Here is a 112564-nt window from a genome sequence, read left to right as displayed (position 1 = left end):
CCGAGACCTGAGCCGCGACGGCGGCCACGCCCGCTGCCACCAGACCGGTCCCGGCCCAGACCGCGCCAAAGGCGAGGGAGCCTGCCACGTCCAGGCCCGCCGCCGTGTTGGCGATCGCTGTGAGCAGGCCGAGCACGGTTGCGAGCAGCACCGCCTCGACCGTGGCGGCAGCGAGCGGCGCCGACCGACCGACCGCACCCCCGCCCACCAGCTCGGTGCGCCCGGACTCCTCCTCCACCCGCGTGTGCCGGCGGACGAGGACGACGAAGAGGGCGGCGAGGAAGACGGCGTACAGCACCGTCATCTTGGTCATCGCCAGCTCACCTTCGCTGCGGACGTCGAGGATCGGGCCGTAGAGGGCGACGATCGCCGGGCTCCCGTTGATCGCCTCCGCCGCGTGGACGCGCGCCCCCTCGTCGGGGTAGAGGCCCGACGTCGCCGCGGCGGAGGCGAAGCAGAGGAGGACGAGAGCGGCGATCGACACCGCGGCCACCACCCGGTCCCGCCTCAGAGCGAGCCGGGTCAGCAGCGCGGTTCCGACGAGGGCGTTCGTCATCGGCCGGCCTGCGCGGGTTGCCGGTAGGCGTCGAGGAAGAGCTCCTCGAGGCTCGGCAGGGTGCTGGTGAGGGCGACGACGCCGGCCGTCGTCAGGGCGGCGAGGACAGTCGGCAGCGCATCGGGGTCGACCGTGCAGGTGACCCGGGAGCCGTCGACGGCGACGTCGTGGACGCCCGGCGTGCCGGCCAGCTCGGGGACGGCACCGGAGACCGTCGCGACCACCTTGCTGCGGTGGAGGTGGCGCAGCGACTCGAGCGTCCCGGACTCCACGGTGCGGCCCTCACGGATGATCGTGACCCGGTCGGCCAGTCGCTCCACCTCGCTGAGGATGTGGCTCGAGAGCAGCACGGTCGCGCCGCGCGCCGTGTGCTCGGCGACGCAATCGTTGAAGACCTGCTCCATCAGCGGGTCGAGACCCGACGTCGGTTCATCGAGCAGCAACAGGTCGGGGTCGGTGGCGAAGGCGGCGACCAGCGCGACCTTCTGCCGGTTGCCCTTGGAGTAGGCACGCGTCTTCTTCGTCGGGTCGAGAGCGAAGCGCTCGATGAGCTCGTCACGTCGCGCGGTCGTCGGGTCACCGTGGCGCATCCGGATGAGCAGGTCGACCGTCTCCCCGCCGCTCAGGTTGGGCCACAGGCTGACGTCGCCGGGCACGTAGGACAGCTGTCGGTGCAGCTCGGCCGCCTCGCGCCACGGATCGCCACCGAACAGCAGCACCTCGCCCGCGTCCTTGCGCAACAACCCGAGCAGCACTCTCAGCGTCGTCGACTTGCCCGCGCCGTTGGGGCCGAGGAAGCCGTGCACCTCCCCTGCAGTCACCTCGAGATCCAGGCCGTCGAGCGCGCGGAATGCGCCGAAGGTCTTGACCAGGCCACGGATCCGGATCACGGCATCGCTGCTCGTCACACCACGACCGTACCGACCCGAGCGACCTCGACATGGGAGGCTTTGGTCCATGCTGATCGGGACCGACGACCCCCTCCGGGCCGACGTGCTCCAGCTCCTCGAGGACCACCTCGTCGACATGTATGCCACGTCGCCGGCGGAGAGCGTCCACGCGCTCGACCCGACTGCTCTCACCGGGCCCGAGCTGACCTTCTGGACCCTCCGCGAAGACGGCACCCTCCTCGGGGCTGCGGCGTTGAAGGAGATCGACCCGACGCACGGCGAGGTGAAGTCGATGCGCACGGCCCCGGCCGCGCGCCGTCGCGGGGTCGCCGGTCGACTGCTCGACCACGTCGTCGCCGAGGCAGAGGCTCGGGGCTACCAGCGGCTCAGCCTCGAGACCGGCACGCAGGACTTCTTCGCCCCGGCACGTGAGCTCTACCGCTCGCGCGGCTTCGAATCGTGCGGTCCGTTCGAGGGCTACGTTGAGGATCCGCACAGCGCCTTCTTCACGAGACGGCTGTTTTAGCGAGCAAATCCCAGTAGTTTCGCCGCATGCGCTCCACTCGTACGGCGGCAGTCTCCGCCGCTCTGCTCAGTCTCACCTTCCTCGCCGGCTGCGGCGGTGGTGACGGTGACGACGACAAGAAGTCCGACGACAAGGTGACCGAAACCGTCACCCCCACCCCGTCCGAGACGCCGACGACCGAGGCCACCGCGCCGACGACCGACAGCTCCGCGACCCCGATGGACCCGACCGGCGACGTGACCCAGGAGCAGCTCGACGCAGCCCTGCTGACCGCCGAGGAGGTGGGGGCCGGCTTCGTGCTCGGCACCTACACCGACACCGACGACCCGCCGCTCTGCGACCCCGACGGAACGCCGCTCGACGAGCAGTTCCCGCCGCAGGTCACCGGCGGCGTCGAGCTGGACCACTCCGACGGCATCGCAGCGATCCAGGAGGAGCTCGCGATCTACGAGAGCGACGAGGCCGCCGCGACGGCCTTCGCCGCCGGCCTGGCCGGTCTCAACTGCACCGATGGCACGACCGGCGACGGCACCGCCGTCACGATCGGTGCGCCCCAGGACGTCACCGCCAACGTCGACACCACCGGCCTCGGCACCAGCACGGCCTACGAGATCACCAGCGAGTCGTTCCAGGGCGTCCTGATCGTGACCCTCGCGCACCGGGTGATCCTGGCGACCTCGTTCGCGGCCACTCCCGATGCCGACACGTCCGCGTTCCCCAACCCGATCGACGTGCAGGCCGCGGCCTTCGCGAAGGCCCTCGCCAACTGAGGTTCGGCTAGGCGTTCATCACCTCGACACGCACGGCCTGGGCGTCGCCGATGGCGGCGTCCAGGACCGCGCGTCGCGGGTCCGGGCAGGCGATCCAGGGCTCGACCACCGACAGACCTGCCAGTCGCGGGTCCTCCAGCACAGCGGTCACCGCGGCATGGTCACCGCCGGTGACGACCGGCCCGCTGAGCCCGGCGAGGATCCTCGCCGCGTGATCGGCGGCCGCGCCGTAAGCCTCACGCGCCTGGTTGTCCCGGCGACGGGCGAAGCGCTGCTGCGACTGGCCGCCCGCCTTGGTGCGCCCCTGCACGTGGCGCTGCCCGACCTTCGACTCCCCCAGCATGGGGCCCGCGAGCCGGGCGATGGCGAAGCCGCCCTTGCGGACGAGCAGGACGCCCCACTGGTCAGGGGGCTGCGCGGCGCCGGCGAAGGCCGCGGCATCGGGCGGGCCGTCGTACTCACTGGCGAAGGGGAGGCGCGCGAGGAACCAGGAGCCGTCCGAGGCCTCCCCGCGCAGGGCACCCTCGGTGACGCCGAGCGTCGTCTCGCCGTGGCGGTCCGCAAAGTTGGCGACCCACCGCTCGACGCGCACAGTCGGCACCTGGACGTGGTTCACACAGGTGACCGTAGCGGCGACCGCCACCTAGGCTCGTGCCGTGGCCCGCATGCGTGACCTCCGCGACGTCGACGCTGACTTCGTCGAGACGGCACCGTTCTCCTTCGCCAACAGCGTCGATCTCGCGATCACGCCCGATCAGCTGTTCGAGGTGTTCCTCAACGCCGAGGCGTGGCCTCAGTGGGTCAAGGCGCTCACCCAGGTGACCTGGACCAGCCCGCAGCCCTTCGGGCCCGGCACGACCCGCACCGTCCACCTGCGCGGCGGGATCGTCGGCGACGAGGAGTTCTTCACCTGGGACGCGCCGCGGCAGATCGCGTTCCGCTTCATCGCGAGCTCGAGCCGGCTCACGACCGCCTTTTCCGAGAGGTACGACGTCGAGCCGACCGCCGACGGCTGCCGGCTCACCTGGTCGGTCGGCATCGACGTGCCGCGCGCCCTCGCCCCGGTCGTGCGGCTCACCCACCCGCTCCTCGACCGGTTGCTCGCGAGCTTCCTGACACACCTGCGGCACTACACGGACAAGCACTACTCCGCGAACTAGAACTTGTTCTACTATCGACAGGTGACGGACATGCACCCCTGCCGCCTGGTCGACGCCGACTTCGTCGACACCGCGCGCTACCGCTACGCCAACAGCGTCGACCTCGCCATCACGCCTGAGCAGCTTTTCGAGGTGCTGGAGGACGCGTCGTCGTGGCCGAAGTGGGCGAAGGTGATCACCAACGTCACCTGGACCAGCCCCGAGCCGCGCGGCGTCGGCACCACCCGGACCGTCGACATGCGCGGCGGCCTCGTCGGCGACGAGGAGTTCCTCATCTGGGCGCCGCCCGCCCAGATGGCCTTCCGCTTCAACTCCTCCTCGGAGAAGACCGTGCAGGCGTTCGCCGAGCGCTACGACGTCGTACGCACCCCTGAGGGCTGCCGACTGACCTGGACGCTCGCCCTCGACGTCGCCGGCCCGTCGCGGTTCTTCATGCCGCTCGGCAAGCCCGTGATGAACCTGACGTTCCGGTGGTTCCTGAAGAAGCTGCGCCGCTACACCGACGAGAAGTACGCCGGAACCGATCGCTCCGCCACTGCGTCGTAACGGTCATGAGACTGCTCGCGCTCCTGGTGGTCGGCCCCGTCGCGCTCGTCGGCGCGCTGGTCGCTCCGTCGGCGGTGGCTGACACTCCCCCGCCGGCGCCGCACTACACCTACACCGGACAACCCTCCGACGTGTGGTTCGAGCGGCCCGACGACACGTTCCTGCGCCTGCGACCCTGGACCTACTGCTGGACCTCCCCGGTCCACGACGGCGAGCAGGTCATGACCTGCGCCGACGGCATCCCACCGGCACCTGAGCACCAACGCCGGATCACCAGTGGGCAGTCGATCCGCTTCTGGTTCGGCCGCCCGGGATGGCGCTTCCGTGGCTCCGAGCACATGTCGAGCGTGCGACACCCCGACGACGACACCTGCACGGTCAAGCCCGTGATCAACCGCAAACGGCCGCACTGGTTCCGCCTGGTCCGACCCGAGCGGCCCGGCATCTACGAGGTCGTCCTCTTCGGCGACGGCCCCGAGGGCGACGTCTTCGTCAGCTTCAAGTGGCGCGTCGGGAAGTACGACTCCCCCGCCGCCTGCTGACCCCTCGCGAAGTGTCGCTCTTGCGCGCACGAAGTGTCAGTCTTGCGTGCGCGAAGTGTCAGTCTTGGTTGTCCGAAGTGTCAGTCTTGCGAGCGCGAAGTGTCAGTCTTGGTTGTCACCGGATCCGACATCTCGACCAACCAACCGTGACACTTCGTGCGCTCAACCCTGACACTTCGTGCCACCAAGAGTGACACTTCGGCGGGAGATCAGACGTTGAAGCCGAGGGCGCGCAGCTGCTCGCGGCCGTCGTCGGTGATCTTGTCGGGGCCCCACGGCGGCATCCAGACCCAGTTGATCGCGACGTCGTTGACCAGGCCCTCGAGCGCGGACTCCGTCTGGTCGGTGATCACGTCGGTGAGCGGGCAGGCCGCCGAGGTGAGCGTCATGTCGAGCACGACGTTGGAGCTGTCATCGAGGTGGACGCCGTAGACGAGGCCGAGGTCGACCACGTTGATGCCGAGCTCGGGATCGACGACGTCCTTCATCGCCTCCGTGACGTCATCGACGGTCGTCGTACCGACGGCACCCGTCGCTCCAGCGGCCTCGGGGACCTCGGGGAGGTCACCATGGTCGATCTGGCTGCGCTCGGTCTGCTCAGTCATTGCTTCCTCCGGCTTGGACGGTGGCGTCTTTCCACGCCATCCACGACAACAGTGCGCACTTCACGCGCGCAGGGAACTTCGCGACGCCGGCGAAGGCGATCGCGTCCTCGAGCACTTCCTCGTCGGGCTCCACGGTGCCCTTGCCCTGCATGAGGGCCAAGAACTCCTCGTGGATCTCCATCGCCTCGGCGACCGGCTTGCCCACGACGAGGTCGTAGAGCACCGACGCCGACGCCTGCGAGATCGAGCACCCCACGGCGGCGTAGGACACGTCCTCGACCACTCCGTCAGCGACGTGGACCCGCAGGGTCACCTCGTCGCCACACGTGGGGTTGACGTGGTGCACCTCGGCCTCGAACTCCTCACGGAGTCCCTTGCCGTGGGGGTTCTTGTAGTGGTCGAGGATGATCTCCTGATAGAGGGCATCCAGGTCTTGCGCAGTCATCACGAACCCAACTTGAAGTACGACCGGGTGTATTCCAGGGCCTCGACGAGCGCATCGATCTCCCCCGGCGTCGTGTAGAGGTACGACGACATGCGGGTCGAGCTCTGCACGCCGTAGCGAGCGTGCGCGGGCTTCGCGCAGTGGTGGCCAGCACGTACGGCGACGCCCCGGGAGTCGAGCACCTGGGCGATGTCGTGCGGGTGCACGCCGTCGAGCTCGAAGGAGATCGCGCCTCCGCGCTGGGTGGCGTCCGTCGGCCCGAGCACGGTCAGGCCAGGCACGGTGGCCAGCCCCTCGAGTGCGTAGCCCGTGATCGCCTGCTCGTGCGCGTGCACGGCGTCGAGCCCGAGGTGGCCGAGGTATTCGACCGCGGCACCGAGCCCGACGGCCTCGACGATCGGCGGCGTGCCGGCCTCGAAGCGGTGGGGGGCCTTGGCGTAGGTCGAGCGCGCCATCGTGACGGTCTCGATCATCTCGCCACCGCCGTGGAAGGGCGGCAGCTCGTTGAGCAGCTCTTCGCGGCCCCACAGCACGCCGATGCCCGTCGGACCGCAGACCTTGTGTCCGGTGAAGACCAGGAAGTCGCACACGACCGCCTGCACGTCGACCACCAGCTGCGGTGCCGCCTGCGAGGCGTCGATCACCGACACGGCACCCGCGGCCTTCGCGCGCGCCGCCAGGTCGGCCACCGGGTTGATCGTGCCCAGCATGTTGGAGACCCACGTGAACGCGACGACCTTGGTGTTGTCGTCGACCAGCTGGTCGGCGTTGCTCAGGTCGAGCTGTCCGTCGTCGGTCAGGCCGAACCAGCGCAGCTCCGCACCCGAGCGCTCGCACGCGAGCTGCCACGACACGATGTTGGAGTGGTGCTCCATCTCCGTGATCACGACGTTGTCGCCCGGGCCGAGCTCGATCGTCCGAGCCAGCAGGTTGAGCGCCTCGGTGGCGTTCTTGGTGAAGATGACCTCGTTGCGCGAACGAGCGTTGAGGAACCGCGCCACCTTGTCGCGGGCTTCCTCGAACGCCGCCGTCGACTCGGCGCCGAGCTGGTGCATGGCGCGGGCGATGTTGGCGTTGTGGCGCTCGAGATGGTCGACCATCGCGTCGATCACCACCTGCGGCTTCTGCGAGGTGTTGGCGCTGTCGAGGTAGACCAGCGGCTGTCCACCCGCGAGCACGCGCTCGAGGATCGGGAAGTCCTTGCGGACCACCTCGAGCTCGGGCAGCAGTCCCGGGAGACGGAGCCCCGACGACGTGGTCATCGTCAGACCTTCGACCCGAGGTACTTCTCGTAGCCGTTGGCCTCGAGCTCGTCAGCCAGCTCCGGACCACCCTCGTCGGCGACCTTGCCGTCGACGAAGACGTGGACGTAGTCGGGCTTGATGTAGCGCAGGATCCGCGTGTAGTGCGTGATCAGCAGGACACCCTTGTTGTCGCGCTCGCGGAACCGGTTGACGCCCTCGGAGACGACCTTCAGCGCGTCGATGTCGAGGCCTGAGTCGGTCTCGTCGAGGATCGCGACCTTCGGGTCGAGCAGGTCGAGCTGGGCGATCTCGTGGCGCTTCTTCTCGCCACCGGAGAAGCCCTCGTTGACCGAGCGCGAGGAGAACGTCGAGTCGAGGTTCATCAGGTCCAGGGCGCCGTTGACGTCCTTGACCCAGGTGCGCAGCTTCGGCGCCTCACCGCTGATCGCCGTCTTGGCGGTCCGCAGGAAGTTCGACACCGAGACGCCGGGCACCTCGACGGGGTACTGCATGGCCAGGAACAGGCCGGCGCGAGCGCGCTCGTCGACCGACATCTCCAGCACGTCCTCGCCGTCGAGCGTCACGGTGCCGCCGGTGACCTCGTAGCGCGGGTGACCGGCGATCGAGTAGGCCAGCGTGGACTTGCCCGAGCCGTTGGGGCCCATGATCGCGTGGGTCTCGCCGTCCTTGATGGTCAGCGTGACGCCCTTGAGGATCTCCTTGGGGCCGTCCTCGGTGTTGACCGAGACGTGCAGGTCCTTGATCTCCAGGGTGCTCATGCGGGGGTGACTCCGTTCACGGTGGTGGTGACGTCGACGTAGAGGTCGTCTCCACGGATCTCGACAGGGAAGGTGGCGACCGCCTCGGTCGCCGGGAAGTGGGTGGGCTTGCCGGTGCGCAGCTCGAAGCACGAGCCGTGCAGCCAGCACTCGACCGCGCCGTTGGCGACCTCGCCCTCCGAGAGGGAGACGGACGCGTGCGAGCACAGGTCCTGCAGCGCGAAGTACTCGTCGCCGTCCTTGGCGATCGCGACGTCGTACTCGCCGATCGTGACGGCGAGCGCCTCGTCAGCGGGTACGTCGGCCAGCGCGCAGGCGCGCTCGAAGGTCATGCGAGTTCCTTGAGGACGTTCTTGGCCAGCTCCGCCTCGACCGTGGCAGCGAGCTGCTCTTCGAGCTCGGGCACGCCGATCTTGCGGATCAGGTCGTTGAAGAAGCCGTGGACGACCAGGCGCTGCGCCTCCTGCTCGGAGATGCCTCGCGAGCGGAGGTAGAAGAGCTGCTCGTCGTCGAAGCGCGCGGTCGCCGACGCGTGACCGGCACCGGCGATCTCGCCGGTCTCGATCTCGAGGTTGGGAACGGAGTCGGCGTGGCACCCCTCGGTGAGGACCAGGTTGCGGTTCTCCTCGTAGGTCTCGATGCCTTCGGCCACCTTGCGGATCAAGACGTTGCCGATCCAGACGGTGTGCGCCTTCTCGCCCTGCAGCGCGCCCTTGTAGACCACGTGGCTCTTGGTCTTGGGGGCGGTGTGGTCGACGAAGAGCCGGTGCTCGATGTGCTGGCCGGCGTCGGCGAAGTAGAGGCCGAGCATCTCGACCGAGCCGCCGGGGCCGGAGTATTCGGCGGTGGTGTCGTGACGGACGACGTCACCACCGATGGTGATGTCGACGTGCTTGAACTCCGCGTCGCGGCCTACCCGGATGTGCCGGTGACCGACGTGAACGGCGTCGTCGGCCCAGTCGTCGATGCTGACCAGGGTCAGCTTGGCGCCGTCCTCGACGACGACCTCGACGTTGTCGGCCAGCGTCATCGCGCCCTCGAACCGCACGATGACGGTGGCGCTGCTGAACCGCTCCGCACGGATCACCGCGTGGGTAGCGGTCGCCTCGTCGGTGCCGGTGCCCTTGAGGGTGACGAACACGGGGCGGTCGAGCTCGGTCTCGGCCGGGATGGTGACCGCAAGGGTCTCGCCCGCCTCAGCCAGCGCACGCGCCGCGATCCGGTCCCACGGCACGAGGCCGCTGACGCCCTTCAGCGAGCCGTCCGTGATGCGCTCGACCTGGACGCCCTCGGGCGCCTCGATCGAGGCGTCGTAGGACGTCCCGGAGAGCGGTACGTCGAGGTGCAGGCCCTTGAGTCGCTTGAGCGGCGTGAACCGCCAGATCTCCTCACGGCCGGTGGGCACCGGGTGGTCGTCCACGTTGAACGACCCTTCCGGGTGCAGGTGGGAATCCACCCGGTCGACCTCGAGAGCTCCTTCGACCGGTGTTGCAACTGCCGACATCAGCCGACGGCTCCTTCCATCTGCAGCTCGATGAGCCGGTTGAGTTCCAGGGCGTACTCCATCGGGAGCTCCTTGGCGATCGGCTCGACGAAACCGCGCACGATCATGGCCATCGCCTCGTCCTGCTCCATGCCGCGTGACATGAGGTAGAAGAGCTGGTCGTCGGAGACCTTCGAGACCGAGGCCTCGTGACCCATCGACACGTCGTCCTCGCGGATGTCGACGTAGGGGTAGGTGTCGGACCGGCTGATCTGGTCGACGAGCAGTGCGTCGCACAGCACGTTGGACTTCGAGCCGTGCGCACCCTCGTTGATCTGGATCAGACCGCGGTACGACGTCCGGCCACCGCCGCGCGCGACCGACTTGGACAGGATCGAGCTCGACGTGTTGGGCGCCGCGTGCACCATCTTGGCGCCGGCGTCCTGGTGCTGGCCCTCGCCCGCGAACGCGATCGAGAGCGTCTCGCCCTTGGCGTGCTCGCCCATCAGGTAGATGGCGGGGTACTTCATCGTCACCTTGGAGCCGATGTTGCCGTCGACCCACTCCATCGTCGCGCCGGCCTCGCAGACCGCGCGCTTGGTGACGAGGTTGTAGACGTTGTTGGACCAGTTCTGGATGGTCGTGTAGCGGCAGCGGCCGCCCTTCTTCACGATGATCTCGACGACCGCGGAGTGCAGCGAGTCCGACGAGTAGATCGGCGCGGTGCAGCCTTCGACGTAGTGAACGTAGGCGTCCTCGTCGACGATGATCAGCGTGCGCTCGAACTGGCCCATGTTCTCGGTGTTGATCCGGAAGTAGGCCTGGAGCGGGATGTCGACGTGGACACCCTTCGGCACGTAGATGAAGGAGCCACCCGACCACACCGAGGTGTTGAGCGCGGCGAACTTGTTGTCGCCGACCGGGATCACGGTGCCGAAGTACTCCTGGAACAGCTCCGGCTGCTCCTTGAGCGCCGTGTCGGTGTCGAGGAAGAGCACGCCCTGGGCCTCGAGGTCCTCACGGATCGAGTGGTAGACGACCTCGGACTCGTACTGCGCGGCGACGCCGGAGACCAGGCGCTGCTTCTCCGCCTCCGGGATGCCGAGCTTGTCGTAGGTGTTCTTGATGTCCTCGGGGAGGTCATCCCAGGTCGCAGCCTGCTTCTCCGAGGAGCGCACGAAGTACTTGATGTTGTCGAAGTCGATCGCCGACAGGTCCGAACCCCACGTCGGCATCGGCTTGCGGTCGAAGAGCTTGAGGCCCTTCAGCCGGAGGTCGAGCATCCACTGCGGCTCGGACTTCAGCGCGGAGATGTTGCGGACGACCTCCTCGCTGAGGCCACGCTTGGCGTCAGCGCCGACGTCGTTCTTGTCGGACCAGCCGAACTCGTAGCGACCGATGCCCTTGAGCTCCGGGTTGAGGTCCTCGATGGAGGTCATGAGGTGACCTGCTCCTTCTTGTTGGACTTGTTGGGGATGCACGTGGTGCAGACGCCGTCGCCGTGGGCGATCGTCGCCAGACGTTGTACGTGGGTGCCGAGGACCCGGCTGATCGCCGCCGTCTCGGCCTCGCACAGCTGGGGGAACTCGTGGGCCACGTGGGACACCGGGCAGTGCTGCTGGCACAGCTGCTCACCGACGACCGGCAGCTCGCGGACCGACGCCGCGTAGCCCTCGGCGGTGAACACGAGCGCCAGCACCTCGGCCGGGGTCGCCTCGGGATGGGCGGCGGCCACGATCGGGAACCGCTCCTCGATGAAGCTGGCCCGCCGCTCCGCGAACGCCTTGACCGCGTCGGGACCGGCCGTCTCAGCGAGGAACCGAAGCGCCTCGTTGGCCAGGTCGTCGTATTGCTGGTCAAAGCCGTCGCGACCGTGCTCGGTCAGTGCGAACACCTTCGCCGGACGTCCGCGCCCGCGAGAACCGATCTGACGAGGGTCACGAGCCTCGACCGCGCCCTCCTCCAGGAGGTGCTCGAGGTGGCGCCGTACGGCAGCCGGTGTCAGGTCGAGACGCTCACCGAGAGCCGCCGCCGTGGAGGGTCCGTTGACCAGGATCGAACGCACGACGCGCTGCCGCGTCGGCTGATCCAGGTCGGTGGCCACGTTTTCCACAACACAAGTGTGACGTTAATGCTTCCCGACCTTCAAGCAAGGTCACCCTAAGTAGCGTTCAGGGGCGCGTGTGGCGCAGCCAGGCGAGGCCAGCGAAGGGCAGGACGAGCGGCAGGAAGCCGTAGCCCTGGCCGAAGTGGGACCACACCGTCTTGTCGGGGAAGAGGGCCGTCGCGGCGTAGCTGAGCGCACCGACGGACAGCACTCCGAGCAGTTCTACGCTCACCGCGACCGCAGCGACCCGCCACCCGGTCACCCCGCCGAGCAGCAACGACGTCGTCGCCACCAGGTAGACGGCCGCGGCCAGCAGCGACAGGGAGTAGGCCAGCGGAGCCTTGTCGAACTCGGTGCTGACCTGCAGCACGGAGCGACCCGTGGCCGCGACCGCGAAGACGCCGTAGGCGAAGACGAGCGCGCGGCCCCAGCCGACAGCCAGCGCGCCACTCTCGCGGGTGCCGAACTCGCTCACACGGCCCCCGCCCAGATCGCGTCGAGCCGTACCTCGAGCGCAGCGACGGTCAGCACCGCCAGCAGCAGTACGGCGGTCCCGGCCCGGTTGCGCTCGGCGAGGGACCAGAAGGCGCCGATCGGCAACGCGCAGAGGTTGCCGATCAGGTAGCTCACGAAGAGCGCTCCGGAAACGTCACGGTCGGTCTGGGCCAGCGCGACGCACCCGGCGACGAGCTGACCGATCAGGACGAGCTCGATGACCCCGAGCAGGACGAACATGCCGTCCTCGACCACACGGTCGCGGATCAGGTGGACGACGAGGAGGATCCCCGCCACCCCCGACAGCACCAGCACGGCACCGAGGACCCAGCCATTCACGGCGCTCAGAGTAGTCAGCACCTCATCTGATAACCGCAGTTGGGACCACCCGCGACTCTGCGCGAGAATGCGGCCGCTGCATTGCATGACCGCTTCACCTGGGGGTGTAACCACATGACCGACGCCGACGTCGCCGTCCTGCTCGCCGACCTTGCCGCTGGCGACCGCGCTGCTGAGTTCTCCGTGGTCCAAGGCACCTGGGACGAGCGGCGCGAGGATCCGAGTGCCGCTGCCCTCCACCCGTGGCTCGACGCGGCCGGAGTCGGCCGGCTCCCCCGCGAGCAGCGCGCCGAGGCGCTCGCGACCCGGTCGCTGCGCGCCACCACCTGGGCGGTCGCGATCGGCCGGCCCGTGCTTCCCCGCGACGCCCTGCTGGTTGCCGCGTGGCTGCGCCACCAAGGCATCGATGCCTCGCTCGCCGCGGTGATCCGGCGCGCCGTCAGTGCCATGCCCGCCGTCGAGGGCACCTGCGACGCCGGCTACGACGCCCTCCTCCGCGCTGTGCTCCACGCGCATTACGACGGCGACGACTTCCCTGACGAGGAGCTGGCCCTCCTCGTGCTCGACTACGCAGCGGTCCATGAGCGCATCGAGCTGGCGCGCGCCCATCTCGACGACAGCGACAACACGACCCTGCGTCCGCTGCTGGCCGACCTCGACCAGTGGGGTCCCGCGGTGGCCCCTCACCTGGGCGACTGCCTGCTCGATGCCGTCGACGCCTCGACCGTCACCTACGTCGCCGGCGAGGCCGGCGACTGGACCGCTCCGGGCGTCCGCGCCGCCCTCCGCGCCCGGTTCGTCGAGCGGCGCTCCGAGGCGGTGTTCGCGGCGGTGAAGGCGATCGAGGGCCGCCAGCCCGCGATCGCGGCCGGCGCGCAGGCGTTCCTCACCCAGGACGTCAAGGCGAGCTCGCTGACCCGCGTCCGGTCCGCATGGGACCGCCCCGAGCGCGACCGCCTCGACGCCGCCCTGCGCCACGGCCCCCGTCGCGGGCGAGGTGCCCGCGTCGGACGGGCCCGCACGGCTCCGTAGACTGCAGCCCGTGTCGCCCGCCGTCGAGATCGCCGATCTCCGCATGACCTACGGCGGGAAGGCGGCCGTCAACGGCCTTTCGCTCGAGGTCGCTTCCCACACGATCACGGCCGTGCTGGGCCCCAACGGGGCCGGCAAGACCACCACGCTCGAGACCTGCGAGGGCTACCGCCGCCCGCACGAGGGTTCGGTCCGGGTGCTCGGGCTCGACCCGTTCGCCGACCGCAAGGCCCTCATGCCACGCATCGGCGTGATGCTGCAGGCCGGCGGCGCCTGGAGCGGAGTCCGCGCCGACGAGATGCTCCGTCACGTCGCCCGGCTCCACGCCCGTCCGCTCGACACCGGTCTGCTCATGGAGCGGCTCGCCCTGCACGAGTGCGGGCGGACGCCGTACCGCCGGCTCTCCGGGGGTCAGCAGCAGCGCCTCGGACTCGCGATGGCGCTCGTCGGCCGCCCCGAGCTCGTCTTCGTCGACGAGCCCACCGCCGGGCTCGACCCCCAGATCCGCCGCACGGTGTGGGAGCTCCTCGAGGAGCTGCGCGGCGACGGCGTGACCGTGGTGCTCACCACCCACTACCTGGAGGAGGCCGAGCGCCTCGCCGACCAGGTCCACATCCTCGACAAGGGCCGCCTGGTCGCCAGCGGGTCGCCGCTCGAGCTGACCCGCGGCGGCACCGTGGCGACCATCCGGCTCGTCGTTACCCAGCCGTTCCCCCCGGGGGCGCCTCAGGCACTGGCCGACGCCCTCGGGTCCTCGACCGAGCTGATCGTGCTCGACCCGCTGAGCCTCCAGGTCTCCGGACCCGCCGACGGGTCGACGCTCGCCGTCGTCTCCCGGTGGTGCGAGCAGCACGGCGTGCTCCCGGAGTCGCTGACCCTCGGCCAGCGCAACCTCGAGGACGTCTTCCTCGAGCTGACCGGCCGCGAGACCGGAGGAGTGAACGGATGACGACGGGCACGTTCACCCCGGCCCCGGGAGCAGCCCCGCTCCCCCGCCAGGTCCTCGCGCAGACGGCCATGGAGGCCAAGCTCATGCTGCGCAACGGCGAGCAGCTGCTGCTCGCCGTGGTGATCCCGCTGATCGTCCTCGTGGGCGCCGTGAAGGGCGCCTCGCGGCTCGACCTGCAGTCGCAGCACACCTCCGTCGACGTGCTCGCCCCCGGCGTGCTGGCGCTCGCGGTCATGTCGACTGCCTTCACCTCACTGGCGATCGCGACCGGCTTCGAGCGGCGCTACGGCGTCCTCAAGCGCCTCGGCACCGCTCCCCTGTCCCGCGGCGCGCTCCTCGGCGGCAAGATCGGCGCACTGCTGTGCGTCGAGGTGCTGCAGTTCCTCGTGATCGGCACGGCAGGACTGATGTTGGGGTGGTCGCCGAGCATCTCCGTGGTCGGCCTGCTGCCGACCGTCCTGCTCGGCACTGCGGCGTTCGCGGGCCTGGGCATGCTGCTCGCCGGCACCCTGCGCGCCGAGGCGACCCTGGCGGCCGCCAACCTGGTCTACCTCCTGCTCATGGCGGGCGGCGCCGTCGTACTCCCTGCTGAGGCGTACGGCGGCCTGGGCGATGTCGTCTCCTGGCTCCCCTCGGGCGCCCTGGGCGAGGCCATGCGCGCGGCGTGCGAGGGTTCGGTCCCTGGTCGCGAGCTCGCGGTGCTCGCGGCATGGGCGCTCGGCGGCGGAGTCGCGGCAGCCCGGTGGTTCAAGTGGGAGTGAGCACGCCCGTGCCGGTCGCCACGCAGCCGTCGGTGCTCCTGGTCCGCCTGGGTTGGGCCAACCTGATCGCCAACATCGGCATCGTCATCACCGGCGCCGCGGTGCGCCTCACCGGCTCCGGGCTCGGTTGTCCGACCTGGCCACGCTGCACCGACGAGTCCTACGTGGTCCACCAGGAGCTCGGCATCAACGGGGCCATCGAGTTCGGCAACCGGATGCTCACCTTCGTGCTCGTCGTGATCGCGGTCGCGTGCTGGGTGGCCGCGCTTCAGCAGGTCCGCAGCGACCGCGCCGGAGCGGATCGGCGTCCGCTCGCCCTCGCGACCGTCATCGCCCTCGGCATCCCCGCTCAGGCCGTCATCGGCGGGATCACGGTCCGCACCGACCTCAACCCCTGGGTCGTGTCGCTCCACCTGGTCGTCTCACTGACGATCATCGGAGTCTGCGTCGCTCTGGTCGACCACCTCGTCGGGCGCCCTCGCGCCTGGGCGACGTCGCGGTCTCGTCGCGCCGCTCTCCTGACGCTCGGCCTCGGGACCGTCGTGCTCTATCTCGGCACCATCGTGACGGGCTCCGGCCCGCACAGCGGCGACCTCGAGGCCCGGCGCACCGGTCTCGACCCCGCCACCATGTCCCACGTCCACGCGTGGGTGGTCTACGCCTTGGTGGCTGCGACCGTGCTGACCCTGGTCCTGGCCCGCCGTGACGGCAACGTCCCGCTCTTCGTTGCGGCGCGCACGCTGCTCGCGATCGAGCTGCTCCAGGGCGCGATCGGCTTCACGCAGTACTTCCTCGACCTCCCGGTCGCCCTGGTTCTGCTGCACATGCTCGGCGCGGCACTCACCGCGGCGTCGCTGGCGTGGGTCGTGCTCTCGACCCGCGCCCGTCGTACGAACTAGCGCAGCAGCGGGTCGATCGCGACCGCCACGAACAGCAGCGACAGGTAGAGGTTGCTGCTGTGGAACAGGTGCATCGGGCGGATCACCGAGAGGTCCTCGGTGCCGCGCGCGCGGCGCTCGAGCTGGTGGGCCTGAAGGAGGAACACCGCGCCGAGGACGGCGGCGGCGATCGGGTAGATCAGGCCGGTGTCGGCCACCGGCCACAGGACGAGGCTCGTGGCCACCATGACCCAGCTGTAGACGACGATCTGGACCGCGACGTTGTGGGCCGAGCGCACGACGGGAAGCATCGGCACGTCGACCTGCTTGTAGTCGTCGCGGTAGCGCAGGGCGAGCGCCCAGGTGTGCGGCGGCGTCCAGAAGAAGACGACCGCGAAGAGGACGATCGGCGCCCAGGCGAGCTCGCCGGTGACCGCGGTCCAGCCGATGAGGGCGGGGAAGCAGCCGGCGATGCCGCCCCAGACGATGTTCTGGGTGGTCCGACGCTTGAGCAGCATCGTGTAGCCGAAGACGTAGAAGGCGTTGGCTCCCACGGAGAGTGCCGCGGAGAGCTCGTTGACCCACGCCCAGAGGATGACCGTGGACAGCACGCCGAGGACGAAGCCGAAGATCAGCGCGGCCCGGGGCGTGACGATGTGGCGCGGCAGCGCCCGGCGCCGGGTGCGGCGCATCTGCTCGTCGATGTCGCGGTCATAGACGCAGTTGAAGACCGAGGCGGAGCCCGCCGAGAGGGCACCTCCGACGACGGTCGCGGCGACGAGCCGCAGGCTCGGCACCCCGCCGGCGGCGAAGAACATCACCGGGACGGTGGTCAGCAGCAGGAGCTCGATGACTCGCGGCTTGGTGAGCCCGACGTAGGCCATCACGATGTCGCGCGCGGACGCGCGCTCGACGAGGTCGCCCTGTTCGACGACGCCGTTGACTCCGACGACCAGCCGCTCGGCTGGGCGATCAGGTTCGACGGTCGTCACGGAGTACCTCACAAGAGCGGTCAGAGCAGCCTGAGTGTACCGATCTTCCGGGCCGGTTCCGCCATCCGGCCCGGCACCGGCTGCGTCCCCCGTGGAGTCCCCGGTTGAGTCCTGCCTGGCTGACGACGTACATCACGCCCTCGGTAGGCTCGGACCCATGATTCCGGAGCTGGACTGGACCGATCTCGACCGCAAGGCCGTCGACACCGCGAGGGTGCTCGCGATGGACGCCGTGCAGAAGGTCGGCAACGGCCACCCGGGCACCGCGATGAGCCTCGCGCCCGCGGCCTACCTGCTCTTCCAGAAGGTCATGAAGCACGACCCGGCCGACCCCGACTGGATGGCGCGCGACCGGTTCGTCCTGAGTGCGGGCCACAGCTCGATCACGCTCTACACCCAGCTCTACCTCGGCGGCTTCGGCCTCGAGCTCGACGACCTCAAGTCGCTGCGCACCTGGGGCTCCAAGACGCCCGGTCACCCCGAGTTCGGCCACACGGCCGGCGTCGAGGTCACCACCGGCCCGCTGGGCCAGGGCATCAGCAACGCCGTCGGCATGGCGATGGCCGCGCGGCGCGAGCGCGGGCTGCTCGACCCCGAGCCCGCCGCGGGTGAGTCGCTCTTCGACCACCACGTCTACGTCATCGCCTCCGACGGCGACCTCCAGGAGGGCGTGAGCAGCGAGGCGTCGTCGATCGCCGGCACCCAGGAGCTCGGCAACCTCACCGTCATCTACGACGCCAACCGGATCTCGATCGAGGGCGACACCCACATCGCCTTCAACGAGGACGTCGCGAAGCGCTACGAGGCCTACGGCTGGCACGTCCAGACGGTCGACTGGACCAAGGACGGCGACCACAGCGACGGGGCCGGCTACCACGAGGACGTCCCGGCTCTGCACGCCGCGATCCAGGCCGCCGACGCCGTGACCGACCGGCCCTCGCTCATCGTCCTCCGCACGATCATCGCCTGGCCCGCCCCCAGCGCGCAGAACACCGAGGCCTCCCACGGCTCGGCCCTGGGCGCAGACGAGGTCGCCGCGACCAAGAAGGTGCTCGGCTTCGACCCCGAGCAGGCCTTCGAGGTGCCCGACGACGTCATCAGCCACACCCGCTCGCTCCTCGAGCGCGGCAAGGTGTGGGGCGCCGAGTGGGACCGCCGCTACGAGGAGTGGGCTGCGGCCAACGCCGACCGCGCCGCACTGCTCCACCGGATGAAGGAGCGCGGGCTCCCGGACGGTCTCGAGGCCGCCCTGCCGTCGTTCCCCGCCGACGCCAAGGGCGTCGCGACCCGGTCGGCCTCAGGCAAGGTCATCAACGCGATCGCGCCGCTGATGCCCGAGCTGTGGGGCGGCTCGGCCGACCTCGCCGGCTCCAACAACACCACGATCAACGGCGCGCCGTCGTTCCTCCCGGCCGATCGCTCGACCGAGGAGTGGCAGGCCGACCCGCTGCAGGGCCGCGTGCTCCACTTCGGCATCCGCGAGCACGGCATGGGCGCGATCATGAACGGCATCGCGGTCCACGGCGGCACCCGCGTCTTCGGCGGGACCTTCTTGACCTTCGCCGACTACATGCGCGGAGCCGTGCGGGTCGCGGCGCTGATGCAGGTGCCGGTCGTCTATGTCTGGACGCACGACTCCATCGGTCTGGGCGAGGACGGTCCCACCCACCAGCCGGTCGAGCACCTCTGGGCGTTGCGGGCCATCCCCGGCCTCGACATCGTCCGCCCGGCCGACGCCAACGAGACCGTCGCCGCCTGGCACCAGATCCTCAAGAACACCGACCGGCCGGCCGGCCTCATCCTCACGCGGCAGAACGTCCCGGTCTTCCCGCGTGGCGAGGACGGGTTCGCCACGACAGAGCACGTCGCCAAGGGCGGCTACGTCCTGGTCGAGGCCGACGGCGGTGAGCCCGACGTCATCTTGATCGGCACCGGCTCGGAGGTGCAGCTCGCCGTCCAGGCGCGCGAGCAGCTCGCCGCCGAAGGCATCAACGCCCGGGTGGTGTCGATGCCGTCGATCGAGTGGTTCGAGCAGCAGACCCAGGCCTACCGCGACCAGGTGCTGCCGCCGACGGTCAAGGCACGCGTCAGCGTCGAGGCAGGCATCCGGCAGGGATGGCGCGAGTACGTCGGCGACGCCGGCCGCTCGGTCAGCCTCGAGCACTACGGCGCCTCTGCCGACTTCGCCCGGATCTACCAGGAGTTCGGCATCACCGCCGAGGCCGTCACCCAGGCCGCCAAGGACAGCATCGAGGCCGCCGCCAAGTAACCAGCCCCGGCGGCCGCACCAGCCAAGACTCACGAAGGAGAACCCCATGAGTGAACGTCTCAAGGCACTGGCGGACGCCGGTGTGTCGATCTGGCTCGACGACCTGTCACGCGAGCGGATCGAGACCGGCAACCTGGCCGAGCTCGTCGCGGAGAAGTCCGTGGTCGGGGTGACCACCAACCCGACGATCTTCGCGGGCGCCATCTCCAACGGCGAGCGCTACGACGAGCAGGTCCGCGCCCTGGTCGCCGACGGCGCCGACGTCGACAAGGTGATCTTCGAGCTCACCACCGACGACGTCCGCAAGGCGTGCGACATCCTCGCCCCCGTCGCCCAGCGCACCGCCGACGACGGCCGGGTCTCGATCGAGGTCGAGCCGACGCTGGCCAACGACACCGACGCGACCATCGCGTCGGCCAAGGCACTCTGGGCCGCGGTCGACCGACCCAACGCGCTGATCAAGATCCCCGCGACGGTGGAGGGTCTCCCGGCCATCACCGCCGTCATCGCCGAGGGCATCAGCGTCAACGTGACGCTGATCTTCTCCACCGAGCGCTACCAGGCCGTGATGGACGCCTACCTCGCCGGTCTCGAGCAGGCGCAGGCCAACGGCGTCGACCTCACGACGATCCGCTCGGTCGCGTCGTTCTTCGTCTCCCGGGTCGACACCGAGATCGACGCCCGACTCGAGAAGATCGGATCCGACGCGGCGCTCGCGCTCCAGGGCAAGGCCGCCGTCGCCAACGCACGGCTCGCCTACACCGCTTTCCAAGACGTCGTCGCCTCCGAGCGGTGGCAGGCTCTCGCCGCTGTCGGCGCCCACGTCCAGCGCCCGCTGTGGGCATCGACGGGCGTCAAGAACCCGGCCTACCCCGACACGCTCTACGTCACCGACCTGGTGGTCGCCGACACCGTCAACACGATGCCGGAGAAGACGATGGACGCCTTCGCCGACCACGGCGAGCTCGCGGGTGACCAGGTCACCGGACGGGCCGACGACGCCCAGGCACTGTTCGACCAGCTCACCGCGGTGGGCATCGACCTCGACGACGTCTTCACCGTGCTCGAGACGGAGGGCGTCGACAAGTTCAAGGCGTCGTGGATCGAGCTGCTCGAGACCGTCAAGGGTCAGATGAGCTGACCATGGACCCGACGACGACGCCGGCTTGGGAGCGCCTGTCCGAGCTCGCCGCTGCAGGCACCATCGACCTGCGCGCGACGTTCGCGGCCGATCCGGGTCGCGTCGAGCGGCTCAGCTTCACTGCAGCCGACCTGCACGTCGACCTGTCCAAGAACCTCGTCGACGACGAGGTGCTCGCTGCCCTGCTCCAGCTCGCGCGCGAGGTCGGTGTCGAGGAGCGCCGCGACGCCATGTTCGCAGGCGAGCACATCAACGTCACCGAGGACCGCGCGGTCCTCCACACCGCCCTGCGCAAGCCGGCTGGCAGCAGCCTCGAGGTCGACGGTGTCGACGTCGTGGCCGAGGTGCACGCCACGCTCAAGCAGGTCTACGCCTTCGCCGACCAGGTCCGCTCCGGTGCCTGGACCGGAGTCACCGGACGACCGATCGAGACCGTGGTCAACATCGGCATCGGCGGCTCCGACCTCGGCCCGGTGATGGCCTACGAAGCCCTCAAGCCCTACCGGCACGAGCGCATCGAGTGCCGGTTCATCAGCAACATCGACCCGACTGACGCGGCCGAGACACTCGCCGGGCTGGATCCCGAGACCACGCTCTTCATCGTGGCCAGCAAGACCTTCGGCACCCTCGAGACGCTCACCAACGCACGGCTGTGCCGCACCTGGCTGCTCGACGGCCTCGGAGACCCACCGGGCGCGGTGGCCCGGCACTTCGTCGCCGTCTCTACTGCCCTCGACAAGGTCGAGGCCTTCGGCATCGACCCCGCCAACGCCTTCGGCTTCTGGGACTGGGTGGGCGGTCGCTACTCCGTCGACTCGGCGATCGGCACCTCGTTGGCGGTGGCCATCGGCCCGGAGCGGTTCGCCGAGCTGCTCGCGGGCTTCCACGCGATCGACGAGCACTTCCGCACCACTCCCCTGGAGCGCAACGTCCCGGCGCTGATGGGGCTGCTCAACGTCTGGTACGTCAACTTCCTCGGTGCGCAGTCGCACGCCGTACTCCCCTACGCCCAGTCGCTCCACCGCTTCGCCGCCTATCTCCAGCAGCTCACGATGGAGTCCAACGGCAAGGGTGTCCGGTGGGACGGCGCCCCGGTCACGACCGACACCGGCGAGATCTTCTGGGGCGAGCCGGGCACCAACGGCCAGCACGCCTTCTACCAGCTGATCCACCAGGGCACCCGGCTGATCCCGGCCGACTTCATCGCGGTCGCCAATCCCGCTCACCCGCTCACCGACACCCACGACGGACAGACCGTCGACGTCCACGAGCTCTACCTCGCCAACTTCTTCGCCCAGACCAAGGCGCTCGCCTTCGGCAAGACCGCCGACGAGGTCCACGCCGAGGGCACGGCTGAGGCGATCGTCCCGGCCCGGGTGTTCACCGGCAACCGGCCGACCACGTCGGTGATGGCGCCGGAGCTGTCTCCGAGCGTGCTGGGGCAGCTGATCGCGCTCTACGAGCACATCACCTTCACCCAGGGCGTCGTCTGGGGCATCGACAGCTTCGACCAGTGGGGTGTCGAGCTCGGCAAGCAGCTCGCACTCCAGATCACGCCCGCGGTCGGCGGTGATCAGGACGCGCTCGCCACCCAGGACCCGTCCACCCGGGCTCTCATCGACTACTACCGGAAGCACCGACGGCCATGACCGGGACCGACAGCCTCCCCGAGCCGCACGTCGAGGTCCACGCCGACGCCGCGGCGCTCGCGACCGCGGTTGCGGGCGAGCTGCTCAACCGCATCGCCGACAGCCAAGCCGCCGGGCACGTGCCGGCCATCTGCCTCACCGGCGGCACCATCGCCGACGCGATCCACCGCGAGGTCGCCCGAATGGCGCCCGAGTCGGGCGTCGACTGGGGCGCCGTCGACTTCTGGTTCGGCGACGAGCGCTACGTCGACCGCGACTCCCCCGACCGCAACGCCGTCCAGGCCCGAGACGCGTTCCTCGACGTGCTGGGCGTGCCGCCGCACCGCGTCCACGAGATGCCGTCGCCGTCGTCGGCCCGCTCGGTCGACGAGGCTGCTCGCTCTTACGGCGCTGAGCTGCGCGGCTCCGCGGCGCACGAGTTCTTGGTGACGATGCTCGGCGTCGGGCCCGACGGCCACATCGCCTCGCTGTTCCCCGGGTTCAGCCAGCTGACCGCCCACGACATCGCCGTCGGCGTCACCGGTTCACCCAAGCCGCCGCCCCACCGGGTGACCCTCACGCTGGAGGCACTCGCCCACTCAGCCGCGGTGTGGTTCCTCGTCAGCGGCGACGCGAAGGCAGACGCCGTACGGCGTGCGCTCGCCGAGGACGGCACCGTCGCCGAGACGCCCGCGCGCGGGGTCCGCGGCACGGCCGAGACGACGTGGTTCCTCGACCACGACGCCGCCAGCCTGCTCTGACGCAGAGGTCAGAAGTTCAGAAAATGATCTCGCCGGACTTGCGGCGGGAGCGGAGGAGCTGGATCGCCTCGTCGAGGATGACCTCGGCCTCCTTGTCGGAGCGGCGCTCCTTCACGTAGGCCAGGTGGGTCTTGTAGGGCTCGATCTTCGGCGCCGGCGGGGCGTTCTCCGAGTCGAGACCGGCCGGGAGGCCGCACTTGGGGCAGTCCCAGGAGTCGGGCACGACGGCCTCGACCGAGAAGGCGATCACGGAGCGGTGCCCGTGCGCGCAGAAGTAGGTCACCGCCTGGCGGGGCGCGGCCTCGCCGCGCTCTGCCTCGCCCATCGGGCCTGCACCGACCCGACTACCGCGGATCGCGTTGCCACCACCTGCCAACGGACTCTCTCCTCAGACTCGGTCCGGTGGAGCTACCGGACACGCCATTCGATCTCGGGGGGACGAAGCTACTGCTGGTTACTGGTAGGCCAGCAGGAGGCCGAGCGCGATCACCGTCGCGAACCAGATCACGCCGATGCCGATCGTGAAACGGTCCAGGTTGCGCTCAGCAACCGAGGAGCCCCCCAGCGAGCTGGAGACGCCGCCACCGAACATGTCCGAGAGACCGCCACCGCGCCCCTTGTGCAACAGCACCAGAAGCACCATCAGCACACTCGAGGCGATGAGCACGATCGTGAACAGGGTTTCCAACACGTCGGGAATCCTACGTCAGGGTTGTCCGCATGCCGCACCCGGCACGACGGCGCGGACAGGGGCGTGTCGGTGTGGTGAGCGCAACGCTCCGTGGCCAGGTGGCGACCCCCGAGTTCCCCCTGCTGATCAACCCGCAACCCTGAGCTGCTCAGTCAGTTCCCAACTCGGGCAATCTGCTGCGCCTCCCGCGCCGAATGTAGGTTGCACCGCTCTTTCTCGCGACCGAAGGTTCTGACATGGGGATCCGCCTGCTCCGATACCTGATGGCGACCGCGGTCGCTGTCCCCGCCGTGCTCACCATCAGTGCGGCGCCGTCGTATGCCGCCCACCACCTCATGAACATCCGCCAGGTCTGGATCGGGACGGTTGACACCCCCGGCGACGCGCAGTTCGTCGAGCTGCAGATGCGGGCCGCCGGCCAGAATCTCTTGGCCAACCACGAGCTCTTCGTCTTCGACGCAGCCGGCACGTTGACCGACACCTTCGTCTTTCCCAGCGATGTCCCGAACGGGACCAGTCAGCGTTACATCCTGATCGCAACTGCCCCAGCAGAGTCGCTCTTCGACATCTCGGCCGACCTCGTCATCCCCCCGTCGCTGGTGCCGACCGGTGGCAAGGTCTGCTTCGAGACGGCTGTCGACTGTTTTGCCTGGGGCGACTACACGGGCAGCCCCACCGGAGTGGGCAACCCCTTCCAGCCGGAAAGTGGGCTCCCTGTCGGCGGCGAAGCCGCGCTCCGGGACATCAGTACCGGGAATCCGGCCTTGTTGGAACTCGCGGACGACACCAACGACAGTGCCGCCGATTTCGACCTTTCCGCAACTCCCGTCCCGCACAACAACGCAGGCGACGCTGGCTCGCTGCCGCCGGGTGCGCCGACGGTGACTTCTTCGACGCCGTCGGCTGGTGCCATCGCGGTGGCGTTCACACCGGGTTCGTCCGGGAGTAATGCGATCACCGGGTTCACCGCGCAGTGTGTGAGCACTGACGGAGGAGTGACGAGGTCCAAGTCGGGAGCGTCTAGTCCGCTGCACCTGACGTTGTTGTCGGGTGGGAACAACTATCACTGCCGCGTGCGCGCGACCAACGCTGTGGGGACGAGCCCTTACAGTCCCTTCGGAGCCACAGTCCTCGTGGGTGCGACGGCGCCCGGGTCGCCCACGGTCACTTCTACGACTCCGTCGGCTGGTGCGATCTCGGTGGCGTTCACACCGGGTTCGGCAGGGGGTAGTCCGATCACTGGGTTCACCGCGCAGTGTGTGAGCACTGACGGCGGCGTGGCGAGGTCCAAGTCGGGTGCGTCGAGTCCATTGCAGCTGACGTTGCTGTCCGGTGGGAACAACTATCACTGCCGGGTGCGCGCGACCAACGCTGTGGGGACGAGCCCTTTCAGTCCCTTTGGAGCAACGGTCGTGGTGGGCGCGACGGCGCCGGGTGCTCCGACGGTCACTTCTACGACTCCGTCGGCTGGTGCGATCTCAGTGGCGTTCACACCGGGTTCGTCCGGAGGTAGTGCGATCACTGGGTTCACCGCACAGTGTGTGAGCACTGACGGCGGCGTGACGAGGACCAAGTCGGGTGCCTCTAGTCCGCTGCACCTGACGTTGTTGTCGGGTGGGAACAACTATCACTGCCGAGTGCGTGCGACCAACGCTGTGGGCACAAGCCAATTCAGCCCCTTCGGGGCCACGGTCCCCGTGCCCTAGAGCTCGTGGTCCCCATCGGGTGGCGCCTACTAACTTCCTAGTTGTGGCATGTCGTAGAAGCGGCAGATCCCGCCGAACTCGTCGGCCTGCAGGCTCGCGCCACCGACGAGGCAACCGTCGATGTCGGGCTGCGCCATGATGCCCGCGACGTTGGCCGCCTTGACCGAGCCGCCGTACTGGATGCGTACGGCGTCGGCGACGTCGGCACCGTAGGACTCCTTGATCTGCGCGCGGATCGCGGCGCAGACCTCCTGGGCGTCGTCGGGGGTGGCGACCTCGCCGGTGCCGATCGCCCAGACGGGCTCGTAGGCGATGACCAGGCTCGCGACCTGCTTGGCGGTCAGACCGGCGAGCGAACCGACCACCTGAGCGGTGTTGTAGGGCACGTGGGTGCCCGCCTGACGGATCTCCAGGCCCTCACCGACGCAGACGATCGGCGTGATCTTCGCGGCGATCGCAGCCTTGGCCTTGGCCGCGACCAGCTCGTCGGTCTCGGCGTGGAACTGACGGCGCTCGGAGTGCCCCACCGTCACGTAGGAGCAACCGAGCTTCGCCAGCATCGCCGCCGAGATCTCGCCCGTGTAGGCGCCCGACTCGTGGACCGAGAGGTCCTGGGCGCCGTACTTGATCGACAGGCGGTCGCCGTCGACCAGCGTCTGCACCGAGCGGATGTCGGTGAAGGGCGGCAGCACGACGACGTCGACCTTGCCGTAGTCGTGCCGCTTGTCCGAGAGCGTCCACGCGAGCTTCTGGACCAGCACCACCGCTTCTTGGTGGTTGAGGTTCATCTTCCAGTTGCCCGCCATGATCGGCGTCCGTGCTGCCATGTCAGTCCTCTTCCAGAACGGTGATGCCGGGGAGCTCCTTGCCCTCGAGGTACTCGAGGCTGGCGCCACCGCCGGTGGAGATGTGGCCGAACGCGGCCTCGTCGAAACCGAGCGTGCGTACGGCGGCCGCTGAATCGCCACCGCCGACGACGGTCAGGCCGTTCACCTTCGTCAGCGCCGCGGCCACTGCCTTGGTGCCGGCCGCGAACGCCGGGACCTCGAACACGCCCATCGGGCCGTTCCAGAACACCGTCTTGGCGTCGGCCAGCGCGTGCGCGTAGGCGACCGCGGTGTCGGGACCGATGTCGAGGCCCAGCGCGTCGGCCGGGATCTCCGAGGACGGCACCACCGCGGGCGCGGGCTCGCGGTCGCCCGACGGGAAAGCGGTGTCGACGACGACGTCGCTCGGCAGGAGCAGATCGACACCGGCGTCGTGAGCCCGACGCAGGTAGTCGCGGCACCGGTCGAGCTGGTCGGCCTCCAGCAGGCTCTTGCCGACCTCGTGGCCCTGGGCCGCGAGGAAGGTGAACACCATGCCGCCGCCAATGACCAGCTTGTCGGCCTTGCCGAGCAGGTTGTCGATCACGCCGAGCTTGTCGGAGACCTTCGAGCCGCCCAGCACGACGACGTAGGGCCGCTCGGGGTCGACGGTCAGACGACGCAGGACGTCGACCTCGGCGGCGACCAGGCCACCCATCGCGTGCGGCAACCGCTGCGCGACGTCGTAGACCGACGCCTGCTTGCGGTGCACCACACCGAAGCCGTCGGACACGAAGGCGTCCGCGAGCGCTGCCAGCTGGTCGGCGAAGGCGCCCCGCTCGGCGTCGTCCTTGCTGGTCTCCCCGGCGTTGAAACGCACGTTCTCCAGCACGGCGACCTGGCCGTCCTGCAGGCCGGCGACGGTCTGCTGGGCCGACTCACCGACCGTGTCGGCGGCGAAGGCGACGTCCTGGCCGAGCAGGTCGCCCAGCCGCGCCGCCACCGGGGCCAGCGAGTAGGCCGGATCCGGCTCGCCCTTGGGGCGACCCAGGTGCGCCGTCACGACCACCCGGGCGCCGGCATCGGCCAGTGCCTTGATGGTCGGGACGCTGGCGCGGATACGTCCGTCGTCGGTGATCGTCGCCCCGTCGAGGGGCACGTTGAGGTCTGACCGGACGAGGACGCGCTTGCCGCTGACCTCGCCGAGTCCGGCGTACTCCCCCACGATCAGAGGGTGGCGCCGACGTGGACGATCAGGTCGGCGAGGCGGTTGGAGTAGCCCCACTCGTTGTCGTACCAGCCCGCGACCTTGACCTGGTTGCCGATGACCTTCGTCAGCGGTGCGTCGAAGATGCAGGACGCGGGGTCGGTGACGATGTCAGAAGACACGATCGGGTCGGTCGAGTACTTCAGGAAGCGACCGTCGGCGGCCGCCTTGACGATCGCGTTGACCTCCTCGACCGACGTCTCGCGCCCGGCTTCGAAGGAGAGGTCGGTGAGCGATCCGGTCGGGGTGGGGACGCGCAGCGCGTAACCGTCGAGCTTGCCCTTGAGCTCGGGCAGGACGAGGCCGATCGCCTTCGCGGCGCCGGTCGAGGTCGGCACGATGTTGATCGCAGCGGCCCGGGCGCGGCGCAGGTCGCTGTGGATGTTGTCCTGCAGGTTCTGGTCGGCCGTGTAGGCGTGGATCGTCGTCATCAGACCCTTGTTGATCCCGAGGCCGTCGTTGAGGGCCTTGGCCATCGGGGCGAGGCAGTTGGTCGTGCACGAGGCGTTGGAGATGACCGTGTGCTGCGCCGTGTCGTAGAGCTCGTGGTTGACGCCCATCACGATGGTGATGTCCTCGTTGGAGGCGGGCGCGGAGATGATGACCTTCTTCGCCCCGGCATCGACGTGGGCGCGCGCCTTGGTGGCGTCGGTGAAGAAGCCGGTGGACTCGACGACGATGTCGACACCCAGGTCAGCCCACTTCAGGGCGGCCGGGTCGCGCTCGGCGAAGGCAGCGATCTCCTTGCCGCCGACCACGATCGCGTCGTCGGTCGACGTCACGTCAGCGTCGAGGCGACCGAGGATCGAGTCGTACTTGAGCAGGTGGGCCAGCGTGGCGTTGGCGGTGAGGTCGTTGACGCCGACGATCTCGATGTCGGCGCCCGAGGCGCGAACGGCCCGGAAGAAGTTGCGGCCGATCCGGCCGAATCCGTTGATCCCTACACGTACGGTCACAGCGTTCTGCTCCTGGTCCTGGGGGGCGCGGGCGTTCAGTCACCCGCGCGGCGACCCTACCTTCAGTGTCGGCGCGGATGTGTTCCGGGTCACGTCCCGGTCAGTTGTCGCCGGCGAGCATCTCGGGGGTCAGCGACGCCTCGGTGTCGGGGATGCCGAGCTCCTCCGCACGCTTGTCGGCCATCGCCAGCAGGCGACGGATGCGGCCCGCGATCGCGTCCTTCGTCAGCACCGGCTCGTGCAGCTGGCCGAGCTCCTCGAGCGAGGCCTGCTTGTGCTGGAGGCGCAGCTCCCCCGCCATCTTGAGGTGGTCGGGGACCTCGTCACCGAGGATCTCCATCGCGCGGTCCACGCGGGCGCCTGCGGTGACCGCGGCGCGGGCCGAGCGGCGCAGGTTGGCGTCGTCGAAGTTGGCGAGCCGGTTGGCGGTGGCGCGCACCTCGCGGCGCATCCGGCGCTCCTCCCAGGCCATCAGGGTCTCGTGCGCGCCGAGGCGAGTCAGCAGTTGACCGATGGCGTCGCCGTCGCGGATGACGACGCGATCGACGCCACGCACCTCCCGCGCCTTGGCCTGGATGCCCAGACGGCGGGCGACGCCGACGAGGGCGAGCGCGGCCTCGGACCCGGGGCAGGTCACCTCGAGCGAAGACGAACGCCCGGGCTCGGTCAGGGACCCGTGGGCGAGGAAGGCGCCGCGCCAAGCAGCGACGGCGTCGCAGCCGCCACCGGACACGACGGCGGGCGGCAGACCCCGGACGGGTCGGCCGCGCTGGTCGAGCAGACCGGTCTGGCGCGCGAGCGCCTCACCGTCCTTGACCACGCGCACGATGTAGCGGCTGCCCTTGCGGATGCCGTTGCCCTGGACCATCACGACGTCGCTGGTCTGGCCGTACATCTCGGCGATGTCGCGCCGCAGGCGACGAGCCGCGGCGCCGGTGTCGAGCTCGGCCTCGACGACGATCCGACCGCCCACGATGTGGAGGCCACCGGCGAAGCGAAGCGTCGAGGCGACCTCGGCCTTGCGACAACACGCTTTGGTGACCGGTGTGCTGGCCAGTTCCGCCTTGACCTGAGCCGTCATCGCCATAGGTGGGATCTTCCCACGGAGGTCAACCACCCTCGCAACGGTCCAGGTCAGGTGGACTGCATGATGCGCGCGTAGGCCATGGCCAGCAGCTCGGGATCGTGGCGATGGCTGCCGTCGGCCATCGCGATGTCGTCGAGCACGAGCTCGGCACCGACGGCGTTGACCGTCGCCCGGAGCTCGTCGAGGTGGTCGCCGACGCTCTCACGATCGGCGAGCACCGTGTGCACGCCGAGGTCGGGTGCGTGCTCTGCGAGCACGGCGAGGTGGTCGGCCGGTCCGAACCCGTGCGTCTCCCCCTGCTGCTCGGCGAGGTTGAGCACCACGATGAGTCGGGCCGCAGTCGAGCCCAGGGCCTCGCGCAGCTGCGGCACCAGCAGGTGCGGGATCACCGACGTGAACCACGAACCAGGTCCCAGCACCGCCCAGTCGGCCTCCTCGATGGCCGTCAGCACCGCCGGGCTCACCTCCGGGTCGGGCGGCTCGAGAGCGATCGAGGCGATCACGCCCTCGGTCGTGGCGACCTCGACCTGGCCCCGCACCGTCGTCAGACGATCCGGGTCGCCGTCGTCGGCCCGGACCTCCGCCGTGATGTCCATCGGCGTCATCGCCATCGGCAGCACCCGACCCTTGGCGCCGAGCAGCCGCCCGACCCAGTCGAGGGCGTCGACGTGGTCGCCCAGCAGCTCCCAGAGCCCGACGATCAGCAGGTTGCCGACCACGTGGCCGCGCATCTCGCCCTCGCCCTCGAACCGGTGCTGCAGCACCCGGGCCCAGGTGTCGCCCCACTCGTCGTCGCCGCAGAGCGCCGCCAGCGCCATCCGGAGGTCGCCCGGCGGCAGCACGCCGAACTCACCGCGCAGCCGGCCCGACGATCCACCGTTGTCGGCCACGGTCACGACGGCCGTCAGCTCATCGACGGTGAGGTCGTCGACGAGGATCCGCAGAGCGGTGAGCGACGCATGCAGGCCGTGCCCACCGCCCAGGGCCACCACGGCCTGGGCGCGTTGACCGGCCATCACTCGCGACCCAGGTCGCGGTGGATCGCGCGGGCGAGGTAGCCCAGCTCCTGGAGGCGGCGGGCGATCTCCTCGCTCATGGCCACGCTGCGGTGCTTGCCGCCGGTGCACCCGATCGCCACCCGCATGAAGCGCTTGCCCTCACGCAGGTAGCCCTCGGCCACCCCGGTGAGCAGTCGGATGTACTGCTCGAGGAAGTCCTCGGCACCCGGCCGGCTCAGCACGTAGTCGGACACGTCGCGGTCGCGCCCACTGTGAGCACGCAGCTCGGGCACCCAGTGCGGGTTGGGCAGGAAGCGCATGTCGGCGACGTAGTCGGCGTCGACCGGGATGCCGTACTTGAAGCCGAAGCTGATCGTCGTGACCCGCAGCTGCATCGTGTCGAGGGTTCCGAAGGACTCCCCGATCCGATCCGTCAGCTGGTGCACGTTGAGGTTGGTCGTGTCGATGACCAGGTCGGCGTCGCTGCGCAGGTCGGCCAGCACGTAGCGCTCGCGCTGGAGGCCGTCGAGCAGGCGACCGCCCTCCTGCAGCGGGTGGGGCCGGCGGGCGGCCTCCTGGCGTCGGACGAGTACGTCGTCGGTCGCATCGAGGAAGACGAGGGTCGTGTTGCGCCCGCGGACCCCGTGGGCCAGGGCGCTGCGCAGCCCCTGGAAGAACGACCCGGAGCGGACGTCGACGACGACCGCGATGCGTTGGCTGCGCCCCTGGCCGGCGTCGACGATGCGCACAGCCTCGGCGAGCATGCTGGGGGGCAGGTTGTCGATGACGAAGTAGCCGAGGTCCTCCAGCTCCTTCGCGGCCGTGCTGCGGCCGGCACCGGTCATGCCGGTGATGACCACGAGCTCACCGACGCCGGTCTGGCCGTCCTCCTCCTGGCTCACGTCGACCCCGCTCATGTCGCCGTAGTCTTCCCGGTCTTCTGCGTGCGTGTCGCGTCACTCGCCGTGATCGCGTCCTTGATCGCCTCGGCCGTTCGCGGCCCGATGCCCGGCACGGCGGCGATATCGGCGGCCTCGGCCTCGCGCAGCTTCTTCAGGGACCCGAAGTGGCGCAGCAGCGTCTTGCGGCGCACCTCCCCGAGTCCGGGGACGTCGTCGAGCAGGCTCTCGACCATCGACTTCGACCTGCGGCCCCGGTGGTGGGCGATGGCGAACCGGTGCGCCTCGTCACGCACCCGCTGCAGGAGATAGAGGCCCTCGGAAGAACGAGGCAGGATGACGGGATCCTCCTCGCCGGGGAGCCAGACCTCCTCCAAGCGCTTCGCCAGCCCGCAGATCGGGATGTCGTCGATGCCGAGCTCGTCGAGGGCCCGCTGGGCCGCGGCGACTTGCGGGGCGCCGCCGTCGACGACCACCAGGCCGGGTGCGTAGGCGAACTTCCGCGGCCTGCCGGTGTCGGGGTCGACGAGCATGGGGCCGTCCTCGCCCATCCGCTCCTCCGAGCGCGCCTGCTCGTCCAGCAGCCGCCGGAAGCGCCGGGTGATGACCTCGTGCATCGCTGCCACGTCATCGGACCCGTCCTGGTCGCGGATGACGAACCGGCGGTACTCCCCCTTGCGCGCCAGCCCGTCCTCGAAGACCACCATCGACGCCACGATCTCGGTGCCCTGCGTGTGCGAGACGTCGTAGCACTCGATCCGCAGCGGTGCGTCGTCGAGCCCGAGCGCGTCGGCGATCTCGGCCAGGGCCAGGTTGCGGGTGGTGAGATCGCTGGCGCGCTTGGTCTTGTGGATCGCGAGGGACTCGGCCGCGTTGCGCGCGACGCTCTCCTGCAGCGACTTCTTGTCGCCGCGCTGCGGCACCCGGATCGACACCCGCGAGCCGCGCAGGTCGCTGAGGAGCTGCTCGAAGGTCGCGGTGTCGGGCGGCAGGACCGGGACGAGGATCTCCTTCGGCACGGTGTCTCCCGTGTCGTCCCCACCGGCGTAGAGCTGGAGCAGGAAGTTCTCGACCAGGTCGGCGGTGCCGCTGTCGTCGGTGCGGTCGGCGACCCACCCCCGCTGACCGCGCACCCGCCCGCCGCGCACGTAGAACACCTGGACGGCGACCTCGAGCGGATCCTCGGCCAACGCGATGACATCGGCGTCGGCACCGTCGCCGAGCACGACGGCCTGCTTCTCCAGCGCCTTCTGCATCGCACCGAGGTCGTCGCGGAGGCGAGCGGCCTTCTCGAAGTCGAGGGCGTCGCTGGCGGCGTACATCTCCTGCTCGATGCGCTTGGTGAACGGCTTGGTGCGACCCGCCATGAACTCGCAGAAGTCGTCCACGATCGCGCGGTGCTCGTCGGCGCTGACGTTGCCGACGCACGGCGCCGCGCACTTGTCGATGTAGCCGAGCAGGCAGGGGCGACCGATCTGCTGGGACCGCTTGAAGACCCCGTTGCTGCACGACCGCATCGGGAAGACACGCAGCAGGATGTCGACGGTCTCGCGGATCGCCCACGCGTGGCTGTAGGGGCCGAAGTAGCGGGTGCCCTTGCGTTTGGCGCCACGACCGACCATCACCCGCGGGAACTCGTCACCGACGGTGACCGCCAACCACGGGTAGGACTTGTCGTCGCGGTACTTCACGTTGAAGCGCGGATCGAACTCCTTGATCCAGGAGTACTCCAACTGGAGCGCCTCGACCTCGGTCTTGACGACCGTCCACTCGACCGACGCGGCGGTGGTGACCATGCTGGCCGTGCGCTGGTGCAGGTTGCCGATGTCTTGGAAGTACGACGACAGCCGCGCCCGCAGGTTCTTCGCCTTGCCGACGTAGATGACCCGGCGCTGCTTGTCGCGGAAGCGGTAGACCCCTGGCTCGGTCGGGATCTCGCCCGGCTTGGGGCGGTAGCTCAGCGGGTCGGGCACAGCCCCAACCCTACGGACCGCCATCGACAGGGTGATCGGAAGACGCATGCACCGGTTGCGTGAACGGGCGGCTCTGCGGAGAGAGACTGGCGAGCATGACGGGTCCGGGCGGTTGTCGTGACGACTACGGCTATCCCCTGACGACGAGTGCACAGGCTGCCGAGGCCTACGTCGACGGCGTGCGGGACCTGCTCCGCCTCCGGCGCGACGCCCACGTGCGGATCGCCGCCGCCCTCGCCCACGACCCCACCTTCGCGCTGGCGCATGCCGACCTCGCCCTGCTCGGTCACGAGATGTGCGTCGACGTGGACATCGCGTCCCGGCTCGACGACGCCCGTCGGCTCGCGGGCCGCGCGAGCGACCGGGAGCGCAGTCACGTGCACGCTGTCGACCGGCACCTTCAGGGCGAACACGCGCCGCTGCTCGCCCACCTGGTGGCCTATCCGCGCGACGCCGTCCTGCTGTCGGTCGCGATGCCGACGATCGCCTTCGCCGGCGTGACCGAGGTCCCCGCGCACGCGTGGGCGATCGTCGAGGGTGCCGGGCCGTCCTACGGCAACGACGCCTGGTACCTCGGGCTGCTCGCCTTCGTCCGCCAGGAGCAGCGCAGGTACGACGAGGCGATGGCGCTCTCGTGTCGCGCCCTCGCTGCCGACCCCGCCTCCGGACACGCCGCCCACGCCCGAGCGCACGCCCACTACGAGAAGGGCGACCACGTCGAGGGCCTGTCCTGGATGGATGACTGGGTGAGCGGCGTCGGCGCCGATACCGAGAGCCTGACCCACTTCTCGTGGCACGCCGCCTTGCACGAGTTGTCGCTGGGCGACCTCGACGCCGTACGACGCCGCTACCTCACCCAGCTCCAGCCGCGCCGTGCCGTCGGCTGCCGGGCGCTGGTCGACACCGGCTCGCTGCTCTTCCGGTGGGCACTGACGCCCGACGCCGACGACGTGCCCGACCTCGAGGAGGTCGCCCGGGTCACCGGCCGAGGCGTGCTCGAGGCGCCGGCCACGCCGTTTCTCGGCCTCCATGCCGCGATCACCCTGCTGGCGATCGGCGACCTCGACGGGCTGCGCCGACTGGGCGCACGGTGCGGGACCCACCCGCACCCCGCCCACCGAGAGGTGGTGGCGCCCCTCGTCGACGCGCTGTGCGCGCTCGGCGCCGGGCGCGCGTCAGAGGCAGCCGACCGGCTGGCCGCGCTGGCTCCCACCACCTGGCGGCTGGGCGGCTCCGACGCCCAGCGCGAGATCCTCGAGGAGGCCCGGATCGCCGCCCTCCTCCGGGCCGAGCGGTACGACGACGCGCGCATCGTCCTCGATCGACGCCTCGACCGGCGCCCGTCCCCGCGCGACGCACGCTGGCGGGAGTCGGCGCTCAGGCCTTGAGGACCTTGTCGCCCTTGACCTCGATGGCGACCTCGGCCAGCGGTTGCGACGCCGGGCCCTGCGCCACGGCGCCGGTGGAGAAGTCGAACTCGCTCCCGTGGTTGTCGCAGTGGATGACACCGTTCTGGACCTCACCGACAAGCAGCCCCTGGTGGGTGCACACCGCGGTGAACGCCTTGAACTCCCCGGCGGTCGGCTGCGTGACGACGACCTTCTGGTCGACCAGGACGATCCCGCCCTGGACGGGCACCTGGTCGGTGGTGGTCAGCTCGGTGCCCGAGGCGATCTCCTTGTCGGCGCTGTCGTCACCGCCGGCACAGCCGGCCAGCACGGCCGCGACACCGAGGGCGCCGAGGCCTTGGAAGACGATCCGCCGGGTCGCGCGGACGTCGGTCACAGGTGCGCTCATCCGATGGTGATCGCGCCGTCGGCGACGGTGATGTCGACGCTGCCGAGCGGCGCCGTGGCCAGGCTGTCGGAGGTGGGTTGGCCGGTGTCGATCGCGAAGTGGCTGCCGTGGCACGGGCACACGACGAAGCCGTCGGAGAACGAGGCCACGATGCAGCCCTGGTGGGTGCAGACGGCCGAGAAGGCCTTGAACTCGCCCTCGGTCGGCTGCGTGATGACGGTCTCCCCCGCGATGATGCCGCCGCCGACCGGCACCTCCGAGGTCGGGATCCCCCCGCCGCCGGCGGCCGTCGACGAGCCTTCGGTGCCGGGATCGGTGGGCTCCGCCGTCGTCGTCCGCTTCGTCGTGGCCGACGGGCTCGTCGCGTCGGTGACGTCCTGCGCGCTTCCGTCCGAGCCGTCGTCGCCGCAGGCCGCCAGCAGCGGGACGCCGATCCCGATCGTGGCTGCTCCTGAGAGCGCGCGTCTCCTGCTGATGGCAGATCTGGTGTCCGTCATGACTCCACTAACGGACAGCGCGATCGGATGGTTCAGCCGATGAGCGGATTCTTGGAGTCCTCACAGGCTCAGCGCCGCGCGGTGCTGCGCGTCTTGGCGGTGCTCGTGGCGGCGGCCGCACGCTTCCGCTTCGGTTGAGCGGCCGCGCGGCCCTCAAGCAACGGCTTGAGGAACTGCCCGGTGAAGCTGCCCGGAGTCTCCGCGATGTCCTCGGGCGTGCCCTCGCCGACGACGGTGCCACCGCGCGAGCCGCCCTCGGGGCCCATGTCGACGATCCAGTCGGCCGTCTTGATGACGTCGAGGTTGTGCTCGATCACCAGCACGGAGTTGCCCTTGTCGACCAGCGAGGACAACACGCCCAGGAGCTTGCGGATGTCCTCGAAGTGCAGACCCGTGGTCGGCTCGTCGAGGACGTAGACCGTGCGACCGGTCGACCGCTTCTGCAGCTCGGTCGACAGCTTGACCCGCTGCGCCTCACCGCCGGACAGTGTCGTCGCCGGTTGGCCGAGGCGGACGTAGCCGAGGCCGACCTCGACGAGCGTCTTCATGTGGCGAGCGATCGCAGGCACGGCCCCGAAGAACTCCAGCGCCTCCTCGATCGGCATGTCGAGGACCTCGGCGATGGTCTTGCCCTTGTAGTGGACCTCGAGCGTCTCGCGGTTGTAGCGCGCTCCGTGGCAGACCTCGCACGGCACGTAGACGTCGGGCAGGAAGTTCATCTCGATCTTGAGCGTGCCGTCACCGGCGCAGGCCTCGCAGCGGCCGCCCTTGACGTTGAACGAGAACCGGCCCTGCTGGTAGCCGCGGATCTTCGCCTCGGGGGTCGAGGCGAAGAGCTTGCGGATGTGGTCGAAGACGCCCGTGTAGGTCGCCGGGTTGGACCGCGGGGTGCGGCCGATCGGGCCCTGGTCGACGTGGATGACCTTGTCGACGTTGTCGATGCCGGTGATCTTCTGGTGCCGGCCCGGGATCGACCGCGCGCGGTGGAGCTCCTTGGCCAGGGAGGTGTAGAGGATGTCGTTGACCAGGGTCGACTTGCCGGAGCCGGAGACTCCGGTGACCGCGACGAACAGCCCCAGCGGGAAGGTCACGTCGATGTTCTGCAGGTTGTGCTCACGCGCACCGTGGATCTTCAGCTCACGCCCGACGGTCCGCGGCCGCCGCACCGGAGGCACCGGGATCTCGCGGCGACCCGACAGGTATTCACCGGTCAACGAGTCGGGGTGCTCCAGCAGGCCCTTGACCGAGCCGGAGTGGACGACCTGACCACCGTGCTCACCGGCGCCCGGGCCGATGTCGACGACCCAGTCGGCCACCCGGATGGTGTCCTCGTCGTGCTCGACCACGATCAACGTGTTGCCGAGCTCCTTGAGTCGGACCAACGTCTCGATCAGGCGCTGGTTGTCACGCTGGTGGAGGCCGATCGACGGCTCGTCGAGCACGTAGAGCACGCCGACGAGGCCGGCGCCTATCTGCGTGGCCAGCCGGATCCGCTGAGCCTCGCCGCCCGAGAGGGAGCCCGAGGGGCGGTCGAGGGTCAGGTAGTCGAGGCCGACGTCGAGGAGGAACTGCAGCCGCTCCTGGATCTCCTTGAGCACCCGCTCACCGATCTGGCGCTCACGCGTCGAGAGGTCGACGTTGCGCAGGTAGTCGGCGGTTTCGTTGATCGGCCGGGCGCAGAGCGACGCGATGTCGATGCCGCCCGACTCCTTCGCACCGAGGGTCACCGACATCGAGACCGGCTTGAGCCGCGAGCCCTCGCAGACCGGGCACGGGACCTCGCGCATGAAGCCCTCGAAGCGCTCGCGGCTGACGTCGCTCTCCGCCTCGCGGTGACGTCGCTCGACGTAGGAACGCACGCCCTCGAAGTCGGCGTAGTAGGCGCGCTCGCGGCCGTAGCGGTTGCGAGTGATGACGTGGACCTTGGTCGGGTGGCCGTCGAGGATCGACTTGCGCGCCTTCGGAGCGATCTGCTCCCACGGCGTGTCCATGTCGAAGCCCAGCTCCTCGCCGAGCGCCTGGACGAGCTTGCCGAAGTAGTCGGCGACGTGGGCGTGGCTCCACGGCTGCAGAGCGCCCTCAGCCAGCGTCGCGGTCGGGTCGGGGACGACCAGCTCCGGGTCGACCTCCATCCGAGTGCCGAGACCGGTGCAGGTCGGGCAGGCGCCGAAGGGGCTGTTGAAGGAGAACGACCGTGGCTCGAGCTCGTCGGTGTCGATCGGGTGCTCGTTGGGGCACGCCATCTTCTCGCTGAACCGCATCTCGCGGCCCGGGTCACCCTCGGGCAGGTCGACGAAGTCGAGCACCACGATCCCGCTCGCGAGGCCCAGCGCGGTCTCGACGGAGTCGGTGAGCCGGCGCTTGGCCGATGCCTTCACCGCGAGCCGGTCGACGACGACCTCGACGCTGTGCTTGATCTTCTTGTCGAGCTTGGGCGGGTCGTCGAGGTTGTGGATCGCGCCGTCGACGCGTGCCCGGCTGAAGCCCTGGGTCTGCAATTGGCGGAACAGGTCGACGAACTCGCCCTTGCGGCCGCGGACGACGGGCGCCAGCACCTGGAAGCGGCGGCCCTCCTCGAGCGTCAGCACCCGATCGACGATCTGCTGCGGCGTCTGCCGTTCGATGGGCGAGCCACAGGTCGGGCAGTGCGGTCGGCCCGCGCGCGCGTAGAGAAGGCGGAGGTAGTCGTAGACCTCGGTGATGGTGCCGACGGTCGAGCGCGGGTTCTTGGAGGTCGACTTCTGGTCGATCGACACCGCCGGCGACAGTCCCTCGATGAAGTCGACGTCGGGCTTGTCCATCTGACCCAGGAACTGGCGGGCGTAGGCCGACAGCGACTCGACGTAGCGACGCTGACCCTCGGCGAAGATCGTGTCGAAGGCCAGGCTCGACTTGCCGGAGCCGGAGAGCCCGGTGAACACGATGAGGGAGTCGCGAGGCAGGTCGAGCGAGACGTCCTTGAGGTTGTGCTCGCGGGCACCGCGAATGATCAGCTGGTCGGCCACCCCGTCAGTCTCACACGGGCCACCGACACCGCCGATTCCGAGGCTCGGGGTGAGGTGGATGATGGGCGCGTGAACCCGGTCGAGGCCCTTCTCGAGGCCACCACCCGCTACTTGACCGCCCTCGACGGCGTGACTGAGGAGCAGCTGCGCGAGCCCAGCCAGCTGCCCGGCTGGACCCGCGGGCACGTCGTCGCGCACATCGCGCTCAACGCCCACGGCTTCGCCCGCGCGCTCCGCGGCACCCGGACGGGCGAGCCGATCCCCATGTACGACTCCCCGGAGGCACGCAACGCCGACATCGAGGAGCGGGCAAGCGGCTCCCGCGACGAGCTGGCCGCGTTCAACCAGATGGCCTCGCTCCGCCTCGCCGGCGAGCTCCGGCTGATGAAGGCGCTCGCGACGATCGAGCGGCTCCCCGGAGGGGTCGTGCTCGACGCCGCCCAGGTGGTCGAGCTGCGCTGGCGCGAGGTCGAGATCCACCACGCCGACCTCGATATCGGCTACCTGCCGTCCCACTGGCCGACGCCGTTCGCGGCGTACCTCCTCGAGACCGCGGCCGACGACCGCAGCCAGGAGGTCAGCCTCACCCTGCACGCCCGCGACATCGACAAGACCGTCCTGGTCGGCAAGGGTGGCCACGGCGTCGCCGGGTCAGCCGGCGACCTCGCCTGGTGGCTGGTCGGCCGCGGCTCCGGCGAGGGCCTCACCTCGACCCGGCCACTGCCCGAGCTGGGATCCTGGAAGTGAGCGACACCGAGATGACCTACACCGGAGCCGTCACCGTCGGCGGCGCCCCTGACGTCCGCGAGCTGAGCCGCCTCACGATCACCAAGGTGGCCGTCGACGAGCAGACCTCCAACAACGCCTACCTGCTGCGCTGCACCGACACCGGTGAGCAGGTCCTGATCGACGCTGCCGCGACGCCGGAAACGCTGCTGCCCCTCATCGGCGACGCCGGGCTGACCACGGTCGTCACGACCCACCAGCACTGGGACCACCACCGCGCGCTCGCCGACGTGGTCGCGGCCACCGGCGCCTCGGTCGTAGCGGGCGAGCCCGACGCCGATGCGATCACCGAGCAGACCGGCACCGAGGTCGACCGGCGGGTGGGCGACGGCGACACGGTCGCGGTCGGCTCGTGCCAGCTCGAGGTCATCCGGATCACCGGGCACACGCCCGGTTCGATCTGCCTGCTCTACCGCGACCCCGACGGCCACCCGCACCTCTTCACCGGCGACTCGCTCTTCCCGGGCGGGGTGGGCGCGACGTTCGGCGACAGCGCCGCGTTCGCGACCCTGATCGACGACGTCGAGGCGAAGCTCTTCGGCATCCTTCCCGACGACACCTGGTTCTACCCGGGCCACGGCAACGACTCGACCTTGGGCGCTGAGCGGGCCCAGCTGGGCGAGTGGCGGGAACGCGGTTGGTGACCGACTCCGCCGACGACGCCGCGAGAGAGTCAGGTCGCGAGGAGACCGGGTTCCTCATCCCCGACGAGCGGTGGCCACCGATCACCGTCATCGTCCGCGGGCTGATGACCGTCGCCGCCGGGCTGGGCACCGTGTGGTGGGCCTGGCCCGACCCGACCGACAACGGCGCGATGGTCATCTTCGTCTGCGCCGGCCTGCTGCTCGCGTTCGGCGGGGCGCTCATGCTGGCCTACGGCATCGTGCGGGTAGGCCAAGAGATCAGAGGGCAACGCAGGTGAACGACGACAAGTTCCGCAACAGCCAGCGGTACGGCGCCCCCTCGCGTTGGCGGGCGCTCGCCCTCGGCCTGCCACCGGCGATCCTCATGATCGTGGTCGGCGGCTACTGGACCCTGTCCGCGTGGGGTGTGTTCGGCGAGGCCGACAAGTCGGCCACGGCTGAGTTCGTCGGCCCGATCATCGCCGGCTTCGGTGTCGCCCTCGCCTACGTCTGCCTCCGCCCGCGCCCCTGAAGTGCGCGTGACGGTCGCCACGTCACGGATGGTCGGTCAGTAACCGATACAACGTGTAGCGTTTACTTCCGCTGCGCCTGGCGCAGCGACGGCGAGGTTCCTTGACCGGGCGATCCGCTGAGCCCTACGTTGCGAATCGTTGACGGCGAGTAGCGGGACGTAACTGTGGGGTGACGCGATCTCGATGGCGCTGACCCTCGTGTCCACACGAGTGAACGGAGCCCTGTCGATGATCATCGGAGCAGAATCGACCCCGCCAGCGGGCGGCGCTGAGACCAGCGAGATCTTCATCGCCGGCGCCATCGCAGGCGTCGTGATCCTCTTCTTCGGATGGGTGATCCTCAGCGAACGGGCGGGCAAGCCCACCTTCGTCAGCAAGCTGGCTGACTGGATCGCCGAGCTCGTCAAGCTGCCCCGCTGGGTGGCACTTCCGGCGGGCCTCGGCCTGCTGTCGGTGCTGTCCGCCGGCTGGGGCGTGTGGTGGGACGTCCCGATCCACATGCAGAACGGCCGGGACTCCGGCCCGCTCGCCAACCCGAGCCACTACCCGATCTTCCTGGGCATCCTCGGCTTCACCCACGCCGGCCTGCTCAGCATGGGTCTGGCCCGTGACCCGCTCCCCCGCCACACCATCAAGCTCGCCAAGAACTGGCGGGTACCGCTCGGCTCGGTGATCATCACCGGCGCCGGCATGATCGCCCTCGTCGGCTTCCCGGCCGACGACCTGTGGCACCGCTTCTTCGGCCAGGACGTCACCGAGTGGGGGCCGACCCACGTGATGATGATCGGCGGCGCCGTCACCTTCGTGCTCGGCATCCCGCTGCTCCTCGCGGAGGCCGCCCAGGTCAGCGCACCGCGCACCTCCGGCATCATCGGTCGCTTCCTCGGCGCCCTCGGCATCACCGTGTGCGGCATCCCGTTCGCGTTCCTCATGGAGTTCGACCTCGGCGTACCGCAGTTCCCTGCGGTCACCCAGTTCATCATCTTCGCGTTCCTGGCCGCCTGGATCGGGTGCGCCGTACGTCTGTGGCTCGGGCCGGGCGGTGCACTGCTGGTCGCCACCGGGTTCTGGATCGCCCACAGCTTCCTCTGGGTGAGCATCTGGGTGCTGCCCGACGTGCTCACGGCCCGCTTCCTGCTGCTCTGGCCCTCGGCGATCATCATCGAGCTCGTCGCGCTGGCGATGCAGCCCAAGAAGAAGGACCGCGCGGTCCCGTTCGTCATCGTGTCCGGCCTGCTGGTCGGCTCGGTCGGCATGTACGGCGAGTGGCTCTGGTCGAAGTTCTTCATGCCGCTGCCGCAGCCCTTCAACGCCGACACGGTGCCGTTCATGCTCGGTGTCGCGACGGTCGCGGGCCTCGGCGGCGGCCTGATGGCCTCCTGGATGGTCAGCCGGCTCCGCATCACGGGCAGCAGCACGCCGCCCGAGCCCGGCCCGCTCCCCCGGCGCCACCTGGGTCTGGTGGGCCTGGTCATCTTCGTCGGCCTGATGGGCGCGTTCGGCGTACCCAAGGCACCCGAGACGTACGCCGGCACCGTCACCTTCAGCGAGGTCAGCACCGGCGGCACGTCCTGCCCCGGTGGCGAGGAGAAGTGCCTGGCCCGCGTGACCGTGAAGTTCCAGGGCGAGGACCCGGTGCCGGACGCCGTCTGGTTCTACGCGCTCGCCTGGCAGGGCAACCCGAAGGGCTCGCCCGACGACGTGCCGCGTGACCCCGAGCAGGACGTGCCCGGCATCGTCCGCACCGAGCTCCAGTCCACCGGCAACCCGGGCGAATATCGGACCAAGGACCCCATCCCGCTCTACGGCCCGTGGAAGACGCTGCTGCGCCTCCACGTCGCGCCGAGCGCCATGATCTCGTTCCCGGTCTACGCGCCCGACGACCCGGCGATCAAGGGCTCGCAGGGGCGTGCCGTGATCATCGAGAACGGCGAGACGGTCAAGACGCAGCTCGAGAGCAAGTTCCTGCAGCGGGAGAAGAAGGAGAACATCCCGACGTGGGGCTGGGCGGCCGGCTACTCGCTGGTGATCGCCGCCTGGCTCGCGCTCCTCCTCTTCTACGGATGGTGCTACAACCGGGCCTCGCAGCCCGAGGCGCCGATGCCCGCCAAGGTGAAGGAGACGGTATGAGCATCGACGACCAAGTCATCCTGATCACCGGTGGCGCGCGCGGCATCGGTGCGGAGACGGCCAAGGCGCTCGCGGCCAAGGGCGCCCGGCTCGTCCTGACCGACCTCGACCGCGACGCGCTCGACGCCACCGCGAAGGAGATCGGCGAGGACCGTTGCCTCGCTGTCGTGGCCGACGTCTGCGACCTGGCGTCCATGGAGGCCGCGGTCAAGGCCGGGGTCGAGAAGTTCGGGCGCCTGGACACCGCGGTCGCCAACGCCGGCATCGCGTCCTACGGCTCGGTCCTGGGCACCGACCCGGCGGCGTTCAAGCGGGTGCTCGACATCAACGTCCTGGGCGTCTTCCACACCGCCCGCGCGGCGCTACCTGCCCTCATCGAGAGCAAGGGCTACTTCCTCGTCGTCTCCTCACTCGCCGCGTTCGCGGCGGCTCCGGGCTTGTCGGCCTACAACGCCAGCAAGGCCGGCGCCGAGCACTTCGCCAACGCGCTGCGGCTCGAGGTCCATCACCAAGGGGTCGCCGTCGGCTGCGCCCACATGTCGTGGATCGACACGCCCCTGGTCCAGGACGCCAAGAAGGACCTGTCGACCTTCGCCGAGCTGCTCACCAAGCTGCCCTACCCGCTGAGCAAGACGACCTCGGTCGACGCCTGCGTCAAGGCGTTCGTCAAGGGCATCGACAAGCGCTCCCGCCACGTCTACTGCCCCGGCTGGGTCCACGGCGTCGGCCTCAACCGCAACGTCGTCAACTCCGCGGCCGGGTCGCGAGCGCTGCTCCCCCACGTCGCCGACCTCCTGCCCCGCATGGATGCCGAGGTCGCCGCGCTCGGACGCTTCACCAGCGCGCGCAACGTCAGCAACGCCGCAGATCCCGCCGCCACCAAGGAGTGACCATGAGCAAGCACCACTACGACGTCCTCATCGTCGGCGCCGGTCTCTCCGGGATCGACGCTGCCGTCCACATCAGCAAGGCGTTCCCCAAGAAGAAGTACGCCATCTTGGAGCAGCGCGGCGAGCTCGGCGGCACGTGGAGCCTGTTCAAGTACCCCGGGATCCGCTCCGACTCCGACATGTACACCCTCGGCTTCGGCTTCCGCCCCTGGGACGGCAAGCACGCCATCGCCGACGGCGCCGACATCCTGCGCTACCTCAAGGACACCGCTCACGAGTACAAGGTCGACAAGCACGTCCTCTACCACCGCAAGGCGACCACCTACGAGTGGTCCTCCGACGACAAGCGTTGGACGGTCACGGTCGCCAACAGCGAGTCCGGCGAGACCGAGACGCTGACCTGCGACTTCCTCTTCAGCACCAGCGGCTACTACAACTACGAGGCCGGCTACACGCCCGACTGGCCCGGCTTCGACAAATATGCCGGCACGGTGGTCCACCCGCAGTTCTGGCCCGAGGACCTCGACTACACCGGCAAGCGGGTCGTGGTGATCGGGTCCGGCGCGACTGCCGTGACCCTCATCCCGTCCATGGCCGACAAGGCCGGCCACATCACGATGCTGCAGCGCACCCCGACGTTCATCGTGAGCCAGCCGAAGATCGACCCGATCGCCGAGACGATCAAGAAGATCGCCCCCAAGAAGCAGCGCGCCAAGCTGATCCACGCGCGCTACGCCGCCATCACGATCGGCTTCTACGAGTTCTGCCGCCGCAACCCGACGGCCGCGAAGATCCTCCTCAAGCGCTGGGCCAAGATGCACCTGCCCAAGGACTTCGACTACGACAAGCACCTGACGCCGCCGTACGCCCCGTGGGACCAGCGGCTCTGCGTCGTCCCCAACGCCGACCTGTTCCGGGCGGTCCACAGCCACCAGGTCGACATCATCACCGACCACATCGAGAGGTTCACGAAGACCGGCATCACGCTGCAGTCGGGCGAGCGGCTCGCCGCCGACATCGTCGTGACCGCGACCGGCCTCGACGTCGTCGCCATGGGTGGCGCGGAGTTCATCGTCGACGGCGAGAAGATCGACATGGGCCAGCGGTTCACCTACAAGGCGCTGATGCTGAGCGACGTCCCCAACTTCGCCTTCGTCATCGGCTACTCCAACGCCTCGTGGACGCTGAAGGCCGACCTGGTCTGTGAATACGTCGTCCGCCTGCTCAAGCACATGGACAAGCACGACCACAAGGTCGCCGTCCCGCGCATCGCCGAGGGCATGGAGCCCGCCCCGGTCCTCGACCTCACGTCGGGCTACATCCAGCGCGCTGCCGGCAAGCTGCCGTCGGCCGGTGACCGCGACCCGTGGCGGCTCAAGCAGAACTGGTACTTCGACAAGAAGTTCCTGCGCTCGAGCAAGGTCAACGACGGCGTCATCGACTTCAGTTGAGCAGGCCCGTCAGCAGGCCAGTCAGGGGCCCGCTCAGGAGTAGGTGACTCGGACGGTGTCCGTCGTGGGCACCGACTGGCAGCCCAGGCGGATGCCGTCCGCGAGGTCCTCGCTGTCGAGCACGTCGTTGTGGAGCATCCGGACGTCGCCCTCGATGAGCCGGATCGCGCAGGCTGAACACTCGCCCTCGCGGCAGGAGTACGGCGCCTTGACGCCCTTACCCTCGAGGAAGTCGAGCAGTCGGACCTTCGGGTCCCAGTCGTCGAAGGTGTGCGACTCACCGTCGAGCTCGACCTCGAGCTTGACCGGACCGGCGAGCGTCGGCTCGTCGGAGACGGCGTCCTCGGGGTCGTTGCCGTCGTCGGACTGCGCGATCTCGCTCTCTGCGAGGCTGAGCTCCTCGATGTCGCCGAACGGGTTGCCGCCCAGCGAGACGAACTTCTCCTGGTGGCGGCGTTCGCGCGGGAACTCCAGCTCACGCAGCACCGTCGTGACCATTTTCATGTAGGGCGCGGGGCCGCAGACGAAGGAGTTGTAGTCGAGGTAGGGCTCGACGAACGCCTTGATCTGTTCGGGGCTCGGGATGCCCTGGACCGACTCGAGCCAGTGGACGACCTGGAGACGCTCGGGGTTCTCCGCTGCGAGACGCGTGAACTCCTGGGCGAAGATGACCGACTTCTCGTCGCGGTTGGCGTAGAAGACGACGATCTTGCCGGTGCCCTGGTCGAGCGCGGTGCGCGTGATCGACATGATCGGCGTCACGCCGCTGCCGCCCGCGAAGAGCAGCAGGTCGGCGTCGATCGAGGCCGGGGTGAAGATGCCCGAGGGCGGCAGGACCCGGAGGGTGTCGCCGACTTTCAGGTTGTCGCAGATCCAGTTGGACGCGTAGCCCTCGACGGTCCGCTTCACGGTGACCGTCAGCGGGCCGCCGTCGTGGGGGCTGCTCGAGAGCGAGTAGCAGCGGGCCGCGATGCCCGTCTGGTCGCTCGGCACCGCCACGGTCAGGAACTGTCCGGGCTTGTAGACGAACTTCTCGGGCGCGTCCGCGGGCACCTCGAAGCTGACCGAACGGGCGTCGGCGGTCTCGTCGATGACGTCGACCACGGTCAGCAGGAAGGACTCGATGTCCACAGAAACTCTTTCTTAGTAGCCGTCTTCGGCACCGACCGGGATCTCACCCGATCGGACCGCGGCGTCGATGCTAGCCGTCATGCGAGGGCACGCCTGGTGCGTGTCCCGGCCACCGGTTGGTGTCCTTCGACACAGCTCCGGGCATGCTGCGCGCGCTTCCGCGCTCCACTGGATCGACGTGTGGTGGTCGCTGTTCTTCTTCGCCGTGACCTTCGCGAGGCAGTCGAGGCACTGCACCTCGACCATGCGCGCGGTGGTGTAGAGCCGCTCTTCCTCGAGAGTCTCTGCGCTCTTCGGGACGAAGGAGGCCATCAGTGGCTCACGGGCTCCTCGGCAGCGCGCTTCGCCAGGTTGTCGGCGACCTCGGCGTGCCAGTATTCGTTGGCCTTGGTGGTGTCGACCTCGAACTCGAAGCGGTCGGTCATCTCCGGCTTGATGTCGGCGACGTCGGTGTAGAACTGCTCGTACCACCGGCGCAGCTGGTAGACGGGACCGTCCTCCTCGCAGAGGAGCGGGTTCTGGACCGCGACCTTGTTCTCCCAGATGTGCACGTCCTGGAGGAAGCCGTCACCGAACGACTCGGTGTAGCGCTCGGCGATGTAATTGACGGTCTTCTCGTCGAGGCCCTCGGGCTTCTGGACGGCGATGCCGTACTGCAGCGTGAACGTGTCGGGGCCGGTCGGGATGTGGCAGTTGATGAGGATGACCTCGGTGATGAAGCCCTTGTAGTCGACCGTGAGCCAGTTGATCATGTACGACGGCCCGTAGTAGGTCGCCTCCGACTTGAGCGTCGAGTTGGCGTCGCTGTAACCGCCCTCGGTCTTGTCCGGGCGGCCGGTCGACTCCATGAACTGGGTCGCGGTGTGGCCCTCGAAGATGTTGCGGAAGCTCGTCGGGAAGGCGAAGTGCACGTAGTAGAAGTGCGCCATGTCCGCGACGTTGTCGATCAGCTCGCGGCAGTGCGAGCCGTTGATCTGCTTGGTGTGCCACGACCAGTCGGTGTACTTGTCGGTCATGACCTCCGGCAGCTCCGGCGGCAGGATGCTGTGGTCCGCGGCCGAGCCCTCCGGGTCGTTCCAGATGAGCAGCTGACCGTTGACGATCGCGGTCTCGTAGCGCTGCGTGCGAGCGCGCAGCGGCACCCGGCGCGCGTAGGGGATCTCCTTGCACTTGCCGTCGCCACCCCAGCGCCAGTCGTGGAACGGGCAGGCGATGTTGTCGCCCTTGACCTCACCCTGGGTGAGGTCGCCGCCCATGTGCCGGCAGAAACCGTCGAGCACGTTGAGCTCGCCCTTGGAGTCCTGCCAGATGACCAGCTTGGTGCCGAACCCCTCGATCGAGTGCGGCTTGCCGTCCGAGTACGTCGAGGCGAGGCCCAGGCAGTGCCAACCGCGCGCGAAGCGGATCGGCGTCGTCCCCTGGTCCAACATACGGGTGTCACTCATGTAGAACACGTTACAGTTTTGCGGGTAGTCTGACAACGAACACCCGCTGAGTCGGGCTTGATTCCCGTCACAGAACAGCCACATCGCATCAACTCTTGGAGGCCTCGTGCACGTCGATCTGGAGCCGCAGCAGGTAGCCCTGCGCGAGGAGCTGCGCGAGTACTTCGCCAACCTCGTCACGCCCGAGGTCCGTGCTGGGCTGTCCGCCGCGACCAACGAGTTCGACGAGGGCGAGGAGGGCCAGGCCCGCAACGCCGGCGAGTTCGGTGATGCCAACGTCTACAAGAGCGTCATCAAGCAGATCGGCGCTGACGGCTGGCTCGGCATCGGCTGGCCCAAGGAGTACGGCGGCCAGGACCGCTCGATGATCGAGCAGCTGATCTTCACCGACACCGCGGCGATCGCCGGCGTGCCGATCCCCTACCTGACGCTCAACACCGTCGGGCCGACGATCATGCGCTACGGCACCCAGGAGCAGAAGGACTACTTCCTCCCCAAGATCCTCGCCGGCGAGCTGCACTTCTCGATCGGCTACTCCGAGCCGGGCTCGGGCACCGATCTCGCGTCGCTGCAGACCAAGGCCGTCCTCGACGAGTCCACTGGCGAGTGGGTGATCAACGGCCAGAAGATGTGGACGTCGCTCATCCAGTACGCCGACTGGATCTGGCTGGCCTGCCGCACCGAGCCCGACCAGCCGCGCCACAAGGGCCTGTCGATGATCCTCGTCCCGGCCAACGCCGAGGGCGTGACCTACACCCCGGTCCACACGGTCGCCGGCGTCGGCACCAGCGCGACCTACTACCAAGACGTCCGGGTGCCCGCCTCCAACCTGATCAGCGAGCGCGGCGGCGGCTGGGCCTTGATGACCAACCAGCTCAACCACGAGCGGGTCTCCCTCACCTCGGCAGCGCCGCTCATCCACTCGCTGCGGCTGGTCAAGGACTGGGCGTCCACCACGACCAACCCCGACGGCAGCCGGGTCATCGACTCCGAGCTGGTCCAGGTCGCCCTCGGTCGGGCGCACGCCCGCGTCGAGGCGCTCTCGCTCATCAACTGGAAGCTCGCCGCCGACGCCGACCACGGCGTGGCGCTCTCCCCCGCCGAGGCATCGGCCACGAAGGTCTACGGCTCCGAGCTCGCGACCGAGGTCTACCGCAGCCTGATGGAGATCGTCGGCCCGCACTCCGGCATCACCGGCACCTCCCCCGGCGCTGCGATCGCCGGCCGCCTGGAGCGGTTCTACCGCTCCTCGCTGGTCATGACCTTCGGCGGCGGCACCAACGAGATCCAGCGCGACATCATCGGCTACGTCGGACTCGGCCTCCCGGCCGCCAAGCGCTGAGAACCGAGAGGACGAATCAGATGGACTTTCTCTTCACCCCCGAGCAGGACGAGGCCGCAGCCCTCACCGCCGAGATCCTCGGCGACAAGGCGACCAACGAGCGCATGAAGGCCGTCGAGGCCGCGGGCGACCGTTTCGACCGTGAGCTGTGGGCGACGCTCGGCGACGCCTTCGACTGGAGCGAGCTCGACCTCCTCGAGCTCGCCCGCGTGCTGGTCGAGGTCGGCCGCAAGGTCGCGCCCGTCCCGCTCGCCGTGCACGCCGCGTGCATCACCTTCCTCACCGGCGCCGGCCAGTCGGCCGACCGCTCGCTCTACGCGGCCGCCGTGGCCGAGGAGCGCTCGCACCTGCCTGCCGCCCCGACGGTCACCGCTGACGCGGACGGCAACCTGACCGGCGTCAAGACGCTCGTCCGGGCCGGCATGGCCGCCGACGCGCTGCTCGTCACCGCGACCGGCCCCGACGGCGTCGGCGTCTACCTCCTCGACCCGACGGCGTCCGGCGTCACGCTCCAGGCACAGCGCACCAGCGACGGCGACAACGCCGCGCTCGTCACCCTGGCGGGCGCACCCGCGACCAAGGTCGGCGACGCGGAGGCGGCGGTCCGTCTGGGCGAGCTGCTCATCGTCTGTGCTGCGGCCGAGCAGCTCGGCGTGACCGAGGGAGCGCTGGCCCTCACGGCGTCGTACTCCAAGACGCGCGAGCAGTTCGGGCGCGCGATCGGCACCTTCCAGGCCGTCTCGCAGCGGCTGGCCGACGGCTTCATCGACGTCCTGGGCCAGCGGCTGACCTTGTGGCAGGCCGTGTGGCGCCTCAGCGAGGGCCTCCCCGCCGCGACCGAGGTCGCCGTCGCCAAGCTCTGGGCCGCCGACGCGGGCCACAGGATCGCGCACACGACCGTCCACGTGCACGGCGGTGTCGGCATCGACCTCGACGGCGAGGCGCACCGCTACTTCACGACCGCCAAGCGTTTCGAGTTCCTCTTCGGCGGCGCGACCGAGCAGGCCTTGGCCATCGGACGGTCGTTCGCCTGACAGTCTTGGCCAGGTGACCCCACCTGACGAGACGGCCGACGGCCTCATCGAGGTCCTCGCCCGCCGGTTCCTGACGACCGACGAGGCGCGGCCCGAGAAGGTCGAGCGCTGGCACGCCCGCGGGCGTCGTACGGCGCGGGAGAACCTCGCCGACCTCGTCGACGCCGGCTCGTTCGTCGAGTACGGCCGGTTCCTCACCGCGGCCCAAGAGCAGCGCCGCGATCTCGCCGACCTCGTGCTCCAGACGCCTGCCGACGGCATCGTCGGCGGCACGGCGGAGGTCGATGGTCAGCCGTGCGTGGTGATGTCCTACGACTACCTCGTGCTGGCCGGCACCCAGGGCATGCGCGGGCACCGCAAGACCGACCGGCTGGTCGACACGGCCCGCCGGATGCGCCTCCCTGCGGTCTTCTTCACCGAGGGCGGTGGCGGACGACCCGGTGACGTCGACATCCCGTTGGTCTCCGCGCTCGATCTCGACCTCTTCGCGCTCTGGGGCGCGCTCGACGTGCCCAAGATCGCCGTCGTCTCGGGCCGGTGTTTCGCCGGCAACGCCGTGATCGCCGGGTGCGCGGACCTGCGGATCGCAACGCCCGACGTCAACCTCGGGATGGCGGGCCCCGCGATGATCGCGGGCGGCGGACTCGGCGATTTCGCCCCCGAGGAGATTGGCCCGGTCGCCGAGCAGAGCGCCAACGGCGTGCTGGACGTGGTCGTGACCGACGAGGAGGAGGCCGTCGAGGTCGTTCGGCGTCTGCTCGGCTATCTCCGGGGGCCGGCCGCTCCCGGGGTGGCGCCCGACGGAGCGCTGCTGCGTGACCTGCTGCCGGAGAACGACCGCGAGGCGTTCGACGTACGCCCGATCATCGACGGGCTGGCTGACGAGGACAGCATCACCTGGCTCCGTGAGGAGTTCGGGACCGAGCTGGTCACCGCTCTCGTCCGCATCGAGGGCATCCCGGTCGGCGTCATCGCCAACCAGTCGACCCAGCTCGCCGGGGCGATCACGAGCGACGCGTCGATCAAGGGCGCCGACTTCCTCGACCTCTGCGAGCGGTGGCGCATCCCCGTCCTCTCGCTGGTCGACACGCCGGGCTTCATGGTCGGCCCCGAGGCAGAGCGCACCGGCCTGGTGCGCCACGCCTCCCGGATGGTCACGGCCGGCGCCGGGCTCACGGTGCCGCTCGTCGGCGTCGTCCTCCGCCGCGGCTACGGGCTAGGGGCTCAGGCGATGCTCGGCGGCAGCACCCACCAGCCGCTGCTCACGGTCGCCTGGCCCGGCGCCCACCTGGGCGCGATGGGGCTGGAGGGCGCGGTCCGCCTTGCTCTCGCCAAGGACCTGGCCGCGATGCCCGAGGACGAGCGCGAGCGCACGGTCGTCGAGCTGACGGCCAGCTATCGCGAGCACGCCAAGGCCCTCAACGCCGCCCGGCTCAACGAGATCGACGACGTGATCGACCCGGCCGAGACCCGGGCGATCGTGGCTGCGACCCTGCGTAGAGCCCTCGGCGCCTGACTAGTGGAGCAGCCCGCGGGCTGCGCCCTTGAGCCTCACGACGTAGAAGCCGCTCGTCGCGTCGGTGTACCAGATCGAGTCGTGCGCGACGTCCCACCCGGGCTGCGACAACGCGTTGCTGCCCTTCTTCCCGGGCTGGTTGAAGTAGGCGACCTCGCGCGGGTGCTCGAGATCGGAGATGTCGAAGACCCGGAGGCCCGAGCCGATCATCGAGCAGGCGGCGATCCGCGGGTTGTCGCGGGTCGGGACCGAGCAGTAGTGCGCGGCGTAGCCACCGACGGGGCTGTTGGCGCCGGGGTCGGCGAGCACGTCCTCGGTGCGGTTCTCCGGCTGGTGGACCTGGAGGCGGAGCCCCGAGACCACGAACGGGTCGCTCGGGTCGTCGATGTTGATGATCCGAGCCGCGCCGACAGGACCGTTGGTGCGGAACGTGAAGCCGTCCCCGAAGAGGTCGCTGAACTCGTCGACCTCGAGCAGGTAGTGGTGACCGTCGCGGTCGAAGGGCTCGGCGACCTGCGGGATCGAGGCCTCGGGCCACTGCAGCCGGCCCACCTCGTGGATCTTCGGGTTCGCCACCCGGTCGTTGACCTCGGAGACGTCGAAGATCCGCAGACCGGGCTGGTCCAGGATGCTGTTGCTGTTGGGCGTGCCCATGTCGGCGACGTACATCGTGTCGCCGTCGGTCGAGAACCGGAGGCCGTGGGAGACCAGGCCCGGGTGGCTGAGGATCGGCCGCGGCAGACGCGGGTTGGTGAGGTCCACCGCGGTCATCAGGAAGCCGGCCGAGCCGGAGGACCAGAAGGTCTTCCCGTCGGGCGAGAAGCCGCTCTCGTGGCCGAAGATCGCCGACGGCGTCGATGAGAGCAGCTTGGGGTGACGGCAGTCGGTCTTGACGTCGTAGACGTCGAGGATGCCCGGTGCCGTCAGCAGGTTGCCCATGACCGCGGCAAGCAGGCCGCGCTCGGGGTTGACCACCAGCGACTCGTGCGGGCTCAGCATCGCCGGGGTGATCAGGTTGGCCGTCTTGCGCGGGGCGGCCGGGTTGGTCATGTCGAGCACGACCACGCCCAGGCCGGTGCCGTTGAGCAGGTTGGTGATGGCGTCGGCCGGGAACATCCGCGTCGAGTCGTAGAACGCGCAGACGTGGCCCTTGGCGTCGGTGTAGCGCAGCGCCTTGAAGCCGCCGGTCTTGCCGTGGTGGCCGACCAGCTCGGTGTTGCACCGGTAGCCCTGTGCCGCGCGGCCCGACGTGTAGTCAGCAGCCGGCACCCGACCCTGGAGGTCGGTCTCCGGCAGGGAGCCGGGCCCGCAGTTCGCAACCGGTACGGCGTCGGCGAGCTCTGCCGAGTCCTCACCCGTCGCGGCCACCAACCCACCGGTGGCGACGGCACCCGCCGCCACGACAGCCAGCACTACCTGGCGCCAGCCGGCGCCCCCCAGACGGCTCATGCGTCAGATCCCCGCGATGCCGTCGAGCTTCTTGACCGTCGCCTCGAACTCGGCGACCAGGTCGGCGACCACCTCGGAGACCGGGCGGACCTCGTTCATCCGGCCGACGATCTGACCGACCGGCATCGAGATCACGTCGGGGTCACCGGACGCGTTGATGCGGTTGTGGGCGTCGGAGACCAGCAGGTTCTGCAGCGGCATCGGGAGCGGCGCCGGGGCGTCCTCCTCGGTCCAGGCCTCGGTCCACTTGGTCTTGAGCAGGCGGGCCGGCTTGCCGGTGTAGATGCGGGTGCGGACGGTGTCCGACGACGTCGCGCGCAGGAAGGCGGTCTCCCAGCCGGTGTTGCTGGCCAGGTTGCGGTATTCCTCCGTGCCGAGCCAGATCGAGCCCGTCCAGACGCCCGCAGCGCCGAGCGCGAGGGAGGCGGCGATCTGCCGTCCGGAGCCGATGCCACCGGCGCCGAGCACCGGGACGTCGGGACCGACCGCGTCGACGATGTCCGGGGTGAGCACCATCGAGGCGATCTCGCCCGTGTGGCCGCCGGCCTCGTAGCCCTGGGCGATGATGATGTCGACGCCGTTGGCGACGTGCGACACGGCGTGCTTGGGGGCACCGGCGAGCGCGGCGACCTTGAGGCCGGCCGCCTGGCACTGCTCGATCACGTCGTTGGGCGGGGTGCCCAGGGCGTTGGCGATCAGGACCGGACGGTGCTGGAGCGCGACGTCGACGTGCGAGCGCGCCATCGAGTGCAGCCAGCCGAGGACGCCCTCGCGACCCTCGCCCTCCGGCAGCGGCGGGACGCCGAGCTTGAGGAGCGTCTCGTCGACCCACTTCTTGTGGTCGTCGGGGATGTAGGTCGACAGGTCGGTCGACGTGCCCTCGGTGGGGACCTTCATCGGCATGACGACGTCGACGCCGTACGGCTTGCCGTCGGTGTTCTCGTCCATCCAGGTCAGGACCCGGTCGAGCTCCTCGGCGTCGTTGAAGCGCACGCAGCCGAGGACACCGAGGCCGCCGGCGCGGGAGACAGCGGCCGCGACGTGCTCGGAGGGGGTGAAGGCGAAGATCGGGTATTCGATGCCGAAGGCGTCGCAGAGGTGGGTGCGCATCAGGCGTTGGCTCCGTTGTCGGTGGGCTGGGCATCGAGGGTCTGGGCACTGCCGGCCTGCTGGGCGCTGAGCGCCAGGTCCTTGGCGGCGGGATATTGCGCCTTGCCGGTGGCGTTGCGCGGGATCTCGTCGACCAGCGTCAGCACGCGGGGCAGCTTGTAGCCGGACAGGTGGGCGCGGAGGAAGGTGCGCAGCTCCTCGAGCTCCACCTTCTGGCCGTCGCGCGGCTGCACGACGGCGGCGACGGTCTGGCCGTACTTCTCGTCGGGCAGGCCGACCACCAGCACGTCGTAGACCGAGGGGTGACCCTTGATGGCCATCTCGACCTCTTCGGGGTAGACCTTCTCGCCGCCGGTGTTGACGCAGTTGGAGCCACGACCGAGCAGGGTGATCCGGTTGCCCTCCTCGATCCGGGCGAAGTCGCCGGGGATCGAGTAGCGGACGCCGTCGATCTCGATGAAGGTCTTGGCCGACTTCTCCGGGTCCTTGTAGTAGCCCACCGGGACGTTGCCCGAGCGGGCGGTCCGGCCGACCTTGCCGACGTCGGTGGCCGGGTCCAGCAGCCGGTTGTCGTCGTCGAGGACCACGGTGGTCGCGGGGATCGACACGACCGGGCCGTCGGTCGACAGCGCGCTGGCGTCCTGGAGGCCGGTGCCCTGGAAGCCGGTCTCCGAGGAGCCGACGGAGTCGGTGAAGACGGCGTTGGGGAACTTCGCCATCCAGCGCTCCTTGATGGCCTTCGAGAAGATCGCGGCGCTCGAGGCGATCGCGAAGAGCGTCTGGCCGCTGTACGGCGTGCCGGACTCCTCGGCTGCCTCGTACGCCTCGATCAACGGGCGCGCCATCGCGTCACCGGTCATGAACATCATCTGGACGCCCTGCTTGTCCACGATCTCCCAGGTGCGGACCGGGTCGAACTTCGGCTCGAGGATCGTGTTCTGGCCGGCGAAGAGGTGCATGAGCAGCGACGCCTGCGCGCCACCGTGCATCAGCGGGCTGAGCGGCAGGGTGATCAGGCTGTCCTGGAGCGCCTTCTTCGACTGGTCGTACTCCTCGAGCGGCTCGCCCGTCATGAAGTCGATGCCGCCACCGAGCACGCGCCAGAAGTCCTCGTGGCGCCACATGACGCCCTTCGGGTAGCCGGTGGTGCCGCCGGTGTAGATGATGTGGAGGTCGTCGGCGCTGCGGTCGCCGAAGTCGCGGGCGTCGCTCTGGCCGGCAACCGCGTCGGCGAGCATGACGCCGCCGAAGGGGGTCACGTCGGAGGCGTCGTCGACGTCGATCGGGTCGGGCAGGCCGACGAAGGTCTTCAGCTGGTGGTGCTTGGGGGACACCTCAGCGACCAGGTCGGCGTAGACCCGGTCGAAGACCAGGCCCTTGAGGTCGGCGTTGTCGAAGATGTAGTCGAGCTCGCCGGCGACGTAACGGAAGTTCACGTTGACCGCGACCGCGCGGATCTTGAGGATCGCGAGCAGCGCGATGACGTGCTCGATGCTGTTCTTCGCGTAGAGACCCACGTGGTCTCCGGCGGCGAGGCCGCGGTCGGCAAGGAAATGGGCGAGCTTGTTGGACTCGGACTCGAGCTCGCCGAAGGTGATCACCCGGTCCCCGACCTGTACGGCGGGCTTCTCGGGGACGACGTCGACGGCGTGCTCGAACAGGTCTGCGATGTTCAGGGCCACGCTTCCAAGACTAGAACACGTTCCAGTTTTTCGCTAGCGTGGCCCCCGTGAGTGATTGCCTCGTCGAGCAGGACGGCCACAAGCTGGTCGTCACCATGAACCGTCCCGAGCGGCGCAACGCGCTGTCCTCCGAGATGCTGCGCATCATGGAGTCCGCGTGGGACCGCGTGAATGAGGACCCCGAGATCCGCGTGTGCATCCTCACCGGCGCCGGCGGCTACTTCTGCGCCGGCATGGACCTCAAGGCCGCCGACGAGAAGCCGCCGTCGGAGAGCTTCGAGTCCGGCGAGTACGACCCCACGGTCATCAAGGGCCTGCTCAAGGGCTTCCGCCTCACCAAGCCGCTCATCGCGGCCGTCGAGGGTCCCGCCATCGCGGGCGGCACCGAGATCCTCCAGGGCACCGACATCCGGGTCGCGGGCGAGTCGGCGAAGTTCGGCGTGGCCGAGGCCCGATGGAGCCTCTACCCGATGGGCGGGTCCGCCGTACGTCTCCCCCGCCAGATCCCCTACACCGTCGCCGCCGAGCTCCTGCTCACCGGCCGCACGCTTCTCGCCCCCGAGGCCAAGGAGCTCGGCCTGATCGGGCACGTCGTGCCGGACGGCCAGGCGCTGGCCAAGGCCCACGAGATCGCGGACATGATCGCCGCCAACGGCCCGCTCGCCGTGCAGGCGATCCTCAAGACGATGCGCGACTCCGAGGGCAAGCACGAGGACGACTGCTGGAAGGACGACGCGCGCGTCGGCGCCGCTGTCTTCTCCTCCGACGATGCCAAGGAGGGCCCGCGCGCCTTCCTCGAGAAGCGCCCGCCGGCCTTCAAGGGCGCCTGACCGCGCCGCTTCTCGCGTTATAGGTTCGCGGGCATGGCGCCCGCGGACCTGATCGGACTGGCGGCCGGCGCTGCGATCTGCGGCGTCGTGTCGTGGGTCAGCATCCGGCGCGGGATTCGCGCCCGACGAGAGGCCGCGGCACGCGCGGTCGGGATGCCGGCGTACGCCGCGCACCGCGAGTGGGACTTCACGCCCAAGGACAAGCGGCTGCTCGGCCTCTTCGACGGCGAGCCGTTCGACCAGGGCACCGGCCGTACGGCGACCCACGTCTTCCGCGGCCGCCACGGACGCCGCGACTTCGTCGCCTTCGACCTCGGCTACCTCACCCGCTCAGGCGGAGGCAGCTACACCCGCGGCGTCCAGCACCACCACTCCGTCGTCGCGGTGCGCCACGGCCTGACTCCGGACCTGACCCGGCCCGAGGTCGTCCGGGCGATGACGCTCGAGGGCGACCCGCCCTGGCGCCTCTGCGGCGACTGGCTGCTGGTCACCCGCGAGGGACTGCACACGCCGGAGGAGGTCGAGGCGAAGCTCGTGATCATCCACGCTCTCCTCGACCGGTTCCCCCGCTGACGCGCGCCCGTCGGTCAGCCGACGGAGCGCTCCCCCGTCCAGTACTGCGCACGCAGGGCCTTCTTGTCCGGCTTGCCAAGCGCGGTGAGCGGCAGCGCGTCGGTCACGATGACGTCCTTGGGCACGTGCACCGAGCCCTTGCGCTCCTTGACCGCGGCCTTGATCTCCTCGGTCATGGTCGCGATCGACGCCTCGTCGGTCGGCGCGTCCGGACGGAGTACGACGATCGCGGTGACCGCCTCGCCGAACTTCTCGTGCGGCGTACCGATCACGCCGACCTGGGCGACCAGCGGGTGCTCGGCGACGACGTCCTCGACCTCGCGCGGGAAGATGTTGAAGCCGCCGGTGACGATCATGTCCTTGGTGCGGTCGACGATGTACCAGAAGCCGTCCTCGTCCTCGCGGGCCACGTCACCGGTGTGCATCCAGCCGTCACGGAACGTCTCGGCGGTCTGGTCGGGCAGCTGCCAGTAGCCGCCGGTCAGCAGCGGACCGGCGACGCAGATCTCGCCGGGCTCACCCTGCTTGACGGGCTCGCCGTCCTCGCCGAGGAGCGCCGTACGGATGAAGGCCGCCGGGCGGCCGCAGGACGACAGCCGCTTCTCGATCGGCTTGCCGTCGGCGTCGACGTGGTCGCCCTTGGCGAAGTAGGTGATGGCCATCGGCGCCTCGGACTGGCCGTAGTACTGGGCGAAGATCGGGCCGAACCGCTCGATCGCCTCCTTGAGGCGGACCGGGTTGATCGCCGAGGCGCCGTAGTAGACGGTCTCGAGCGAGGACAGGTCGCGGGTGTGCGAGTCCGGGTGGTCCATCAGCGCGTAGAGCATGGTCGGGACGACCATGAGGGAGTTGATCTTCTTCTCCTCGATGGTCGCCAGCACCTCGGCCGGGTCGAACCGCGCAGAGACGAAGAGAACCCCGCCCTTGAGCACGTTGGGCACGAAGAAGGCCGCGCCGGCGTGCGACAGCGGGGTGCACATCAGGAAGCGCGGGTTGGCGGGCCACTCCCACTCGGCGAGCTGGACCTGGCTCATCGTGTTCATGGCGCCGACGGTGCCGATGACGCCCTTCGGCTTGCCCGTCGTGCCGCCGGTGTAGACGAGCGACACGATGTGGTCGGGCGCGAGCAGGCGCGCCTCGAGCGGCACCGGGTCGAAGGTCGCCGCCACGGCCGTCAGGTCGGAGCCGACCGCCGCGAGCGACTCCGGGACCGGACCGATCGTGAGGACCTGCTTCAGGCCGGGGCACTTGTCGAGCAGCTCGAGCGCCCGGGCCTCGAAGTAGGGGTCGATGATCAACGTGTTGATGCCGGCGTCGTTGATGACGTAGGCGTGGTCGTCGGCAGAGCCGAGCGGGTGCAGCGACGTGCGCTGGTAGCCCTGGGTCTGGCCGGCACCCAGGATGAACAGCACCTCAGGACGGTTGAGCGCGAGCAGCGCGCCCGGCGAACCGGTCCCCGCGCCGAGCGACTCGAACGCCTGGACGTACTGGCTGATCCGCTCCGCCACCTGGCCACCGGTCAGCGTCACGTCGCCGAGGTGGATCACCGGGCGGTCCTTGTGACGCTTGAGGGCGGCCACCATCAGGTGTCCGTTGTGGGCTCCGGTCCGCAGCGTGTCGTCCGTCATGGGCGCAAGACTAGAACGTGTTCTAGTCCCGGGCAACCACTACCCCGCCTCTTCGAGCGGGACCTCCAGCGGAGCGACTCCCCCGAGCCGGCGGTGGTAGCGCACGTGGGCACCGTGCGCCTCGAGCGTGCGCCACAGCGCCTGGTGCGCTGTCCACGGGAGCGGCTCGGCGCCGTGGCGCCAGCTGTCGCCGAAGCTGATCCACACCGGCGTCCAGGTCGCCGCGAGGTCCCAGGCGCCACGTTGGCTCACCAGGAGGGTCCGCCGCAGTTGGAACGCCCGACGTTCGCCGTCAGCACAGATGGGTGCTGTCGCCACCGGCCACAGCCGTAGGTCGAGCTCCATCAGCTCGAGCTCCAGGTCCGCGAGCACGCGTGGATCCACCAGGACGGTGGCGACGTTCTCATGCGGGGCCCGCATCATGCCCGCACGCTAACCGACGCGTCATGCTGGGCACATGCGATTCACCGAGCACGAGCTGACCGTGGCCCTCACGGGCGTGGCCAAGTCCGTGCACGCGCACAGCAAGGTGGTCCGCAAGCGCAAGCTCGACCCGGACGCCGCCTGGGAGGAGTTGAGCCGCTACGAGCGGTTCCAGCTCCTCGACGGCCTGGGCAACCAGGTCCTCCCAGCACTGGTCGCGCTGCCCGACGTCGAGGTCACGCCGGGCACCCGGCCGACCTACACGGCCGAGCAGGTGCGTCTGGTCGTCGAGGAGCAGGTCGGAGACGACCTCGGTCGCGTACGGCGAGCAGTGGTCGTCAAGGCGCGCACCCTGCTGGTGCAGAACGCGCTCACGCACCTGCCGCCGCGGCTCGACCCCGACGCGCTCCAGCACCACCCCGAGGGCGGTTCAGGGGGCTAGGCGGGCAACTAGGCCAGGAGCTCCGCGACGCTGCGCACCTCGTCGGCGCTGCGGCAGCTGAGGAGCAGCGTGGTCACGCCGGTCTCCTCCCACTGCGCGACGCGCTCCTTGACGTAGGACGCGTCGCCCACGATGTGCATGTCCTCGACGAGGTCGTCGGGGATGAGCGCCGTGGCCTCCTCGCGCTTCTGTGCGAGGAAGAGCGCCTGCACCTGGTCGGTGATGGCGCCGTAGCCCATCCGCTCGAACACGTTCTTGTGGAAGTTCTGGTCCTTGGCGCCCATGCCGCCCATGTAGAGCGCGATGACCGGCTTCATCCCCTGGATGACGGCCTGCCGCTCCTCCTCGCTGGTGGTCACCTGGAGGTGGCAGGTCGCGGCGATCTCGAAGGTCTCCCGCGTACGGCGAGCACCCTCACGCGCGAAGCCCTCGTCGAGCCACGGCTGGTACATGCCGGCGCTCTTGGGCGTGTAGAAGATCGGGATCCAGCCGTCGGCGATCTCGGCGGTCTGGGCGACGTTCTTGGGACCCTCGGCGCCGAGCCAGATCGGGATGTCGGCACGCAGCGGGTGCACGATCGGCTTGAGCGGCTTGCCCAGGCCCACCGAGCCCGGCCCGTTGAACGGCAGCGGGTAGTGCGGGCCGTCGTTGGTGACCGGGGCCTCGCGGGCGAGCACCTTGCGGATGATCTCGACGACCTCGCGGGTGCGGGCGAGCGGCTTGGCGAAGGGCTGGCCGTACCAGCCCTCGACGACCTGGGGACCGCTCACGCCCATGCCGAGGATGAGGCGGCCGTTGGTGAGGTGGTCGAGCGTCAGGGCGTGCATCGCGATGGAGGTCGGAGCCCGACCGGACATCTGCACGATCGAGGTGCCGAGCCGGACCCGCGAGGTGTCCTTGCCCCACCAGGCGAGCGGGGTGAACGCGTCGCTCCCCCAGGCCTCGGCAGTGAAGATCGCGTCGAAACCAGCATCCTCGGCCGCGGCGACGATCTCGCCGACACCCTGCGGGGGCTGTGCGCCCCAGTAGCCCAACTGCAGTCCCAGCTTCATGAGACACATGATGCCCTACTTGAAGCCGAAACTAGAACGTGTTTCACTTTCGCCCATGAGCCGCACCCTGCAGGCGCCTGTCACGGTCGCCTTCGACTACACCCGCTCGACCGGGCCAGTCATCGGTCGCTTCTTCTCCGGCCTTCGCGACGGCGTCGTCGTCGGCGGACGCACGTCCGCAGGCGACGTCGTGGTGCCGCCGCTGGAGTTCGACCCGGTCACCCACGAGGCGACGACCGACTTCGTCGAGGTCTCGTCGGTCGGCACGGTCACGTCGTGGACCTGGGTGCCCGAGCCGGTGAAGGCGCAGCCCTTCGACCGCCCCTTCGCCTTCGCGCTGGTCACGCTCGACGGCGCCGACGTACCGATGCTGCACGCGCTCGACGTCGCCTCCCCCGAGGACGTCAGCACCGGTATGCGGGTCCGGGTGCGCTGGGCCCCCGAGCGCATCGGTGCGATCACCGACATCGAGTGCTTCGAGCCGCTCGCCCCCGGCGAGGCCGAGGCCCAGCCGCTGGTTGAGGTGCGAGCGTCAGCGAGCCTCGAAACCAAGGAGGACGACGTCACCGGCGTGATCACCACCGTCTCCCTCGACTACAACTACGCCGCCTCCCCCGAGGAGTCGCTCTTCTACCGCGGCCTCAACGAGGGCCGGATCATGGGCCAGGTCTGCCCGACGTGCCAGAAGGTCTACGTGCCGCCGCGGAGCGCCTGCCCCGCCGACGGCACCCCGACCGCAGAAGAGGTCGAGCTCTCCCAGACCGGCACCATCACGACGTTCTGCATCGTTAACGTGCCGTTCCTCGGCCAGAAGATCACCCCGCCGTACGTCTCGGCCTACGTCCTTCTCGACGGCGCCGACATCGCGGTGCTGCACCTGATCCTCGGCGTCCCCGCCGACGAGGTGCGGATGGGCATGCGGGTCAAGGCGGTGTGGAAGCCGAAGGACGAGTGGGCCTACTCGCTGGAGAACATCGACCACTTCGCGCCGACCGGTGATCCGGACGCCGACTTCGACACCTACAAGCAGCACCTCTGAGACGGGATAACTAGACAGATGCGTGACGTCGCCGTCGTCGGGTTCGCCCAGCGACAGATGCCCCAGTTCGACGGGTCGCCGACCTGTGTCGAGCTCCTCGTGCCGGTCTTCAAGGAGCTCTACGAGCAGACCGGATGGACCCGGAAGGACGTCGGGTTCTGGTGCTCGGGCTCCTCCGACTACCTCGCCGGCCGCTCGTTCTCGTTCGTCCAGGCGGTCGACGCGATCGGCGTCATCCCGCCGGTCAACGAGTCCCACGTCGAGATGGACCTGGCCTGGGCCATGTACGAGGCGTGGATCAAGATCCAGACGGGCGAGGTCGACACCGCCCTCGTCTACGCCTTCGGCAAGAGCTCGGCCGGCGTGCTGCGCCGTACTCTCGCGCTCCAGCTCGAGCCCTACACGATGACGCCGCTGTGGCCCGACACCGTGTCGCTCGCCGGCCTGCAGGCCCGCGCCGGCATCGACGCCGGGCTGTGGGACGAGCGCGCGATGGCCGAGGTGGCCAACCGCTCGCTGACCGACGCGGAGAAGAACGAGTACGCGATCCGCAAGGGCGGCTCGTCGGTGGAGGAGCTGCTCGCGCGGCCGATGTACGCCGACCCGCTCCGCAAGCACGACTGCTCCCCCGTCACCGACGGTGTCGCGGCCATCGTGCTCGCCGCCGGCGACAAGGCCCGCGAGGTGCGCGAGCGTCCGGCCTGGCTGACCGGTATCGCCCACAACGTCGACCCGATGGGGATGGGGCGTGACCTGACCCGGTCGCCGTCCGCCCAGCGTGCAGGTGCTGCTCTCGACCTCGACGGTGTCGAGGTGGCCGAGCTGCACGCGCCGTTCAGCCACCAGGAGCTCATCCTGCGTCGCGAGCTCGGCCTCGGCGACGACGTCGCGATCAACCCGTCCGGCGGAGCGCTCGCGAGCAACCCGATGTTCTCCGGCGGCGGCATCCGCGTCGGCGAAGCGGCCAAGAAGATCTGGTCCGGTGAGGCCGACAAGGTCCTCGCCCACGCCACCAGCGGCCCCGCGCTGCAGCAGAACCTCGTCTGCACCCTGGAAGGAACTCTCTGATGGGCAAGCAGCCTGCAGCCGTGATCGGTATCGGCCAGACGCACCACCGCGCCCAGCGCAAGGACGTCTCGATGGCCGGCCTGTGCCGCGAGGCCATCGACCGCGCACTCCTCGACGCCAACCTGACGCTCGACGACATCGACGCGATCGTCGTCGGCAAGGCGCCGGACCTGTTCGAGGGCGTGATGATGCCCGAGCTGTTCCTCGCCGAGGCGCTGGGCGCGGCGGGCAAGCCGCTGCTCCGCGTGCACACGGCCGGTTCCGTCGGCGGCTCGACCGCGATCGTCGCCTCCTCACTCGTCCAGGCCGGCGTGCACAAGCGCGTGCTGACCGTGGCCTACGAGAAGCAGTCGGAGTCCAACGCGATGTGGGCGCTCTCGGTGCCGCTGCCGTTCAACATGCCGGTCCACGCCGGCGCCGGTGGCTACTTCGCGCCCCACGTGCGCTCCTACATTCGCCGCTCGCAGGCGCCGACCCACATCGGCGCGATCGTGGCGGCCAAGGACCGCAACAACGCGCTGAAGAACCCCTACGCGCACCTCCACAACGAGGGCACGACGGTTGAGTCGGTGCTGGCGTCCCAGATGCTGTGGGACCCGATCCGGTACGACGAGACCTGCCCCTCCAGCGACGGCGCCTGCGCTCTGGTGATCGTCGACGAGGACACCGCCAAGTCCTCGCCCAACCCCGCCTGGATCCACGGCACCGTGATGCGCTCCGAGGCGACCAGCGCGGCCGAGCGTGACCAGGTCAACCCGCAGGCAGGCCGTGACGCCGCTGCCGCGTTGTGGAAGCAGACCGGCATCACCAACCCGATCGAGGAGATCGACTGCGCGGAGATCTACGTGCCGTTCTCCTGGTTCGAGCCGATGTGGATCGAGAACCTGGGCTTCACGGCCGAGGGTGACGGCTGGAAGCTCACCGAGTCCGGCGAGACCGCGATCGGCGGCAAGCTCCCGATCAACATGAGCGGCGGCGTGCTCTCGTCCAACCCGATCGGCGCCTCGGGCATGCTCCGCTTCGGCGAGGCTGCCCTCCAGGTCCGCGGCGCGGCCGGCGAGCACCAGGTCGACGGCGCACGGCGGGCCCTGGGACACGCGTACGGCGGCGGGTCGCAGTTCTTCGCCATGTGGGTCGTCGGTTCCGAGAAGCCGACGAACTGATGGCCGCCTGATGAGCTTCGTCGAGGTCGAGCGTCGCGGTGACGTCGCGATCGTCACCCTGAACCGCCCCGAGCGGATGAACTCCATGGCGTTCGACGTCATGGTGCCCTTCCGCGACGAGCTGCGGCGGCTCAGCGACGACAACGAGGTCCGGGTCGTCATCCTGACCGGCGCTGGGCGGGGCTTCTGCTCCGGCGCCGACCAGAGTGGCGAGCGCGGCGGGATGCCCAACACCGACGGGCTCACCGGCGTGACGATCGCGCTGCGGGCGATGGAGCTGCTCGACGACATCATCGTCACGCTCCGCCGCCTCCACCAGCCGGTCATCGCGGCCGTCAACGGCCCCGCCATCGGTGGCGGCCTCTGCCTCGCCCTAGCCTGCGACATCCGGGTGGCCGCCGAGTCGGCGTACTTCCGTGCCGCCGGGATCAACAACGGCCTGACGGCCAGCGAGCTCGGCCTCAGCTACCTGCTCCCCCGCGCCATCGGCTCCTCGCGTGCCGCGGAGATCATGCTGACCGGCCGCGACCTCCCGGCCGCCGAGGCCGCCGCGATCGGCCTGGTCTCCCGCGTGGTCCCCGACGACCAGCTCCTGGAGAGCGCCCTCGAGACCGCGGCGGACATCACCCGCTGGAGCCGCCCCGGCGTCGAGCTCACCAAGCGCACCCTGCAAGACAGCCTCGACGCCGCCAGCCTGGAGCAGCACATGCACGCCGAAGGCGTCGGCCAGCTCCTCGTCCGCCTCCTCACCAAGAACTTCGAGGAAGCGATCGTGGCCCGCAAGGAGAAGCGCCCGCCCGAGTTCCGCGACTGACCTCGTACCGCTGGTTGAGGTGCGAGCGAAGCGAGCCTCGAAACCAACGCACGCCGGGCCGCTGGTTGAGGTGCGAGCGAAGCGAGCCTCGAAACCAAGGCACCCCCGCCGGGCACTTGGCCGGTCAACTACCTGTCAGGCCATTGGCTGGTCGAGTAGCCGCCGAGGTACGAGGCGGCGTATCGAGACCCGTACCCTTACCCACGTGATCGAGCTTCGCACCCCGACCCAGATCGAGCAGATGCGTCCAGCCGGACGCTTCGTCGCCTCGGTGATCAGCGCCCTCTCCGAGAAGGCGGCCGTAGGGGTCAACCTGCTCGAGCTCGACGAACTGGCGCACCGGATGATCAAGGACGCCGGTGCGACCTCCTGCTACATCGACTACCACCCGTCGTTCGGCGCCATGCCCTTCGGCAAGGTGCTCTGCACGTCGGTCAACGACGCCGTTCTGCACGGCCTCCCGTACGACTACATGCTCCAGGACGGCGACCTGCTCTCGGTCGACTTCGCGGCCTCGGTCGACGGCTGGGTCTCCGACTCCGCCCTCTCGGTCGTGGTCGGCAACGCTGACCCGAAGGACCTGCAGCTGATCGACACCGCCCAGCGCGCCCTCGACGCCGGCATCGCCGCCGCCCGCTCAGGCAACCGCCTCGGCGACATCTCCTTCGCCATCGGTTCGGTCGCCCACGAGGCCGGCCTCAAGGTCAACCTGCAGTTCGGTGGCCACGGCGTCGGCCGCACCATGCACGGCGACCCGCACGTGCCCAACGACGGTCAGGCCGGCCGCGGCCTCAAGTTGCGCCCCGGCCTCGTGATCGCCATCGAGCCATGGTTCCTGCACACGACTGACGAGATCCGCTTCGACCCCGACGGCTGGACGATCCGCAGCGCCGACGGCTCGCGCGGCGCACACGTCGAGCACACGGTCGCCATCACCGACGGCGACGCGATCGTGCTGACATCGCGCGACTGACGCCACCGCCGCTGCGTCAGCGGCCAACCGGGTCATCCCGGGTCTGAGGACGTGCCGTGGCGCAACGCATACGCGCGTCACTTCGCCCAGATTGACGCGCGGCCGTCACGACTCGCCGGCGGCTCGATCAACGACCGACACGGAGTTGGAGGCTCTCGAATCGGTGCAACCAGCCCCCTTAGTTGGGCTGCCCAATTCCTCTCAACTGATCGGCCGAGCCAGGCCCCTCGCGAATCAGCCAGACCGCTTCGTGCCACACGTCCTTCTCGTCTGGAAGTTTGAAGGGAAACCGCAGTCCGAAACTGCCAGCGAGCTCTGTGGTTCTTCGCAGGGTTGACCCTGCTAAGGGAAGGCGATCAATAGATCGCCGGGATCATAGGTGGCCGTGTCGAGGCCGGGGCCGCCATTGGCGTTGTCATTGCCCGCGATGTTGTCTCTCGCTTTGACCGCGTCGTCTCCGCTGCCGCCCAAGAGCGTGTCGGCGCCAGTACCTCCGGTGAGGACGTCGTTGCCGTTGGCTCCGGAAAGCACATTGCCTCTGTTGTCACCGGTGAGGACGTCGTCGGCCTTGCTCCCATTGACGTTCTCGATGGTCGCGATGTTGTCGGACTCGCCGGCTGCGCCATCGTTGGCTGTCGCCCCGGCAACGAGCGTCACTAAGACGCCGTCGGCGCGGCTGGCATAGGAGACCGTGTCGTCGCCGTCCTCACCCTGCAGCGCGTCGGCGCCGTTGCTGGCTGAGCCTTGGAGAAACTTGTCGTCGCCGCTGCCGCCTTGCTCGGTGTCGTTCCCATTGTTGCCGTTGATGGTGTCGTTGCCCGCTCCTCCGATGAGGGTGTTCGCGTTCCCGTCGCCCGCCAGCGAGTCGTCGCCCGAGCCGGTGGTGGCGTCTTCGATGCCGGAGATGTTGTCCTGCTCGCCGAGCTGACCGTCGTTGGCGGTCGCGTTGGTTGTCAGGCTTAGCTTCACGGGTGCATCTCGGAATGCGTAGGAGACCGAATCGATTCCGGCCTCGCCCTTGAGGACGTCGTCCCCGTTGGCAGCCGCACCCTCGAGAAACCTGTCGTCCCCGGTTCCGCCCTGCTCGACGTCGTTGCCTCCGGCGCCTTCGAGGTTGTCGTTGCCGCCGCCACCGATGAGCCGGTTTGACGATCCGTCGCCACTTAGCGTGTCATTGCCCGCGCCGGCGGTGACATTCTCCACCGCGGTGACTTTGTCACCTTCGCTTGCGGCTCCGTCGTTGGCAATGGCGGAACCGTCAAGGCTTATAGCGACCGAAGTGGTCCTGCCGGCGTAACTGATGGTGTCGCTGCCGCCTTGACCGTCGACGATGTCAGCGCCGTCCGGAGCGCTGCCTTGGAGGATTGTGTCGTTGCCGCCGCCGGAGCAGATGGTGTCGTTGCCGCCGCGGCCGTTGATGATGTCGGTTCCACTGTCGCCAACGATCACGTCGTCGCCGTTGGTTCCGTTGATGGTCCCCGTCCCCGTGATCGTCGCCGGGATTCCCTGGCAGGACGGGCCGGTGGAGGGCCAGACCACGGCCCGCCACAGTTCGGTGCCGTGATCGGGGTCGCCGGACGGGAAGAACAAGGTGTTCCCGACCGGAGTAAGCTCGTATCGGCCAGCCCCGAGTGAACTGCCACTGGCTGTGTCTCTGACCAACGCGGTGCCGCTGGCGGTCCCGTCGGACTGCCACAGCACTCGGCCTTCGGAGCCATTGTCTGCACTGAAGAAGACGGATCCTCCAACCGCCGTCAAGTCGTAGAGCCTCGAACCATTCGTGCCGGGTCGGATGTCGTTGACGAGGAGCGTGCCTTCGGCGGTTCCGTCCGACTTCCATAGCTCGTCGCCATGGATCGCGTCGTCGGCACGAAAGTAAAGAACGTCGCCGACCGTCGTGGAGTAGCGGATGTCGCTGGACCCACGGGCGAATTGGATGTCCTTAACGAGTTGGGTGCCCCCACGTGTCCCGTCCGACGTCCAAAGTTCAGAGCCGTGCGTTCCATCGTCAGCGCCGAAGAACACTCGATCGCCTACTGCGGCGAGATATCTGGGATAGCCCTCGTCATAACCCGCGTAAATGTCTTGCACTAAGACTGTCCCCCCGGCCGTCCCGTCCGACTTCCACAGCTCGCGTCCGTGGTCACCGTCGTCGGCAGTGAAGAACAAAGTGCCATCGACGGCCGTGAGATCGCGAACATAACTGCCGATTGCCCCTGCACGCGCATCCTTGACGAGGACCGTGCCCTCGGGGGTCCCATCAGACTTCCATAGCTCGGCGCCGTGGATTCCGTCGTCGGCCTGGAAGTATGCCGTGTCGCCCACTGCGGTGATTTCATACGGCCTGCTCGAGGCCCCCTCTGGGTAGATGTCCTTTACTAGAACGGTGCCCGCCACAGTGCCGTCGGAACTCCACAGTTCTTCACCAGATATGGCGTCGCCTCGTGCCCTGAAGAACAACCGGTCACCCACGGCCGCGAGGGGCCAAATCCGATCGACGGTGTCTAGGAGCCGTACGGTCCCTGCGGCGGTGCCGTCTGAGACCCACAGGTCGCTTCCCGAGTTGCCGTCTTCCACGGCGAAGAAGAGACGGTCGGCGACTGCTGTCAACCTCGACGGGGCGTGTACGCCTGGCGCTGCGGAGGCAATCTTCTTCACCAGCACTGTGCCAGCCGAAGTCCCATCTGATTTCCAGAGCTCAGATCCAACAATCCCGCCGCGCGCGAAGAATAGTGTTTCACCAACGCCCACCAGCTCGCGCGGATCACTGCTGTTCGGTCCCGGTCGGAGATCAACAACCATCCCGACCGGGTAATTGACCACCGCCAATGAAGTAGTAGCGCCGCCAAGGGCCAAGGCGGCCGCACTCGCGCAGGCGAACGTGCCGGCAGAGGCACGCCGACGCGCACGTCTACGCTTCCTCTTCACGGTGGAGCGGTGCGTCCTTGATAGCTCGGCGGTGGCGAGGCGGCGGCGTCGAGTCACCCCAGCAGTGTAGGTAGGCCGACAGGGATGGTCTGACGTTTCAAAGAGCCTGCCGCAGAAGGCGACTCAGTTGCTCGTGAGCCACAGGGCAAGCGGCTTCACACTTTAACCAATGGGACCGACACGGCGCTCCAAGGCCAGTGAAGGTCGCATGGGAGTGCTGCACCGACGGGCTTGGAAAGAGCCAGTGTGCTCGCGATTTCGATCAGAGGTTCGATCCGACCCGCCATCCCTTTCGTAATCCGAACCCGCTGATGACTGATGCGTCATACCGCCGCGATTACCTGTTTGCGGCTTGCAATCCACGCGGCTGCGGCGGGTTGGAGACAGGGTCCGCCATTCTTGTCCAAGTAGGCCTCCACGGTCGACCCTCGCGCCTACGCTCCCGACATGAGGTACGCCGTCGCCGTCGTTTCCGCTCTCCTTTTCGTATCCGCCTGCGGAAGTAGCGACGACAAGGACGCTGCCACGGCCGCGGAGACCGTTACAGACACAGCAACCGTCACAGCAACTGCGACTGCGACGGAGACCACGACCGTCACTGTGACGCCCGAGCCGCCAGCGCTGCCGCCCTATCCAAAGGGGTTCCCGAAGAAGGTCCGGGTCTCGGAGGTCCCATTCCCGATCAACTCCGAGTTCGAGGGCCAGACGTTCGCCGTTGCAGTAGCGCCAGGAGTGTGGACGCGTCTCGCGCCCGGAACGACCGTGCAGGAGGCTGCCGATTTTGGAACCTTCACGGGGTACTGCTCATCCATCAGCGCTTTCGAGAAGAAGTACAAGCCAGAACCACGGGGCAACAGCTGCTGGTAGTTGCATGAGGGTGGGCGCACCGCCGCACATTGGCGAGCCATCGCGGCTCAGACGTGCACGCGTGTCCCCCAAGCATCGCGCGTCACTTCGCCGCGAAGAACGTGAGCGTTCGACGCCATCCAGAAGTGGCACGCAATCAATGAGCACCGTGCGGGAGTGGTCGGGTCCTGTCGGCGCTATCAGATCTGGAGGTTGAGCAACGCGCGGGAGAACGACCATGCAAAATGGAGCCCAGTCGCTGCCAGTGGCCATCTGGGGTCGGGCATAGAACACGGGGGAACCCCATGCACGTCAGCCTCTCGGGGGCGTCCGCCTGCCCGGAGCACCGATCGACGACGTACGCCGCTCGCGCACGTCGAGCCCTCGCAGTCGCCACCGCCACCGTGGCGCTGGCCGCCCCCGCGGCCCAGGCCGAGGACGGTTTTGATGTCGACTCCACCAGCCGCTACGTCCTCGACGCCAAGAAGGAAGTCGTCCGGGCCACGGTCACGATGACCGTGACCAACGAGCGGCCGAGCTACACGACCGGCAACTACATCCACTACTTCTACCTGCCCTCGATCACCATCCCGGTCCCCGTGGAGGCGGCCCAGGTGACTGCGGTCTCCAACGGCGCCCCGCTCTCGGTGACCCGAGAGCCCACGAAGGACCCGAGCACGGAGATCGCGAACATCGCCTTCCCCTCCAACCTGCTCTACGGCCAGAGCCGCACCGTCACCGTCTCGTTCGTCCTCGAGGGCGAGGAGCCACGCTCGAAGAACCAGACGCGGGTCGGGCCTGGCTATGCGACGTTCGCTGTCTACGGACGCGGCGACGCCGGCCAGAACACCGTGCAGGTGGTGCTGCCCGCATCGATGACCTTCGACGCGACCACCGACGACTTCGACGACCGCAAGGACGGCAAGACCGTCACCTACACCGCGACGACCGACGCCGGGGACTCCGGCTTCTGGGCGGTGATCTCGGCTCGCGACCTCGACATCGCGCGCACACGAACGGTGGAGCTCGGCGACCAGGAAGTGGAGGTGCAGGCCTTCAGCGACGACAAGGAATGGTTGCGCTTCGTGGCCTCGCGGATGACGTCGGGGGTCCCGCTGCTGGCGGAGCTCGTCGGCACCCCGTGGCCGGGCGGGCTCACGACGGTCCGCGAGGACCTGTCCCCCAACCTCCGCGGCTACGACGGCTGGTTCGACAGCTCGGAGGACTCGATCACGATCGGTGAGGAGCTCGACCAGGAGCTGCTCTACCACGAGCTCCTGCACGCCTGGGCTTCGCAGACCGCGTTCGAGGAGCGTTGGCTCTACGAAGGGATCGCCGAGTACATCTCCGCTCGGGCCGTCGCGACCCAGGGCGACAAGCCGACTCAGCGGAAGCCGGTCTCGACCACGAGCAAGCACGCCCTGCCGCTCAACACGTGGGGCGAGGCGGCTGGACGTTCCCAGCCGACCGACAGCTACGGCTACCCCGCGTCGTACCGCACGATGAAAGAGCTACTCGGCGGCATGGACGACGGCATCCGCAGCATCGTGCTGGCCGCTGCCATCGCCGGCAAGAGCGCTTACGCCGTCCCCGGCGAGACTCGCCCGCTTGCCAGCCGCACCGGATGGCAGCGGTTTCTCGACCTGGTGCAGGTGATGGGCCACAACGACAAGGCGCCCCGGATCTTCAGCGAATGGGTGCTCACGCCGACGGAGCGCAAGCAGCTCGATGACCGCCGGCGTGCCCTCGCGGACTACCAGGACGTCGACGCTGCCGACGGCCCGTGGGTGCCGCCGCTGGGCGTGCGTACGGCGATGACCGACTGGGCGTTCGAACACGCCCAGCAGACCCTCACTCAGGTGGCCGACCTCGGGCCGGCCGTCATCGCGGTCCAGAAGGCTGCCCAGCGTCATGACATGGGGGTTCCGGAGCAGGTGGTCGCGCTCTACCAGGACGCCGAGAGCACGGTGGACTACGACGAGCTCTCCGACACCCTGCCGAAGGCGGCGACGGCGGTCGACGCGGTGGGCACGGCCGACGCGGCCGCAGTCGAGTCGCGCAACCCGGTGACGGCCCTCGGTGCCTTCGTGCTCGGCGTCGACGACAAGGCCGCCGAGGCCGACGACCTCCTGGCCGAAGGAGACCTCGAAGGCGCTACGACCGCGGCGCGCGAGGCGTCCGACGCCGCGGAGCGGAGCACGCTCCTGGGTGGAGGTCTCCTCGCCGTCGGGCTAGCGCTCCTGGCCGGGACGGCACTGCTCGGCCGCGCGCTGTCTCGCCGACGCGCCCGCCGGCGACAAGCGCGGGCCTACGTGGCCCCGGTCGCGCCGTCCCCGGTCGACGTACCTGGGTCAAGCGTCGTAGTCGACAGCGACTGACGGTGTGGTCGGGTGCGACTGGCAGGTGAGCACGTAGCCGTCGTCCACGACCGCCGGCGCGAGGGCGAAGTTCTGTTCCATCGCGACTGAACCCAGCACGACCTTCGCCTTGCAGGTGCCGCATGCTCCACCGAGGCAGGCGTACGGCGCGTCCAGGCCGGCCTTCAGCGAGGACTCGAGGACGGTGTCCCCCGCCGCTAGCGCGACCTCGTGCAGACGGCCACGGAGGGTGACCGCCACCGTCGCCGGAATGAAGTCGTCGGCGACCTTGGGCCTCTGATAGCCGTGGAAGAGCTCCACGTGGACGCGGTCGGGCTCGGCACCGCGTTCGAGGAGCAGGTCGCGCAGGTCGGTCACCATCTCGACCGGTCCGCACAGGAACCACTCGTCCACCGAGGCCGCGGGCAGGTCAGCCTCCAGCCATTGTTCGAGCTTCGGGCGATCGACGCGGCCACGAAGATCGGCCGGGTGCCGCGGATCGCGGGACCGCACGTGGATGATCCGCAGCCGGTCGGCATAGCGCGCCTCCAGGTCATCCAGCTCCGCGCGGAACATCGTGCTGTCCGCGTCCCGGTTGCCGTAGACCAGCGTGAAGCGGCTCTCCGTCTCGACGGCCAGGGTCGTCTGCAGGATCGAGAGCGCGGGGGTGATGCCGCTGCCGGCGACGATCGCCACGTAGTGCTTCTCGGCGAGCGGGTCGAGCTGAGTACCGAACGAACCGGTCGGCGTCATCAGCTCGAGGGTGTCGCCGGCCCGGAGCTGCTCCATCGCGAAGGTGGAGAACGCCCCGCCCGGGAGGTACTTGACGGCGATCGCGAGCTGGTCGGAGGTGGCTGAGGAGCAGATCGAGTAGTTGCGTCGTACGCCCTCCCCTCCCAGGTCGGTGCGGACGGTGACGTGCTGACCGGGCTCGAAGGAGAACTGGTCGCGCAGGTCGGCGGGGACCTCGAAGTGGATGAGCACGCTGTCATCGGTCAACCGATCGACGCTCGCGACCGGGACGGTGTGGAACTCCGCTGCACGGGCGCTGGACCGCTTCGGCATCCGCACCGGGAGGATCCGCGCCAGCTTGCCGTTCAGCCTCTTCCACTCGCGGTACTCCTCGGTGTCGAGCTGCTGGCCGAAGACGGTGCCGATCGCAGCGTCGCGCTCGAGGTAGGCCTCCTCGTTGCGTCGCCAGGCGGCGACGTAGCGGTGGAACGGGATCGAGGGGTGCAGGTGGTGGACCAGGTGGTAGTTCTGCGAGAGGAGCAGGGGCGTGAGGATCCACTCGGACCCGACGCGGTTGCGCGTGGCGCGGTAGCGGTTCTCCTGCTGGGTGTCCTCGAGGTCGTGGTGCGGCAACCAGTCGAACCACCAGGCCAGGACGAAGACGGCGACCCGCTCCGGGATCAGGTACACCAGGGCCAGGGTCCAGAAGTGCCCGGTCAGAGCGCAGGTGACGATCACGGCGACCGTCACGGTCAAGAGGAAGACGGTCTCCAGCACCTCCGCCCGGGGCCGGCGCTTCACGTTGCGCACCAGGAAGGACACGTACGGCAGGTCCATCAGCCCGAAGCGGAGCGGAAGCTGCCAGAAGGGGGCGCCACTGACGAAGTGGTCGGGGTCGTTCTCGTCGTCGTTGGTGTTGCGGTGGTGCTCGATGTGGATGAACGCGAAGGACTTGAACGAGATCAGCGGCGAGACGAAGAGCATCGCGACTCGGCCGAAGGCGACGTTCACCCAGCGCTGGGTGCTCACCGAGTAGTGCGCCGCGTCATGAACCACGGTGAACAGCACGAAGATCGCCGTCGCGCTGAGCGCGACGGTCGCCGCACCAGGCAGCCGCTCGGCCAGCGCTGCCCAGGTGGAGAACGCGAAGACCGCGATCGCGCCGGAGAAGATGCCGAGGATCGGCCACGAGATCGCCGGAATCTCTTCGCCGGGGTCAGGGAGCGCGTGGCGCGAGGCCGTGGGCTCGAGCTGCTCTGTGGTTGCTGACATGCCACTCAAGGTACGAACAGCGAGCTGTCCCTGCTAGTGGTGTGGAGCCCACGCCCATGTGCGCGCAGCACATGCGAGTCAGGTCAGCTGGATTCCGAGGTGAGGACCGCTGATCCGAGCACCTCGACCAGCCGCAACGCTGCATGGAGCTCTGCGACACGTTCGGTAGCTGGACGCCCTCGACGTTCCTCGGCCCGGCGAACGCGCTGCAGCACGGTGTTGCGGTGCACGCCCAGCTCCTCGGCTGCAGCGGCCAACCCGCCCTGTGCGTCCAGCACTGCCAGCAACGCCCGACGTTCCTCCTCCGTCTGGCGTCCCTGCGCCGCGAGGGCACCGAGCTCGGACGCGACGAAGCCGCGAGCGAGGTCCAGGTCCCCGCTCATCACGTCGACCAGCGCGATCTCGGCGTACGACGTCACCAGACCGCCCCGGCCGGAGAGCTCGACGATCCGCCGACCGCGTTGCGCCTGTGCGTGCGAGTCGCGGAATCCGCCGGCGCCCTGCGCAGGCGTGCCGAGGGAGATCCGGACCGTCTTCGGCATCTGCTCGACCAACGGCGCGAGGTCCGGCGGCTCGACGGCGGGAGCCTGTGCGGTCGAGACCCAGCCCCACAACGCCTGGGCGCCGTCCGGGACGAGCAAGGGATGAGGGGAACCCAGATGCGCACCGACCGCCGAGCCGACGCGCGCGAGGTCAGCGTCGTCGCGCTCGGTCCAGCAGACGAAGGCCGTCTGCCATCCGGTGAGCCGGTGGGACAGCGCGCGCTCGGCGCGCCCGAGGTCGATCTGGTCCCCCGCGATCAACGCGCGGACCGCATCGGTCCGAGCCGCGCGGACTCGGTTCTGAATCCGGTCGAGCTCGGCGATATATTCGGCGGCGACCTCGCTCGAGATCCGGTCGATGTAGGCGAACCCGTAGCGCTGCAGGTCGGCCACCACCGCAAGAGCGAGGGCTGGGTCGGAGATGGACGCAGAGACCCCGGTCAGGATGCGCTCGGTGAAGTAGGCGTGACCGATCCGGTAGAAGCGCAGCATCACATCGACGCTGTAGCCGCGGGCCGCCATCGCGCGCGCATGCTCGAGAGCAGTAACCGGAGCCTTCGAGGCGCTCACGTCGATGCCGTGCCGGACCATCGACAGCACGGCCTCAAGATTCGACGAGCAGGACCCGAGCGTCAGGCCCCGGAGATCGTCATCGGCACCGGCCTCGGGGATGCGTTCGAGGATGTAGTCGAACATGACGTCGGCGTGCGACGACACGTCCCCCAGCAGCTCGGCGGCCGTACGGCGGAGCTCGGTCGCCACCGCTTCGGGAAGGTCTGCCGACTCCCCCGCCCTCGCACCCATGCCCGGAGCCTATCGAGCGTCACAGTGTCGGAATGCCCGAGCCGTCCTGGGCCTCTACGTCAGTGAAGCAACTCCGGAAGCTCGACGAGCATCTGGTCATACGCTGGGTCCGTCGCCATTCCTGTGAAGGGTCGGGTGGCTTCGACGGCGAGGCGGCCGGTCGCCAGCGCCGACGCGCGGTCGCCGAGCCCGAGGTACGAGTGAGTGAGGACCGCCAACGCGTACCCACGAAGCCGCCACTCCGGCAGCGCGACCTTCAACGCGTCAAGAGCGTAGTCCCGGCCCTCGGCGTAGCGTCCATCGTGGAGGGCGACCTCAGCGAGGGCACAGAGGTGGACGCAGTAGCCGGCCCAGGTGTTTGCCTCCTGGGCAACATCGGCTGCAGCGCGAAATGCTTGCTCGCCGGCCGCGTAGTCACCAACCTCCCAGTAGTGCCTGCCGAGATTTCCTAGGGCCATCCCAAGGTTGTGGCGGCAGCCGGGGCGCTCACTGGCCTCGACCTGTTCCAACCGGCGTGCCAGACCCGTCGCGTCGTCACCGGCCAGCTCCCAGATCTTCGCCGCTGCGCTGAGAGCGGAGGTCAGCAGGCGCCCATCACCTTCGGCGCGCGCCAGGTCCGCGTATTGGTCGAAGCGGACCGGCTCGGCCGCGACCGGCACCTCCAGGACGTGCAACAGGTTCGCTGCGCACACGGGGGTCCATGCCTCGTCAGCATCGGTCACTTCGAGGGCGGCGGCACGTTTGGCCAGGGCAAGCAGTCCCGGGGTGGCCCCGCGAACTCCGGCTACCACTTCGATGAGGTTCCAGGCCTTGCCGAGGCCGGTGATCTTCGCGTCGAGACCGTGCGCCAGTGCGGCCTCGACCGCCAGCAGGGTGTCGGAGGGTACGTCGTCGTGGTAGGTCTTGATCTCGAAGCGCCTCACCCCGAGGTCGGACGCCCACGACGCCAGGGCGTCGAGCGCTTCCTCGTGCAGTTCGGGGTCTTCGGACAGCTGTCGTAGTGCCGCAGCACGGACCGTGCTGAGCAGGCGGTAGTCGTCGCCGTCGAGGTCGATCAGGCTGGCCCTGGCCAGCTGCCGGGTTGCTTCCACGTCGCAACGTGGGGCGGCGGCCAGCACCGTCCGCGCCATGTCGGGCGTGAATCGACCGGGAAACACCGCCAGGGTGAGGAGTGAGTTCCGGGTGGCTGGGGGCAGTCGGCCCAGGCTCCACTCCAGCACTGCGTCCAGACTGCGCTGCCGTTCCTGCCCGCCGCGGCGGCCCAACGAGTCCTTCCCGGACAGGACCGCCTCGAGGATCTCGGTCAGTGGCGCAGTCCGAGCCTGGCTGGCAGCGAGCTCAATCGCGAGCGGCAACCCGTCCAGCGCCGCGCAGAGCTGCGCTACCTGATGGAGGTCGGTCTCGGTGCGCGCAGCCAAGGCCGCACGGTCGAGATACAGGTCAGTGGCGGTCCCTTCGGCGGCCAACCCCGCCAGCGCCATCACCCTTTCGCCGAGCAGCCTCAGCGCCTCGCGGCTGGTGCACAGCACCGTTGCGTTCGGCAGCGCTGCACACAGTTCTTCGACCAGATCGACCACCGGGTCCAGCAGGTGCTCGCAGTTGTCAACGACCAACACGCAGCGCCCACGACGCTGCAGGTCACCGATCACCGCACCCAGATTGGCTCCGGTCAGACCGAGCGCATCACCGACGGTCGGCACGATCAGGTCCGCGTCATCGAGCGTGGCCAGCTCGACCAACCACACCCCGCCCTCAAACGCATCGGAATCCGCCAACGCGAACTCGCTCACCAGCCGCGTCTTGCCAGTGCCGCCTGGCCCGATCACCGTGACCAGGCCCGGCTCGGCAACGAGTTGGCGAACTTCCTCGAGCTCGGCCACGCGGCCCACGAAACTGGTCCGGGGCGGCTCGACATTGGTCCGCCGGGCCGGGGTCGCCCGCGGCAATGCGTCGTCGCCGAACAGACGCCAGATCCGAACCGGGTCGCTCAGATCCTTCAACCGGTAGATCCCGGTATCCACGGCATCAGTCGCAGGGAGTTCCTTGGCCGCGGTCAGTTCATGGAGCACCTCGTCGGTCACCAGCACCTGACCAGCGTTGGCGGCGCCGGCAACCCGAGCGGCCACATGAACCGCGAACGCGAGGTAGTTGTCACCCACCGGCACCGCATCACCGGTGTGCGCGCCAGACCGGATCCGCAGCCGAAGCCCGCCATCATCACCAGAGGCGCCCTCGAGTTCGGCTTGCAACCCGCTCAACGCGCGAACCGCCGAGCCAGCGTCCGGGAAGGCCAGGAACGCCCCGTCGCCCTCGGTCGCGACCACCGCGCCGCCCTGGCTCTGAGTGTGCTCGACGGCCCTGTCGTGCAGCGCCGTCACCGCAGCGACGAACGCATCACCATGGGCAGCAAATGTCTTGGTGCTCCCCACGACATCAATGAAGGCAAACGTCACCCGCCCCGACGGCAGCACACGTGGCGAGGTTGCCATGCCCGCCAGTTCACTCGACAACAGGAGCCTAGGCAAGGTCAATCCGCCGCCTGCCGCCGCGGATCAGACCGAGCCGAACGTGCGGCATACGATCCGCGCATGTGGAAGCAGGTTCCAGCCCGGCTGCAGAGCGGGATCTGGGTCTTGCTCCTGGTCGCCTGGCTTGCAGGTGCTATCGCCATCACCGTGTGGGTCGTCCAAGCAACAGGCATCGAGGTACGGCGAAAGGGTGCTGTCGGCCTTGTCGCGTTGATCTACGTCTTGCCGATCGGCGTCGCGGTCGCCGTCGACGAACTGGTCATTCGTCGCATCAAGTACGGACCTCCCGTGCCAGGTCGCCGCAAGCGGATCGATTGAACTGTTCCCTTCGCCTGCCTGCTAGTCCCTGACCCGCCTGGTCTCGTAGGCCCACATCGCGACCTCGACCCGATTGCGGGCGCCGAGCTTGTTCATCAGCGCGGCGACATGGGTCTTCACCGTGCTCAGCGTGATGTGCAGCTCGTCGGCGATCTCGGAGTTGGTGCGGCCGCGAGCGACGGTGAGCAGCACCTCCTCCTCGCGTTCGGTGAGCGGCTCGATCGGCTGGGCCGGCGGGGTGGCTCGCTCCGCGTTGGCCAGCGTGGTGAGCAGGCGGCGGGTGATGTTGGGCGAGATGAGCGCGTCGCCGTTCGCGGCGGCGTGGATCGCCTGGACCAGGAGCTCGGGCCCGGCGTCCTTGAGAAGGAAGCCTCGGGCGCCGGCCTTGAGGGCGCCGTGGACGTATTCGTCGAGGTCGAACGTCGTGATGACGACGACGGCGAGGGGGTCCTCGACGCCGGGCCCGGCCAGTTGGCGGGTGGCCTCCACCCCGTCGATGCCGGGCATCCGGATGTCGAAGAGGCAGACGTCCGGACGCAGCTCACGTGCGACGGCCACGGCCTCAAGACCGTCCGTTGCCTCGCCGACGACCTCGATCCCGGGCTGCGCGTTGAGGATCATGGTGAGGCCGGTGCGGACGAGGAGCTGATCGTCGGCGACGACGACCCGGATGGTCCCCTCGCCCGTCATCGCGGCACCTCGCGCGGCAGCGTCGCCTCGACGGTCCAGCCACCGGCCGGGTCGGGCCCGGCCTGACAGGCGCCGCCCAGCAGCTTGGCCCGCTCCGCCATCCCGAGCAGGCCATAGCCGCCGCTGGTCGAGGGGCGGGCTGCTTCACCGTCGTCGTGCACACGCAACCGTACGACGCCGACCTCGCCGGTCACCTCCACGCTGACTGTCGTGGCGTGGCGCGCGTGCCGGATCGCGTTGGTGACCGACTCCTGACAGATCCGGTAGACCGCCATGTCCACCGGCTGCGGCAGCCCAGCGAGATCGCCGGCGCAGCTCACCCGCACGAGCGGGCTCAGCCGAGTCAGCTCGTCGAGATCGCCGACACCCCGCTGCGGTCCGTATTCGGCTGGCTCAGCGTCGGTGGCGTCGCCCTCGCGGAGCACCCCGACCATCGCGCGCATCTCAAGCAACGTCCGAGACGCCTCTGCCTCGATCACGGCCAGCGCCTCGACCGCCGCCGCCGGGTCGGTGGCCGCCACGGCCCGACCGGCCTGGGCCTGGATCGCGATGGCCGACACGTGGTGCGCGACGGTGTCGTGCAGCTCGCGGGCGAGCTCACCGCGCTCGAGCATCCTGACCTGCTGCACCTCGCGCTGGCGCGCAGCCGCGCGGTAACGCATCGCCGCCCCGAGGGCGAACGATGCGACCAGCACGGTGACGCCACCGAGCACCTCCCCGAACGGGGTCTCGGTCGTCGCGAAGGACAGACCCGCCGGCACCGCGATGATCGCCGTACCGATCAGCGCCTCGCGGCCGGAAGCCCAGCGGTACAAGGCGTAGGGCAAGAGCAGGACGGCGGCCATGGAGTTGAGCCCCACGTCGGCGACGTCGTCGACGACCGTCGGGACGTAGAGCACCAGCGAACCGCCGAAGCCGACCGCGGTCGCCAGGAGCGGCTGAGTACGCCGCCAGAACAGGACCACGATCACTAGGAGCGTGACCACGGTGGCCAGGGGGCGCCACGGCACGTCGGGGCGGAAGACCGCCTCCGACACGGCCGTGATCAGCAGGCCGCCGACCAGGACCCAGTCGCGCCACACGCGCACCGGCGCGTCGGGGGCACGGGGCTCGGCGAGGACCGAGCGGAAGAAGGCGGCGAGCACCCCGTCAGCCTAGAGAGCGGCGAGCCTCGTCGTACGGGGCACAAGGACGATCCTCTCGTCGTACTTTCGGCTGAGGAGCCGGCCACTCTTTGGCCCGATGTGGATCGCCCGCGGCCAGGCCACGGTGGACGCATGTCTCAACTCCTCTACCGGCTCGGCCGGTCTGCCGCCACCCGGCCCTGGGCCGCCATCGGCGCGTGGGTCCTGCTCGCTGTCGTCGTCATCGCCTCCTCGAGCGCCTTCGGGCGCGAGCTCGACGAGAGCTTCGAGGCACCCGGCCTCGACTCCTACCGCGCTGCCGAGCTGCTCGCCGAGACGCAGGCTGCCGAGGGCGGCGTCACCGCCCACGTCGTGCTCGAAGCGCCGGACGCTGCCGCGGAGCTGCCCACAGTGGAGGCCGCACTAGAGGCGCTCCCCCACGTGCTCGGTACGACGAGCAACGTCTCGCCCGAGGGCGACATCGCACTCGTTCGGGTGCAGTACCCCGCGGTCGCGGACCTCGACAAGTCCGACCTTGCCAACCTCAAGGAAGCCGTCGCCGACCTGCGGGACGAGTCGTCGATGACGATCGAGACCGGCGGCGACCTGTTCTTCGCGTTCGAGGAGGCACCCACCGGGCTCGGCGGGGTCGCGGGGCTCGTTGTCGCGATGGTCATCTTGCTGATCGCGTTCGGCTCCCTCATCGCGATGGGGCTGCCGATCGGGATGGCGCTCTTCGGCCTGATCGTCGGCATCACCTCGATGAAGCTCGTGACCTACGTGATCGACATCCCGGCGTGGGCGCCGGAGCTTGCGGCCATGGTCGGCCTCGGCGTCGGCATCGACTACGCGCTCTTCCTGGTCACCCGGCATCGTGAGAACCTGGCCCTCGGGATGCCGGTCGCGCAGGCCGTCGGTCGGGCGATGGCGACGGCCGGTCAGGCCGTCCTGTTCGCCGGCGGCACGGTCGTCGTGGCGATCCTGGGGCTGCTCTTCGCGGGCATCCCCTTCGTGACCGGCGGCGGGATCGCCATCTCCGCGATGGTGCTCGTCATGGTGCTCGCATCGGTCACGTTGCTGCCGGCGCTGCTCGGGCTCGCCGGGCACCGGATCAACGGACGCCGGCGCTCCCCGCACCGGCCCAGCACCGGCTGGCATCGGTGGGGCGCGCACGTGACGCGGCACGCGACGTCGTACGCCGTCGGTGGCGGGGTCCTCATGCTGGCGCTGGCCGCTCCGGTCCTCGCGCTCGACCTGGGCTTCCCTGACGACGGGACCAAGCCCGAGTCGAGGACCGAACGACGGGCGTACGACCTCATCGCCGAGGGCTTCGGCCCCGGGGCCAACGGGCCGCTGGTGATTGCGGTCGACATCTCGCGGGAGCAGTCCGTCGTGGGACCGCTGGCCGCGGCAGTGGCCGCCGACCCGGGCATCACGTCGGTCGGCGAACCGATCGTCGACCTCGCCGCAGGCGTGGCGACCCTGGTGGCGCAGCCGACCACGTCGCCGCAAGACGTTGCCACCCAGGAGACCGTCGCTCGGCTACGGAACGACGTCTTCCCGGCGGCGCTCGACGGCACCTCGGCGACCGCTCATGTCGGCGGGCAGACCGCGACCTTCGCCGACCTCGGGGACCGGGTGCAGGAGCGGATGCCGCGCTTCGTGGCGGCCGTGCTGCTGCTGTCGTTCCTGCTGCTGACGTTGCTGTTCCGGTCGGTACTGGTGCCGCTGAAGGCGGTCCTGATGAACCTGCTGAGCGTCGGCGCGGCGTACGGCGTCCTCGTCATGGTCTTCCAGTGGGGCTGGGCAGCCAGCCTGATCGGCGTGGAATCGACCGTGCCCATCGTGTCGTTCATCCCGCTGTTCATGTTCGCGATCCTGTTCGGGCTCTCCATGGACTACGAGGTGTTCCTGCTGTCGCGGGTGCGCGAGGAGCACCGCCGCCACGGCGACAACACCCGTGCGGTCATCGAGGGGATCGCCGGCACCGGACGCACCATCACCGCGGCCGCGCTGATCATGGTGGCGGTCTTCTCGGGCTTCGTCCTGGGCAGTGACCCGGTCGTGAAGATGATGGGGGTCGGACTGGCCACGGCGATCTTCCTCGACGCCACCGTCATCCGCATGGTGCTGGTCCCGGCGACCATGAAGCTGCTCGGCGACGCGAACTGGTGGCTGCCGGCGTGGCTGGACCGCCTACTGCCGGAGCTGGATCCTGCCGTGGCAGAGCAGCCGGCGGCGGCCGACACCGCGGCTCAGGGAGGCGTCAGTTCGCGAGGCCGTGGATGAAGCCGAAGATCCCGAAGGCGACGCCGATCCCGATGATCAGCCACAGCGAGACCCACGCGTAGGTGTGCATCGTGTGCTGGTAGCTGTTCTCCGAGAAGCCGGGGAACTGCTCGGTGTCGATGTTGCTGTGATCCATGCCTCAACGGTAGCGGACCTGGAGCTCCTTGATGCCGTTGATCCAGCCGTGGCGCAGGCGTCGTGGTTCGGCGGCCTTGGTGATGTCGGGAGCCAGGTCGGCGAGCGCGTTGAAGATCATGTTGATCTCCTGGCGGGCCAGGTTGGCGCCCAGGCAGTAGTGGGCGCCGTGCCCACCGAAGCCGACGTGGGGGTTGGGGTCGCGGGTGATGTCGAAGCGGAACGGGTCGTTGAAGACGTCCTCGTCGAAGTTGGCCGAGGCGTAGAACAGCCCGACCCGTTGTCCCTGCTTGACCTCGACTCCCCCGACCTCGACGTCGGTGAGGGCGGTGCGCTGGAAGACCGTCACCGGCGTGGCCCAGCGGACCACCTCGTCGACCATCGTCTCGGGGCGCTCGCGCTTCCACAGCTCCCACTGGTCGGGGTTGTCGAAGAACGCGTTCATGCCGTGGGTGATGGCGTTACGCGTGGTCTCGTTGCCGGCCACCGTCAAGATGATGACGAAGTAGCCGAACTCGTCGTCCGTCAGTCCCCTGCCCCCGCCCGACGCGTCGTTCAGGTCGGCCTGGAGCAGCTTGGTGACGATGTCGTCGCGAGGCGCAGCCTTGCGATCGGCAGCCATCGCCATCGCATACATCAAGACCTCGGCCGCGGCCTCCTGACCGTCGACCTCCTGATAGTCAGGGTCGTCGCCCGCGAGCATCTGGTTCGACCAGTGGAAGAGCTTCTTCCGGTCGTTCTGCGGGACTCCGATGAGGTCGGCGATCGCCTGCAGCGGCAGCTCGGCCGCGACCTCCTCGACGAACTCACCGGACCCACGCGCGACCGCGTCGCTCACGATCTTCCGCGACCGCTCGCGCATGATCTGCTCGAGCTGCGTGATCGAGCGCGGCGTGAAGGCCCGCGACACGATGTGCCGCATCGTCGAGTGCTCGGGTGCGTCCTGGTTGAGGATCATCACCCGCTGCATCTCGACCGACGCGCGGTCCATCCCCTCCGGGAACCGGATGATGGCGCCGTTCTCCGCCGACGAGAAACGCCTGCTGTCCTTGGAGACCGCAGCGACGTCGGCGTGACGGGTCAGCGCCCAGTAGCCGGTGCCGGACTCAGGGGCGAAGCCGTCGTACGACCCGGGTTGCTGCTGCACCCAGGTGGCCGCACCGCGGCCCCTGAGCTCGCGGAACTGGTCGTGCGGTACCGCCGACCAGTTGATGTCCGGGTCGGTGAAGTCGAACTGCCAGGTTGTCGACTGGTCAGCGGTCACGCTCGTCCTCCAAGGACTACTTGTAGTTGACCTGCATCTCCTTGATGCCGTTGAGCCAGCCCGAGCGCAGGCGCTTCGGCTCCCCGGCAAGGCTGATGTTCGGCGTGATGTCGGCCAGCGCGTTGAAGATCAGGTTGATCTGCAGGCGGGCGAGGTTGGCGCCGAGGCAATAGTGCGCACCGTGGCCGCCGAACCCGACGTGCGGGTTGGGGTCACGCAGGATGTTGAACGTGAACGGGTCGTCGAACACGGTCTCGTCGAAGTTGGCCGACGCGTAGAAAATGCCCACGCGGTCGCCCTTCGCGATCGGCTGGCCGCCGAGGACGTTGTCCTTGAGGGCGGTGCGCTGGAAGACGGTGACGGGGGTCGCCCAGCGGACGATCTCGTCGACGGCGGTCTCCGGGCGGTCCGACTTCCAGAGGTTCCACTGGTCGGGGTTCTGGAAGTAGGCGTGCATGCCGTGGCTGGTGGCGTTGCGGGTCGTCTCGTTGCCGGCGACCGCCAGCAGGATGACGAAGAAGCCGAACTCGTCGTTCGTCAGCGCGCCGTGGCCGTCGTCACCCGCGTGCACCAGCTTGGAGACGATGTCGTCGCGCGGGTTCTCGCGCCGGTCGGTGGCGAGGGCGTCGAAGTAGCCGAGGATCTCCATCGAGGCGACGGCCGGGTCGACGTCGAAGTCGGGGTCGTCGTAGGCCATCATCTGGTTGGACCACTCGAAGATCTTCTTGCGGTCCTCCTGCGGCACACCGAGGAGCTCGGCGATCGCCTGGAGCGGCAGCTCGGCGGCGAGGTCCTCGACGAAGTCGCCGGAGCCCTTGGCCGCGTTTTCCTCGACGATCTCGTAGGCACGCGCCTTGAGCCCGTCCTTGAGAGAGGCGATGACGCGCGGGGTGAAGCCACGGGACACGACGCCGCGCATCTTGGTGTGCGTCGGCGGGTCGTTGTGGATCAGCATCGCGCGCTGGATCTCGACCTGGTCGCGGGTCATGTCCGGGGCGAACCGGATGATGACGCCGTTCTCGTTGGTCGACCAGTTCTCGTTGTTCTTGGAGACCTCGCGCACCTCGGCGTGGCGGGTCGCCGCCCAGTAGCCGGTGTCGAGGAAGCCGGCACGGGCCTCCGGCGGCTGCTCGACCCAGTGGACGGGCGAGGTAGCGCGCATCGCCTTCCACTCGTCATGGGGCAGCCCGACGGCGTTGATGTCAGGGTTCGTCGGGTCAAAGCCGGCGGGGATGTCGACAGCGGTCACGTCGGTGGAACCTTTCAGTCGCTCGGACGGCATGGGACCGCCCAGCTGGAACACGTTCTAATCAGACACTACAGACCATCGGCGAAATACGAAAGGGTTTCGTATCGGCGATTCTGCGGCCCTCGCCACACAATGAGAACGTGTTCTAGTTTCCGCTATGATGGCGGCATGGGCAACCCCGTGATCATCGACGCCGTCCGCACTCCTCTGGGCAAGCGCAAGGGCTGGCTGGCCGGCCTGCACCCCGCGCAGATGCTCGGTTTCATGCAGGAGGAGGTGCTCCGCCGCGGCAACGTCGATCCCGAGCTGATCGAGCAGGTCGTCGGTGGCTGTGTCACCCAGGCCGGCGAGCAGTCCAACGACATGGTGCGCCGCGCCTGGCTCTACCAGGGGCTGGCCCAGCACACCGGCGGCACCATCATCGACGCGCAGTGCGGGTCGGGCCAGCAGGCCGCCCACCTCGTCAACGACATGGTCGCTGCCGGCAGCATCGACGCCGGCATCGCGTGTGGCGTCGAGGCGATGTCACGCATCCCGCTCGGCGGCAACGTGCCCCCGGGCCTCGGCGACCCGCGCCCCGACGACTGGGCGATCGACATGCCCAACCAGTTCGAGGGTGCCGACCGGATCGCCAAGGACCACGGCATCACCCGCGCCGACCTCGAGGCCTTCGGCCTCGCGTCCCAGCAGAAGGCGCGCGTCGCCGTCGACGAGGGCCGCTTCAAGCGCGAGATCGCGCCGATCGTGGCGCCGATCCTCGACGAGGAGGGCAAGCCGACCGGCGAGACCCGCGTCGTCGACACCGACCAGGGCCTGCGCGAGACGACCCTCGAGGGCCTCGCGAACCTCAAGACCGTGATGCCCGACGGGTTCCACACCGCCGGCACCTCCTCGCAGATCACCGACGGCTCCGCTGCGCTGCTGATCATGGACGAGGACCGCGCCCGCGAGCTCGGCCTCAAGCCGCGCGCCCGGATCAAGTTCCACTGCCTCGTCGGCTCCAACCCCTACTACCACCTCGACGGACCGATCGACGCGACCCACCGGGTGCTCCAGAAGACCGGCATGGCGATCAGCGACTTCGACCTCTTCGAGGTCAACGAGGCCTTCGCCTCCGTCGTCCTCTCCTGGGCCGGCGTCCACAAGGTCGACATGGACAAGGTCAACGTCAACGGCGGCGCGATCGCCCTGGGCCACCCCGTCGGCGCGACCGGCGTCCGCCTCATCACCACGGCCCTGCACGAGCTTGAGCGGCGCGACCAGTCGACCGCCCTCATCTCGATGTGCGCGGGTGGCGCGATGGCGACCGGGACGGTCATCGAGCGGATCTGACCTCCCGCAGGTCGGATCCCACCCAGGTCAACACCGCGTCGAACATCTGTTCTATTGTCATCCCCATGGCGGGGGTGCGTCACGTGTGGGTGCGGCCGGCGTTCGCGCCGACCGAGATGCCTGGCTTGGTGCTGGGCTGGCGACAGACGCCCGACTGGGAGGCGCAGGTCATCTACGTCGACCCCCGCGGTCGGGTGGCCGTCGAGTGGATGGCTGCCGACAAGCTCCGGCCGATCCCGGCACAGCAGCGCACCGGATCGGCCTACGGCTGAGCCCGATCCGTCATGCGGCGGCGCGGCGCTCGGCCCGATGCGTGGCGCGCATCCGGCGCAGCCGACGCACCAGCACCGGGTCGTGCTCGTGCGCTTCGGCCCGGTCGATGAGCGCACCCACGATCCGCCGGTGCTCGGGACCCGCCAGACCGAAGTGGGCGCGCGCCGCGTCGGCACGGGTCGCGCCGTAGCGCCACCAGTGCCGCTCGAAGACGAGCAGAGCTCGCTCGCGGTCGGTCAGGGGCATCCCCCCACGATCCCGGCCGCCGCGAGACGGACCCAAATCCGACCGGGGCTAGCGGGCCGTGTTCCTCGTCACGGCTGCGCCGCTAGCTAGCGGAGGCCCGCCCGCCGCGGCACGAAGATCGGCACGCCGCGCTCGCCGACGTAGACGTCGAGGATCGCGTGGTTGGCCGTGGTGCCGAGGAAGCTCTGGTTGGCGATGAGCACGCTGCGGCCGGCGAAGGTCATGTTCGACGGGGTGTCGAGCGTCAGGTCACCACCGGTGTCGCCGGTGACCGGCACGGACGGTACCCGCTCGATCTCGTGGAACGTCTCGTCCAGCACGAGCAACTGGTTGCTGCCCGAGCACGCCACGTAGACCCGGCCGGACCGAGCGAAGCTGAAGCCGTCGGGCAGGTCCAACGGCCGCGACTGCCACAGCTTGGTGAGCGTCCGCGGGCCGTGGAGCGGCACCCGGTAGAGCTTGCCCTGGGCGACCGAGCCCTCCCCCAGCCCCAGCGAGCTCTGCTGCATCACGTAGAGCGACTTGCGCTGCGGACCGAGCGCCAGGCCCGCCGTACCGAACTCGACGCCGTCGAGCTTCTTGCTCACCAGCCAGGGCCGGCCGCGGCCACCGCCGGGCGGGATCTTCCAGATGACCGCCTGGCCGTAGTCGGTGACGTAGAGCGCGCCGCCCGGTGCCCACACGGCGTAGTTGGGCACCGCTGACTCGTCGACGAGGTTGGGCGTGCAGCCGTCGCCAGGCAGGCCGAGGTCGCAGGCCGGCAGGTCCCGGAGCCGTGCGTACGTCGACCAGCGACCCGTGTCGGGATCGAGTCGCAGCACCGAGCCGGTGCTCTTCTCGAGGACGATCAACCGGCCGCGGGCGTCGACGGCGGCCACCTGGACGCCGTGGCTGGCCTCAAGGTCCTGGCCGGGCACGGTCCACGACCGCAGCAAGGTGCCGTCGCGCGACCACTCCCGCACGATCGAGGGCAGCGAGTCGCCCCGGAGGTTGGCGTAGGTCCCGGCGTAGACCCGGCCGGCGTGGACGAGGACGTTGGCGGGATAGCCCGGCGACTGCACCGTCGCGAGTACGTCGGTGTCCCAACGCTCCCGCTCGGGGACGGCTCCACCGGCCGCGGGGACCGTCAGGAGTGCGCCGGCGACCAGGGCAGTGACGGCAACGGCCGTCCGTCGTACGGTCCTCACAGCTTGTCGAGCACCTCGCGCGCGGCCCTCTCCCCCGCGCGCACGGCACCGTCCATGAAGCCCGACCAGTAGGTCGAGGTCTCCGTGCCGGCCCAGTGGACGCGGCCGTGCGGCTCGCGGATCGTGTGGCCGTTGGTCGAGATCGCGCCCGGCTTCGGCAGCGCGATCGGGCCACCGGTGGTCCACGGCTCGAGGGTCCAGTCGTGCTCGGTGTATTCGATCGGGTGCAGGGCCTGCTCGCCGAACATCTCGGCGAACCCCTCGAGCACGGCCTTCTTGCGCTCGGCGAGCGGCAGCCGGCCGTACTTCTTCCAGGTCGAGCCGCCGACGAAGGCGAGCAGCACGCCGGGACCGCCGTTGGCCGGGGTGTTGTCGAAGACCGCGCGGGTCGCACCGGCGTTGGCGAGGCCGGAGCCGGTGAGCCCGTCCTCGCGCCAGAACGGCGTCTCGTAGACGGCGTCGCACTTCATCAGGTGGCCCATGGGCATGGCCTCGAGAAGCTTGCGGCGCTTGGTGGGCAGCTGCGGGTGCCACTCGATGTCGAGCACGAGCGGCGGCGGGCAGGCGACGATGACGCGCTTCGCGCGGACGGCGCCACGGTCGGTGTGGACGGTTGCCCAGCCGTCGGCCTGGACGATCTTGCGGACCGGCGCGTTGAGCGCGACGCGGCCGCCGAGCTCGCGCGCCATCCGGATCGGGACGGTCTGGGAGCCGAGCTTGAACCGCGAGTCCTGGGCGCCGTCCTTGGTGCTGGACGAGCGCTCGAAGGTGCCGACGTTGGTCTCGTTGCCGGCGGTCGCGATGAACCACGCCAGGAAGAGCACGGAGACGTTGCCCGCGTCGGAGCCCCAGCTGGGCTGGAAGTAGCACTTCAGCAGGTCGTCGACGTCGGAGACCAGGGACTGATCGGCGACCCAGTCCTTGACCGTGATGGCGTCCCACTCGGCCGCCTTCGGGTGGTCCCAGGGCGCGTCGACCGCGATCTTCTTGGCCATCCCGTCGAGCTTCGACTGCAGCAGGGCGGCGTCGAGCAGGATCGACGGGTCGGGCGGGACGGTGCCCTTGAAGGTCGAGCGCCGCCCGTCCTTGATGTAGACGTTGTCGCCCTCGAGGTACTCCTTGAAGGTCTTCACGCCCAGCTCGTCGGAGAGCTTGAGGATGTGGTCCTGGGTCGGGCCGACGAACGCGCCGCCGGCCTCGATGACGCCACCGGCGCGCAGGTGGTGGTTGAGCACTCGGCCGCCCACGCGGTCGCGCGCCTCGACGACGAGCACCTTGACGCCCTTGGCGGCGAGGTTGCGCGCGGCGGTGAGTCCCGAGATGCCGGCGCCGACGACGACGGCATCGACCTTGTCGGGAAGAGCTCCGCTCGTGGTCGCGGCTGCCGCGGGGCGCCACATGCCGCTGGCGGCGCCGGCCGCTCCCGCTGCTCCTACTGCCAACCCGCCGAGCAGCTCCCGACGACCGATTCCTGCACCCATTCGCAACCCCATGTTCGCCTATCAGGTCATTTGTCCTACTTCCTAACGACGCGCCTCCGCCGGTGTTACGCAGGAGACCCGTAGGCTTGTCTCCAGGCCAAAAAAGGGGGACCCATGGCACGGATGCCGCTGGCGCAGCGACGTCAGCAGCTCGTCGACGCCGCGATCGCCGTACTCACGCGTGACGGGGTGCCCAAGACGACCACCCGGGCGATCGTCGCCGAGGCCGGCACCTCGCTGAGCGTCTTCCACTACTGCTTCGACTCCAAGCAGGAGCTGCTCGACGCGGTGATCAAGGCGCTGGTCAACACCACCGTCGACCTCGCCGAGGCCTCCTTCGAGGCGGGCGCCACGCGCAAGGAGATGGTGCGCGCCGGGCTCGAGGCCTACTGGTCCCACGTCGTGGCCAACCCCGACCACCACCTGCTCACCTACGAGCTGACTCAATACTGCCTGCGCACCCCCGGTTACGCCGAGGTCGCCCGCCAGCAGTACGAGCACTACTCCCACGCGTTCATCGCGCTGCTCGACGGCATCGGCGCCAAGCCGGCGCTGCCGCCCGAGGTGATGGGTCGCTACCTCGCCGCCCTCATCGACGGCATCACGCTCGACTGGCTGGTCCGCCGCGACGACCGCAGCGCGCGCCAGGTCCTCGACCTGATGGCGCAGCAGATCGACGAGGTCATGCTGCTGCCGGAGTCCACCCCAGCCTGAGTCGCAGGTGGGGCGTCAGCCCTCGTCCTCGCTCGCGAACTCCTCGTTGTGGGTGCCGGGGCGCGGCGCCCACGGCAGCTCCTTGGCCGGACGTACGACGACCAGCCGGTCACCGCGCGCGAGCAGGGTCACGACCGGGTCGAAGTAGCGGTAGACCCGCTCGTCACGGACGACCGCGATGACCTGGTCGGGCAGCGACTGCGGCGGCACGCCGACCTCGGCGACGAGCAGCTCGCGCTCGGCGACCTCGAGACCGTCGCCGTAGGTGAGCAGGTCCTCCATGACCGTGCCGAGCGTCGGCGACAGGGCCGACAGACCGAGCAGACGGCCGACCGCGTCGGCGGAGATGATGACCGAGTCGGCGCCGGACTGCCGGATGAGCGGGGCGTTCTCCTGCTCCCGGACGGCCGCGACGATGAACGCGTCGGGGTTGAGCTGGCGCACCGTGAGCGTGGCGAGCACGTTGGTGTCGTCACGGGCGGTGGTGATGATGATCTGGTCGGCCGTCGCGACACCCGCACGGCGCAGGACGTCGCGCCGGGTCGCGTCACCCGTGACCACCGCGAGGTGGTCGGCGTGAGCCTCTGCGAGCGCATCCGGGCTCGGATCGACGACCACCACGTGCTCGCGGTCGAGCCCGTTGTTGACCAGGGTGTCGACGGCACTTCGACCCTTCGTGCCGTAACCGATCACCACGACATGGTGTGACATGTGCTTCCTCCAGCGGGCGATGCGGAACATCTCGCGCCCGCGCTGCGCGAGCACCTCGAGCGTCGTACCGATCAAAAGGACCAGGAACGCGATGCGCGCCGGTGTGATGACGAACGCGTTGACCAGCCGGGCCTGGTCGGAGACCGGCGCGATGTCGCCGTAGCCGGTCGTGCTGAGCGTGACGGTCGTGTAGTAGATCGCGTCGACCACCGACACGTCGCCGAAGGGATCGGCGGCCGTCGCATCACCGGCGTCGCGGTAGCCGGTGTGGTCGATCATCACCAGGAGCACGGTGCCCGCCATGATCGCGAACGCTGCGAGCAGGCGCCGACCCAGCTGCCACCAGGGCGAGCGCGGGCGCTCGGGGAGCGCGATGCGACTCGGCGCCTGGGCGGCGGCGTCCCTCGTCGGTTGATCGTCCACGGCCGTGAATCTATGGCATGTCTTCGACGGTGCCGCGTTCCCTCGCCTGCGCGACCCGGGTGCGCAGCCGCGCGACCAGCTCGCGACGGGCCCTGCTGGTCGCGTCCTGTGGGAAGACGGTGTCGAAGGCGGCGTTGACCGCAGCCCCGATGAGTACGGCGATCGCCACGATGTAGAGCCACAGCAGGACCGCGATCGGGGCGGCCAGCGGGCCGTAGATCGAGCGGGAGTCGGTGGCTGTGACGGTCAGCACCCAGCGCAGCAGGTAGGACCCGAGGATCCACGCCGCCAGCGAGAAGGTCGCGCCGGGGAGGTTGAAGCTCCAGTTGGTCCGCACCGGCACCGACACGTGGTAGAGCGTCGCCAGGAAGCAGATGCAGATGAGGACCACGATCGGCCAGTAGAAGGTCATCAGGAAGTCGGCACGGTTGGGCAACCAGTTGCGCACCAGCGTCGGACCGGCCACGACCAGCGGGATCGAGATCGCCCCGGTGATCAGCGCCAGGATGTAGAGCACGAAGGAGAGCGCCCGGGTCTTGATGATCCCCCGGTGCCCGCCGAGCCCGTGCATGATCGTGATGGTGTCAACGAAGACGTTGAGCGCGCGGGAGCCGGACCAGAGCGCCAGGACGAACCCGAGCGAGATGACGTCGAACCGGCCGCCCTCCAGGACGTCACCCATCGTCGGGACGATCACCCGGTTGACCGCGCGGTCGGTGAGGAACGTCGAGAACAGGTCGACGACAGCCCGTTGGATGTCGTCGACCTGTGCTGCTGTGAAGTTCTCGGAGACGTAGCCGACCGCGCCGGCCAGGGCGAAGACGAGCGGCGGGACGGAGAGGATCGCGAAGAACGCCCCCTCCGCCGCCAGCCCGGTCACTCGGTGCTTGAGGCAGGACCCGACGGTGGTGACGATCAGCCGCCACACCAGGTCCAGGAGGCGCCTCAACGGCGATCTGTCGGCTGCCTCCACGCCGCCAACCGTAGCGTCACACGGGCGCAGGCTCCTGCTCCGCGGCGACCGCCGGACCGTGGTCGTCGACCATCGTGGTCTCGTCGAACGGGTCGTCCCCGGCGAGCACCCGGTCGAGCTGGGCCCGGTCGATGCCACCGGTCCAGGTGCCGATCAGCACTGTCGCCACCGCGTTGCCCGCGAAGTTGGTCAGCGCGCGGCACTCGGACATGAACCGGTCGATCCCGACGATGAGCCCGACCCCGTCGAGCAGCTCGGGCCGGTGCGAGCTGAGCCCGCCGGCGAGGGTCGCCATGCCGGCACCCGTGACGCCCGCGGCACCCTTGGAGGCGAACATCATGAAGAGCAGCAGGGAGACCTGCTCGCCGATCGACAGCGGAGCGCCCATCGCGGTCGCGATGAAGAGGGACGCCATCGTCAGGTAGATGGCCGTGCCGTCGAGGTTGAACGAGTAGCCGGTCGGCACCACGACACCCACGGTCGGCTTGTCGACGCCCGCGTGCTCCATCTTCGCGATCAGTCGCGGCAGCGCCGACTCGGAGGAGGAGGTCGACAGGATCAGCAGGAACTCGCGGCCCAGGTAGCGCAGCAGCGCGAAGATGTTGACGCCGGTCGTCAGCTTGAGCACCGTGCCCAGCACGACGAAGACGAAGAGCGCGCAGGTCACGTAGAAGCCGATCATCAGCACCGCGAGGCTCTTCAGCGCGTCGACACCGGTCTCCCCCACGACGCCGGCGATCGCCCCGAAGGCACCGATCGGCGCGGCCCACATGATCATCGACAGCACGCGGAAGACGAGCCGCTGGATGTGACCGACACCGCGGAGCACCGGCTCGCCACCCGGACCCATCGCCTGCAGGGCGAAGCCGATCAGCAGAGCGATCAGCAGGGTCTGGAGCACCTCGCCCGAGGTGAGTGCCGAGAGCATCGAGTCGGGCACGATGCCGAGGAGCAACTCCGTCGTACTGCCGTGGGCGTCAGCCGCCTGGGCCGCGCCGGCCGACGCGGTCGCCTCGGTGATGTGGAGACCGGAGCCGGGGTGCAGGAGGTTGCCGACCGCGAGGCCGATGCCGAGCGCGACCGTCGACATGACGACGAAGTAGAGGAGCGCCAGCCCGCCGACCTTGCCGACCCGGGCGGCACTGCGCACCGATCCGACGCCGAGGACGATCGTGCAGAAGATGACCGGCTGGATCATCATCTTGATCAGCGCCACGAAGGCCTGACCGAGCGGCTTGAGCTCGACCGCGAACGACGGCGCGATCAGTCCGACGGCGATGCCGGCTGCGACGGCGCCGATCACGGCGAGGTAGAGGTAGTGGGTGCGGTCCCGGCGGGTGGGCCGGTCCTTCCCGGTGGCGGGGGCGGTGGAGGTGTCCATGCGACCGACTGTCCTTGCGGGAGTGACCTGCGTCACCGTTGCGTTCGTTGTGTTCGTGACGCACGCCACACCCCGCGCCTCCCGCTGCGACACAATGGCGCGGTGCGTCGCCATCGGCTCCTCGCCGACCTCTCGGTCGCGCGCCAGGTCCTGCTCCTGCAGGTCGGCGTGGTGGTCGTCCTCGTCGTCGCGGCGATCGGACTGACGGCCTACGACGCCCGGCGCGACGTGCGCGACCACGCGGCCGACCGCGCGGTGGCCGTGGCGGAGTCGGTGGCCGACTCCCCCACCGTGCGCCGCGCCGTGCAGCTCGCCGACCCCGCGGCCATCACCCGGGCGCTGCTGCCCTACGCCGAGCAGGTGCGGGTCGACACCGACACCGACTTCGTGGTCGTCATGGGGCTGGACCGCACCCGCTACACGCACCCCAACCCCGACAACATCGGGAAGCCCTTCGTCGGCGACCTCGGCGGTGCTCCCGAAGGGAAGGTCTTCACCCAGCAGTACACCGGGACGCTCGGGCCATCGGTGCGCGCGGTCGTGCCGGTCCTCGACGGCGACCGCGTCGTCGCGCTCGTGTCCGTCGGGATCGCGGTGAGCGACATCGACCGCGAGCTGCGACGTGACGTGCTGGCGATCCTCGGCGCCGCGCTCGCGGTGCTGGCGATCGGCCTGCTCGGCGCGGCCCTCGTGAGCAAGCGGCTGCGCCGGATGACCCACGGGATGGGCGAGCGAGAGATCGCGCGGATGTATGAGTACTACTCAGCCGTGCTCCACGCCGTCCGCGAAGGCCTGCTGCTGCTCGACCGCGACGGCCGGGTCGAGCTGCTCAACGACGAGGCAAGACGGCTGCTCGACCTGCCCGAGGACGCCGTCGGGCGCCACGTCGGCGACCTCGGCCTGGCCCCCGGGCTGGTCGCGGCCGCGCTCGGGGCCACGGCGGAGACCGACGACCTCTATCTCGCAGGCGACCGGATGCTCGTCGTCTCGACGGCGCCGGCGCTGTGGGAAGGGCGTGAAGTCGGCTCGGTCGTGAGCCTGCGCGACCACACCGAGCTGCGTTCGGTGACCGGCGAGCTCGACCTCGTACGGCGGCTCACCGAGTCGCTCCGGTCGCAGAACCACGAAGCCGCCAACCGGCTCCACACCGTGGTGTCGTTGATCGAGATGGGGCGACCCGACGAGGCCGTCGACTTCGCCACCGAGGAGCTCCAGGTCGCCCAGCTGCTCGCCGACCGCGTCGTCGGCGCCGTCGACGACCCCGTCGTCGCAGCGCTGCTCCTCGGCAAGTCCGCTGAGGCGGCTGAGCGCGGGATCGACCTGGAGATCACCGGGTCCGTCACGAGCACCGGCGACCTGCCGAACCGCGATCTCGTGACCGTCATCGGCAACCTCGTCGACAACGCCTTCGACGCGGTCGCCGACGCCGCTGATCGCCAAGTGCGCGTCCGGGTGACCGGAGGCGACGGCGCGCTCACGGTCCAGGTCGACGACAGCGGCGCGGGCCTCGACGACGACGCTGCGGCCAACGTGCTCGAGCGCGGGTGGACGACCAAGGCCGCACCTGGTGCCGGCCGAGGACTCGGGCTGGCGCTCGTCGTACAGGTCGCGCGCCGGCACGGCGGATCCGTCGACGTCGACCGCTCCGACCTCGGCGGTGCCCGGTTCACCGTGGTCCTCCGCCCCGAGGTGACGCCATGACCGTGCGGGTGCTCGTCGTCGAGGACGAGGTGCGAGCGGCGGAGGCCCATGCGTCGTACGTCGCCCGGGTGCCCGGGTTCGTCGTCGCCGGTGTCGCCCACTCGATCGCCGACACGATGCGGCTGCTCGACAGCGAGCGCACGCAGGGTCGCCCGGTCGACCTGCTGCTGCTCGACATGCACCTGCCCGACGGGCACGGCCTCGGCCTGCTGACGGGCGTGCGCTCGGCCGGCCACTTGTGCGACGTCATCGCCGTGACCGCCGCCCGCGACACCGACGTGGTCCGCCACGCCGTCGCCCAGGGCGTCGTGCTCTACCTGCTGAAGCCGTTCACGTTCGCGACCTTCCGCACCAAGTTGGAGCAGTACGCCGCCTACCGCGACTCGCTCGCCGCCGCCCCGCGCGAGGTGGTCCAGGACGAGGTCGACCGGCTACTCGGCTCACTGCGGCCGACCGGCACCACACCGCTCCCCAAAGGCATGAGCGCCGAGACCCTCCGCGACGTCACCACCGCGGTGCGTGCCGCTCTCGACGGTCTGTCTGCCAGCGAGGCAGCCGCCGCGGTCGGGATCTCCCGGGTCACCGCCCGTCGCTACCTCGAGCACCTCGCCGCCACCGGCCTGACCGACCGCCAACCCCGCTACGGCGGCTCCGGCGGTCGCCCCGAGGTGGCCTACCGCTGGCGCTGACCGCGGCCGAGGAGGTTGTCCACAGGCGCGACCTGCACCGGTCGCGTGGCGCCCCCATTTCGACCACGATCGCGCCATGACGACTTCTTCTCGGGAGCCCTTCCGCCCCACCCTCAAGACTGATGGCGACGTCACGGCGAAACTGCTGCCCCGCTCCGCGTGAACGACCTCGATCCGATAGAGGTCCTCCTCCAACTCGGAGGAGTCGCTTCGAGTGGGCAGCTACTCCGGTTCGTGAGCCGTTCGGCGCTGGACAAGGCAATCCTCGACGGAAAGGTCGCCCGGGTGGCGCGAGGTCGCTACGTGGTCGCCGCTGCGGACGAGGCCATCCGTACGGCCTATCAGGTCAGTGGCGTGCTCTGCCTGACCAGCGCGGCGCTCTTCCACGGTTGGGCCGTCAAGCAGGTGCCGGAGCTCCCCGACGTGTCGTTCAGGCGCAACCGCAAGCTGACCGATGCCCAGCTGCGCGTCGTCCGCCCACACCGCCACGACCTCGCGCCGGACGACGTCGTCCGCGGGATCGCAACGAGCAAGGAGGTCACCCTCCTGCAGTGTCTGCGATCGCTCCCTGACGATGAGGCTCTGGCGATCGCCGACTCGGCAGCGCGAGCGGGCGAGCTGGCCGCCCTGGCGCGCGTCCGCGCGATGGCGACGGGTCGCGGGGCGGCACGGGTCCGAGCAAAGGTGGACGAGGCCCGCGCCGATCCGGCGAACGCGTTCGAGTCGGTCCTTCGCTCGATCGCGAACTCGGTCGAAGGCTTGCGCGTGGAACCGCAGCGGTGGATCACCTCGGTGCAGCCGTGGGCCCGGCCCGACCTGGTCGACGAGGACCTGCGCATCGTGCTCGAGGCCGACTCCTTCGAGTGGCACGGCGATCGTGCGGCCCTCAGGCGCGATGCCCGGCGCTACGACCTACTGACCGTGGACGGCTGGATCGTCCTGCGATTCGCCTGGGAGGACGTCATGTTCGACCAGGACTTCGTGCGGGCAGTGCTGGTCGCCGCGGTGGAACTTGCAAACGGACGTACCAAAGTAGTCTGCGCAACGTGCGGCGCCGCGTGAGCGCCGAGCGAAATCAGACTTTGGTACGTCCGTTTGCAGGTGGTCAGGCGAGCTCGAGGCCCGGGTAGAGCGGGTGCTTGTCGAGGAGCTCGGCGGAGGCGTCCTTGACCTTGTCGGCCACACCCTCGGCGAGGACGTACGACGCCTTGGACGGGTCGCCTGCCTTGGTGGTGCCCGGCGTGGTGTTCTGCAGGACGTGGACGATCAGCTCGGCGACGCGGTCGAACTCGTCGTGGCCGAAGCCGCGGGTCGTGAGCGCGGGGGTGCCGAGGCGGACGCCGGAGGTGTACCAGGCGCCGTTGGGGTCGGAGGGCACCGAGTTGCGGTTGGTGACGACGCCCGCGTCGAGCAGCGCCGACTCCGCCTGGCGACCGGTGAGGCCGAAGGACGTGACGTCGAGGAGCACGATGTGGTTGTCGGTGCCACCGGTGACGAGCTTGGCGTCGCGGCTGAGGAAGCCCTCGGCGAGCGACTTGGCGTTGTCGGCGACCTGCTGCGAGTAGGTCTTGAACGCGTCGGTGCGCGCCTCGGCGAAGGCGACGGCCTTCGCGGCCATCACGTGCGAGAGCGGGCCACCGAGGACCATCGGGCAGCCGCGGTCGACGCTGGGGGCGTACTCCTCCGTCGCGAGGATGAAGCCACCGCGCGGTCCGCGCAGCGACTTGTGCGAGGTGCTGGTCACGACGTGGGCGTGGGGCACCGGGTCCTCGTCGCCGGTGAAGACCTTGCCGGCCACCAGACCCGCGAAGTGGGCCATGTCGACCATGAGGGTCGCGCCGACCTCGTCGGCGATCTCGCGCATCTTGGCGAAGTTCACGCGGCGCGGGTAGGCGGAGTAGCCGGCCACCAGGATGAGCGGCTTGAACTCCTTGGCCTTCGCGCGGAGGGCGTCGTAGTCGAGCAGGCCCGTCTCCGGGTCGGTGCCGTACTGCTGCTGGTGGAACATCTTGCCGCTGATGTTGGGGCGGAACCCGTGGGTCAGGTGACCGCCGGAGTCCAGGCTCATGCCGAGCAGCCGCTGGTTGCCCAGCTCGTGGCGGAGCTTCTCCCAGTCGGCGTCGCTGAGCTCGTTCATGTTCTTGACGCCGGCGTTGTCGAGCCACGGGCCCTCGACGCGGTGGGCCAGGATCGCCCAGTAGGCGGTCAGGTTGGCGTCGATGCCGGAGTGCGGCTGGACGTAGGCGTACTCGGCACCGAACAGCTCACGGGCGTGCTCGGCGGCGAGCGACTCGACGGTGTCGACGTTCTGGCAGCCGGCGTAGAACCGGTGACCGACCGTGCCCTCGGCGTACTTGTCGCTGAACCAGGTGCCCATCGTCATGAGGACGGCCGGCGAGGCGTAGTTCTCGCTCGCGATGAGCTTCAGGGAGGCCCGCTGGTCGGCGAGCTCCTTGCGCGTGGCTTCGGCGATGCGCGGCTCGACGGAGGCGATCACCTCCAGGGCCTGGCTGTAGGCGCTGCTGACGAGGCTGCTGGAGACCGGGTCGCTCATGCGGAAGATCGTAGGGCGCAAGGACGTTGAGATCACCGTGACCCCTCCCGTTCGGCACGGCGCCGCGTGTGACCTGCGTCGCACGCCCCGCGTTCAGGCGGGGGAAACAGCCCCAAGCCGTCCAAATCACGAGACTTCGGTCCACATCATGAGATCCCGAGTTGTGGACCGGCAGTCCGAGGACTGAGACTGATTGACATGGTCTCTGCTGCAACCCACGCCTACCTCGTGGTACGTCGCCACGTGGACTTCGGGCGCACCCGCAGCATGATGTGTTGGCCCCGCTGATTCGCATCGTTACCCGACCTCAGCCGCGCGCCTCCCGCGCCCATCAGCGAAGGACCTTCTAGAACCATGGCCGACCTGCGCTTCGACTCCCAGCCACCGAAGCACACCGACGTTCCGCGTCCCCGCCGCGCCGAGGGCCAGTGGTCGTTCGGCTACCGCGAGCCTCTCAACAAGAACGAAGAGAGCAAGAAGAACGACGACCCGCTCAACGTGCGGGACCGGATCCTCTACACCTACTCCAAGCGCGGCTTCGACTCGATCGACCCCGCCGACCTCCGCGGCCGGTTCCGCTGGCTGGGCCTCTACACCCAGCGCAAGCCCGGCATCGACGGCGGGAAGACCGGAGCCCTCGAAGAGGAGGAGCTGGACGACCGCTACTTCATGCTGCGGGTCCGCTCCGACGGCAAGCTGCTCTCCCCCGCCGCGGTCCGTGCGCTCGGCACGATCGGCGTCGACTACGCGCGGGACACCGCCGACGTCACCGACCGGGAGAACATCCAGTACCACTGGATCGACATCAAGGACGTCCCCTCGATCTGGGAGCGCCTCGACGAGGTCGGTCTCCACTCGATGGAGGCGTGCGGCGACTCGCCGCGGCCGTTCCTCGGCTCGCCGGTCGCCGGCGTCGCTGTCGACGAGATCATCGACGGCACCTCCGCTCTGGCGGAGATCGAGCGGCGCTACCTCAACAACAAGGACTTCTCGAACCTCCCCCGGAAGTTCAAGACCGCGCTGACCGGCCACCCGAGCCAGGACGTCTCGCCGGAGACCAACGACGTCTCGTTCGTCGGTTCGGTCCACCCCGAGCACGGCCCCGGCTTCGACGTCTGGGTCGGCGGCGGCCTGTCCACCAACCCGATGCTCGCGCAGAAGATGGGCGTCTGGATCCCGCTCGAGGACGTCCCCGACGTCTGGGAGGGCGTAGCCAGCATCTTCCGCGACTACGGCTACCGCCGCCTCCGCTCGCGGGCCCGCCTGAAGTTCCTCGTCGCTGACTGGGGCATCGAGAAGTTCCAGGAGGTCCTCGAGAACGAGTACCTCGGCAAGAAGCTGGTCAACCTCGAGTCGCCGGCCTCGCCCGTGGGTCACCGCGACCACATCGGCGTGCACGCCCAGAAGGACGGCAAGTCCTACATCGGTGTCGCCCCGAGCGTCGGTCGCGTGTCCGGCACCCTGCTGGTGCAGCTGGCCGACCTGCTCGAGGAGTACGGCGTCGCGGGAGCCCGCCTCACGCCGTACCAGAAGATCGTGCTGATCGGCGTCGACAACGACAAGGTCGAGGCGCTGATCGAGCGGCTCGACGAGATCGGTCTCTCGGCCCGTCCGTCCAACTGGCGCCGCAACACGATGGCCTGCACCGGCATCGAGTTCTGCAAGCTCGCGATCGTCGACACCAAGGAGCGCGCGCGCTCGCTGGTGACCGAGCTCGAGCGCCGCTTCCCGACGCTCGACACCCCGATCACGGTCAACGTCAACGGCTGCCCCAACGCTTGCGCCCGCACCCAGGTCGCCGACTTCGGCCTCAAGGGTCAGCTCGTCCTCGACGACGAGGGCCAGCAGGTGGAGGGCTTCCAGGTGCACCTCGGCGGTGCGACCGGCCTGGGCGCCAACTTCGGCCGCAAGCTGCGCGCCCACAAGGTGACCAGCGAGGGCCTCGACGACTACGTCAGCAACGTGGTGACCAACTACCTGGTCGACCGCAAGGAAGACGAGATCTTCGCCGACTGGGTCGCTCGCGCCGACGAAGAGCTCTTGCGGGGCGACAAGGCCCTCCAGTCAGCGGAGCCGGTCTCATGACCGAGCGCGCAGTGCCGTTCCACTGCCCCTTCTGCGGCGAGGGTGACCTCTGGCCGCACGAGGCGACCGCTGGGTCGTGGGAGTGCCGGTCGTGCCTGCGCGCGTTCTCCATCAAGCTGCTTGGTCTGCTCCGCCCGGGAGGTGGTTCGCAATGAGCGTCTCCACCGCCAAGGCGCGCCTCGCCCGAGGCGTCGAGACCGCGGGCCGCTCCCCGGAGGAGCTGCGCGAGCTGGTGTCCCACTGGGGCGCCGAGCTCGAGCTCGCCCCGGCCGAGGTGATCATCGAGTGGGCTGCCGCGACGTTCGGCGAACGCTTCTGCATCACCTCCTCGATGGGCGACGCCCTGCTCGCCCACCTCGCCTCCAAGGTCGTGCCCGGGATCGACGTCGTGTTCCTCGACACCGGCTACCACTTCGCCGAGACCATGGGCACGGCTGACGCGGTCAAGCACACGCTTCCGGTCAACCTCTTGTCGATCACGCCCGTGCAGAGCGTGGCCGAGCAGGATGCCGAATACGGCAAGGACCTCTACAAGCGCGACCCCGACCTGTGCTGCAAGCTGCGCAAGGTCATCCCCCTGCAGGAGTCCCTCTCGCACTACGACGCCTGGGCCACTGGCCTGCGGCGGGCCGAGACCCACAACCGGGTCATCGCCCCCGTCATCGGCTGGGACGCCAAGAAGGGCAAGGTCAAGGTTTCTCCGCTGGCTCGTTGGACCGACGAGCAGGTGGAGCGCTACATCGCGGACAACGGCGTCCTCGTCAACCCCCTCGTGTACGACGGCTATCCCTCGATCGGGTGCTGGCCGTGCACACGCCGCGTAGCCCCAGGCGAGGACCCTCGCAGTGGACGCTGGGCCGGCACCAACAAGACCGAGTGCGGGATCCACTCGTGACGTCTGACTCCCCCATGACTCGCCCGTTCCCCCGCACCAACTGAGAGGAGACCGCTGCAATGGCCGCTCCTGCACTGGTCGCCCTGGCTCACGGAAGCCGGGACGCCCGTTCCTCCGCGACGATCACCGCGCTGGTCGACGAGGTCAAGGCACTGCGCCCTGACCTCCGGATCGAGAAGGCGTTCCTCGAGCTCGCCAAGCCGAACTTCCACACGGTCGTCGACAAGCTGGTTCGCGCCGGTTACGACGAGATCGTCGTCGTACCGCTACTGCTCAACGAGGCCTTCCACGCCAAGGTCGACGTGCCCGAGGTGATCGCCGAGGCGACCACCCGGCACCCGGGTCTGCAGATCCGCGCGACCGAGGTCCTCGGTCTCGAGGCGCGCTTCCTCGAGGTGCTCGACGAGCGGATGCGCGAGGCTCTCAAGTCCGCGCGGATCCGTGAGCTCGACGCGCTCGTGCTGGCTGCCGCCGGCTCGACCGACCCGTTGGCCAACCAGGCCGTCGCTCGGCTGGCCCGGGTCTGGGGTGCTCACCACAAGCTCCCCGTCACCGCGGCCTACGCCGCGGCCGCTCCGCCGGCCACCGGCGAGGCGGTGCGCGCGTTCCGCGCCGAGGGTCGCCGCCACATCGCGGTCGCCTCGCTCTTCCTCGCGCCGGGCAGCCTGCTCGACCGCGCGACCGAGCTGGCGCTCGAGGCGGGAGCCGTCGCGGTGTCCGAGCCGCTGGGTGCCCACCCGGAGATCGCGCGGACCGTCCTCGCGCGCTACGCCGTGGGGGCTGTGGAGCTCGTCCCGGTCTAACCGACCAACCGACTGAACAAGTGGTCCAGCTCCCGAGCCGGATCCGCGGTGAGACCACCGTGAACCGGCCCGGGCTGGACCACTGTCGATTTCGGTGCTTTCACGAAACCGAACCGTTGGGTCAGCGGCTTGTCGGACACCGCTCCCCCGCGTTCGTCACCGGCGCACACGCCGTCGACGAACGTCAGTGCGTCACAGACCCGGTCGACGTCAAGGGTCGGGTCGACGGCCCGTAGGCGATCGGGGTCGCAGTGCCAGGTGACGGCGAGGAAGTCCGCGGCCTGGCAGTAGAGCACCACGCCGACGTTGACGAACTCCTCGCGGTCGACGCGCGGCACACAGCGCAGAACGACGTACTGATAGGGCATCACGCTCATGCGACACCCTCGATCGGGAGCCACTGGCGGGTCGCCAGGCGTGCGCTCAGGAAGTCGACGTACGCCGACCGCAGGTCGTCGGCCGTCTCTGCTCCCGAGACCGGCTCGAGCCAGGTGTCGGGCACGCGCGCGACCGCTGCAACCAGGTCGTCCTCGGTGAGGCTTGCGGTGATCTCGGCGTCGGCGGCCGGGAGCGCGGTGCGATAGGCGCCCAACACGTGGTCGGAGGAGTCCCACGGCTGGCGGGCGAAGCGCTCGGGATCGGTCACGCCGCCGCTCCACGCGTGGTGGAAGTAGAGCGCCGCCCCGTGGTCGATCACCCAGAGGTCGTCATGCCAGAGCAGCAGGTTGGGGTTGCGCCACGAGCGGTCGACGTTGGCGCAGAAGGCGTCGAGCCAGAGGACCTTTGCGGCGATCGCAGCGTGCGGGGCGAGGTCGCCGTCGTGGCCGAACGCGCCCGGGAGGAAGTCGATGCCGAGGTTGAGCCCGACGCTGGCGCGCAGCAGGTCCTGGACCTCCTCGTCGGCCTCGTAGCGCGCGAGGTCGGCACCGAGGTCGAGCACGACCTGCCGCGGGGTCTGCAGCCCGATCCGCTCGGCGAGGCCGGCGACGATCACCTCGGCGACGAGGACCCGGAGACCTTGCCCAGCGCCACGGAACTTGCAGACGTAGGTGCCGAGGTCGTCGGCCTCGACGATGCCGGGCAGGCTGCCGCCCTCGCGCAGCGGCGTGACGTAGCGGGTCACCGCGACCGTGGGCAGTGTCGTGTCCGTTCGGGTCATCCGATCGGGTCCTCGTCGACCAGTCGCTGCTCCTCGACGGCGACGTCGAAATCGGCCGCGGGCCACTCCAGCGCCATCGCCTGGAGCCCCACCAAGAGCAGCTCTCCGATAGCGAGGTTGCGGTACCACTTCCTGTCGGCCGGGATCACGTGCCACGGTGCGACCTCGGTGTGGGTGCGCTCGATGGCGATCTCGTAGGCCTCCTGATAGGCGGGCCACAGCTGTCGCTCGTCGACGTCGCCGGGGTTGTACTTCCAGTACTTCGTCGGGTCGTCGAGCCGGGCCAGAAGCCGTTCCTTCTGCTCGTCCGCGGAGATGTGGAGCATGCACTTCACGACGCGCGTGCCCTTGCTCACGAGGTCGGCCTCGAACTCGTTGATCGCCTGGTAGCGGCGCTCGATCTCCTCGGCCGGAGCGAGCTCGCGGACGCGTGCGATGAGCACGTCCTCGTAGTGCGACCGGTCGAAGACGCCGACGTAGCCCGGCGACGGCAGCGCGTTGGTGATGCGCCACAGGAAGTCGTGGGAGCGCTCCTCCTCGCTGGGCGCCTTGAACGAGGTGATCCGCACGCCCTGGGGGTCCATCAGTCCGACGGTGGAGCGCAGGGTGCCGCCCTTGCCCGACGTGTCCATCCCCTGGAGGACGAGCAGCAGGCTGCGGGCGCCGCCGGACTTGCCCTCGGCGAAGAGCCGCTCCTGGAGCTCGGAGAGCTCGTCGCCCAGGCTGAGCAGCGCCGCCTCTCCCGCCTCCTTGTCCGCATCGAAGCCGGGGGTCGCGTCGGTGGCGATCGCGGACAGGTCGACGGGACCGGTCGCGACGCGCAGGGCGGCGACCAGCTCGGCGGTATCGGTCGCGGGGTCGGTCATGGTCGCTATCCAAGCACCGATGCCACAGCGCGGCTGTGACCGACGAGCGTCGCGATCGACCCGTCGGCCTGCGGCTCGTCGAACCAGACGCCTTCGACGAACCCGGCGTTGACCAGCAGCCGCCGCGATGCCAGGTTGCGGTGGTCGGGAGCGGCGAACAGCATCGTCGCGTCGGGATAGGCCCGAGGAGCTTCGCGGGACCAGGTGTCCAGCATCCGCAGCCCGATCCCGCGGCGCAACCAGTCAACCTCACCGATGGCGTAGTCGACTCCGACGGCGTCAGGGTCAGGGGCCAGTACGGCGAACTCCGGGTGGTCGCGGATCCGGTAGTCCTGCAGGAAGCCGACCGGGCTCCCCTCGGCTTCGACCACGAACATCCGGGTCGCCGCCTCGCCATCGATGCGTGGTCCGTAGCGGATCTCGATCGTCTCCATCGAGACCGCCTCCGCGGACGGGAACCACTTCGCCACGTGCGACGCCTGTCGCCACCGCAGCACGTCGGCCAGGTCCGCACGCCGCATGGGCCGCAACGCCACCCTCAATGGGCGAGCCCACCGCGTCGGTCGACGAGCGGAGGCGTCGAGGACCAGGGGAAGTCGATCCAGCGCTCCGTCCGGCGCCAGACGTATTCGGCGTTGATCACCGTCCACGGCTTCTCGTAGATGACGGCAGTCCGCGCCTCGGCGACATGGTCGGCGACGAAGTCGCGCACCACCTCGAGCGTCTTGCCGGTGTCGGCGACGTCATCGGTGATGAGGACCTTCATGCCGGTCAGGTCGATCGCCGCGGGGGTCGGCGGCAACATGATCGGTACGTCGAGCCGCTCGTCGACGCCGGTGTAGAACTCCACGTTGACCGCGCTGAGGTTCTTGACGTCGAGCGCGTAGCCCAGGCCCATGCCGAGGCCGAGGCCCCCGCGAGCGATCGCGAGCACGATGTCGGGCTCGTAGCCGTCGTCGACGACCTGCTGGGCGAGCTCGCGCACCGCAGTGCCGAACAGCTCGTAGGAGAGGATCTCGCGGGCCGGGCCATCGCTCGTCACCCGGCCATTGTGCAGGACCGGCTAACCCTCGTCCTCGAGTTCGCGACCTGCCTTCTCCAGCTCGTCCCTGACGATGGCGAAGGCCATGCCTGCCGGGTAGCCCTTGCGGCCGAGCATCCCGGCGAGCCGCCGCGCAGCCACGGTGTCGTCGACCGATCGCATGCTTCGCAGCTTCTTGCGCACCAGCTCGCGGGCGGCCTCCGCCTCGTCAGCCGGATCGACCTCGTCGAGCACCGAGCGAGCGGTCTCGTCGGCGATCCCCTTGCGGCGCAGCTCCTGGGCAAGCGCCCGCCGAGCCAGGCCGCGCGTGCGCTGTCGGCTGTCGACCCACAGGCGTGCGAACGCCTCGTCGTCGACCAGGCCGACCTCCTCGAACCGGTCGAGCAGCCGGCCCGCCACCTCGTCAGGGACATTGCGGCGGGCCAGCCGTTCGGCCAGCTCGTGACGACTGCGCGCCTGGCCAGTCAGCTGGTCGAGCAGGATCTTGCGGGCCACCGACTCCGGGTCGGGCTCGGGGCCGAGATCCCGGTCGTCAGAACGAATCGACACCGATGGGCTCATCAGGGAGCTCGGCGAACGCGTCCTTGTCGGCCTCGTTGTCGACCTGCGGACCGACGCCGAGCTTCTCGAGGATCTTCTTCTCGAGCTCGTTGGCGAGGTCGGGGTTGTCGAACAGGAACTGGCGGGCGTTCTCCTTGCCCTGGCCGAGCTGGTCGCCCTCGTAGGTGTACCAAGAGCCGGCCTTGCGGACGAGTCCGGCCTCGACGCCGACGTCGATCAGACCGCCCTCGCGGCTGATGCCCTTGCCGTACATGATGTCGAAGTCGGCCTGCTTGAACGGCGGGGCGACCTTGTTCTTCACGACCTTGATGCGGGTGCGGTTGCCGACCGAGTCGGTGCCGTCCTTGAGGGTCTCGACCCGACGGACGTCGAGGCGGACCGAGGAGTAGAACTTCAGCGCCCGACCACCGGTCGTGGTCTCGGGCGAGCCGAACATCACGCCGATCTTCTCGCGGAGCTGGTTGATGAAGATCGCGGTGGTGCCGGTGTTGTTGAGCGCGCCGGTCATCTTGCGCAGCGCCTGGCTCATCAGTCGGGCCTGGAGACCGACGTGACTGTCGCCCATCTCGCCCTCGATCTCGGCGCGGGGCACGAGCGCGGCGACCGAGTCGATGACGATCAGGGAGAGCGCGCCGGAGCGGATCAGCATGTCGGCGATCTCGAGCGCCTGCTCACCGGAGTCGGGCTGGGAGACCAGCAGTGCGTCGGTGTCGCAGCCGAGGGCCTTGGCGTATTCGGGGTCGAGGGCGTGCTCGGCGTCGATGAACGCCACGATGCCACCGCTGGCCTGGGCGCTGGCCACCGCGTGGAGCGCCACCGTCGTCTTACCGCTGGACTCAGGACCGAAGATCTCGACGACCCGGCCGCGCGGCAGACCGCCCACGCCGAGCGCCACGTCGAGCGCGATCGAACCTGTCGGGATGACCTCCAGCGGGGCGCGCGAGTCATCGCCGAGCCGCATGATCGAACCCTTGCCGTACTGCTTCTCGATGTTGAGCAGCGCCGTGTCGAGCGCCTTCAAGCGGTCGTCCGCCATGTCCTCACGTCCTTCGTCTGGTAGCCGTAGCCAGGTACATCCGCGACGCTAGGGCGAGGGTCCGACACAGCCTGATCAGCTGCTTCGGTTTGTGGATCATTCGCCGGTGCGTCGTACCTGTGGACGCCAAGTGGCTCGTGCCGCCGGGTCGTCGTAGCCAGGAATCTAGCCGAACACCTGTTCGAAGATGTTCAGGACGTGCGGCGTGTCGCGGCCTCGGTCTGCGTCATCGCGTGGGCCCGGGCAGCGGCCCCGGCGACACCGAACGCGAGGGCGAGCGTGACCAGCGCGAGCACCGGGTAGCCGGCCAGGTCGACGACCAGTCCGGCGAGCGCGCCGGCCGAGGCAGCCGTCACCCCCATGACCAGGTCGGAGGTGCCCTGGACGTCGGTGCGGACCTCGATCGGCGCGTGCTCGGACACCATCGTCGACGCCGACACCATCGCCAGCGACCAGCCGAGCCCGAGTAGGAACAGGCCGGCGGTGACCTGCCAGGACATGCCCTGCGGCGAGGACGCGCAGAGCAGGAGGGCGGCCACGAGCACCAGTCCCCCGCTGCCCATGACGATCGGACGACCGAGCCGGTCGGCGAGCATCCCGACCAGGGGCGAGAAGGCGAACATCCCGAGCACGTGCACGCTGATGACCAGGCCGATGACCTCGAGCTCGGCACCGCCGTGCTCCATGTGCAGCGGCGTCATGACCATCACGCTGATCATCGCGGCGTGGGCCAGCGCGAGGCCGCCGATCGCGAAGCCCAGCACGGGTCGCTCCTGCACGGCCCCCCAGGCTCGTGATGCCGAGGACCCGGCGGCAGCCCGCCCGACGATCACGGTGCCGGCGCGCTCGCGCGCGACCAGGAGCGGGTCGGGGCGCAGCATCACGAACGAGATCACCGCGGCGACCACCATGCCCATCGCGCCGATCGCAAAGGGTCCGGTGAGCTCGGGGATGTCGACGGCGTCAGCGAAGGCACCGGCGGGCCCGGTGAGGTTGGGACCGAGGACGGCGCCGATGGTGGTCGCCCACACGACCAGGGACAGCGACCGGGCGCGGTTGCTGTCGTCGGCGAGGTCGGTGGCGGCGAAACGAGCGGCGCTGTTGGCCGACGACCCGGCCCCGAGCAGGACGGCACCCACCAGCAGCAGCGGCATCGACCCGACGACGCCGGCGAGGACAGCCAGCAGACCACCGGAGGCGCCGAGGAGGTAGCCGATCACCAGTCCGATCCGCCGGCCCCGACGCGCCATCACGGCGGCGAGGAGGAAGGAGATGACGGCGGCACCGAGCACCTGCGCTGTTTGGGCAAGACCGGACAGCGCCTCCGATCCGGACAGGTCGCGGGCGAGCAGCGAGGCGGTGGCGATACCGATCGTGATGCCGAGGGCGCCGACGGCCTGGGTGAGGACGAGGACCCGGACGGTACGACGCTGCAGGTCGGCCGTCACCGCTCTGACGCCGGGAGCTCCAGCGCCTCCCACACGGCGGCCCACACCTGCTTCGGCGTGGCGCCATCGTCGAGCGCCTGCTCCGGGGTGCGGTGCCCGAGACCGCCGAGCACCTGCTGCGAGGCCCAGGTGCGCGCGTAGGCGGACCCCAGGTGGTGGTCGAGCCGATCCCAGAATTCGGTGTGCCTCACCCGGCCATTCCACCATCCGCCTGCGCACCAGCGACCCAGCGCACGTCCCACAGGTGGTGCACGACATCGTGCAGGTGGTAGATCCCGATCGTCTCGACGGTGAACTCGCTGCCATTGCTCCGGGTGCCGCGTCGGGACCAGGCGTCGTCGAGGACAGCGTCGTACGCCGCCGCGACCTCGCCCGCCGCGATGGACAGCCCGGCCGCGACCTCCGCGGGCACCTGCAGGTCGTAGCGCTCGGCCAGGGCGGTCTCGTCCTGGTCCCAGTTGGCGAAGACCGGGTCGTCCTCGGCCAGCATCAGGTTGACCCGCCCGAAGAACATCCGGTGGACGTCGCGGACGTGGGCGGCGTACTCGGTCGGCGACCAGGTGGTCGGCGTCGGCCGCTGGGCCGCCTGGGCGCTGGCGAGCACCGGCTGCCAGCCCTCCGCGTTGGCGAGGATCAGCCGACCGAGATCGGCCACGTCGACCGCGCGCGGGTCGAAGCCGCACTCGTCGCACGGCCGCTCGAGGACCCAGGTCCAGTCCTTGGTGTCGGGCTCGATCTCAGTAGGCGTGGTCATGGCGCCATTCTCCCGAGCGGCCCCGCTGCCCGCGACCAGATTCCCCGCCACCGAGCGACGATCCGCTGCCACACTGGCGGGCATGGTGACCGTGGCCGCCGTGCAGGCAACCCCCGTCTTCCTCGACAGGGAGGCCACGATCGACAAGGTCTGCGACCTCGTCCGAGAAGCGTCGGGCGGAGGGGCAGAGCTCGTCGTCTTCGGGGAGTCCTTCGTCCCGGCCTATCCCGACTGGGTCTGGCGGACTCCGGCGTGGAGCGACGGGCGGTTCGTCCAGCGGCTCTACGCCAACGCCGTCGAGGTCCCCGGCCCTGCGCTGGACCGCATGGCCCAGGTGGCGGCCGAGACCTCGACGTACGTCGTGGTCGGCGTCACCGAGATCGACGGCGGCACGCTCTACAACACGCTGCTCTACCTGGGGCCTGACGGCACCCTCCTCCAACGCCACCGCAAGCTGATGCCGACCGGTGGCGAGCGCACGGTGTGGGGCATGGGCGACGGCTCGGAGCTGTCCGTCGTGCAGACCCCGTTCGGCGTCGTCGGCGGCCTGCTGTGCTGGGAGAACTACATGCCGCTGGCGCGAGCTGCCATCTACGCGCAGCGCCCCGACATCTACGTCGCTCCGACCTGGGACACCAGTGACACCTGGGTCGGCACCCTGCAGCACATCGCCAAGGAGGGGCGTCAGTACGTCATCGGCGTCGCCCCGCTCCTGCGCGGCTCCGACGTGCCCGAGGAGCTGCGCGGCGACCTCTACGGCGGCGAGGACGACTGGATGTCGCGCGGCCTCGCCACCATCGTCGCCCCGGGCGGCGACATCATCGCGGGCCCGATCGACGGGCGCGAGGAGATCCTCTACGCCGACCTCGACATCTCCAAGGTCCACGCCCAGCGACGGATGTTCGACCCTGTGGGCCACTACTCACGGCCCGACGTCTTCACGCTCCACGTCGACACCCGCGCGAAGGAGCCGGTCGTGTTCAACACCTACGATGGCGACGATCGCCATGACCAATCCCGCCCGTGACCGCAAGCTCCTGCTGGTCGTCGACGCGCCCTCGCTGCTCCACCGCAGCCACCACGCCCGCGCGCACACCCGGATCACGGACCGCTCCGGACGGCCGGCGTGGGCGCTCGAGGGGATGGTCCGCCAGATCCTCGAGGTGATCGACGGCTTCGCGCCGGACGCGGTGATCTTCGGGCTCGACGACCGCACGTCCTCGCTGCGACGCGACTTCTACCCGGACTACAAGGCGGGCCGGGCCGAGAAGCACCCCGACCTCATCGACCAGCTCGAGCGGGCCGGCGCGCTGCTCGACGCGCTCGGCCTCGCGACGCTGACTCCCCCGGGTCTCGAGGCCGACGACGTCAACGCGTCGGGCGCTGCCTGGGCCGGACGCAACGGGTGGGACTGCATCATCATCACCTCCGACCGTGACGCCTTCGCCCACATCAGCGACCACTGCAAGGTGCTGCGGGTGATCGACGGCGGCATCAACGGGTCGCCGCTGCTCAGCCCGCGCAGCCTGATGGCGATGTACGGCGTCGCAGCCGAGCGCTACCTCGAGTACGCCGCCCTTCGCGGCGATGCCAGCGACAACCTCCCGGGCGTGAGCGGCATCGGCGAGAAGAGCGCGGCGATCCTGCTCGAACAGGCCGGACCGATGGCCACCGTGTGGGCCGACATCGAGCACAACGAGGGGCTCGCCGTGGCTGCCGCGCTCGACTCGTGGGCGGAGGAGACGGGTGGGCGCCGCATCGGGAGCACCGTCGTACGACGTCTCTCGGCCGAAGGCGCGCGTGAGCGCTACGACTTCAACGTTCGGCTGATGGCCGGGCGCGAGGACCTCGACCTCGGCCTCACGCCCGACGTGCCGGGCAGCCCCGGCCTGCTCCCGCTCGACCCGCTGCGCATCAGCCAAGTGGTCGGTTTCCTCAACGTCGAGGCGACGACGTCGCTGGCGCTGCGGGTCCTGAGCGGCGACCCGTCGTTCGTCAGCTCGCCTTGAGCAGCATCAGGTTGCGCTTGCCGGCGTGCATCAGGTCGCCGATCTGGCGGTAGCCGCGGCTGTGGTGGAAGGCGAGCGAGACGTCGTTGGTCTCGTAGACCTCCAGCGCGACCGGCAGGTCCGCCTCGACGGCGTCGTAGAGACAGGACGCGACGCCCTGCCGCCGGTGGGTGTCGGCGACGACGATGCGGTCGAGGTAGACGTAGTCCTCGAGGCGGTCCTCGAACCACTCGTAGCGGCTGGACTCGTAGGTCGCGCCGGTCGGCAGAGTGATGACGAAGCCGGCGACATCGCCGGCGACATCGAGCACCAACGCCTGGTCGGACTGCTTCACCAACAGGGCAGCGGACTCGTAGTCCAGCGGACCGACGCCCTCCAGGGCGCCTTGGTTGATGTCGACGATCGTGTCGAGATCGGTGGGGTTGATCGGACGGATGACTGTGCTTTCAACAGGCCTCATCCCGATCGACGTTACGAAAGTCGGACCCTCGTTGGCCAACCGACACCCCCCACCGTGGGCCTTGTCACAAAGGGGTATGAACGAGGATGGACGTGTGCAGGACATCCTGATTCGCGACGCGACCAGCGACGACGCGGCCGCGTGCGCGGCGATCTACGGGCACTACGTCGAGACGACGGTGGCGACCTTCGAGCTCGACGCACCGTCGGTCGCGACCACCGCCGAACGGATCGCGGGCTGCCAGGCCGGGCACGCCTGGCTGGTGGCCCAAACAGACGACCAGGTCGTCGGGTTCGCCTACGGGACGAAGTTCGCCGAGCGGGCGGCCTACCGATGGGCGGCTGAGGTGAGCGTCTACCTCGACCCTGAGGTGCGCCGCGGCGGCATCGGCACCGCGTTGTACGACGTCTTGCTGCCCCGCCTCACCGAGCGTGGGTTCCAGGTCCTGACCGCCCGGATCGCGCAGCCCAACGACGCCTCCAACGCGCTGCACGCCCGCTACGGCTTCGAGCGGGTCGGCCTGCTGCGCCGGATCGGCTTCAAGCACGACCGGTGGGTCGACGTCGCGATCATGGAGCTCGAGCTCGCTCCGCCCGCGGTCAGCCCCGCCGAGCCGCGCTGACCTCGACGCCTCCCGCCCACACGCGCCGTACGAGCGGCACGCCGGGGCGGTAGGCGAGGTGGACGTGGCTCGCCGCCTCGAGCAGTACGACGTCACCCCGCCCACCCTCGACGATGCTGCCGACGTCGGCCCGTCCCAGGGCCGCGGCTCCCCCAGCAGTCGCGGCCCGGACGGCTTCGACCGGCGTCATTCCCATCTCCCGCACCGCGAGGGCGATGCACAGCGGGATCGAGCTCGTGTAGCAGGAGCCCGGGTTGCAGTCGCTCGCGATCGCCACCCGCACGCCCGCGTCGATCAACCGGCGCGCGTCGGGATAGGGCTGCCGGGTCGAGAACTCGACGCCGGGCAGCAAGGTCGCGATCGTGCCCGAGTCA

General features: G+C 69.4%; 113 protein-coding genes (2 of these 113 running past the window's edge). 50 read left to right on the top strand and 63 right to left on the bottom strand.

Annotated elements, in window-relative coordinates; all coding sequences use genetic code 11:
• Window positions 1–556, bottom strand: partial view of an ABC transporter permease gene (locus F0U44_RS18395; protein WP_149729806.1) — the start only. The gene continues 1007 nt to the left of window position 1, outside the view; only the first 556 of its 1563 coding nucleotides appear in the window; the start codon lies at window positions 554–556; its stop codon lies beyond the left edge, outside the window.
• Window positions 553–1464, bottom strand: coding sequence for an ABC transporter ATP-binding protein (locus F0U44_RS18390; protein WP_246160616.1), 912 nt, complete (start codon window positions 1462–1464; stop codon window positions 553–555). The genes F0U44_RS18395 and F0U44_RS18390 overlap by 4 nt, the downstream gene beginning before the upstream one ends.
• A gap of 49 nt (window positions 1465–1513) precedes the next feature.
• Here F0U44_RS18390 and F0U44_RS18385 point away from each other — a divergent pair, with 49 nt between their 5' ends.
• A complete protein-coding gene (locus F0U44_RS18385) occupies window positions 1514–1972 on the top strand; it encodes a GNAT family N-acetyltransferase (RefSeq protein WP_149729804.1) in 459 nt (152 codons plus the stop codon).
• A gap of 26 nt (window positions 1973–1998) precedes the next feature.
• Entirely contained in the window at window positions 1999–2742 is a 744-nt protein-coding gene (locus F0U44_RS18380) for a hypothetical protein (RefSeq protein WP_149729803.1), read from the top strand.
• A gap of 7 nt (window positions 2743–2749) precedes the next feature.
• Here F0U44_RS18380 and F0U44_RS18375 read toward each other — a convergent pair whose 3' ends face one another.
• Entirely contained in the window at window positions 2750–3358 is a 609-nt protein-coding gene (locus F0U44_RS18375) for an acVLRF1 family peptidyl-tRNA hydrolase (protein ID WP_149729802.1), read from the bottom strand.
• Between the two features lie 49 nt (window positions 3359–3407).
• Here F0U44_RS18375 and F0U44_RS18370 point away from each other — a divergent pair, with 49 nt between their 5' ends.
• Genes F0U44_RS18370 through F0U44_RS18360 form a run of 3 tightly spaced genes read left to right on the top strand, consistent with a single transcriptional unit; the run spans window position 3408 to window position 4990 of the window.
• Window positions 3408–3902, top strand: a complete 495-nt coding sequence (locus F0U44_RS18370; protein ID WP_149729846.1) for an SRPBCC family protein — start codon at window positions 3408–3410, stop codon at window positions 3900–3902.
• 30 nt (window positions 3903–3932) lie between these two features.
• On the top strand, window positions 3933–4448 hold the full coding sequence (locus tag F0U44_RS18365) for an SRPBCC family protein (protein ID WP_149729845.1): 516 nt from the start codon (window positions 3933–3935) through the stop codon (window positions 4446–4448).
• A 5-nt stretch (window positions 4449–4453) separates the two neighbouring features.
• Complete coding sequence (locus F0U44_RS18360; RefSeq protein ID WP_149729801.1) at window positions 4454–4990, top strand: hypothetical protein; 537 nt, start codon at window positions 4454–4456, stop codon at window positions 4988–4990.
• Window positions 4991–5199: 209 nt separating this feature from the next.
• On the opposite strand, the gene F0U44_RS18355 is transcribed toward F0U44_RS18360, so the two are convergent.
• From F0U44_RS18355 to F0U44_RS18310, 10 genes are read right to left on the bottom strand one after another with little or no spacing between them, the layout of a single operon-like run.
• Complete coding sequence (locus tag F0U44_RS18355; protein WP_149729800.1) at window positions 5200–5595, bottom strand: metal-sulfur cluster assembly factor; 396 nt, start codon at window positions 5593–5595, stop codon at window positions 5200–5202.
• Entirely contained in the window at window positions 5588–6040 is a 453-nt protein-coding gene (gene sufU / locus F0U44_RS18350) for a Fe-S cluster assembly sulfur transfer protein SufU (protein WP_149729799.1), read from the bottom strand. The genes F0U44_RS18355 and sufU overlap by 8 nt, the downstream gene beginning before the upstream one ends.
• A complete protein-coding gene (locus F0U44_RS18345; RefSeq protein WP_149729798.1) occupies window positions 6040–7302 on the bottom strand; it encodes a SufS family cysteine desulfurase in 1263 nt (420 codons plus the stop codon). Before F0U44_RS18345 ends, sufU begins: the two co-directional genes overlap by 1 nt.
• Before the next feature lie 2 nt (window positions 7303–7304).
• Window positions 7305–8063, bottom strand: a complete 759-nt coding sequence (sufC, locus tag F0U44_RS18340) for a Fe-S cluster assembly ATPase SufC (protein WP_149729797.1) — start codon at window positions 8061–8063, stop codon at window positions 7305–7307.
• A complete protein-coding gene (locus F0U44_RS18335; protein WP_149729796.1) occupies window positions 8060–8395 on the bottom strand; it encodes a non-heme iron oxygenase ferredoxin subunit in 336 nt (111 codons plus the stop codon). Before F0U44_RS18335 ends, sufC begins: the two co-directional genes overlap by 4 nt.
• Window positions 8392–9567: a Fe-S cluster assembly protein SufD gene (gene sufD, locus F0U44_RS18330; protein ID WP_149729795.1), complete on the bottom strand. Its 1176-nt coding sequence runs from the start codon at window positions 9565–9567 to the stop codon at window positions 8392–8394. Before sufD ends, F0U44_RS18335 begins: the two co-directional genes overlap by 4 nt.
• Window positions 9567–10985: a Fe-S cluster assembly protein SufB gene (gene sufB / locus F0U44_RS18325; RefSeq protein ID WP_149729794.1), complete on the bottom strand. Its 1419-nt coding sequence runs from the start codon at window positions 10983–10985 to the stop codon at window positions 9567–9569. Before sufB ends, sufD begins: the two co-directional genes overlap by 1 nt.
• Window positions 10982–11659, bottom strand: coding sequence for a helix-turn-helix transcriptional regulator (locus F0U44_RS18320; protein WP_149729793.1), 678 nt, complete (start codon window positions 11657–11659; stop codon window positions 10982–10984). Before F0U44_RS18320 ends, sufB begins: the two co-directional genes overlap by 4 nt.
• A gap of 58 nt (window positions 11660–11717) precedes the next feature.
• Complete coding sequence (locus F0U44_RS18315) at window positions 11718–12128, bottom strand: hypothetical protein (RefSeq protein ID WP_149729792.1); 411 nt, start codon at window positions 12126–12128, stop codon at window positions 11718–11720.
• Entirely contained in the window at window positions 12125–12487 is a 363-nt protein-coding gene (locus tag F0U44_RS18310) for a hypothetical protein (RefSeq protein ID WP_149729791.1), read from the bottom strand. Before F0U44_RS18310 ends, F0U44_RS18315 begins: the two co-directional genes overlap by 4 nt.
• Before the next feature lie 114 nt (window positions 12488–12601).
• On the opposite strand from F0U44_RS18310, the gene F0U44_RS18305 reads away from it, so the two are divergent.
• Genes F0U44_RS18305 through F0U44_RS18290 form a run of 4 tightly spaced genes read left to right on the top strand, consistent with a single transcriptional unit; the run spans window position 12602 to window position 16128 of the window.
• Window positions 12602–13519, top strand: coding sequence for a hypothetical protein (locus tag F0U44_RS18305; RefSeq protein ID WP_149729790.1), 918 nt, complete (start codon window positions 12602–12604; stop codon window positions 13517–13519).
• Window positions 13520–13529: 10 nt separating this feature from the next.
• On the top strand, window positions 13530–14468 hold the full coding sequence (locus tag F0U44_RS18300) for an ABC transporter ATP-binding protein (RefSeq protein WP_246160615.1): 939 nt from the start codon (window positions 13530–13532) through the stop codon (window positions 14466–14468).
• Complete coding sequence (locus F0U44_RS18295; RefSeq protein WP_149729789.1) at window positions 14465–15229, top strand: ABC transporter permease; 765 nt, start codon at window positions 14465–14467, stop codon at window positions 15227–15229. The genes F0U44_RS18300 and F0U44_RS18295 overlap by 4 nt, the downstream gene beginning before the upstream one ends.
• Window positions 15226–16128, top strand: coding sequence for a COX15/CtaA family protein (locus F0U44_RS18290; protein ID WP_246160613.1), 903 nt, complete (start codon window positions 15226–15228; stop codon window positions 16126–16128). The genes F0U44_RS18295 and F0U44_RS18290 overlap by 4 nt, the downstream gene beginning before the upstream one ends.
• On the opposite strand, the gene F0U44_RS18285 is transcribed toward F0U44_RS18290, so the two are convergent.
• Window positions 16125–17099 carry a heme o synthase gene (locus tag F0U44_RS18285; RefSeq protein WP_438616518.1) on the bottom strand — a complete coding sequence of 325 codons (975 nt, stop codon included), beginning with the start codon at window positions 17097–17099 and terminating at the stop codon, window positions 16125–16127. The two genes, F0U44_RS18290 and F0U44_RS18285, sit on opposite strands and share 4 nt — an antisense overlap.
• A 157-nt stretch (window positions 17100–17256) precedes the next feature.
• Between F0U44_RS18285 and tkt the strand changes: the two genes are divergently transcribed.
• Genes tkt through pgl form a run of 4 tightly spaced genes read left to right on the top strand, consistent with a single transcriptional unit; the run spans window position 17257 to window position 22898 of the window.
• Complete coding sequence (tkt, locus tag F0U44_RS18280) at window positions 17257–19368, top strand: transketolase (RefSeq protein ID WP_149729787.1); 2112 nt, start codon at window positions 17257–17259, stop codon at window positions 19366–19368.
• A gap of 46 nt (window positions 19369–19414) precedes the next feature.
• Complete coding sequence (gene tal / locus F0U44_RS18275; RefSeq protein ID WP_149729786.1) at window positions 19415–20509, top strand: transaldolase; 1095 nt, start codon at window positions 19415–19417, stop codon at window positions 20507–20509.
• A gap of 2 nt (window positions 20510–20511) precedes the next feature.
• Window positions 20512–22158 (top strand): glucose-6-phosphate isomerase, encoded by a 1647-nt coding sequence (gene pgi, locus F0U44_RS18270; protein WP_149729785.1) that lies wholly within the window; start codon window positions 20512–20514, stop codon window positions 22156–22158.
• A complete protein-coding gene (gene pgl, locus F0U44_RS18265) occupies window positions 22155–22898 on the top strand; it encodes a 6-phosphogluconolactonase (protein ID WP_149729784.1) in 744 nt (247 codons plus the stop codon). Before pgi ends, pgl begins: the two co-directional genes overlap by 4 nt.
• A gap of 16 nt (window positions 22899–22914) precedes the next feature.
• Here the strand turns inward: pgl and F0U44_RS18260 are convergent, their stop codons facing one another.
• Window positions 22915–23274 carry an RNA polymerase-binding protein RbpA gene (locus F0U44_RS18260; RefSeq protein ID WP_118926768.1) on the bottom strand — a complete coding sequence of 120 codons (360 nt, stop codon included), beginning with the start codon at window positions 23272–23274 and terminating at the stop codon, window positions 22915–22917.
• Between the two features lie 78 nt (window positions 23275–23352).
• Entirely contained in the window at window positions 23353–23586 is a 234-nt protein-coding gene (gene secG, locus F0U44_RS18255) for a preprotein translocase subunit SecG (protein ID WP_149729842.1), read from the bottom strand.
• Window positions 23587–23825: 239 nt separating this feature from the next.
• On the opposite strand from secG, the gene F0U44_RS18250 reads away from it, so the two are divergent.
• A complete protein-coding gene (locus tag F0U44_RS18250; RefSeq protein ID WP_149729783.1) occupies window positions 23826–25295 on the top strand; it encodes a fibronectin type III domain-containing protein in 1470 nt (489 codons plus the stop codon).
• Between the two features lie 29 nt (window positions 25296–25324).
• Here the strand turns inward: F0U44_RS18250 and tpiA are convergent, their stop codons facing one another.
• The 7 genes from tpiA to uvrC form a co-directional block, all read right to left on the bottom strand.
• The gene (gene tpiA / locus F0U44_RS18245) at window positions 25325–26122 is read right to left on the bottom strand and encodes a triose-phosphate isomerase (protein ID WP_149729782.1); all 798 of its coding nucleotides are present in this window, start codon (window positions 26120–26122) and stop codon (window positions 25325–25327) included.
• 1 nt (window position 26123) lies between these two features.
• On the bottom strand, window positions 26124–27326 hold the full coding sequence (locus tag F0U44_RS18240) for a phosphoglycerate kinase (protein WP_149729781.1): 1203 nt from the start codon (window positions 27324–27326) through the stop codon (window positions 26124–26126).
• Window positions 27327–27328: 2 nt separating this feature from the next.
• Window positions 27329–28324: a type I glyceraldehyde-3-phosphate dehydrogenase gene (gene gap / locus F0U44_RS18235; RefSeq protein WP_149729780.1), complete on the bottom strand. Its 996-nt coding sequence runs from the start codon at window positions 28322–28324 to the stop codon at window positions 27329–27331.
• 100 nt (window positions 28325–28424) lie between these two features.
• Window positions 28425–29411, bottom strand: a complete 987-nt coding sequence (gene whiA, locus F0U44_RS18230) for a DNA-binding protein WhiA (protein WP_149729779.1) — start codon at window positions 29409–29411, stop codon at window positions 28425–28427.
• Window positions 29412–29458: 47 nt separating this feature from the next.
• Entirely contained in the window at window positions 29459–30427 is a 969-nt protein-coding gene (locus F0U44_RS18225) for a gluconeogenesis factor YvcK family protein (protein ID WP_149729778.1), read from the bottom strand.
• The gene (gene rapZ / locus F0U44_RS18220; protein ID WP_149729777.1) at window positions 30427–31326 is read right to left on the bottom strand and encodes an RNase adapter RapZ; all 900 of its coding nucleotides are present in this window, start codon (window positions 31324–31326) and stop codon (window positions 30427–30429) included. The genes F0U44_RS18225 and rapZ overlap by 1 nt, the downstream gene beginning before the upstream one ends.
• The gene (gene uvrC / locus F0U44_RS18215; protein ID WP_438616515.1) at window positions 31323–33281 is read right to left on the bottom strand and encodes an excinuclease ABC subunit UvrC; all 1959 of its coding nucleotides are present in this window, start codon (window positions 33279–33281) and stop codon (window positions 31323–31325) included. The genes rapZ and uvrC overlap by 4 nt, the downstream gene beginning before the upstream one ends.
• Window positions 33282–33376: 95 nt before the next feature.
• Here uvrC and F0U44_RS18210 point away from each other — a divergent pair, with 95 nt between their 5' ends.
• Window positions 33377–34669, top strand: coding sequence for a tetratricopeptide repeat protein (locus F0U44_RS18210; RefSeq protein ID WP_149729776.1), 1293 nt, complete (start codon window positions 33377–33379; stop codon window positions 34667–34669).
• Here F0U44_RS18210 and F0U44_RS18205 read toward each other — a convergent pair.
• The 3 genes from F0U44_RS18205 to uvrA all read right to left on the bottom strand — a co-directional run bounded on the left by F0U44_RS18205 (window position 34659) and on the right by uvrA (window position 38580).
• Window positions 34659–35078: a Rieske (2Fe-2S) protein gene (locus F0U44_RS18205; RefSeq protein WP_149729775.1), complete on the bottom strand. Its 420-nt coding sequence runs from the start codon at window positions 35076–35078 to the stop codon at window positions 34659–34661. The two genes, F0U44_RS18210 and F0U44_RS18205, sit on opposite strands and share 11 nt — an antisense overlap.
• Window positions 35075–35575, bottom strand: coding sequence for a Rieske (2Fe-2S) protein (locus F0U44_RS18200; RefSeq protein ID WP_149729774.1), 501 nt, complete (start codon window positions 35573–35575; stop codon window positions 35075–35077). The genes F0U44_RS18205 and F0U44_RS18200 overlap by 4 nt, the downstream gene beginning before the upstream one ends.
• Window positions 35576–35643: 68 nt before the next feature.
• The gene (uvrA, locus tag F0U44_RS18195) at window positions 35644–38580 is read right to left on the bottom strand and encodes an excinuclease ABC subunit UvrA (protein WP_149729773.1); all 2937 of its coding nucleotides are present in this window, start codon (window positions 38578–38580) and stop codon (window positions 35644–35646) included.
• A gap of 69 nt (window positions 38581–38649) precedes the next feature.
• On the opposite strand from uvrA, the gene F0U44_RS18190 reads away from it, so the two are divergent.
• The 7 genes from F0U44_RS18190 (at window position 38650) to F0U44_RS18160 (ending at window position 44993) form a co-directional block, all read left to right on the top strand.
• Entirely contained in the window at window positions 38650–39327 is a 678-nt protein-coding gene (locus F0U44_RS18190; RefSeq protein WP_188113548.1) for a maleylpyruvate isomerase family mycothiol-dependent enzyme, read from the top strand.
• A gap of 11 nt (window positions 39328–39338) precedes the next feature.
• Window positions 39339–40010: an MBL fold metallo-hydrolase gene (locus F0U44_RS18185; RefSeq protein WP_149729840.1), complete on the top strand. Its 672-nt coding sequence runs from the start codon at window positions 39339–39341 to the stop codon at window positions 40008–40010.
• Window positions 40007–40288 (top strand): hypothetical protein, encoded by a 282-nt coding sequence (locus F0U44_RS18180; RefSeq protein WP_149729771.1) that lies wholly within the window; start codon window positions 40007–40009, stop codon window positions 40286–40288. Before F0U44_RS18185 ends, F0U44_RS18180 begins: the two co-directional genes overlap by 4 nt.
• Complete coding sequence (locus F0U44_RS18175; protein WP_149729770.1) at window positions 40285–40521, top strand: hypothetical protein; 237 nt, start codon at window positions 40285–40287, stop codon at window positions 40519–40521. The genes F0U44_RS18180 and F0U44_RS18175 overlap by 4 nt, the downstream gene beginning before the upstream one ends.
• A gap of 211 nt (window positions 40522–40732) precedes the next feature.
• Window positions 40733–42652, top strand: coding sequence for an ABC transporter permease (locus tag F0U44_RS18170; RefSeq protein ID WP_149729769.1), 1920 nt, complete (start codon window positions 40733–40735; stop codon window positions 42650–42652).
• Entirely contained in the window at window positions 42649–43542 is an 894-nt protein-coding gene (locus F0U44_RS18165; protein WP_149729768.1) for an SDR family oxidoreductase, read from the top strand. Before F0U44_RS18170 ends, F0U44_RS18165 begins: the two co-directional genes overlap by 4 nt.
• 2 nt (window positions 43543–43544) lie before the next feature.
• Complete coding sequence (locus tag F0U44_RS18160; RefSeq protein WP_149729767.1) at window positions 43545–44993, top strand: flavin-containing monooxygenase; 1449 nt, start codon at window positions 43545–43547, stop codon at window positions 44991–44993.
• A gap of 33 nt (window positions 44994–45026) precedes the next feature.
• Here F0U44_RS18160 and F0U44_RS18155 read toward each other — a convergent pair whose 3' ends face one another.
• Genes F0U44_RS18155 through F0U44_RS18145 form a run of 3 tightly spaced genes read right to left on the bottom strand, consistent with a single transcriptional unit; the run spans window position 45027 to window position 47569 of the window.
• The gene (locus F0U44_RS18155) at window positions 45027–46124 is read right to left on the bottom strand and encodes a ferredoxin--NADP reductase (RefSeq protein ID WP_149729766.1); all 1098 of its coding nucleotides are present in this window, start codon (window positions 46122–46124) and stop codon (window positions 45027–45029) included.
• A gap of 12 nt (window positions 46125–46136) precedes the next feature.
• Window positions 46137–46436, bottom strand: coding sequence for a hypothetical protein (locus tag F0U44_RS18150; protein ID WP_149729765.1), 300 nt, complete (start codon window positions 46434–46436; stop codon window positions 46137–46139).
• Window positions 46436–47569, bottom strand: coding sequence for a 3-ketosteroid-9-alpha-monooxygenase, oxygenase component (locus F0U44_RS18145; RefSeq protein ID WP_149729764.1), 1134 nt, complete (start codon window positions 47567–47569; stop codon window positions 46436–46438). The genes F0U44_RS18150 and F0U44_RS18145 overlap by 1 nt, the downstream gene beginning before the upstream one ends.
• Window positions 47570–47675: 106 nt before the next feature.
• Here F0U44_RS18145 and F0U44_RS18140 point away from each other — a divergent pair, with 106 nt between their 5' ends.
• From F0U44_RS18140 to F0U44_RS18130, 3 genes are read left to right on the top strand one after another with little or no spacing between them, the layout of a single operon-like run.
• Window positions 47676–48911: an acyl-CoA dehydrogenase family protein gene (locus F0U44_RS18140; RefSeq protein WP_149729763.1), complete on the top strand. Its 1236-nt coding sequence runs from the start codon at window positions 47676–47678 to the stop codon at window positions 48909–48911.
• A gap of 20 nt (window positions 48912–48931) precedes the next feature.
• Window positions 48932–49945 (top strand): acyl-CoA dehydrogenase family protein, encoded by a 1014-nt coding sequence (locus F0U44_RS18135; RefSeq protein ID WP_149729762.1) that lies wholly within the window; start codon window positions 48932–48934, stop codon window positions 49943–49945.
• 13 nt (window positions 49946–49958) lie between these two features.
• Window positions 49959–51461 (top strand): acyl-CoA carboxylase subunit beta, encoded by a 1503-nt coding sequence (locus tag F0U44_RS18130; protein WP_149729761.1) that lies wholly within the window; start codon window positions 49959–49961, stop codon window positions 51459–51461.
• Here F0U44_RS18130 and F0U44_RS18125 read toward each other — a convergent pair whose 3' ends face one another.
• The 3 genes from F0U44_RS18125 to F0U44_RS18115 are packed head-to-tail and all read right to left on the bottom strand — an operon-like array spanning window position 51462 to window position 55702.
• The gene (locus F0U44_RS18125) at window positions 51462–52910 is read right to left on the bottom strand and encodes an LVIVD repeat-containing protein (RefSeq protein WP_149729760.1); all 1449 of its coding nucleotides are present in this window, start codon (window positions 52908–52910) and stop codon (window positions 51462–51464) included.
• A 3-nt stretch (window positions 52911–52913) separates the two neighbouring features.
• Window positions 52914–54020 (bottom strand): NAD(P)H-dependent flavin oxidoreductase, encoded by a 1107-nt coding sequence (locus F0U44_RS18120; protein ID WP_149729759.1) that lies wholly within the window; start codon window positions 54018–54020, stop codon window positions 52914–52916.
• Window positions 54020–55702, bottom strand: a complete 1683-nt coding sequence (locus tag F0U44_RS18115; RefSeq protein ID WP_149729758.1) for an acyl-CoA synthetase — start codon at window positions 55700–55702, stop codon at window positions 54020–54022. The genes F0U44_RS18120 and F0U44_RS18115 overlap by 1 nt, the downstream gene beginning before the upstream one ends.
• A 47-nt stretch (window positions 55703–55749) precedes the next feature.
• Between F0U44_RS18115 and F0U44_RS18110 the strand changes: the two genes are divergently transcribed.
• Together F0U44_RS18110 and F0U44_RS18105 are read left to right on the top strand one after the other, a co-directional pair.
• Complete coding sequence (locus F0U44_RS18110; protein ID WP_246160610.1) at window positions 55750–56532, top strand: crotonase/enoyl-CoA hydratase family protein; 783 nt, start codon at window positions 55750–55752, stop codon at window positions 56530–56532.
• Between the two features lie 33 nt (window positions 56533–56565).
• Window positions 56566–57105 (top strand): hypothetical protein, encoded by a 540-nt coding sequence (locus F0U44_RS18105; protein WP_149729756.1) that lies wholly within the window; start codon window positions 56566–56568, stop codon window positions 57103–57105.
• 14 nt (window positions 57106–57119) lie between these two features.
• Here F0U44_RS18105 and fadD8 read toward each other — a convergent pair whose 3' ends face one another.
• Window positions 57120–58733: a fatty-acid--CoA ligase FadD8 gene (gene fadD8, locus F0U44_RS18100; protein WP_149729755.1), complete on the bottom strand. Its 1614-nt coding sequence runs from the start codon at window positions 58731–58733 to the stop codon at window positions 57120–57122.
• Between the two features lie 39 nt (window positions 58734–58772).
• Window positions 58773–59156, bottom strand: a complete 384-nt coding sequence (locus F0U44_RS18095; protein WP_149729754.1) for a hypothetical protein — start codon at window positions 59154–59156, stop codon at window positions 58773–58775.
• A gap of 34 nt (window positions 59157–59190) precedes the next feature.
• Between F0U44_RS18095 and F0U44_RS18090 the strand changes: the two genes are divergently transcribed.
• Window positions 59191–59598: a hypothetical protein gene (locus F0U44_RS18090; protein WP_149729753.1), complete on the top strand. Its 408-nt coding sequence runs from the start codon at window positions 59191–59193 to the stop codon at window positions 59596–59598.
• Between the two features lie 8 nt (window positions 59599–59606).
• Here the strand turns inward: F0U44_RS18090 and F0U44_RS18085 are convergent, their stop codons facing one another.
• Window positions 59607–60650: an LLM class F420-dependent oxidoreductase gene (locus F0U44_RS18085; protein ID WP_149729752.1), complete on the bottom strand. Its 1044-nt coding sequence runs from the start codon at window positions 60648–60650 to the stop codon at window positions 59607–59609.
• A gap of 55 nt (window positions 60651–60705) precedes the next feature.
• Here F0U44_RS18085 and F0U44_RS18080 point away from each other — a divergent pair, with 55 nt between their 5' ends.
• The 5 genes from F0U44_RS18080 to map all read left to right on the top strand — a co-directional run bounded on the left by F0U44_RS18080 (window position 60706) and on the right by map (window position 65707).
• The gene (locus F0U44_RS18080; protein ID WP_149729751.1) at window positions 60706–61689 is read left to right on the top strand and encodes a Zn-ribbon domain-containing OB-fold protein; all 984 of its coding nucleotides are present in this window, start codon (window positions 60706–60708) and stop codon (window positions 61687–61689) included.
• An 18-nt stretch (window positions 61690–61707) separates the two neighbouring features.
• Window positions 61708–62757: a thiolase family protein gene (locus tag F0U44_RS18075; RefSeq protein WP_149729750.1), complete on the top strand. Its 1050-nt coding sequence runs from the start codon at window positions 61708–61710 to the stop codon at window positions 62755–62757.
• Window positions 62757–63920: a thiolase family protein gene (locus F0U44_RS18070; protein ID WP_149729749.1), complete on the top strand. Its 1164-nt coding sequence runs from the start codon at window positions 62757–62759 to the stop codon at window positions 63918–63920. The genes F0U44_RS18075 and F0U44_RS18070 overlap by 1 nt, the downstream gene beginning before the upstream one ends.
• Before the next feature lie 10 nt (window positions 63921–63930).
• Window positions 63931–64734 (top strand): enoyl-CoA hydratase, encoded by an 804-nt coding sequence (locus F0U44_RS18065; RefSeq protein WP_149729748.1) that lies wholly within the window; start codon window positions 63931–63933, stop codon window positions 64732–64734.
• 205 nt (window positions 64735–64939) lie between these two features.
• On the top strand, window positions 64940–65707 hold the full coding sequence (gene map, locus F0U44_RS18060; RefSeq protein ID WP_149729747.1) for a type I methionyl aminopeptidase: 768 nt from the start codon (window positions 64940–64942) through the stop codon (window positions 65705–65707).
• A 342-nt stretch (window positions 65708–66049) separates the two neighbouring features.
• Here the strand turns inward: map and F0U44_RS18055 are convergent, their stop codons facing one another.
• Complete coding sequence (locus F0U44_RS18055; RefSeq protein ID WP_149729746.1) at window positions 66050–68692, bottom strand: ELWxxDGT repeat protein; 2643 nt, start codon at window positions 68690–68692, stop codon at window positions 66050–66052.
• A 390-nt stretch (window positions 68693–69082) separates the two neighbouring features.
• On the opposite strand from F0U44_RS18055, the gene F0U44_RS18050 reads away from it, so the two are divergent.
• Both F0U44_RS18050 and F0U44_RS18045 read left to right on the top strand, forming a co-directional pair.
• Complete coding sequence (locus F0U44_RS18050) at window positions 69083–69502, top strand: hypothetical protein (protein WP_149729745.1); 420 nt, start codon at window positions 69083–69085, stop codon at window positions 69500–69502.
• 284 nt (window positions 69503–69786) lie between these two features.
• The gene (locus F0U44_RS18045) at window positions 69787–71859 is read left to right on the top strand and encodes a hypothetical protein (RefSeq protein WP_149729744.1); all 2073 of its coding nucleotides are present in this window, start codon (window positions 69787–69789) and stop codon (window positions 71857–71859) included.
• Here the strand turns inward: F0U44_RS18045 and F0U44_RS18040 are convergent.
• From F0U44_RS18040 to F0U44_RS18030, 3 genes are all read right to left on the bottom strand, one after another.
• Window positions 71833–73842: a fatty acid desaturase gene (locus F0U44_RS18040; RefSeq protein ID WP_149729743.1), complete on the bottom strand. Its 2010-nt coding sequence runs from the start codon at window positions 73840–73842 to the stop codon at window positions 71833–71835. The genes F0U44_RS18045 and F0U44_RS18040 overlap by 27 nt on opposite strands.
• 83 nt (window positions 73843–73925) lie before the next feature.
• On the bottom strand, window positions 73926–75188 hold the full coding sequence (locus tag F0U44_RS18035; protein ID WP_149729742.1) for a PucR family transcriptional regulator: 1263 nt from the start codon (window positions 75186–75188) through the stop codon (window positions 73926–73928).
• A gap of 59 nt (window positions 75189–75247) precedes the next feature.
• Window positions 75248–77698 carry an ATP-binding protein gene (locus tag F0U44_RS18030; protein ID WP_223163739.1) on the bottom strand — a complete coding sequence of 817 codons (2451 nt, stop codon included), beginning with the start codon at window positions 77696–77698 and terminating at the stop codon, window positions 75248–75250.
• A 78-nt stretch (window positions 77699–77776) separates the two neighbouring features.
• Here F0U44_RS18030 and F0U44_RS18025 point away from each other — a divergent pair, with 78 nt between their 5' ends.
• On the top strand, window positions 77777–78034 hold the full coding sequence (locus F0U44_RS18025; RefSeq protein WP_149729740.1) for a hypothetical protein: 258 nt from the start codon (window positions 77777–77779) through the stop codon (window positions 78032–78034).
• 21 nt (window positions 78035–78055) lie between these two features.
• Here the strand turns inward: F0U44_RS18025 and F0U44_RS18020 are convergent, their stop codons facing one another.
• Together F0U44_RS18020 and F0U44_RS18015 are read right to left on the bottom strand one after the other, a co-directional pair.
• Entirely contained in the window at window positions 78056–78724 is a 669-nt protein-coding gene (locus F0U44_RS18020; protein ID WP_149729739.1) for a response regulator, read from the bottom strand.
• Window positions 78721–79869, bottom strand: coding sequence for a sensor histidine kinase (locus F0U44_RS18015; RefSeq protein ID WP_149729738.1), 1149 nt, complete (start codon window positions 79867–79869; stop codon window positions 78721–78723). Before F0U44_RS18015 ends, F0U44_RS18020 begins: the two co-directional genes overlap by 4 nt.
• 132 nt (window positions 79870–80001) lie before the next feature.
• Between F0U44_RS18015 and F0U44_RS18010 the strand changes: the two genes are divergently transcribed.
• Entirely contained in the window at window positions 80002–82137 is a 2136-nt protein-coding gene (locus tag F0U44_RS18010) for an MMPL family transporter (protein WP_149729737.1), read from the top strand.
• Here F0U44_RS18010 and F0U44_RS23095 read toward each other — a convergent pair.
• From F0U44_RS23095 to F0U44_RS18000, 3 genes are read right to left on the bottom strand one after another with little or no spacing between them, the layout of a single operon-like run.
• A complete protein-coding gene (locus F0U44_RS23095; RefSeq protein ID WP_188113546.1) occupies window positions 82115–82273 on the bottom strand; it encodes a hypothetical protein in 159 nt (52 codons plus the stop codon). The genes F0U44_RS18010 and F0U44_RS23095 overlap by 23 nt on opposite strands.
• Before the next feature lie 3 nt (window positions 82274–82276).
• Window positions 82277–83536, bottom strand: coding sequence for a cytochrome P450 (locus F0U44_RS18005; protein ID WP_149729736.1), 1260 nt, complete (start codon window positions 83534–83536; stop codon window positions 82277–82279).
• 16 nt (window positions 83537–83552) lie between these two features.
• Complete coding sequence (locus F0U44_RS18000) at window positions 83553–84785, bottom strand: cytochrome P450 (RefSeq protein WP_188113545.1); 1233 nt, start codon at window positions 84783–84785, stop codon at window positions 83553–83555.
• A 168-nt stretch (window positions 84786–84953) separates the two neighbouring features.
• On the opposite strand from F0U44_RS18000, the gene F0U44_RS17995 reads away from it, so the two are divergent.
• Both F0U44_RS17995 and F0U44_RS17990 read left to right on the top strand, forming a co-directional pair.
• Window positions 84954–86117 carry a steroid 3-ketoacyl-CoA thiolase gene (locus tag F0U44_RS17995; RefSeq protein ID WP_149729734.1) on the top strand — a complete coding sequence of 388 codons (1164 nt, stop codon included), beginning with the start codon at window positions 84954–84956 and terminating at the stop codon, window positions 86115–86117.
• A gap of 65 nt (window positions 86118–86182) precedes the next feature.
• Window positions 86183–86389 carry a hypothetical protein gene (locus F0U44_RS17990; RefSeq protein ID WP_149729733.1) on the top strand — a complete coding sequence of 69 codons (207 nt, stop codon included), beginning with the start codon at window positions 86183–86185 and terminating at the stop codon, window positions 86387–86389.
• Between the two features lie 10 nt (window positions 86390–86399).
• Here F0U44_RS17990 and F0U44_RS17985 read toward each other — a convergent pair whose 3' ends face one another.
• The 3 genes from F0U44_RS17985 to F0U44_RS17975 all read right to left on the bottom strand — a co-directional run bounded on the left by F0U44_RS17985 (window position 86400) and on the right by F0U44_RS17975 (window position 89304).
• Entirely contained in the window at window positions 86400–86636 is a 237-nt protein-coding gene (locus F0U44_RS17985) for a DUF3263 domain-containing protein (protein WP_149729732.1), read from the bottom strand.
• Window positions 86637–86722: 86 nt separating this feature from the next.
• On the bottom strand, window positions 86723–87823 hold the full coding sequence (locus F0U44_RS17980) for an SMP-30/gluconolactonase/LRE family protein (protein ID WP_149729731.1): 1101 nt from the start codon (window positions 87821–87823) through the stop codon (window positions 86723–86725).
• Window positions 87820–89304 carry a flavin monoamine oxidase family protein gene (locus F0U44_RS17975; RefSeq protein WP_281292651.1) on the bottom strand — a complete coding sequence of 495 codons (1485 nt, stop codon included), beginning with the start codon at window positions 89302–89304 and terminating at the stop codon, window positions 87820–87822. Before F0U44_RS17975 ends, F0U44_RS17980 begins: the two co-directional genes overlap by 4 nt.
• A gap of 114 nt (window positions 89305–89418) precedes the next feature.
• On the opposite strand from F0U44_RS17975, the gene F0U44_RS17970 reads away from it, so the two are divergent.
• Window positions 89419–90018, top strand: coding sequence for a TetR/AcrR family transcriptional regulator (locus F0U44_RS17970; RefSeq protein WP_149729730.1), 600 nt, complete (start codon window positions 89419–89421; stop codon window positions 90016–90018).
• A 15-nt stretch (window positions 90019–90033) separates the two neighbouring features.
• On the opposite strand, the gene F0U44_RS17965 is transcribed toward F0U44_RS17970, so the two are convergent.
• Genes F0U44_RS17965 through F0U44_RS17955 form a run of 3 tightly spaced genes read right to left on the bottom strand, consistent with a single transcriptional unit; the run spans window position 90034 to window position 93506 of the window.
• Window positions 90034–91152, bottom strand: coding sequence for a potassium channel family protein (locus tag F0U44_RS17965; RefSeq protein WP_246160608.1), 1119 nt, complete (start codon window positions 91150–91152; stop codon window positions 90034–90036).
• Window positions 91153–91162: 10 nt separating this feature from the next.
• Entirely contained in the window at window positions 91163–92125 is a 963-nt protein-coding gene (locus F0U44_RS17960) for a YihY/virulence factor BrkB family protein (protein WP_246160605.1), read from the bottom strand.
• A 16-nt stretch (window positions 92126–92141) separates the two neighbouring features.
• Window positions 92142–93506 carry a cation:dicarboxylate symporter family transporter gene (locus F0U44_RS17955; RefSeq protein WP_149729729.1) on the bottom strand — a complete coding sequence of 455 codons (1365 nt, stop codon included), beginning with the start codon at window positions 93504–93506 and terminating at the stop codon, window positions 92142–92144.
• A 102-nt stretch (window positions 93507–93608) separates the two neighbouring features.
• Here F0U44_RS17955 and F0U44_RS17950 point away from each other — a divergent pair, with 102 nt between their 5' ends.
• The 3 genes from F0U44_RS17950 to F0U44_RS17940 all read left to right on the top strand — a co-directional run bounded on the left by F0U44_RS17950 (window position 93609) and on the right by F0U44_RS17940 (window position 96958).
• Window positions 93609–95207 carry a sensor histidine kinase gene (locus tag F0U44_RS17950; protein ID WP_246160604.1) on the top strand — a complete coding sequence of 533 codons (1599 nt, stop codon included), beginning with the start codon at window positions 93609–93611 and terminating at the stop codon, window positions 95205–95207.
• A complete protein-coding gene (locus F0U44_RS17945) occupies window positions 95204–95896 on the top strand; it encodes a response regulator (protein WP_149729728.1) in 693 nt (230 codons plus the stop codon). The genes F0U44_RS17950 and F0U44_RS17945 overlap by 4 nt, the downstream gene beginning before the upstream one ends.
• A 234-nt stretch (window positions 95897–96130) precedes the next feature.
• Window positions 96131–96958 carry a DUF559 domain-containing protein gene (locus F0U44_RS17940; RefSeq protein WP_149729727.1) on the top strand — a complete coding sequence of 276 codons (828 nt, stop codon included), beginning with the start codon at window positions 96131–96133 and terminating at the stop codon, window positions 96956–96958.
• A 43-nt stretch (window positions 96959–97001) separates the two neighbouring features.
• Here the strand turns inward: F0U44_RS17940 and F0U44_RS17935 are convergent, their stop codons facing one another.
• Window positions 97002–98450 (bottom strand): glycine hydroxymethyltransferase, encoded by a 1449-nt coding sequence (locus F0U44_RS17935; RefSeq protein ID WP_149729726.1) that lies wholly within the window; start codon window positions 98448–98450, stop codon window positions 97002–97004.
• Window positions 98451–98804: 354 nt separating this feature from the next.
• Between F0U44_RS17935 and F0U44_RS17930 the strand changes: the two genes are divergently transcribed.
• Genes F0U44_RS17930 through F0U44_RS17920 form a run of 4 tightly spaced genes read left to right on the top strand, consistent with a single transcriptional unit; the run spans window position 98805 to window position 102233 of the window.
• Window positions 98805–100535, top strand: coding sequence for a nitrite/sulfite reductase (locus F0U44_RS17930; RefSeq protein ID WP_149729725.1), 1731 nt, complete (start codon window positions 98805–98807; stop codon window positions 100533–100535).
• Window positions 100532–100690: a hypothetical protein gene (locus F0U44_RS23090; protein WP_188113544.1), complete on the top strand. Its 159-nt coding sequence runs from the start codon at window positions 100532–100534 to the stop codon at window positions 100688–100690. Before F0U44_RS17930 ends, F0U44_RS23090 begins: the two co-directional genes overlap by 4 nt.
• Window positions 100687–101430 (top strand): phosphoadenylyl-sulfate reductase, encoded by a 744-nt coding sequence (locus F0U44_RS17925; RefSeq protein ID WP_149729724.1) that lies wholly within the window; start codon window positions 100687–100689, stop codon window positions 101428–101430. The genes F0U44_RS23090 and F0U44_RS17925 overlap by 4 nt, the downstream gene beginning before the upstream one ends.
• Window positions 101431–101489: 59 nt before the next feature.
• Window positions 101490–102233 (top strand): sirohydrochlorin chelatase, encoded by a 744-nt coding sequence (locus F0U44_RS17920; RefSeq protein ID WP_149729723.1) that lies wholly within the window; start codon window positions 101490–101492, stop codon window positions 102231–102233.
• Here the strand turns inward: F0U44_RS17920 and F0U44_RS17915 are convergent.
• The 10 genes from F0U44_RS17915 to F0U44_RS17875 all read right to left on the bottom strand — a co-directional run bounded on the left by F0U44_RS17915 (window position 102230) and on the right by F0U44_RS17875 (window position 109099).
• Complete coding sequence (locus tag F0U44_RS17915; protein ID WP_149729722.1) at window positions 102230–102610, bottom strand: DUF3037 domain-containing protein; 381 nt, start codon at window positions 102608–102610, stop codon at window positions 102230–102232. The genes F0U44_RS17920 and F0U44_RS17915 overlap by 4 nt on opposite strands.
• The gene (locus tag F0U44_RS17910; protein ID WP_149729721.1) at window positions 102607–103392 is read right to left on the bottom strand and encodes a HipA family kinase; all 786 of its coding nucleotides are present in this window, start codon (window positions 103390–103392) and stop codon (window positions 102607–102609) included. Before F0U44_RS17910 ends, F0U44_RS17915 begins: the two co-directional genes overlap by 4 nt.
• Window positions 103389–104258, bottom strand: a complete 870-nt coding sequence (locus tag F0U44_RS17905) for a polyphosphate kinase 2 family protein (protein WP_149729720.1) — start codon at window positions 104256–104258, stop codon at window positions 103389–103391. The genes F0U44_RS17910 and F0U44_RS17905 overlap by 4 nt, the downstream gene beginning before the upstream one ends.
• A gap of 5 nt (window positions 104259–104263) precedes the next feature.
• Window positions 104264–104794: a GNAT family N-acetyltransferase gene (locus F0U44_RS17900; protein ID WP_281292650.1), complete on the bottom strand. Its 531-nt coding sequence runs from the start codon at window positions 104792–104794 to the stop codon at window positions 104264–104266.
• 2 nt (window positions 104795–104796) lie between these two features.
• A complete protein-coding gene (locus F0U44_RS17895) occupies window positions 104797–105300 on the bottom strand; it encodes a phosphoribosyltransferase (RefSeq protein WP_149729718.1) in 504 nt (167 codons plus the stop codon).
• A 21-nt stretch (window positions 105301–105321) separates the two neighbouring features.
• The gene (locus F0U44_RS17890; RefSeq protein ID WP_246160601.1) at window positions 105322–105849 is read right to left on the bottom strand and encodes a regulatory protein RecX; all 528 of its coding nucleotides are present in this window, start codon (window positions 105847–105849) and stop codon (window positions 105322–105324) included.
• The gene (gene recA, locus F0U44_RS17885; RefSeq protein ID WP_149729716.1) at window positions 105833–106897 is read right to left on the bottom strand and encodes a recombinase RecA; all 1065 of its coding nucleotides are present in this window, start codon (window positions 106895–106897) and stop codon (window positions 105833–105835) included. Before recA ends, F0U44_RS17890 begins: the two co-directional genes overlap by 17 nt.
• Before the next feature lie 191 nt (window positions 106898–107088).
• Window positions 107089–108345, bottom strand: a complete 1257-nt coding sequence (locus F0U44_RS17880) for an MFS transporter (protein WP_246160599.1) — start codon at window positions 108343–108345, stop codon at window positions 107089–107091.
• Window positions 108342–108536 carry a DUF3046 domain-containing protein gene (locus tag F0U44_RS23610; RefSeq protein WP_246160597.1) on the bottom strand — a complete coding sequence of 65 codons (195 nt, stop codon included), beginning with the start codon at window positions 108534–108536 and terminating at the stop codon, window positions 108342–108344. The genes F0U44_RS17880 and F0U44_RS23610 overlap by 4 nt, the downstream gene beginning before the upstream one ends.
• Entirely contained in the window at window positions 108533–109099 is a 567-nt protein-coding gene (locus F0U44_RS17875) for a DinB family protein (RefSeq protein ID WP_149729715.1), read from the bottom strand. Before F0U44_RS17875 ends, F0U44_RS23610 begins: the two co-directional genes overlap by 4 nt.
• Window positions 109100–109181: 82 nt before the next feature.
• On the opposite strand from F0U44_RS17875, the gene F0U44_RS17870 reads away from it, so the two are divergent.
• On the top strand, window positions 109182–110126 hold the full coding sequence (locus F0U44_RS17870; protein WP_149729714.1) for a carbon-nitrogen hydrolase family protein: 945 nt from the start codon (window positions 109182–109184) through the stop codon (window positions 110124–110126).
• Entirely contained in the window at window positions 110107–111108 is a 1002-nt protein-coding gene (locus F0U44_RS17865; protein WP_149729713.1) for a 5'-3' exonuclease, read from the top strand. Before F0U44_RS17870 ends, F0U44_RS17865 begins: the two co-directional genes overlap by 20 nt.
• Here F0U44_RS17865 and F0U44_RS17860 read toward each other — a convergent pair.
• Window positions 111095–111568, bottom strand: coding sequence for a GNAT family N-acetyltransferase (locus F0U44_RS17860; RefSeq protein ID WP_188113543.1), 474 nt, complete (start codon window positions 111566–111568; stop codon window positions 111095–111097). The genes F0U44_RS17865 and F0U44_RS17860 overlap by 14 nt on opposite strands.
• 94 nt (window positions 111569–111662) lie before the next feature.
• On the opposite strand from F0U44_RS17860, the gene F0U44_RS17855 reads away from it, so the two are divergent.
• A complete protein-coding gene (locus F0U44_RS17855) occupies window positions 111663–112190 on the top strand; it encodes a GNAT family N-acetyltransferase (protein ID WP_246160595.1) in 528 nt (175 codons plus the stop codon).
• On the opposite strand, the gene hutI is transcribed toward F0U44_RS17855, so the two are convergent.
• A protein-coding gene (hutI, locus tag F0U44_RS17850; RefSeq protein WP_149729710.1) for an imidazolonepropionase crosses the window boundary here: on the bottom strand, window positions 112168–112564 show its end. Its footprint extends 782 nt past the window's final position; only the last 397 of its 1179 coding nucleotides appear in the window; the start codon falls outside the window, past its right edge; the stop codon is at window positions 112168–112170. The two genes, F0U44_RS17855 and hutI, sit on opposite strands and share 23 nt — an antisense overlap.

The organism is Nocardioides humilatus (genome assembly GCF_008373755.1).
Lineage (GTDB): Bacteria > Actinomycetota > Actinomycetes > Propionibacteriales > Nocardioidaceae > Nocardioides > Nocardioides humilatus.
Note: the sequence above shows the minus strand (reverse complement) of the source record. Positions and strands in the feature narration are given on the sequence as shown.

Bases quoted from the DNA above. Each gene is read 5' to 3' on its own strand.
- F0U44_RS18385 (WP_149729804.1), top strand. From the start codon at position 1,514: ATGCTGATCGGGACCGACGACCCCCTCCGGGCCGACGTGCTCCAGCTC.
- F0U44_RS18380 (WP_149729803.1), top strand. From the start codon at position 1,999: ATGCGCTCCACTCGTACGGCGGCAGTCTCCGCCGCTCTGCTCAGTCTC.
- F0U44_RS18370 (WP_149729846.1), top strand. From the start codon at position 3,408: ATGCGTGACCTCCGCGACGTCGACGCTGACTTCGTCGAGACGGCACCG.
- F0U44_RS18365 (WP_149729845.1), top strand. From the start codon at position 3,933: ATGCACCCCTGCCGCCTGGTCGACGCCGACTTCGTCGACACCGCGCGC.
- F0U44_RS18360 (WP_149729801.1), top strand. From the start codon at position 4,454: ATGAGACTGCTCGCGCTCCTGGTGGTCGGCCCCGTCGCGCTCGTCGGC.
- F0U44_RS18355 (WP_149729800.1), bottom strand. From the start codon at position 5,595: ATGACTGAGCAGACCGAGCGCAGCCAGATCGACCATGGTGACCTCCCC.
- sufU (WP_149729799.1), bottom strand. From the start codon at position 6,040: ATGACTGCGCAAGACCTGGATGCCCTCTATCAGGAGATCATCCTCGAC.
- F0U44_RS18345 (WP_149729798.1), bottom strand. From the start codon at position 7,302: ATGACCACGTCGTCGGGGCTCCGTCTCCCGGGACTGCTGCCCGAGCTC.
- sufC (WP_149729797.1), bottom strand. From the start codon at position 8,063: ATGAGCACCCTGGAGATCAAGGACCTGCACGTCTCGGTCAACACCGAG.
- F0U44_RS18335 (WP_149729796.1), bottom strand. From the start codon at position 8,395: ATGACCTTCGAGCGCGCCTGCGCGCTGGCCGACGTACCCGCTGACGAG.
- sufD (WP_149729795.1), bottom strand. From the start codon at position 9,567: ATGTCGGCAGTTGCAACACCGGTCGAAGGAGCTCTCGAGGTCGACCGG.
- sufB (WP_149729794.1), bottom strand. From the start codon at position 10,985: ATGACCTCCATCGAGGACCTCAACCCGGAGCTCAAGGGCATCGGTCGC.
- F0U44_RS18305 (WP_149729790.1), top strand. From the start codon at position 12,602: ATGACCGACGCCGACGTCGCCGTCCTGCTCGCCGACCTTGCCGCTGGC.
- F0U44_RS18295 (WP_149729789.1), top strand. From the start codon at position 14,465: ATGACGACGGGCACGTTCACCCCGGCCCCGGGAGCAGCCCCGCTCCCC.
- tkt (WP_149729787.1), top strand. From the start codon at position 17,257: ATGATTCCGGAGCTGGACTGGACCGATCTCGACCGCAAGGCCGTCGAC.
- tal (WP_149729786.1), top strand. From the start codon at position 19,415: ATGAGTGAACGTCTCAAGGCACTGGCGGACGCCGGTGTGTCGATCTGG.
- pgi (WP_149729785.1), top strand. From the start codon at position 20,512: ATGGACCCGACGACGACGCCGGCTTGGGAGCGCCTGTCCGAGCTCGCC.
- pgl (WP_149729784.1), top strand. From the start codon at position 22,155: ATGACCGGGACCGACAGCCTCCCCGAGCCGCACGTCGAGGTCCACGCC.
- F0U44_RS18250 (WP_149729783.1), top strand. From the start codon at position 23,826: ATGGGGATCCGCCTGCTCCGATACCTGATGGCGACCGCGGTCGCTGTC.
- tpiA (WP_149729782.1), bottom strand. From the start codon at position 26,122: ATGGCAGCACGGACGCCGATCATGGCGGGCAACTGGAAGATGAACCTC.
- whiA (WP_149729779.1), bottom strand. From the start codon at position 29,411: ATGGCGATGACGGCTCAGGTCAAGGCGGAACTGGCCAGCACACCGGTC.
- F0U44_RS18225 (WP_149729778.1), bottom strand. From the start codon at position 30,427: ATGGCCGGTCAACGCGCCCAGGCCGTGGTGGCCCTGGGCGGTGGGCAC.
- rapZ (WP_149729777.1), bottom strand. From the start codon at position 31,326: ATGAGCGGGGTCGACGTGAGCCAGGAGGAGGACGGCCAGACCGGCGTC.
- F0U44_RS18210 (WP_149729776.1), top strand. From the start codon at position 33,377: ATGACGGGTCCGGGCGGTTGTCGTGACGACTACGGCTATCCCCTGACG.
- F0U44_RS18205 (WP_149729775.1), bottom strand. From the start codon at position 35,078: ATGAGCGCACCTGTGACCGACGTCCGCGCGACCCGGCGGATCGTCTTC.
- F0U44_RS18200 (WP_149729774.1), bottom strand. From the start codon at position 35,575: ATGACGGACACCAGATCTGCCATCAGCAGGAGACGCGCGCTCTCAGGA.
- F0U44_RS18185 (WP_149729840.1), top strand. From the start codon at position 39,339: ATGACCTACACCGGAGCCGTCACCGTCGGCGGCGCCCCTGACGTCCGC.
- F0U44_RS18165 (WP_149729768.1), top strand. From the start codon at position 42,649: ATGAGCATCGACGACCAAGTCATCCTGATCACCGGTGGCGCGCGCGGC.
- F0U44_RS18160 (WP_149729767.1), top strand. From the start codon at position 43,545: ATGAGCAAGCACCACTACGACGTCCTCATCGTCGGCGCCGGTCTCTCC.
- F0U44_RS18150 (WP_149729765.1), bottom strand. From the start codon at position 46,436: ATGGCCTCCTTCGTCCCGAAGAGCGCAGAGACTCTCGAGGAAGAGCGG.
- F0U44_RS18145 (WP_149729764.1), bottom strand. From the start codon at position 47,569: ATGAGTGACACCCGTATGTTGGACCAGGGGACGACGCCGATCCGCTTC.
- F0U44_RS18135 (WP_149729762.1), top strand. From the start codon at position 48,932: ATGGACTTTCTCTTCACCCCCGAGCAGGACGAGGCCGCAGCCCTCACC.
- F0U44_RS18125 (WP_149729760.1), bottom strand. From the start codon at position 52,910: ATGAGCCGTCTGGGGGGCGCCGGCTGGCGCCAGGTAGTGCTGGCTGTC.
- F0U44_RS18120 (WP_149729759.1), bottom strand. From the start codon at position 54,020: ATGCGCACCCACCTCTGCGACGCCTTCGGCATCGAATACCCGATCTTC.
- F0U44_RS18105 (WP_149729756.1), top strand. From the start codon at position 56,566: ATGGCGCCCGCGGACCTGATCGGACTGGCGGCCGGCGCTGCGATCTGC.
- fadD8 (WP_149729755.1), bottom strand. From the start codon at position 58,733: ATGACGGACGACACGCTGCGGACCGGAGCCCACAACGGACACCTGATG.
- F0U44_RS18095 (WP_149729754.1), bottom strand. From the start codon at position 59,156: ATGATGCGGGCCCCGCATGAGAACGTCGCCACCGTCCTGGTGGATCCA.
- F0U44_RS18090 (WP_149729753.1), top strand. From the start codon at position 59,191: ATGCGATTCACCGAGCACGAGCTGACCGTGGCCCTCACGGGCGTGGCC.
- F0U44_RS18085 (WP_149729752.1), bottom strand. From the start codon at position 60,650: ATGAAGCTGGGACTGCAGTTGGGCTACTGGGGCGCACAGCCCCCGCAG.
- F0U44_RS18080 (WP_149729751.1), top strand. From the start codon at position 60,706: ATGAGCCGCACCCTGCAGGCGCCTGTCACGGTCGCCTTCGACTACACC.
- F0U44_RS18075 (WP_149729750.1), top strand. From the start codon at position 61,708: ATGCGTGACGTCGCCGTCGTCGGGTTCGCCCAGCGACAGATGCCCCAG.
- F0U44_RS18070 (WP_149729749.1), top strand. From the start codon at position 62,757: ATGGGCAAGCAGCCTGCAGCCGTGATCGGTATCGGCCAGACGCACCAC.
- F0U44_RS18065 (WP_149729748.1), top strand. From the start codon at position 63,931: ATGAGCTTCGTCGAGGTCGAGCGTCGCGGTGACGTCGCGATCGTCACC.
- F0U44_RS18050 (WP_149729745.1), top strand. From the start codon at position 69,083: ATGAGGTACGCCGTCGCCGTCGTTTCCGCTCTCCTTTTCGTATCCGCC.
- F0U44_RS18045 (WP_149729744.1), top strand. From the start codon at position 69,787: ATGCACGTCAGCCTCTCGGGGGCGTCCGCCTGCCCGGAGCACCGATCG.
- F0U44_RS18040 (WP_149729743.1), bottom strand. From the start codon at position 73,842: ATGTCAGCAACCACAGAGCAGCTCGAGCCCACGGCCTCGCGCCACGCG.
- F0U44_RS18035 (WP_149729742.1), bottom strand. From the start codon at position 75,188: ATGGGTGCGAGGGCGGGGGAGTCGGCAGACCTTCCCGAAGCGGTGGCG.
- F0U44_RS18025 (WP_149729740.1), top strand. From the start codon at position 77,777: ATGTGGAAGCAGGTTCCAGCCCGGCTGCAGAGCGGGATCTGGGTCTTG.
- F0U44_RS18020 (WP_149729739.1), bottom strand. From the start codon at position 78,724: ATGACGGGCGAGGGGACCATCCGGGTCGTCGTCGCCGACGATCAGCTC.
- F0U44_RS18010 (WP_149729737.1), top strand. From the start codon at position 80,002: ATGTCTCAACTCCTCTACCGGCTCGGCCGGTCTGCCGCCACCCGGCCC.
- F0U44_RS23095 (WP_188113546.1), bottom strand. From the start codon at position 82,273: ATGGATCACAGCAACATCGACACCGAGCAGTTCCCCGGCTTCTCGGAG.
- F0U44_RS17995 (WP_149729734.1), top strand. From the start codon at position 84,954: ATGGGCAACCCCGTGATCATCGACGCCGTCCGCACTCCTCTGGGCAAG.
- F0U44_RS17990 (WP_149729733.1), top strand. From the start codon at position 86,183: ATGGCGGGGGTGCGTCACGTGTGGGTGCGGCCGGCGTTCGCGCCGACC.
- F0U44_RS17985 (WP_149729732.1), bottom strand. From the start codon at position 86,636: ATGCCCCTGACCGACCGCGAGCGAGCTCTGCTCGTCTTCGAGCGGCAC.
- F0U44_RS17975 (WP_281292651.1), bottom strand. From the start codon at position 89,304: ATGGGTGCAGGAATCGGTCGTCGGGAGCTGCTCGGCGGGTTGGCAGTA.
- F0U44_RS17970 (WP_149729730.1), top strand. From the start codon at position 89,419: ATGGCACGGATGCCGCTGGCGCAGCGACGTCAGCAGCTCGTCGACGCC.
- F0U44_RS17955 (WP_149729729.1), bottom strand. From the start codon at position 93,506: ATGGACACCTCCACCGCCCCCGCCACCGGGAAGGACCGGCCCACCCGC.
- F0U44_RS17945 (WP_149729728.1), top strand. From the start codon at position 95,204: ATGACCGTGCGGGTGCTCGTCGTCGAGGACGAGGTGCGAGCGGCGGAG.
- F0U44_RS17935 (WP_149729726.1), bottom strand. From the start codon at position 98,450: ATGAGCGACCCGGTCTCCAGCAGCCTCGTCAGCAGCGCCTACAGCCAG.
- F0U44_RS17930 (WP_149729725.1), top strand. From the start codon at position 98,805: ATGGCCGACCTGCGCTTCGACTCCCAGCCACCGAAGCACACCGACGTT.
- F0U44_RS23090 (WP_188113544.1), top strand. From the start codon at position 100,532: ATGACCGAGCGCGCAGTGCCGTTCCACTGCCCCTTCTGCGGCGAGGGT.
- F0U44_RS17925 (WP_149729724.1), top strand. From the start codon at position 100,687: ATGAGCGTCTCCACCGCCAAGGCGCGCCTCGCCCGAGGCGTCGAGACC.
- F0U44_RS17920 (WP_149729723.1), top strand. From the start codon at position 101,490: ATGGCCGCTCCTGCACTGGTCGCCCTGGCTCACGGAAGCCGGGACGCC.
- F0U44_RS17915 (WP_149729722.1), bottom strand. From the start codon at position 102,610: ATGAGCGTGATGCCCTATCAGTACGTCGTTCTGCGCTGTGTGCCGCGC.
- F0U44_RS17910 (WP_149729721.1), bottom strand. From the start codon at position 103,392: ATGACCCGAACGGACACGACACTGCCCACGGTCGCGGTGACCCGCTAC.
- F0U44_RS17905 (WP_149729720.1), bottom strand. From the start codon at position 104,258: ATGACCGACCCCGCGACCGATACCGCCGAGCTGGTCGCCGCCCTGCGC.
- recA (WP_149729716.1), bottom strand. From the start codon at position 106,897: ATGGCGGACGACCGCTTGAAGGCGCTCGACACGGCGCTGCTCAACATC.
- F0U44_RS17875 (WP_149729715.1), bottom strand. From the start codon at position 109,099: ATGACCACGCCTACTGAGATCGAGCCCGACACCAAGGACTGGACCTGG.
- F0U44_RS17870 (WP_149729714.1), top strand. From the start codon at position 109,182: ATGGTGACCGTGGCCGCCGTGCAGGCAACCCCCGTCTTCCTCGACAGG.
- F0U44_RS17865 (WP_149729713.1), top strand. From the start codon at position 110,107: ATGACCAATCCCGCCCGTGACCGCAAGCTCCTGCTGGTCGTCGACGCG.
- F0U44_RS17860 (WP_188113543.1), bottom strand. From the start codon at position 111,568: ATGAGGCCTGTTGAAAGCACAGTCATCCGTCCGATCAACCCCACCGAT.